Raw genomic sequence first — 115343 nt, 5'->3', positions numbered from 1 at the left:
GTATCTTGCGTTCGGCACAAGGAGAAGGACTCGTAGAAAAGGACGTTACACCTACAATTCGTGATGGTCGTCTGGTCATACCAGTTGCTCCTGGATTGAAACGGAGGATATCTGGTATTGTTCATGACGAGAGTGCAACAGGAAGAACGGTGTATATTGAACCGACAGAGGTGGTTGAAGCCAATAACAGAGTGCGTGAGTTGGAGAGCGAGGAACGACGTGAAATGATTCGTATTCTTACTGACTTCGCAAAGAAGGTGCGCCCTAATGTGCGTGAGATTATCGATTCCTATAGTCTCATGGCAGCGATTGACTTCATCAGAGCGAAAGCCGAGTTAGCACGTTACTTTAAAGCTTTTGAGCCAGAGGTAAAGGCTGAACCACATATAGACTGGATTCGTGCGATACATCCACTACTACAACTCTCATTGGAAAGAAAGTGTAAAGAGCGAATAAACACCTCATTATCAACAGAAGAAAAGGTATCCTCTAAAGATACAGATGATAGCCTGTCTGTACAAGAAATAGAACTTGTTTCCGAGGATGACAATACATCAACAGGTGTATCGAAGAGCGTTGTTCCACTTGATATTCAGCTGACAAAAGACAAGTATCTATTGATTATCTCGGGTCCAAACGCAGGTGGTAAGTCTGTGTGTTTGAAGACAGTTGGCTTGTTACAATATATGCTTCAATGTGGTCTATCTATACCTGTTGGAGATCGTTCCACTACTGGTCTCTTCTCCGATATAATGATAGATATAGGCGATGAACAGAGCATAGAGAATGATTTAAGTACGTATTCTTCGCACCTGATGAACATGAAGGTGATGATGAGACAAGCGTCTGATAGAACCTTAATACTCATTGATGAGTTCGGCACGGGGACGGAACCTCAGATTGGAGGAGCTATTGCGGAAGCAGTGTTAAAGCAGCTTTGGGAGAAGCACGCATGGGCAGTTATCACCACACACTATCAAAACTTAAAGCACTTCGCAGAGGCTCATCCAGGTACAGTGAATGGTGCCATGCTGTACGATAGGCATGAGATGCGCCCTTTATTCCAACTTGCTATCGGTAGACCTGGTAGTTCGTTTGCAATAGAGATAGCGCGTAAAACAGGTATTCCAGAGGCTGTTATCAAGGATGCCTCATCGATAGTTGGCAGTGATTACATCCAAAGTGATAAGTACTTACAAGACATAGTTAGGGACAAAAGATATTGGGAAGGTAAGAGGCAGACTATACATAGTCAGGAGAAAGAACTGTCGAAGAGTATTGCGCGATATGAGCGTGAGATTGATGCTTTGGAACAGAGTCGGAAGGATATTCTTAATCGTGCGAAACGACAGGCGGAAGAGCTTATCAAAGAGAGTAACAAGCGTATTGAGAATGCAATCAAAGAGATAAGAGAGAAGCAAGCAGAGAAGGAGGAAACAAAGAGAATACGACAGGAACTAGCGCAATATGAGGCTGGTTTGATGGATGAAGATAAGTTGAAACCATCTGACAAGTCGAATAAGAATAAACTGAAAAACGGCGGTTTGCTTTCTGATGAGGACTTCCAAAAGAAGGTAGATAAGATTAAGAATCGTAAAGAGAAGCATGAGCAACACCTCAAGACAAAGGCTGAAAAGCAGCAAGCAGCTGCTGAAGCCCTAAAGAATGCAGTACGGAAACAACAAAGCGGAGGCGTTATCATGACAGGTGATAGCGTACGTATTAAAGGTTTGACATCGGTAGGGAAAGTTGAATCAATCGATGGGAAACAGGCTACAGTCATCTTTGGTGGTATGCGAACAAAGATGTCTATCAGTCGATTGGAGCGTGCTGATGGCTCTACCCTACAACAGGAACAGAAGCAATTTCAGGCTTTTAACTATAGTAGGGAGACTCGTGAAACCATCGATAAGCATCGTAATCAATTCCATCAGGAGCTTGATGTGCGTGGTATGAGGGCTGATGAAGCATTGAATCAAGTGCAACATTTCATCGATGATGCTATCCTCGTCGGAGCAAGTCAAGTGCGTATCTTACATGGAAAAGGTAATGGTATCTTGCGTCAACTCATACGTCAATACCTCGGAACAGTGCCTAATGTGACGAATTATCGTGATGAACACGTACAATTTGGAGGTGCTGGTATCACTGTGGTAGAGCTTTAACGCATGGTAGTCCACCTTATATAATAATACAACTCATCGGTATTCACAATGTCACCGAGTACCAAGCAATAATAAAAACAGATGTACGTTTATATGATAATATGGGTTATCTAAGGCTTTTACATATCTTTGGTACACAACAGAAAAGCGTTGTCATGGCTATTAGTATGCTATTGATACTTAGCTCATGTGGCGCAGATCGCAATATAAAGAAGGGTGATAAGTACCTTTCCATGGGTGAGTATTATAATGCAGCAACGCAGTTCAAGACTGCTTACCAGCGTACCCCACCTAAGGAGAGACGGCAACGTGGACTCATCGCAACGAAGTTAGCAGAATGTTATGACCGCATTTCGTCATATCAAAGTGCGATAGCTGCCTACAGAAATGTCATCCGTTATAAATTAGATAATGGTGAGACACATAAGAAACTGGCTGACAATCTAATGAAGAATGGTAGTTACAAGGATGCTATAAAGGAGTATCAAATAGCTTTGGATTCGTTACCTGGCAACCAATTTATCATTCAGAGCCTTGAAGCAGCTACTTTGGCAACACAAGCGAAGGAGTTGGGTTCGAAGTACATAGTCAAGCGGATGGATGTATTTAACTCTCGTCGGCAGGATTACTCACCAATGCTTTATGGTGATAAATTCGATCAGCTCTATTTCACCTCGACCCGTAATGATGCGCAAGGAGACGATATTAGTGGTATTACTGGTGCTAAGGCGGGTGACATCTTCGTAAGTGAAAAGGACGACAAAGGCAAGTGGAGTGTGCCTCGAGATATAGCTTCTGGACTCAACACAGACGCTGATGAGGGTACACCAGCATTCTCCGCAGATGGTAGAGAGATGTATATTACGCAATGCTTAATAGATCCCACTTATCCTCGATATGCCCAGATTGCTGTGAGCAACCGCACGGATGCAGCGTGGAGTAAGGCTACTAAGTTAGAAATCAGTCGTGATTCGCTATCGAGTTTCGCACATCCTGCCCTCTCACCAGATGGTAATTGGCTTTATTTCACTAGTGATATGCCAGGCGGAAAAGGTGGTCTTGACATCTGGAGAGTGCGCCTTAGCGGTGGAACTACTGGTGGTGTTGAGAACCTCGGAGAGCCTATCAACACACCAGGAGACGAGGAGTTCCCAACCTTCCGACCCAATGGTGACCTCTACTTCTCTAGTAATGGACATGGAGGAATGGGCGGTTTAGATATCTATATAGCAAAGGTTGGTAACGACCACCACTATCATCTAGAGCATCCGGGATACCCTCTTAATTCACAGGGAGACGACTTTGGAATGACATTTGAGGGTCGATACAACCGCGGATACTTCTCTTCTAATCGTAACGATGGGCGTGGTTGGGATCATATCTATAGCTTTGAACTACCCGAAGTGATACAGACTATCAAGGGATGGGTGTATGAGATGGATGGTTACGAACTGCCCGCTGCACAGGTATTCATGGTTGGTGACGATGGAACTAACAAGAAGTTGGCTGTCAAGGGAGATGGTTCTTTTGAACAGGAGATACGTCCAGGCGTCAATTACGTGCTACTTGCGACCTGCAAAGGATACTTAAATCATAAGGAAGAGATACATGTTTCACCTGTTGGGGAGTCCAAGGAGTATACGCTCCAGTTCCCTCTTGCTGGCATTAACGTACCTGTCTTGATTGATAACATCTTCTATGACTTTGACAAAGCGACGCTTCGTCCAGAGTCCGAAAAGGCTTTGGATGATCTAGTTAAGCTCCTTAACGAGAATCCCAACGTAACTATTGAACTCTCAGCACACACTGATTACATTGGATCTGCCGATTACAACAAACGCTTGTCACAGCGTCGTGCGGATGCAGTAGTGGCTTATCTCACCGCACATGGGATTGCACAAGACCGCTTGACACCTGTTGGTTATGGTAAGGAACGTCCTAAGAAGATTCGAAAGAAGCTCACAGAGAAGTACAACTGGCTAAAGGAAAACGATGTTCTAACTGAGGATTTCATTAAGAAACTACCAAAGGATAAACAAGAGATATGCAATCAGCTCAATCGTAGAACAGAGTTCATTGTTCTTCGAACGACCTATGGTATGTTTGATGACAAGGGTAATTTGAAACAGAAACCCAAGCCGAAAACAACGCAGAAGAGCGTTGATGAGGATGAAATTATCGTTGAGTAGACTATGTGCTATCCGATAGTCTCGAAGTGAAATGATATGATAAAAGATAAGAACCAGCAGCAAACAACAGAACAGGCAGACGTTCGCTCTAATATAAATAAGGTGAACGAGGCACCCACATTGCCTCCTTCTTTTGTTGATTATACCTATAAACTCTTTGGAAAGGAATTGTTTGAAGTATTCCTCAAAGGGCTTACACAACCTGCACCAGTTAGTATTCGATTGAATAACTATAAGTTATCTGCGATGGAGAAAGTGAACCCTAATCTTCATCCAGAGCCCATTCCATGGTGCAGAGAGGGCTTTTGGCTGGCAGAGAGACCGAACTTTACCTTTGATCCCATGCTCCATGCAGGTGTTTACTATGTGCAGGAAGCTTCATCAATGTTCCTCTCTCACGTACTTCGTCATTATGTGAAACACCCCGTAATGGCACTCGATCTCTGTGCTGCACCTGGTGGAAAGACCACTTGCGCACGCTCCTCTCTACCACAAGGGGCGTTCCTCTTTAGCAATGAACCTATCTCCAAGCGTGCTCAAATACTTGCAGAAAACGTGCAGAAGTACGGTCATTCGGGTGTAGTAGTTACCAATAACTACCCAAGGGAATACCAGAAAACGAAGCTGGCATTCGATGTTATCATTGCAGATGTACCTTGTTCGGGGGAAGGGATGTTCCGTAAAGACCCTCAAACGATTGCAGAATGGAGCCCAGCAAACGTTGAGAACTGTTGGAAACTACAGCGTAGTATTATCTCAGATATATGGGATAACCTCAAACCAGGTGGTCTTCTCATTTACTCTACATGTACTTTCAATGCCCATGAAGACGAAGAGAATGTAGCATGGATACTTGAGGAATATGGTGCGGAGTTGCTTCCTGTCCCAACAGAAGAGGCTTGGAACATAACAGGGTCACTGATTGGTAATCCTTTAAAAACGGCTTCTGACTTCCCTGTTTATCGTTTTATACCTGGTAAGACACGTGGTGAAGGACTCTTCATGGCGGTCATTCGCAAACGAGGAGAGGATGAAAACCTACAAAAAGAGATAGCTCTTGACCCCTCAAAAGCCGTTGCTGAAGCAAGAAAACGGCTTCGCATCCTTAGTTACGGAGTAAAAGAAGGAATACAGAAGGGCAAGACCATCATCCCAGATCATACATTGGCTCTTTCGATAACAGGTGATACTTCCATTTATCCTAATATAAAAGTTGACTACCCCACTGCCATTAGCTATCTTCGACATGAAGCCATCACACTCGGCAGCGAAGTCCCTCGTGGCATTATCCTCCTTACTTATAAGCACCATAAAATAGGCTTTGCAAAGAACTTAGGGAATCGTGCTAACAACCTTTACCCACAAGAGTGGAGGATTAAAAGTGGGTATATTCCAAACGAGGTAGTGGTTATTACAGAAACAGATAAACAATAACACATCCATAATTATGCAACAGTATTTAGACTTACTAAGCCGCATTCTCAATGAAGGAGTGCATAAAGGCGACCGCACGGGGACGGGTACTCTATCCGTATTTGGTAATCAGATGCGCTTCAATCTACGTGATGGTTTCCCATTACTAACCACTAAGAAGCTCCATTTGAAGAGTATTATTTATGAGTTACTATGGTTCCTTCGCGGTGATACCAATATACATTATCTACAAGAGCATGGCGTTCGTATATGGAATGAATGGGCTGATGAAAATGGCGAGCTAGGTCCCGTTTATGGTCATCAATGGCGTTCTTGGCCTGATTACAAAGGCGGAACTATCGACCAGATAACTAATGTTCTCGAACAGATAAAGCATAATCCTAACTCTCGCCGTATGCTTGTTACGGCATGGAACCCAGCCGAGGTTGATGAGATGGCGTTACCCCCTTGCCATTGTCTCTTTCAGTTTTATGTGGCAGACGGACGCCTTTCTTTACAGCTTTATCAGCGATCGGCAGATACCTTCCTCGGCGTTCCGTTTAATATTGCCTCTTATGCTCTTCTCTTGCAGATGATGGCTCAAGTAACAGGATTAGAGGCTGGGGAATTTATCCACACAACGGGTGATACGCATCTATACAGCAATCATCTCGAGCAGGCAAAACTACAACTCACACGTACACCTCGCCCTCTTCCGAAGATGAAGATCAACCCTGATGTGAAGGATTTGTTTGCCTTTAAGTACGAAGACTTCGAACTCGTAGATTATAACCCATACCCACATATATCAGCAGAAGTGGCTGTCTAACGCTTATGGAACTAAATATTATAGCAGCAGTAGCGGCTAATCGCGCTATTGGATATCGAAATGATATGGTCTATTTCATACGTGAGGACCTCAAGAGATTCAAGCAGTTAACAACGGGACATGTCGTTATCATGGGGCGTAAAACATTCCATTCTCTACCCAAGGGAGCACTCCCCAACAGAAGAAACATTGTATTGAGTCGAACGGAGAAGGACTTTAAGGGTTGTGAGGTTTATACTTCTTTAGATGAAGCACTGCGCCATATTAGTACTGACGAACAGGCTTTTATCATTGGTGGTGCTAGCTTATATAAGGAGGCATTAGGCATTGCCAACCGTCTATACCTTACTGAGATTGCAGACAGCCCGGCACAAGCTGACGTCTTCTTCCCACCTTATAATGATGGTACTTGGCGTATTGAATCCCGTGAGGAACACCCAGCTGCGGATGGTAACCCACCCTATTCATTTGTAAACTACATTCGAAAGTGAGTTAAGAAAGCTCTTCCTTGATACGAAGAAGGTGCGAAGGTTTGGACTAATAGTAGTCCTAACCAACGCACCAACAAATCTATTATTATGGAAATGGGTATCTTTTAATGTCTTAGATACTTATCGTATTGAGCCTTAGTAAGAATCTTCTTTAACTCAGCGTTGTATGCTGTACGCTTCTCACAAGGCTGATTTCTCTTGCATTCCTTAGCCTCAGACTGACATTCTTTATTGTCTTTCTTACATGTTGATGAGCTGTTCTTGCAATCAGACTTAGCCTCCTTATTACACTCATTTGTACATTCCTTCTTGCAACCAGATGTACAATTTCCTTTTCCAGCAGCACTGCAACAAGCCTTATTCTCGGTTTTCTCACATCTTTGTTCAGCCTTGTTACATTCTTTCTTACAGCTTCCCTTTGTCTCACAAGCCTGCTTTTCAGCCTTATGACAATCTTCGCTTTGCACAAAGAGATCAGCATATTTCTCATTAAGTTGCAATAGTTTCTTTGCCTGTTTGGCGTTAAGTCCCAACTTGCTAACCATCTTGTCTGTCACATGCTGTGGTGTTGCAGTGCGCTTATGACAGTCACCTTTTTGTTGAACCAATGCTATTTCGTTAGCATTGATAGCGTTTACATCCTTTGCAGATAAAGCCATTGATGACATCAAGCAAACTGCAATCAGTGATAATGTTATACGTTTCATATCATTCTTTTATTTGTTATTACTATATCGCTCAAGCCTCACCAACAACGTTATTAAGTTGTTTATGCGTTTGAACAAATGCAAAGATACAATACAAAAGGGATTTGTACAAATTACAGATAAGTATTATTAGTCGTGAAAGAGGCTTTTTAATAATTATTAATGAAAGCCCTTTTCTTATGTATGATATATATGTTGTATCTTTGCGCTCACAATCAAGTATGATTGTACTTATTATCTTTTAATACAGAGAAGGGTAATTTTATGAAAGAAGAAAATAGATTGAAAGCGCAAGAGCGGATGAATGATAGCAGTGTTTATAAGGCTATGGAACAAACACAAAGGGTTATGGATGACTATTATCTAGATGGTATTCTCGGTCTTCTTCCCTATGGTATTGGCGACATTCTTTCGGCTCTCTTCGCTTTACTCTATGTATGGTTTGCTTTCGTAAAGATACGTAGTATTCCCCTTGCATTAGCCATTATCAATAATAGTTTGCGTGATGTTCTCTTTGGAATGATACCTTTTTATATAGGAGATGTCATCGACTTCTTCCATAAGGCGAACCGAGAAAATATGCAACTTGTGCGTGGCTTCGTTGAAGGAGACAAGGAGGTGATACGCGATGTGAACCGCAAAGCTGTTCAAAGTGCCATTCTCATTGTCTTAATGATTGTTTTAATCATTGCGATGATAGTCCTTCTTGTAAGTTTGACCACGTGGCTTATTCATCTTATCGGCTCTTTGTTTTAGCCGATAAGACGAATGATTGTAGCGGAATCAATCACGATGTATCACGCTACCACTGCCTTGGTGCGTGGCAAGAACTAATACTTCTGCCACTTGCACATGTGCTGGAGCCGATGCTGCATAGTATGCCACATCAGCAATATTAGCCCCTGTTAGGGGTTGAATACCTCTATATACACCCTCCGCACGAGCGTCATCTCCATGGAAACGAACATTTGAGAAGTGTGTCTCTACAAGCCCTGGTTTCACATTCGTAACACGTATGTTGGTTGAAGCAAGGTCTATCCTTAAACCATCAGTGAAGGTTTTCACAGCTGCTTTCGTCGCACAATAAACATTCCCATTGGCGTAGGCAGCATCGCCAGCAACCGACCCTATATTAATAATGTGTCCACTATTACGTTGCACCATACGTGGTGTAACGAGGCGAGTCATTGTTAGGAGCCCTTTAATATTCGTATCTATCATTGTCTCCCAATCGTCCCAATGACCTTCATAAGCTGGTTCTAAGCCAAGAGCTAAGCCTGCATTATTAATAAGAACGTCTATATCTTGCCATTCAACCGTTAAACTCTCGATCGCTTTCGTGGCTGCTGCTCGGTTCCTAATATCAAATGCTAAGGCAAGAACCTTTGCTCCTTCAGCCTCAAGTTTCTTCCTTAGTTCTGCCAGAAGTTGCGCTCTTCTGCCTGTGATAATCACGTTATATCCACCTTGAGCAAACCGATGTGCACAAGCCTCACCGATACCACTTGTAGCTCCAGTTACTAGTACTGTTTTCTTCATATATTTGATTTTTAAGATGTTACTCTTCAGTTATTTGTTAGATACAATGACGCCAATTAAAATCAAGGCACTGCCTATGTAGGCAATAGCTGTCATAGGTTCACTCAGCCAAATAGCACTTGCCACGACTGTTGTAATTGGGTTTAGATATTGATAGTTAGACGCTGTCATCACTCCAAGTCGTTCAATGACAACCGTCCACAAAGCGAAGCATAAGAAGGAAGCAACTAGTCCTAAGAGCAAGAGATTGAATGCTACTTTAGGTGTAAGGAGCGTTGCAAGGCTCACTGTCCATGGATCAATCAAGAACATCGGGAGCACTGTCAGCAATCCATAAAAGAATAGCTTACGTGTGATAAACACGGCTGAATATCTCTCAGACACGCTCTTCATTAATAATGTATAGACCGCCCAGCAAACTGCAGTGAGTAATGCCAATAAGTCGCCCCAAGGGTTCAAATGCAGGATAAAGCTGCCATTGAAGATGACTAGTCCTACACCCACAAGGGCTATCAAAGAGCCAACTATCAATGTCCATGTTGCCTTTATACTCTTCACAAAGACGATTCCGAGAATAACTGTCACTAGTGGAGATGTAGACGTGATAAAGCTCACGTTATTCACATAAGTTAGTGCAACGGCTGAGTTCTCAGCGACAAAGAAGAGGGAACCACCCGTTATCCCGAGTAATAGCATGGTACCTTCATCACGCCAACTATTGGCAAATAGCTTTCGAGGAGAGATAAACCAAATAGCGACATAAGCGATAAGGAATCGCAGAAAGAATATCTCCGAAGGGGTGAGACCACTATTATACAATATCTTTGTATTTACAAAGGTTGTCCCCCAAACAGCGACTACTCCCACTGCTAATAGGTGCCATAATAACTTTTGATTCATGATGATGTCTATTCTACGTAGTGAAGTATTTGCGCAAAGGATTAGCTATCTTGCGCCCTTTGGTGATAAGTATTAGCACCGAAGCTATGATTAACACTGACCCTATTAAGGCTGTCATTGTGAGTGGTTCACCCATTAATGTGATACCAATGGTCATGGCTGTCAGAGGTTCGAAGGCTCCAAGTATGGCAACACTAGCCGAATCAATCAGGGTTAACGAACGCACAAGTGTAACATTACTAATGGTTGTAGGAACAAGTCCCAATAGTACCAATGATATCAGCGAACGACCATCTCCTATCTTCTGCACGTCTCCCGTTGTGAAAGAAGAGTACAATATCAGGAAGAGCATAGCAATGAAAAAGATATAAAAATTCACCTTCAAAGCTGGTAACTTGCTTACTCGCATATGTGGGAAGATAACCATATAAATGGCATATAACAATCCTGACAACATTGCCAAGACCACTCCTAGCATAGACTTAATGCCTCCTGTTTGTCCAATACCACCCAAGAAGAACACGCCAATGATAGCACATACGATTGCAATGACGATTCTTAACGTTACTTTCTCATGGTAGAAGAGGATGAGAAGGACCTCTGTCCATACGGGATAAGAGAACAGTAAGGTTGTAGCAACGCCTCCCGGCATATACTCATAACTGCTAAACAATGCCACAGCAGATACCGAATACATAAGGGATAAGAAGGCTATCCGCAGTCCATCTCCCCACTTCAAATGTAGGTTCTGACGCCTCCATAGAAGGAAACCCATCATAAACAAGCAACCGAAAGCAAAGCGATAAATGAGTACAGAAGGCAACTCCATTCCTGCTTCCATCACTGGAATAGAGAATAGAGGGATAGTTCCGAAGGTTATTGCAGACAAACTCGCATAACCATAACCTTTGACAGTTGATGATGTATTCACTACTTGTTATTTATGGATTGGATAATCATTTACATTTGCAAATATACTCAATTAATTGCAAAGATGCCAACGAAAGAATAAGAAAAGATATACAGAAGTGGGAATGAGTGTCGCTCCTTCTTTCCTTAAAAATGCAGAAGTGCTTAACAGCTATTGCCATGGACTTAAAGAAGAGAGGCTCTCTTCATAGCAAGGAAAGGCTCTTCTTCATGCAACGGAACGCCCTCTTCAAATAGAGAAAGGCGTCTCTTCCCCTGCACGCTTTTGTTCCTTTAGAAACTTGGGGGCTCTAAATGAATTCATTCAATCCGTGTCTTCCATATTAAGAACGTATTTCCTAACGGGCTTCTGTTAAGTACATCCTTTCTAAAGTAACGTAGTTAGAATTACAGAAAAGTTTTTCTTTTATCTAAACCATTATATTATTTGATTACAAGATACTTATAATTAAAGGGTTAATTATTAACTTTATCCATTATAAAAGAGTAATTAAACGCAAGGAAACAAGATTTTTCTCGATTTTTTTTCGTTACTTTGTAGCCCAAATAAGTTGGTTAGGTGCAATGCTGATAGATTCTTATACAATCTTTCGTAAAGCCCTGTAATTGAAAAGAAAAGTAACAATTATGTGTAAGGTAACAAACAACAAGAAGAGAATATTATTCATTTGTCTAGGCAATATATGCCGTTCTCCGGCGGCTCATGCCGTTATGCAACACCTAGTTGACGAACGGGGATGTAGCAACCTGTATGAGATTGACTCGGCAGGAATAGGTAATTGGCATGTTGGACAGCTCCCCGACAAGCGAATGAGAGAGCATGGAAGGAGACGCGGATACGATTTGAATCATCATGCAAGGCAGTTTGATGCACGTAAGGACTTCGCTTATTTCGATCTTATTGTGGTCATGGACGAAGATAACTATCGATATATTACGTCGCAAGCAGCCGATGCGACTGCTCGAGGAAAGGTCGTTCGTATGGCTGATTATTTCACTCGTCATAAGGATGCAACCTGTGTTCCTGACCCTTACTATGGTGGTCCGGAGGACTTCGAGTTGGCATTAGACTTAATAGAAGATGGTTGTGAGGGATTGATTTAATCATCTCCAGCACCCTTCAAAGGCAAAGATATAAGCTCATGGGAGCCATAGTAGCAAGGCTATTAAGGTTGAATTGGTGTGCAACTTGGGGTCGCCTTGTCTGCAAGAAGCAAGAGGAGAAAGGGTAAGCAATGCTATCCTCTTTCCTCCCTAATTGGATAGAAGCATGGAGTGAAGCGTCTTATTTACGAATAATAATGCGTTTTTCGCTTACTATCTATCGTTAATTCGTTTTTTTTCTGTTACTTTGTAGACATAAACTAAATGGTAATAGCAAAAGATACTCCGTCCTTTTAAATCGCACGAAATGGAGAGTACGCTAGCAATACTAACGTGATGAATATGAAAAAGAGCATGAGATGGCTCATTGCTATTGTAGTAGCACCAGTCGTCCTATTCCTCCTCTTGGTAGTACTTCTTTATTGTCCTCCTGTACAGAACTGGGCAGTAAAGCAGGTTGCAACCTATGTGTCGAATCATACGGGGATGCAGGTTAGTATCGATCGGGTAAACCTCTCCTACCCTTTAGACCTCCAGTTGGATGGTTTAAAGATGATAAAAGCAAATGACTCCATACCTACTCAGAAGGATACTGTCGCAGATGTACATCGTTTAGTGGCTAGTATTGGCTTATTGCCATTGCTTGATAAGCGTGTAGAAGTAAACGAATTGACATTCACGGGACTAAAAGCTAATACCACAAACTTCATTGGTGACTTACGAATTAAGGGTAACTTGCAACGCTTACACATTGTGAGTCATGCTGTAAACCTCGTTGGTGACTCTGTAAGAGTGAATAAGGCGGAAGTTGAAGGAGGCTGGATTGATGTTGCATTGGGCGACACTGTACCTGAAGATCCGCACAAGCAGAAACCCTTGTGGCGCATAAATATAGATAAGCTAAACCTTGTTAAGACTGATTTTAGGCTCCACATGCCAGGCGACACGATGGTAGTTCGAGCGCAATTCAGCGATGCTAAGGCTCGAGGAGCAGAACTTCTATTGCATGACAACATATATAAAGTGGCTGACATAGACTGGCATGGCGGTGCACTTAACTATGACAAAACTTTCGTAAGACCTACTCCTGCAGGCTTCGATGCGGCTCATATCGCCATGACAGAGGTTAACTTGGGTATAGACTCGTTCCTTTATGCAGCTCCAAAGATATCTCTTCGTGTTCGTGCAGGCAACTTCAAAGAACGAAGTGGACTTGTTGTGCGTGACTTGCGATGTCCCTTTAGGATGGATGCAACGTCTATCCAATTGCCATCCCTTTATCTTCTCATGCCGAATAGTGAGCTAACAGGAAGTTTACGAATGGATATGAATGCCTTTGATGACGCTCATCCTGGTACACTTAACGCCCACATGGATGGCTATGTGAGCAAGACTGACCTGCAGCCATTGCTTACTTCCATTCCTCGAAATATCTATCAGGCGATGCCAGGAGGGCGATTGATCATACAGGGAACTCTTGCAGGCAACCTTCGCTCGGCTTCCTTCCGTCAGTTGAGACTTGCTATGCCGGGCTACTTCGACCTTACTGGAACGGGATGGGTTGCCGATATGATGGCAAAGAATAAGGCTTTACGCAGTGACTTACGCCTCAAAGGTGTGGCTCAAAACCTTGGTTTCGTTCAGAAGCTATTGCCAATAAGTATTAGAAAGACCATTGCCTTGCCTAAAGCGGTAGCTGTTGATGGTAATATTCATGTGCGGAAAAATCTTTATACAGGCACAATGTCACTAGCACAAGGTGGTGGTAAGATTCGTGTGGAAGGTGCTTTTAACCCCGCAAACAGCCAGTATCGCCTTGTAGCTAGTGCAACGAACTTCCCGATACAACGCTTTTTACCACACATGGGATTGTCACCTTTCACGGGAAGTGTGCGTATGCAAGGGCATGGAACGGACTTTATGAATCCACAATCGTCCACTAACTTGAGTCTTCGTATTCGTCGTTTCAGTTATGGGAAGTATGTACTTGATGGATTGAATGGAGATATTTCTAAACATGGTGAGCAACTTTCAGCCCATATAAAGAGTGTGAATAAGATGCTCGGGGGCGATTTCACTTATAAAGGAAAGGTTAGCCAAAAGTTAGTGGATGGTCATTTGCGAGGCTGGTTGAGCCGTGTTGACCTCCATGCGTTGGGTGGGATGCAGGAAAGATACGTCGTTTCTACCTGGACCGACATGGATGTTCGTTCTGATATGAAGGCTAATCATCACGTTCAAGGGGTCGTCCGTAAGTTCAAAGTATTGCAAGAAGGGCACAAGCGAAGTGCTCTCCTGGCTGCAGGTGACTTCAATGTGAAGGCTGACATACGTAATAATAATATGTTAGCACACCTTAATGGAAACCTTACAGAGGCTAACCTCAAAGCCTTAGGACTGATTGATAAACAATACATTGTGGCTGCAGGAGCCGATATAGAGCTTCGTTCAGATCTTAAGAAGTCCTTTGCTGTGAATGGTCACATAGGTGATTTGGCGGTAGATGACGTTAGAAAGAACGGACGAGTAGCCTTGGTACGTGGTAGCTTCAACCTTGATCTAACGAAGAAGGGCAATAAGATGGATGGTTCTATCAATGGGCTGTTCCCGCAAGTAGACTTCTATCAACTTGGAATCATAGATAAGCCGCTATCAAGCAAGTTTGCTGTTAATGCAGACTTCGGTATGGAAGGCAGTGATAATATGCGTCTTAATGGCAAGTTGGCAGACCTACAAGTGAATGACGGAAAGCGTAGTTATGCACCAGGTGATGTCAATTTGGATTTAACCAGTATGCGTGATTCTGTACATGTAGCCCTTGATGGTGGGGATTTCCACCTCAATACCGCCTTCAATGGGAGCGTTGATCAGATGGCAAAGACGGGTAATAAACTCGTAAAAACACTACGGGAGCAAATTCACAATAGGCGTATTGACCAGCCAGCTATCATCCGCTTGTTGCCAATAGGGCATTTCACTTTACGCAGTGGGCGTGGTAATCTGTTTAGCAACATACTTGAGAAAGATGGATACGCATTCAGTTTGGCAGATATCAATATATCTTCTTCACCGCATGAAGGCGTCAATGGTAAGGTTAGGATTGATTCCTTAGTATATAATGACATACACCTTGATAGTGTGAGGGTGAATCTTACGAGTGTAGATGGACAGTTGAATTATGATGCCGCAGTACTGAATAAAGCGGATAATACCTACCCTTACCATGGACATTTGCGTGGTGTGCTATACGAACACGGCTTACAAACACATGCAACAATACTTGATAACAAAGGACAAACAGGCTTCGACCTTGCTTTGCAGGCTGCAATGGTAGGTCGAGGAATACGCCTTTCTATCACTTCTCCACAAGCCATCTTAGGTTATAAGGCGTTTACTGCAAATGATTCGAACTATATTTACATAGCACGTGATCGCCGCTTATCAGCGAACTTGCGTCTTATGTCTTCAGACGGAGCGGGTATGACGATAACAACAGAGGATGAGGACACGACGTCACTACAGAATGTTACGATCTCAATGAACCAATTTGAACTGGGCAGTCTGTTTAAGGTTCTTCCCTTCTCACCCAATATGTCTGGTGTTCTTAATGGTGATTATCATATCATACAAACGCGCTCTGACCTATCAATCTCTAGTGATATGACCATCAACAAACTGGTCTATGAGAACTGTCCAATGGGTAACGTCGGTACTCAATTCGTGTATATGCCAAAGGGAGATGGCTCTCATTACGTTGATGCTATTATAACGAAAGATGGTGAAGGGGTGGGTTCCTTGTCGGGTACTTATCGTGCAGAAGGGCGTGGAGAGTTGGATGCTACACTAGATATGAACCATTTCCCACTCAGTTATATCAATGGTTTTGTACCCGATCAGATCGTTGGTCTCGAGGGCGTTGGGGAGGGTTCTCTAACATTGAAAGGGCCTTTGAAGAACCTAGATATCAATGGAGAGGTGTACTTAGACTCGACTTACTTGGTAAGTGCACCATATGGAATAAGGATGCGATTTGCCGATGATCCAGTCACAATACGTAATAGTCATATAGAGTTCGAGAACTTTGAGATGTTCGCAAGTAATGGTTCGCCACTTGACATTTCGGGCTCTCTTGACTTCTCATCATTGGATAATATGCGTCTTGATGCACGTATGCAAGCAAAGAACTTCCAGGTTATCAATGCTCGAAAGAACCCACGTTCTGAGGTCTACGGAAACGCATTTGTAGACTTTGCTGGTCAAGTAAGTGGACCATTAAACAACCTTTATTTGGTTGGAAAACTTGATGTTCTCGGTACGACTGATATGACTTATATTGTACGAGATGGTACTTTGGCAACAGATACGGAACTGAAAGATCTTGTTAAATTTACGAACTTCAAGGATTCAACAGTTGATGTTGTCAAGCGTCCAGACATAACTGGTTTCTCTATGTCAATGCTTGTTAATGTTGATGAACAAGCGCATCTCATGTGCTCTCTCAATGCTGATAACTCCAACTACCTAGCCTTTACGGGTGGAGGTGATCTACGATTAGAATACAATCCAACCAATGGTGTGCGATTGAGAGGACGCTATACTCTGAATGACGGAAAGATGAAGTATTCTCTTCCTGTTATACCACTTCGCACGTTCAACATACAAGATGGGAGTTATGTAGAGTTCACTGGAGACCCAATGAAGCCAACTCTTAGTATCGTTGCAACCGAAGATGTGCGCACAACAGTATCGAATGGTAATGAGGGAAGAATAGTCGACTTTAAGTGTGGAGTGAGCCTTACTAAGCAATTCCCTAAGCCTGGAGTAGAGTTTATTATTAGTGCTCCAGAGGATCAAGAAATGCAGAATACGCTGAATACAAAGAGCGTTGAAGAGCGCTCAAAGCTTGCAGTAACAATGCTTGCATCGGGTATGTATCTTGATGGAAGTAACTCCACAAGTGCTAATACAGCGATGGGTGGTGCCTTAGCTGGCTTCTTGCAGACTCAAGTTAACGCCATTACGGGCAAAGCACTCAACTCTATGGGACTCGACCTATCGGCTAATATGGAGAGTGCAGCAGATGTTAATGGAACGTTGCACACTGACTATACGTTCAAGTTCAGCAAGAGGTTGTGGGATAATAGGCTTCGCATCATTATCGGCGGACGTGTTTCTACAGGCTCGCAGTTCGCTGAAGAGAATGGAGCCTACTTCGATAACTTCTCTTTGGAGTACCGACTTAACCAGAAGGAAACCAAGTATCTCAAGCTTTACTATGAGCGAGAAGCATACGACTGGTTGGAAGGTAACCTTAGTGAATATGGTGCCGGATTCATGTGGAGACGCAAGTTAGGAAGCTTCAGGGATATTTTCCACTTCAAAAATGATAGTCCTATTGTGGCTCCAAAAGTAGAGGCTCCACACAAGGACAGCCTAATTAATTTTGTTAATGAGAAGAGATAAGAACTATAATAGGCGTTTTGCCCTCATCTGTCTGTTGATGATGAGTGGTCTTGTACTGCTCCTTTCGGCATGTAGTACGACCTCTGCTATCCCCGATGGAGAGCAGTTGTATATTGGAATGGAGCCTACCATCTATCGCAACTATCAGTCTAATAAACATTTTACGGCTACTCAGGAAGAGCTTGATTTAGTACTTGCAACACCTCCAAATGCCGCTTTATTAGGAAGTCCAAGTCATCGTTCTCCATTCCCAGTAGGCCTTTGGATATGGAATGCCTTTACACCTGATACAGCAAAGGTCAGCCGTTGGCTTGTACGAACATTTGGGTCTACTCCAGTCTTAATGAGCAACACAACACCCGATCTTCGCGTCACTGTAGGACAGAACTTACTACGTAAAAGAGGTTATTTCAATGGTAAGATCAACTACGAGAAACTAACACAGAAGAATCCAAAGAAGGGTAAATTGCAATACACAGTGGACATGGGTCACCTGTGGACAATAGACTCTCTACGTTACACAAACTTCCCTGCTACGGCTGATAGTCTCATCATTAAGAATCAAGATAAGGCTCTCTTACATAAGGGAGATGCGTTCGATGTGGCCACATTAGAGCACGAACGTAAGCGCATAACAGACCTATTTCGAGACAACGGATACTATTATTACCAGAACAATTACGCAAGTTATCTAGCTGACACAACGAATGTTCATGGTGTAGCAAACGTACGTTTACAGATGGTTGATTCGATTAGTTCGAATGCATTAAAGCCTTGGTACATAGGTAAAGTGACAATTAACTTGCAGCGACAGGTTATGGAGCAGTTGCACAATAAACAGACTTTTCGAGATGTAACTGTCAATTACAATGGTAAACGAACGCCTCTCCGCCTACGCACAATAGCTAATGATCTGAAGGTATGGCCGGGTTCCTTATATAATAATGAGCTTGTGGAACGTAGTCAGCAGCAGTTAAATGGAAGTGGACTATTCGCTGCTACCAACTTTACCTTTACTCCTCGTGATAGCACGGACAGCTGTAATGTATTAGACATGACAGTCGATTGCACCTTTGATAAGCGTTATGACTTTTATATTGAGGCGTATGCTAAGGGCAAGACAAGTGGACTCTTTGGTCCAGAAGGGAATATCGGACTCATTAAACGCAATACTTTTCGAGGTGGAGAAAAGCTTGATTTGCGTGCTCATGGCTCTTATGAATGGTCGTATAACAATGATGATAATGGGCAAGATAAGCTTGGTGTGACCAATTATAACTATGGTCTGGAGGGGAGTCTACAAATTCCTCGCCTCATAAACCCCTTTGTCTTACCGCCAAGAAAGAAGTGGGAACGCATTCAGAAGAAGATTGCTGAGGCCGAAGCAAGGGGCATTGAATATACACCAAAGCCTCCCCGCACTTACTATACCACTCCAACAACAACCCTAAAGGCGTCTGTTGATGTGTTAAACCGCGCCAAGTACTTTAAGAGACATGTAGTTTCTGGAGAGCTGACATACCAGTGGCAGCCTAATGAATGCAATAGTTTCTCTTATTCCCCACTCTCTTTAACTTACGAATACATGCACAAGGTAACGAATCGTTATCGTGCTCTTATTGATAGTATACCCTATCTTGAAGTGTCAATGGCCGATCAGTTCATTCCGAAGATGATGTTCCAATATACTCACATGAGCCCTTCTAATTATAGAAACCCCATCAAGTTCTGGGCAACTGTTAGTGAGGCTTCTAACATACTAGCTGCGACTTATGCTGCAACAGGGCACCGCTGGAGTGAAAAGAACAAACAACTCTTTAAGAATCCATTTGCTCAATTCTTCAAAGTAGAGCTTAATTTCACTAAGATTTGGGCTCTTGCCGAAAAGAGCAGTATTGCTTTTCATGCCAACACAGGTGCAGCTTGGGCTTATGGAAATAGTAAGGTAACCCCTTACACAGAGCAGTTTTTCGTTGGAGGAGCCAATAGTATTCGTGCTTTCAACGCCCGTCAGATAGGTCCGGGACGCTATCGTTCCTCTTACCGAAACCGCTCTTACGTTGAACAAACAGGTGATTTGAAGTTCCAAATGAACCTTGAATACCGTCCCCACCTGCTTGGTTCACTCTATGGAGCCGTCTTCTTGGATGCAGGTAACGTCTGGACACTACATCATGATACGGGTCGTGAGGGCGGACAGTTCGTTTTCAAGGATGCTTTTAAGCAAATGGCATTAGGAACGGGAGTTGGTCTTCGATATGACCTTGGCTTCTTTATGCTTCGTATCGATTGGGGAATTGCCCTGCATGTACCCTATGATACAGGTAAGAGAGGGTTCTATAATATAAGTAAGTTAAGTGATGCCAATACCTTCCATCTGGCTATTGGTCTCCCCTTCTAAACTATTTCTAAGAACATATGAAAAAGCTATTATTATTACTGCTGATGGCTACCTCTATGATGACTAGCCACGCTCAAGAGAGAAAAAGTGCGCCTCTTCACGAGGTATTGTTAGAGACTGACAGTGGAAACATCCGCATTCAACTCTATAACGAGACGCCCTTGCACCGTGATAACTTCCTCAAGTTGGTACGGAGCGGAGCCTATGATGGGGTATTATTCCATCGTGTTATCAAGGATTTCATGGTACAGACTGGCGACATGGGATCGAAGAATGCAAAGCCAGGACAGGCTCTTGGCGATACTCCCGAACGCTATTCTCTACCTGCAGAGATACATTATCCCGAGTTGTTGCACCGCCGAGGTGCAGTCGCTGCAGCGCGTGAAAGCGATGATGTAAACCCACAACGTAAGTCGTCATCTACGCAGTTCTATATTGTTTGGGGTATACGTTTTACGGATAAACAACTCGATTGGGCACAAGAGAGACTAGATGCTCATACAGGTGGAACAGTGAAGATGTCGCCTGAAGTTCGTCAGTTATATAAGACCGAGGGAGGCTCTCCTCACCTCGATGGACAATACACTGTTTTCGGGCAGGTAATCGATGGTTTAGATGTTGTTGAACGCATACAACGGCAGCCAGTAGACGATAATGACCGTCCCAAAGTAGACCTTCGTATTCGCAAGGCTATTGTTTTGAAGTAAAGTGATGATGTAATGGAAAGGTTGTTATTCACACCTTTCTATTACCTATATATATAATAAGGTGTAAACGAGAAAATCATGATTAATAAGAAACTTACAGGTTGCTTGGTTGCTTTAATGCTAGGTTCTGGTACAGGCTTAGCCAATAGCAGGTACATATTCTATGCTGTTAATGACTCTACTAACGAGCAGTCTACAACGGCAAAAACCAATGATAAGGAGAGTCAGAAAGCTACCAATGATAAGGAGAAGCCCTCTTCTTACGAACAACTAATAAAGAAAGGCGGTAGTGTTAACGATGGTCTCTTCACGATAAGGCATATTGAAGACAAGTGGTACTACGAACTTCCAGACTCCATACTAGGTCGTTATCTATTGGCTGTAACGCGTTTCACCGCTGTACCACAGAACTTCGGTAAGTTCTCGGGAGAGGCTATTAACCAGAAGACACTCTATTTCGAGCAACGCAACAACAACACGATTAACCTTCGTGCGTACGTTCTTTCACAAGAAGCAGACCCTGAGAGTCGCATCTCCCGTACGCTTAAAGCCTCCACTGCTGACCCTATCATTGCATCGTTCAAAGTGCTTGGTCGCAATAAGAAAAACAATGCGCAACTCATTGAGGTAACCCCTCTCTTCCTCAAAGATAATGGTGTTGTGAGTATTCCACAGGACGCTGCTAAACAACTGAAAATCGGTTCATTGCAGTCTGATAGAACCTTTATTGATACAATGAAAGTCTATCCTATCAATGTCGAAATAGCTACAACACGCACCTATAGCAGTACTCCTTCTTCTGCTCCTGCATCATCTACTGGAGCCTTGACTGTTGGTCTGAACACTAGTATTGTACTACTTCCTCAAACTCCAATGCGCAAGCGTATATGGGATGAAAGGGTTGGTTACTTCACCAATCGATATACTATCTTCAGTGATGAACAGACTCGCGCCGACCGCGAACAGTTCATTTCTCGCTTCCGTTTAGAGCCTAAAGACAAGAAAGCCTACGCCAAAGGCAAACTCACGGAACCTATTAAGCCCATTGTATTCTATATAGATCCTGCAACGCCAAAGAAGTGGGTTTCTTATCTAAAACAGGGTATTGAGGATTGGAATGTAGCCTTTGAAGCAGCTGGTTTTAAGCATGCTATTCAAGCAAAGGATTGGCCAGAAGATGATTCAACTATGAGTGTTGACGATGCACGTTACAATGTCTTACGATACTTACCAGCTGAGATTGAGAACGCATACGGCCCTCGCATAGTCGATCCACGTAGTGGGGAGATCATCGAAAGTCACATTTGTTGGTATCACAATGTGATGAATCTCTTGACAAAGTGGTACATGACGCAGTGCGGACCACTTGATAAACGAGCACAGACAATGCACATGGATGATCAACTCATGGGCGAGTTAATACGCTTCGTATCGAGTCATGAGGTTGGACACACGCTGGGTTTGCGTCATAACATGGGTGCTAGTCATGCTACACCAGTAGAGAAGTTGCGTGATAAGAAGTGGGTTGAAGAGCACGGGCACACTGCAAGTATCATGGACTATGCCCGTTTCAATTATGTAGCTCAGCCCGAGGACAATATCTCCGAACGTGGACTTTTCCCACGAATAAACGACTATGACAAGTGGGCAATACGCTGGGGCTATCAGTACAGACCTGAGTTTAAGGATGAGATAGCCGAGAAGGAAGGGTTGTTAACAGAGACTTCTAAGGTCTTAGCAACCAATCCACGCCTATGGTTCGGAGGCGAGGGTAAGAACGAAGACCCACGTGCGCAGACTGAAGACTTGGGTGATGACAATGTGAAAGCGAGCGATTATGGCATCAAGAATCTCAAACGAATCATTGTCGCCTTACCGACATGGACACATCAAACTAACGATAGATACGAGGACAGAATAGAGATGTGGAAGAGTGTTATCAGTCAGTTTAATCGATACACAAACCACGTTCTTAAGAATGTTGGAGGGCGATACATCAATAACATGCCAGGGCAGAAACCTTACGAGGTGGCACCTGCACAAAAGGGAAGAGACGCTGTTGACTATCTCTCCCGACAGCTCTTCGACGCTCCAGTCTGGCTCTATCCGTCAACGATGACAGATGTGTCAGGTGTAAATGCTGTCGATGAAATCTCTGCACAACAAGGGCGAGTTTTGAAGGTATTGTTGAATGGTTCGTTGATAGATAAGATTTACAAGGATCAATTTGCGGCTGGTGCTTATCAGGTCAAGGACTATTTGAACGATGTATTCAAGGCTGTTTGGCAACCCTTGACATCGACTAATGACGTGAAAGTTCGTACACGTCGTCTGTTGGAGCGTACCTATATCAAGCAGCTCGATGCATTCCTAAATCAAGTGGAGAAAGACAAGTCTGTCGAATTAGACCGCGCCCGTCCGTCAGATATATCATTGTATCTTGGACAGCAGCTTGATACTATTGAGAAGTATTGCAAGGCACAGGCTGCTAGCAGTACTGACCTTAACCTCCTGCATTACAACGATATTCTGCGCCAGATAAAACTAATTCGTGAACGGCAGAATAGCGTGAAGTAAGAAAATCCCTTCACTCCCCTCCCCTGGAGGGAATGTTCCGAACAAAATAAAGAGAGCATCTCTTTGCATTAAAGAGAGCCTCTTCTCACATCAAGGAAACGCCCTCTTCTATATGAAGGAGGCGTTTCTTTGTTTGCAGTCTTTTGCTCGTCACTAACGAGACACAGCCTCTTTACACTCCAACCCATCTGCTACTCCCCTATAGAATATCGAACTTTAAAATTTAATTTAACGATTCTATAGCTGTCACAGATTTGTTCCCCGTGGTTTGTAAAAGCCTTCGGCGACTTCTCATCTGCCAACAGGTCGGGTCATCCCAATCTATATAATGTAGGCTTCAGTATCGGTTTATTCAATTAAAGAAGACATAGTTTTATAAGATAGTAAACCATTAATAGCAATGAAGCTGTTACTTGATTGCCGACTTCCATATCCATAGTTCGCCCACTTGGAAACTGATGAGTGCTTTCGTATCGGTCTCTGTCTCCTTGATACCTTGCTCTCCTGTTTGTAAGAGAAAGACTTCTCCTGCATTGAGCTTAGCAATCAGTGAAGAGTCTTTACGCGACACTTCATCAGGATGAGGGAGCATATCTAGGTCGTTAGCATTGCGTACACCGAAGCAAGGAGTAGTGATTCTCACTTTCACCTCACCAACTTCTCTAAAGCCAGCGTTGCTTACATTCGTTGCTTGAATGGCTTTACTACCTTTATCATTCCCCTCTTTTAATGTGTCAATGGACTGCTTTACCTCTGCAGGTTTAGCCTCTTTCTGTTCATGTACACAAGCACTAAAGAGCAAAGAAACTATTATTGAGGTTACTGTTAATGTCTTTATCATCGAGTATATACGCTTATTAACAAACACAAAAGTACACTTTTTCAGTCATAACAAGCAATGTTAGTAATGGAAAAAGCTAATTATTGCGTTTTTTTCAGTAAGTTTGTAGACGTAAAAGGATATCCTTTTTAATTACATCTCACTAATCAATAGTAATCAATGAAACGTAAGACTTGGCACAAGTACCATAAGTGGTTAGGAATAATCATTTGCTTTTTTGTGATAATGTTCAGCCTCTCTGGCATTATTCTCAACCATCGCAGCACCTTTGCAAGTATGTCTATTAGTAGGAAATTCCTACCTTCTTCTTATACTTTCAAGCGTTGGAACAATGGCTTATTACGTGGTACAATACGTTATAAAGACCAACAATCAAAGACCGAGAAAGTGCTCATTTATGGTGCTGCTGGACTTTTCTTAACTGATAGTACAGCCTCTTCTATTAATGAATTTAATAACGGTTTACCCACAGGAGCCGACTACCGACAGATAAGGGGAGTAGTGCAAACTCCACAAGGAGAACTCTTCGCCGCTGGTATCATGGGCTTATACCGATTGAAGGAACACAATACTTGGCAGCAAGTGAGCCTCCCTAAGGAAGATGATGACGAACTCTTATCGGATATAAGTATGCGTGGTGACACCTTAGTAGTGCTTAGTAGATCTTATCTATACTTCTCCTCCGCCCCATATAACCATTTCCAACGCCTTCAACTACATGCTCCTGCAGGTTACGATGGCAAGGTTAGCCTCTTTAAACAGCTTTGGCTCTTGCATTGCGGAGGCTTATTTGGTACGTGGGGAAAGCTGTTTATGGATGCAATAGCCCTTGTTCTCATCCTTCTAAGCGTCACTGGCATTTGGTTGTGGGCACGTCCTCGAAGTGTAAAGATGTTTAAGTGGCATAAACAAGTGGGTATCTACACCTTCTTCCTCACCCTCTTTATTGCAATAACAGGCTGGGCATTGCGTCCACCGCTGCTTATTTTCCTAGCTAGCAACAGCACTCGTCCACTGCCAGGAACCGTCTTGAATAGTGATAACGCATGGTATGACAAGTTAAGGATGATACGTTATGACGAACAGGAACACGACTGGATGATTTCAACCTCCGATGGTTTCTATTCTTTGACATCGTTAACTAGTCAACCGAAAGCCCTCACCACTGCTCCACCTGTTAGTGTGATGGGGCAAAATGTATGGCAACATGAGTCGATTGGAACGTGGCTTGTAGGTTCGTTTGATGGTCTCTACCGATGGAATAGACAAACAAATTATATAGAACCATGCGATGCCTCCTTGTATGCAGGAGTCCTCGTACCAGGTACGGCACCAACAGGACAAACCATCTCGGGATATAGTTCTGATTTTAAAGGGCATCTCTGCTGGGCTGATTACTTCACTGGTACACCTTTCCCAGCCCAACCTTCCCATCTAGAAGACCGCCCCATGTCACTTTGGAATGCGGCATTAGAAGTACATACGGGGCGTATTTACATGGGGAGTATAGGCTCTTTTGCCTTCATCTTTGTAATGGGTATTCTTCTAGTAATTGTCTTGGTATCTGGAAAGAAACTATAAAGACTATTCGAGCAAACTATCTGCTCGAATGGTCTAAGCCATCAAATACATAACAAACGAGGCTATTGCAATATAAGCGAAGATACCTAATCCCACCCAAACTGGTATGAGTGTCCCTTTGAGCTGACAGCGATGATAAGGTCCTTCTATATACAATAAGGTGCGATAAACGAGTGCTGAACCAATCAAAGCAAAGGTTATTCCACCAAGAATATCACCTGGGTAATGCACGCCAAGGTACATTCTTGAATAGCAAACTACCGCTGCCCATCCTATCATAAACACCGACAACCATCGTTTCCGAAGCAAGAAACAGATGAAGAAAGCCAATCCAAAACAATTACCAGCGTGATTGGAAGGGAAGCCATAGGCTCCACCTCGATAGTTATTAACGGTGTGCACTAGGTGACCAATGGGACAATCAAGGTTGCTGGGGCGCATTCGTCCAATCATCGGACGTATCCATTGCGCCGTTAACGTGTCCGTTATCAACATCATCACACCGATAGTCAACAAGCTAAACAGCACTGCCTTGTAACTGAAGTTACGTAAGAGAAGGAGGAGAATACTAGCGTATAATGGTATCCAAATGAGCTTACCACTTACCGAAAACATAAACAAGTCCCAATAAGGATTGTGTAAGCTATTCACAGCCAACAGTGCATGTTGATCGTAATTAAGGATGTTTTCAATTAAAACTTCTATCATTTTGATTGTAGAAAAGTGATTTACTTGCAGTTTCAAGATACTTGGCACTGCATGAAGTAAAGGTTTTTAGGTTTCTTATTCGGCTGCAAAAGTAATAAAAAATATTGATATTCTATCATGGTAAAAACCTTTGTTTTCCTTCATCGTAAGTATTTCCTTGATTATTCACAATCAACTTCCGTAAGTTCACCAGTACGTGAATCGATGATGAAACCACGCACAACAATGTCCTTCGGAACGAGTGGATGAAGCAGAATACCCGCCACCGTTCGACGCACACTAGCCTCTGTATCATGAAAACCATCAAGATATTGATGTAGATTCACTTGCTTAGCAGCCTCTTGAAGGGCGTCTTCTGTAATGCCATGTTGGCGCATTAAGTGCAAAAAGTGGTCTGCCTCCATGTGACAGGCACCACATCCAGAATGATGAATAACCATGATTTCCTCACAATCAAGCTCATAGATTGCCACGAGCAAAGAGCGCATAACAGAGTCATAAGGCGTCAGCAGGGTTCCACCAGCTACTTTGATAATCTTTGCATCACCATTCTTTAACCCCAACGCCTTAGGCAATAGCTCCGTAAGACGGGTGTCCATACAACTGAGAATAGCTAGTTTTAAGTCGGGTTTACCGCTTGTTACGAATGGTTCATAGCCTTTGTTGGCTACAAACTCCTTGTTATATGCGAGGATGGATGTTATCATTTTATATTTAAATAAGTTAATTCTTATATACTTCTTAGCTGCAACCTATCTACCTTCAAACGCTGCTCTCGTTCGTTAATGAGCGTTTCCAGTTCACTAAACGACCTCATTTTCAAGAGATGAGGGTGCTCGTATTCATCTACAACCTCATGTTGCCAGATAGTATGAAAGGGTATATGGACAGCCCAACCACCAAGTTTTAACACTGGTTCTACGTCAGATTTAAACGAATTACCTACCATCAAGAGCTCTTCAATACCAATTCCAAATTGCTCACAGAGCCTTTCGTAAGCCTTAGGAGTCTTATCCGACACAACGATAAAGTCGTCAAAGTAGGTTCTTAATCCCGACCGATTGAACTTGCTCTCTTGGTCTAGTAGTTCGCCTTTAGTGAATACTACAAGTCGATATAGACCTGATCTGCGCAACTTCTCCATAGTTGTTACAACCCCTTCTAGCGGTTTGCCTGGTAGTTGCAAGAGCGATTTTCCCATCTTGATAATAGCTGTCACCTCTGCAGATGTCAGTTTCCCATGACTCACCTGAGTTGCATTTTCGAGCAAGGAGAGGATGAACGCCTTACTTCCATAGCCCAACAACTCCATGTTGGCAGTCTCGGTTGCAAATAAAGCCTGCGATACTTCTTCCACAGGAGCATAGTGTTTCAACAGGTCGCAATACTCCTTCTCCACTGAAGCAAAGTAAGTTTGACACTCCCACAGGGTGTCATCTGCATCGAAAGCAATCAGTGATATATCCTTCATTTTCTACTCTATTACGAACATAATATTGCGAAACTGCTCCTTAGGAGCTGCCTCATTCGTTAATACTTCGGGGACTTTTACAAGGTTGCGAGCCTGTAGTAAGTCGATAGTATCCCACATTATTTCATGAAAAAGGACGATTGAAGTACGCTTATCATCTATCTTTGTAATCTCTTGAGCACGTGTAATATTATCCTTAACAGCTGAAGTTAAGCTATCAGATAATCGGTGACAAAGAATATTAACAGAGTCTTGCTTCTCTCTATCAATTACTGGTATCTGCAACTTCCCAGTCTCATCAACAATGCCATAAGGCTTTAAATGGTCAATAATAGTTGCATCCTTCAACCCTTCGTTGTCAAGTAGGCATTGTGCTAAAGGCATTAAATCTGCGTGTTGCGGAGCGTTTTTTAGACTTGTTCTTGTCCATGTCTCTTGGATAGGTCCATAGCTATTGGTGCCGAATTGAGTTTTCTTTCGTGGCTCACAAAGCACCCACACCATTCCTTTCCAGTCTGCTTTATTATCGAGTTTATATCTATCTGGGGCTATCGCATCCCATGTCAAGCCATCAAGCACATAAGAGAAAGCAAGGCTAAAAGCGTTATCAGCAAAGTTGCTCTTGCTTAATTCTGTGACAAGTTGTCGATAGTCAGCTTCCGACTTATCCATTACGTTCGTAGCAATTAATCGACTTAGTTGGCGCAAGGCTGCGGTTTGTTCCACATCAAAGATAGGCAATATTGTCTGCCATTTGTCGCCTTCCACCTGCTTAATCATCCCTGCTTTTTGCAAGTAAGAGAGCTGCTCATCATTAAAAGATAGCCCTGCCTTGCGCAGACCTTTTGCTGTGTTAGGAGTACGGAGCATATAAAGTAATTGCCAATTATTATCCTTCTTGATATATTCGAAGGGGTGGACAGACTTGAAATCACTGAATGCAACACGTTCACACTGGCTCAGACTGCGCATTGCGTTTTGCCCATAAATAGTCGTTACAGCCACGCTCAACGCAGCTATTAATATCATTTTCAGTTTCATAATCAAATAGTTTGAGTTGCAAAAGTACGTTTTTTATTGTAGACTTCAAAACATATTCATAACTTATTCGCCCTTGTAAGCCCATGAAGAGGGCGTCTCCTTGTGGCGAAGAGAGCCTCTCTTCATGGCAAGGAAACGCCCTCTTTAAATGGAAGAAAGCCTCTCTTCTTTTGTAGATGTGACTATTACGGAAAGCAAACGATAGTTCTATCACTCGTATATGTTAGCTATTCCTCCCCTTTTGGAGAACTTTGATGGGACTTTCAGAGCCTTTGCTCTCATGCATTCAACCTCATATTTATAACATTTTCACCATTATAAAGATAGGAATCAGAAGTTTTTTACTACCTTTGCAAGAACTTATTGCATCCCTTCTAACGGGGGTATAACAACAAATTCCACATTAATAAACCACAAGGAATAATCATGTTAATAGACTACAAGAAGGCAAACATATACCAAGATGAGCGTCTGATCCTAAAGGATGTGGACTTCCAAGCAGAAGCAGGAGAGTTTATTTACCTTATTGGACGTGTTGGTTCGGGTAAGAGCTCACTGCTAAAAACAATGTACGGAGAGCTTGACATCGATACTTCTGATGCTGAGAAAGCTCACGTATTGGGCGAGTCTGTACTCGACATAAAGCGCAGTCGCATCCCAGCTTTGCGTAGACAGATGGGTATCATATTCCAGGATTTCCAATTACTACACGATCGTACGGTTGCAAAGAACCTAGGATTTGTATTGCAGGCAACGGGTTGGACTGACAAAAAGAAGATTGCTCGACGTATTGAGGAGGTGTTAGCTCAGGTGAACATGATGGACAAGAAGGATAATATGCCCAGTGAGTTATCAGGTGGCGAACAGCAACGTATTGCTATAGCACGCGCCTTACTCAATGAGCCAAAGATTATTATTGCAGACGAGCCGACGGGTAATTTAGACCCAGAAACAGCCGCTAACATTGTTAGCATACTGAAGGCTACATGCCAGGCAGGTACGACGGTCATCATGTCAACGCATAACATCAACCTCTTGAGTCAGTTCCCTGGCAAGGTATATTGCTGTAAGAACGGCGAATTAAGCCTACTTGAAGACAATAACCAAGTACAGGTACTTAACGAAGAGGCGGCTCCGATAGAAGCTATTGGCGAGCCCATAGAAAACGACTAGGCTCTGGAAGGGGCACAACCATACAATAGAAAGATAAGACGAAACATGAAAGTAATGAAATTCGGAGGTACATCTGTTGGCTCACCAGAGCGCATGAAGGGTGTTGCCTCATTAGTAACAAAGTCAGGGGAACCTACTTTTATAGTCCTCTCAGCCATGAGTGGAACCACAAACTCGCTGATTGAGATCTCCGATTACTTATATCGTAAGAACCCAGAGGGGGCTAATGAGGTGATTAATAACCTTGAGCAAAAGTACTTCGGACATATTGATGAACTCTACTCTACCGACGAATACAAACAGAAAACACGCCTGTTCGTAACGGAGATATTCGATTATCTACGCTCTTTCACGAAGGGTCTTTTCACCTCATTTGAGGAGAAGAACATCGTTGCACAGGGTGAGGTATTGTCGACAAACATGGTGGTCAACTACCTACAAGAGCAAGGTGTGAAAGCGACATTACTTTCTGCACTCAACTTCATGCGCACTGATAAGAATGCAGAACCCGATCTCCCTTATATCAAGGAGAAGTTATCTGCTATCATGAAAGAGCATGAAGGCTATCAAATCTACATCACACAAGGATTTATCTGTCGCAATGCTTATGGTGAAGTAGATAATCTCCAGCGTGGCGGTTCGGACTATACAGCATCGCTGATAGGTGCTGCTATCAATGCAGAAGAGATACAAATTTGGACAGACATAGATGGTATGCACAATAATGACCCACGTGTGGTAGATAAGACGGAGGCTGTTCGACAACTCAACTTCGAGGAGGCTTCGGAGCTAGCTTACTTCGGTGCGAAGATCTTACACCCGACATGTGTGCAGCCAGCAAAGTACTCCGGCATACCCGTTCGACTGAAGAATACGATGGAACCAGACGCTGAAGGCACCATAATTAACAACACTCTTGTTAGGAGTAAGATAAAGGCCGTGGCTGCTAAAGATAATATAACTGCCATCAAGATAAAGTCTAGTAGAATGCTAGGAGCATCTGGTTTCCTACGCAAAGTGTTTGAGATCTTTGAGAGTTATCAGACCTCCATTGACATGATAACGACCAGTGAAGTGGGCTTATCTATGACTATTGAGAACTGTAGTCACCTATCAGAAATAGTTGACGAGTTGAAGAAGTATGGTACAGTAAGCGTCGATTCTGATATGTGCATAGTATGTGTAGTGGGTGATCTCGATTGGAGTAATGTAGGTTTCGAGACGCTTGCGACAGATGCAATGAAGGATATTCCGGTACGCATGATCAGCTATGGAGGAAGTAATTATAACATCTCCTTCCTTATAAAAGAGGCTGACAAAAAGCGCGCCCTACAATCCTTATCAAACGTTCTCTTCAATTAACTTTATCCAATAGAGGGCTTATCAAGGATATGAATAATCGCTGATTTGCCCTCTATATGGACTTTATAACGACATAGACACAACCTTGCTTACAGCAAGAAACACATTCTCAATATAACACAAAAGCAATGAAAGAAACATTCCCAACAGATAAATTCAGGAATATAGAGACTCCCTTTTACTATTACGATTGCGATCTTCTACGCAAGACATTGCATGTCATTCAAGAAGAAGCAGGTAAGTACGAAGGTTATTTAGTACATTATGCTATCAAAGCAAACGCTAATAAGAAGGTTCTTAACCTAATTAGTCAGACGGGAATAGGTGCAGATTGTGTTAGTGGAGGTGAGATTCAACGCTGCTTGGAGAGTGGTTTTCCTGCAGATAAAATGGTCTTTGCAGGTGTCGGAAAAGCCGATTGGGAGATTAACTTAGGGCTTGATAACAATATATTCTGCTTTAATGTAGAGAGCAAGGAAGAGCTTGAAATCATTAATGAACTAGCCCAGAAGCGAGGGAAGATAGCGAGTGTCTGCCTTCGAATTAACCCAAATGTAGGGGCACACACACACGCTAATATCACCACAGGACTGGCAGAGAATAAGTTTGGAATAGCCATGCAGGACATGCATTCAACGGTGCTTGCTGCAATGGAGATGACGCATATCAAATTCATTGGTTTGCACTTTCATATAGGCTCGCAGATTATGGAGATGGGAGACTTTCAAGCACTTTGTGAACGCATCAATGCCATTCAAGTCGACCTCAAGGAACGTGGTATTGAGGTCGAGAATATTAATGTTGGAGGTGGCTTAGGGATAGATTACAATGAGCCAGATGAGCACCCGATCCCTGACTTCCAATCATACTTCAAGACCTTTGCTAAGCACCTCAAGTTGCGCAAGGGACAGAAGGTTCACTTCGAATTAGGGCGTTCCGTCGTTGGTCAAATGGGCTCTTTAATCACACGAACACTCTATGTGAAACAAGGTACAAGTAAGCAGTTTGCCATCGTGGATGCTGGCATGACGGACTTGATAAGACCGGCTCTCTATCAGGCACACCATCGAATAGTAAACCTGTCAAATACCGATGAACTACAGTCGTATGATGTAGTTGGTCCCATCTGTGAGTCCAGTGATGTCTTTGCAAAAGGGGTATCTCTTAACACGGTACATCGCGGTGATCTCATAGCGATAAGGTCGTCAGGAGCTTATGGAGAAATCATGGCTTCACAATATAACTGTAGAAAACTACCTATCGGATATATGTCCGATGAACTTTAAAACAACAATTCTTTAAACGAATGTTTACCATTGATAATACAACAATCATCTTATCAGCAGTATTGCTGGTGATGGCTTTATTAACACCTCTAATTAATCCTTTCTTTCGGAAGGTGCGCACAAGTGCGATAGTAACAGAGCCTACCACTCCAGCAGAAGAAGCCAATGAGACGGAGACTTCATCGACTGTGACTACTGTTGAGAACTTCAGTTTGCCTCCCGTGTCGATTGTGTTTACCCCACACGACAATGCTAGCGAACTAGAAAAATACCTTCCCCTCTACTTCAACCAGTCGTATGACAATGACTTTCAAGTTATCGTTGTTGTTCCTCAGGGAGACCATGAAACGAACGATGTACTCAAGCGATTTGCTGATAATAAACGCCTTTATACAACCTTCATACCTGACTCTTCACGCTATATGAGTCGTAAGAAACTTGCAATAACATTGGGTGTTAAAGCTGCAAAATACCCTTGGGTTGTTATGGCGGATGTATGTAGTTATCCTCAAAGTGACCGATGGTTACAAACGCTGGCACAGCATTGCATGAATGGAAGAGAGCTTGTTGTCGGTTACACCCGATACGAAGATGGCACGCCAGACTATCGTCTTTTTGAACGTTACTATGAGGCTCGTTATATCATGCGAGAGTATCAGCACGACCACGCCTACCGCTGTCCTTTCAATGCATTGATGTTCCGCAAGGATCTATTCTTACGGCAAGAAGGGTTCCGAGGAAACCTTAAGTATCTTCGTGGAGAGTTTGATTTCATGGTCAACAAATATGCAAAAGGTAACAACTTAGCCTTTGAGTCTTCCCCAGAGGGTACATTGATTGAGGAAGTTCCAACCGATAAGGTATGGTTAAGCACACACCTCTTTTATATGGAGAATCGCCAGCACTTGGAAGGTTCGGGACGGCATCGTTGTTTGCCAATCATCGACCAGTTGGCTCTTCATGGCAATTACCTTATACTATTTGTGGCTCTCGCTGTTTCACTCCTTACCCACAACTGGATTATAACAGCAGCCTCTGCACTTGGTTTACTGCTCACTTTAATACTCCGAATGATGATTGGTAAGCGAGCACTCAACCGCTTCGATATTGACATATCAGCATGGAAAGTAATCCCATACGAGCTTGCTATCACATGGAAAAGGCTCGGTTATAAGATCAAATACCGCCGAGCTAATAAGTATGACTTCATCTCTCATAAACTATAAATGCGTATTCTCCATTACATAAACAGCCTAAAAGCAGGCAACTTACTATCCGATTATATCCTACAACTCACTTCCGAGCAAAAGGAATATGCGGAGGTTAAGACCTTAACAAGCACTGACGACTTTCAAAAAGTAACCGAGAAAGAGAACCCCGACATAATCCACATACATGCTTGTTGGGATTACCTCGCTGCCAAACGGGCGCAATGGGCAGTGAAGAAGGGCTATGCAGTCGTCCTTTCTACACACTGGGGACTGAACGAGCCTATACGTTCTAACGAACAGAGAATACGCAAGTTTATTAAGCAGATGATGTACCAGCAAAAGACTGTACATCAAGTGGATGCTATGCTGGTTACCAATGAGAAAGAGCGTCAAATGGCACTAACTCTAGGTTGGCAAAAGCGTATTGACGTTATTCCGAACAGCCTTTTAAATAGTAGTATATCGGCAAGTGAGATGGCAGAACAAACCATCCTCTATTATAATAAGGTGTTAGACACTCGCTACCAAGTGGCTATGTCTTCAATGGAAAACGATGCCGTATATAGTTTGTTACATGTTGGTCTGGCACGAGAAACCACTCACAACCTCCTTCCGAGCGATCAACTCCTGAATTTAAGGAGCTTAAATCCAGCGCAGTGGAGGCGTATCTTACTCTATTCCGATGATGAGAATATAAGGGAGATCATCGATGATGCCATTAGCAGATTACAGCTAAATGCCCCGAATATAGAGACTAGTACGATTCAACGTTTTGCCCTCGTCCTTCCCAAAGAGCGCAATCCTCTTAACCAAAAGAAGATAGTTGGAACCAAACCTCTTACTCGTCAACGCCTTAATGACAATATTAATAGCGACGAGACCATCGTTAGAACCATTGCAATCATGCTAGCCAATGCACATCAATTAGATAGGAAACAAATCCTTTCCATGCGTCATCTAGCAGATTTATACACGATGATTAAATATAATGACTATGACGAAGACCGCCTTGCAGAGGTGTTACGTCATATGCGTATCTATCGTTTCTCACGTCGTATCATCCAATTATTAGTAGACAAGCTACACCTAGAAGAAGGTTTCCGACCCTTCTCTCCACTTGCAGATAATGGGTTGAAAGCCATCATGAAAAGGAACTTTAAACATAGATACTAATAGGAGTTATCACCAAAGAAAGACTGATTAACTCCATAACTAATAGAAAGGAGACATTCAAATGACACTTAAACAGTATGATCTAAAGAAGGATGAGCGTTACTTACAACTGCTTTCTAAGTCTTTCCCTACTATTGCCGATGCATCGACAGAGATAATAAACTTGGAGGCAATAGCACATCTTCCAAAAGGTACGGAGCACTTCCTTGCGGATATACATGGCGAGTATCAAGCCTTCCAACACGTGCTAAAGAACGCATCAGGTAATATAAAGAGAAAGGTCAACGAGTTGTTCGGTGACACTCTAAGAAACGCCGAGAAGAGAGAGTTATGCACACTTATCTATTATCCAGAACAGAAGTTAGAACTGGTCAAACATACCGAGAAGGACATCAACGATTGGTACCATATTACGATCTATAGACTCGTGGAAGTATGCCGCGATGTATCGAGTAAGTACACTCGTTCTAAGGTTCGTAAAGCCTTACCAACGGACTTCTCTTATATCATTCAAGAGCTTCTTCACGAACATTCGGACGATAAAGACAAGACCGATTACGTAAGTGCTATCATTCATACGATTGTCACTACGGGACGAGCTGACGATTTCATCATTGCCATCTGTGAGGTTATTCAACGCTTGGTTATCGATCAGTTGCACATCTTAGGGGATGTTTATGACCGTGGACCAGGTGCTCATATCGTCATGGATACGCTCAAACGCTACCATACATGGGACATTACTTGGGGTAACCACGACATCTTATGGATGGGAGCATGCGCTGGTAATGATGCTTGTATATGTAATGTCATTCGCATTGCCTTACGATATGCAAACATGGCAACTATCGAAGATGGCTATGGAATCAACCTCATTCAGTTGGCAACCTTTGCGATGGACATCTATGGAAATGACCCTTGTGAAGAGTTTAAACCGAAGGTTTCTAAGGACAATCCACTCGATGAACGAAGTATGACCTTGACGTCTCAAATGCATAAAGCCATTAGTGTTATCCAATTCAAACTGGAGTCTCTACTCATCAAGCGACACCCTCTTTGGAAGATGAACGACCGCTGTTTATTGGAGGCAATAGACTATAAGAAGGGTACAATCATCGTCGATGGAAAGGAGTATAAGATGCGTTCTTGCAATTTCCCAACCATTGATCCGAAACATCCTGACCAGTTAACTGATGAGGAGCAAGCCCTCATCGACCGCCTTCACCAGTCATTTACTAGCAGTGAGAAACTACGTTCGCACATTCGCTCTCTACTACGTCATGGCTGCATGTATAACATCGTTAACCACAATCTTCTCTATCATGCTTCTATCCCATTGACGGCTGATGGAAAGCTAAAAGAGGTTGAGATAGGTCCTGGAGAGAAGTTAAAAGGAAAGGAGTTACTCTATCAGACGGGTATGAAGATACGTGCTGCTTTCCAAATGAATAACGATATTCAAACAGCAGAGGAGCACCAAGATGCAATCGACTTCTTCCTTTACTTGTGGTGTGGACCCGATAGTCCGCTCTTCGATAAGTCAAAGATGGCAACCTTCGAACGCTATTTCTTGACCGAAAAAGAGACTCATCACGAGGAGAAGGGATACTATTTCAGTATGCGAGACAATGAACAGATTGCAGACATGATAATGGATGAGTTCGATGTTCCTAAGCCCAACCGCCACATCATCAATGGGCATGTTCCTGTGCACGTAGTGAAGGGAGAGAACCCAATTAAGGCCAACGGAAAGTTGATGGTGATTGATGGTGGCTTCTCACAAGCCTATCACAAGGAGACTGGTATTGCTGGTTACACCCTCGTCTATCACTCTCGTGGCTTCCAACTTGTACAACACGAGCCATTCACATCAGCGGAGGATGCAATAAAACGGGGCACTGACATCGTTTCAACTATACAAATCGTAGAGATGAATCAGCACCGCATTCGTGTGCAAGATACCGACAAAGGGTTAGAGTTAAAGATGCAGATTGAAGCCCTGAAGGAACTTCTCTATGCTTATCGCTCAGGCTTCTTGACAGAACAGGAACGCAAGAATCCACCCAAGCTATAGCCTACCACAACCCCTCCCCATCTCTTCCAACGAAAAAAGAAAGGCTCCCCTCCCCATTCCTCTATGAATGTAGAGGGGAGAAAACAGCAATGTTTACAAACAAAGAGGGCGTTTCTTTATAGCGAAGAGAGGCTTTCTTCACATCAAAGAAACGCCCTTCTCCAATTGAGAAGGGCGTTTCCTTTTATCCTAAGATTTGTAACCTCTTTTACACTTTACCATGATTTCATATCTTAATGACATTGTCCACTCCCCTATTCATTTGGCAAGGAGGACAGGAAAGTGTGCTCTCCATTATCTAAAATAATGTTTGTTTATACAAACAAATAGCATAAACTGATAGGTTTAAAGATATAAATAAGTATCTTTGCGGTCAAACTTTTGAATAATGACGACAAACGATAAGCATACTAAACGGGGTCGACTATTCATTACTTGGCTCTGTTCTCTCTTTCTAATTGCCGTTACGGGATGTGAAGAAACAACCACAACACGCTCTTTATCAGAGCAAGAATACCATTACGATGGCTCTCTCTCAACACTATCAGTAGACAAGCAAGGATACTGGATAGGGACTGAGAGTGGGGTATTATGGCATGTTGACGGACAAAATAAAACCCGTTATTATACGGGCTTAGACCGCATATACAATGTTGAACGTAACCTTGAACACCCTAATCAACTATGGATTGCAGCCCGAAATGCGGGTTTGCAGTTATGGAACATAGCCCAAGATTCGTTGATTCATCAGGTTACTTTCCAGCTTCCTAACAAACTGGATAAATATTCGCCTTATGATATTGAACAGGTAAAAGGGACTATTTATCTTGCAACATCGCAGGGGCTTTATTCCACTCCAGCCTCAAACACGCCAAAGGAGTTGGTTCCTATTTATCCAAAGAGTAATAAGAAAACCGAACAGGGGGTAATGCCTTTCTTGGTCAACAACCTCTGTCATGCTGGAGAAAAGTGGCTCTTCGCTGCAACGCAAGCAGGAGTTGTCTCTCTGGACTTAGTATCTAATAAGGTGAACGTACGCCACAAAGGGGAATACATACGGCACATTGAAGTCTATGATAACAAGCTCTATGCGCTTGCAGATGGTAAACTATTGATAGAGGAACTTGATGGACGAGGAGAGAAACAATATCCTCTCCCGCAAGCAGTACTTACTTTCTATAAAGTTGGGCGTACCTTTTACTTCATCACATTGTCAAGTGTGTTGCTTTCAGACAATCTTTCACACTTTATCAGTGCTCCCTTACACCATGAGATACCCAATAATCCACACGAGATAGCCATTCCTGATGATGGAAAAGGCTTCTCTTTGCTCTTAGGAAAGCATGCGGTATGGCGTATCCCACACCATCTTGGCATCTTCAGTACCAATGCGCCTATTGTTGCAGCATGTAAGGCAGGTGATAGTTACTTATTTCTGAATGACAAACGGGAACTCTTCCGCCAACAACGGAACGGAAAGGAGGCTACAAAGATATACGACTTTGAGGAAGGCGAACAGCCTAGAGAGATGAGAGCCTTTGGTAATGACATTTACTACTACAACTCAAATAACCAGTTGTGTAGGCTTACTGCAGATAAAAGTTACCTATTCAACCAACTCTTCGCAAGCCCGAAAGTACTCATGCAACCCACAACTCGCATTACAGCAATGGAATTGCAAGCAACCAAGAGACAGGTGTTGTTAGGAGTGCAAGACTATATGCTCTCCATTGACATGGCTTCCGGTAAGGCAGATACAATCAAGTCAATGCGTGGAAAATACATCACTTCGTTTTATCATTCGGCGTCAAAAGCGAATGATATATACATCACCACATTGAATAATGGGGTATTCTATGGCGACGGACAGACATTCCGTCCACTCCAGAGCACCATCAATAAGAGCTTTATGAATGGGGTTCTCACAAACAAGAAGTACCCAAATAGCATCCTTACCCTTACTAATCACCAGATAGAGATACAAGGTCTTGACTCGCTCCAGATAGATGGTTGCAACCGAATGTACAGCATTAACGATAGTATTCTCTATGCTATCCCCGAGGCTGGTATTCGTAAGTTCATCATCAAACAAGGGCGAAAACTAGTGGACTGTGGTACATTCTATGATGATATACACTTCAATTCGCAAGCCGGATTCGTACAGAATCAAACCTTATATATTGGTTCTGACCTTGGTGTGATGGCACTTCAAGCAGGGAAAGAAACGGCAGGACGATGGATAAACTTCAATGATAAGGTGCCTAATCCACGCCTAGTATTGCTCACTGCATTGGCTGTATTCCTCCTTATTAGTATGGTTATCATTACCTATCTCAAGCAGAAACACACGGAGAAGATACAACTACAACTAGGAAAAGAGGACCTCCTTCGCAGGCTCTCAACCCTTAATTCTATCCGTAACCGACTATCAGCTGGAGAACAAAAGGACATTGATAACATTTATCAAGAGATTAATTTGATTGGGAGTAAATCGCAAGACATGAAGGCTGCAGGTAAACAGTTTTCATCTGTATCAGCACGTATCTCACGCATTAATCGTGATACGGCATTGCAGATGGTGAAGTATTTGAACGAGCAAATAGAGCGTATCCATGAGGTCAATATATATGAAAGTAAGATCATATTACAGGCTTCGCAAGAGGCGAAACAATCGGATAATATTGAGCTAATCATACAACAATGTGAGAAGAACGAAGCGTGGCTTAACGAGATAGAAGATCTACATGATCTATTGCACAAACTGCGTCGCTCGACTGAAGGAACACTAGTGCTAAAGGGCTTAAATGATGGTATGAAAGAGGCAATCAGCCATGTATCAGAGTTATATCAACAACGTCCTCTTACAGAATTACACGATAATCTCCCAACTTTAAAGGAGCAATATGAGCGACTCTTTAGCACAGAAGGGCTCGCTATCATTCGTCAGTATATCGACACAAACATTGCTTACTTGGAGCAAGAGGAGGATTATCAGTATGTAAGTCAAGCTTTGTCTAAAGAATTAGAAGGTATTAAACAAGCGATAGAAGATTATGACAGAATAGACTTACTACGCACCTTGCAGATAATAGACTACCGCATTGCACAGGTGAAACAACTGAAGGCACTGCAACGACTCATGCACCACTTCGTCACAGTACACGATAACATCATACATGAGAATGAGTCAAGACGAATGAAGAAGTTTGATTCTAAGCTCTTTGCAGATATAGACTCTGCAACGCGAGACATCACTGATCGGATTAAAGCACTATCTTCTTTCTTCTTCGATAGTATGATGAAGACAGATGGAAGAGTGTGTGAAGATCTCTTCCACTTCACCTCTGCTAGTAGTCAGCAAGTGCGTGTGCTCATTCTCTTACTCGCAATTCCTAAGGTGAAGCGAACACTCCTTCCAGGTATGCTAGGTATATATGGTAACCTCAACCCTGTTGTTAGTAGGCTTTATCACAGCAAGATTGGGGACAATAGAAAGGCGCTCACTGACTATTGCGAGCAGAATCCTTCAAGTATAGTACACTATATTTTAAAGTTGTCTGAATAGACAAGTAGCGTGAGAACCAGTGCCTTATAATAGTTGCATTAGCTTATTTATAAGAAATAAACTGATGCAACTTTTTTTATACCAGCATTCCTCCTACCTTTGCAGGAACAATATGATTCAATCTTATTAATAAACCTTTTAAATTAAAAACCAAATGACAAAGAAAGCTCTCATAGTTGGTTTCGTTGCAATGTTATCGTTGTCAACGTTCGCACAGACGGCATCTACTAAGATTAAAGATGCACGTACTAAACCCGACCTCTACTTCCTTCAGGACGGTCAACAGGCTAGTTCGCTCGACTTGCTACCACCTCCTCCACAGCTAGGAAGCATTCAGTTCTTATATGACGAGGCTCAATACCAATGGGGAAAGATGCAACGTGACACGCCAAGAGGCGACCAGGCGGCTGCAGATGCACGTGTTGGTGGTGACGGAGTGCCTAATGCTTTCTCTGAAGCATTCGGTGTTAAGATAAGCAAGGAGACCACTCCTGAGATTTACAAGCTCATTCTGAATATGCGTGAGGACGCTGGTGACTTAGCTACTCGTGGTGCAAAAGACCACTACATGCGTGTTCGCCCGTTTGCATTCTACAAGGAGATGACTTGCAATCCAGAGCAGCAACAGGAGCTATCCACCAATGGTTCTTACCCTTCTGGTCATACGGCTATTGGTTGGGCAACGGCACTTGTATTAGCAGAAATCAATGTTGACCGACAGAATGAGATATTAGAACGTGGCTACCAGATGGGACAGAGCCGTGTTATCTGTGGTTACCACTGGCAGAGCGACGTGGATGCTGCACGCATAATCAGCGCAGCCATCGTGGCACGCTTGCATGCCGACCCTGCTTTCCAAGCACAGTTAGCAAAGGCAAAGAAGGAGTTTGCGAAGCTACAAAAGGATGGGAAGGTAGCTAAGAGTACCTTCAAAGCAGCCAACTAAACCGAGGATAACAACAACACAAACAAGCTAATAATATCAAAGACAATGAAGAGAATAAACTTTATCGATAATTGTTTGGGAGATTAACAAATAAGTTTTACTTTTGTCGGTGCGTGTAGATAAGGATGCAAGGCGGCAGAGATTCACGAACACATCATCTATCACATACACCTAAAGACCAAGTAAACAGACACTATAAAACAAATTATGAATAAGAAAGAATACGTGCGTTCATGGGCTGAAAGCTACAAGAACGACTTAACAAACAACATCATGCCATTCTGGTTGGAACATGGTTGGGATAAAGAGAATGGCGGTATTTATACATGTCTTAACCGTGATGGTTCGTTGATGGATACCACTAAGTCGGTGTGGTTCCAAGGGCGATGGGCATTCATCTGCGCCTTTGCCTATAACAATGTAGAGAAGAATCAAAAGTGGTTAGAGGCATCGAAATCGGCTATCGACTTCATCGAGAAGTATTGTTTCGACCAAGATGGTCACATGTACTTCGAGGTTTCTGCCACTGGTCAACCTATACGCAAACGCCGTTACGTATTCTCTGAAACCTTCGCAGCTATAGCCTTTGCAGAATACTCAAAGGCAACGGGCGACCGCCATTATGCCGAGCGTGCATTGCAAGTATTCCATGATGCACAACGCTTTCTGGCTACTCCAGGATTCCTCCCAGCCAAGTATGAAAAGGGCGTGGAGGCACAGAGTCATTCGATTATCATGATTCTCATCAACGTTGGCTCACGCCTTCGAGAAGTAATTGACGACCCGACTCTCACCGAGCAGATAGATAAGTCAATCGCACTATTGCGTCAGTACTTCATGCACCCAGAGTTTAAGGCACTCCTTGAGACCGTTGGCATGAATGGAGAGTTTATAGATACTAATGCTGGGCGAATCATCAATCCAGGTCATTGCATTGAGACGGCATGGTTCATCATGGAGGAGGCTAAGCTACGCAAGTGGGACAAGTCACTCCTTGACACAGCCCTGACCATATTCGACTGGTCGTGGGATTGGGGCTGGGATAAGCTCTATGGTGGTATTATCAACTTCCGCGATTGCCGCAACTTACCTGCACAGGACTATTCACAAGACATGAAGTTCTGGTGGCCGCAATGCGAGACAATCATTGCCTCGCTCTATGCTTACCTCGGTACGGATGATGAAGAGTACCTCTATCGGCACCAGCGAATCAGTGAGTGGACATACGCTCACTTCCCAGATAAGGATTACCCAGAATGGTACGGATACCTGCACCGTGATGGTACGGTAGCCCAACCTGCCAAAGGAAATATATTTAAAGGGCCGTTCCATATCCCTCGTATGATGATTAAGGGCTATATGCTCTGTCAGGAGATCTTACAGAAGATGGAGGAATAAAGCCCCTATCACTCCGCTTAAAGCATAAGCAGGGAAAGCGAGATGCGCACGTATTGTATTTCGTTTTCCCTGCTTTTCTTTTGCTTACAAGCGTGTTCTGTATTATTTTCCTACGTGTTCTGCATTACTTTCCTACGTGTTCTGCATTGTTTTGATGCGTGTTTTGCATTGCTTTGATACGTATATTATTTAATTATCTAAGCGTGATAACTAATTATCTAAGCGTGATAATTAATTATCTAAGTGTGATAATACTTTATCACGCTTAGATAATATAAAAACATACGTGTTCCGTGAATACGGAAAGCGCACAAAATGAAAACAGATAACGTATAATCAAACGAAAAAGAGGGTATGTGCCTATTGACACATACCCTCTTCACCTTATTATATATGTATTTACTCGAAACTACTAAGATATTTTATCGCCTCTTGCATATCGGATGCAAAGGTGCTATGGGTTAGCAAGAACCCTTCCCTACCGGCTGCTAATTTGTCATAGAGTTCCTTATTCATCGAGTCAACATACGAACTAATGGCATACTCTATATCGTCCTTTTGCCGTTCACTATGCGAGAACGCATACACTTGATACTTCTGATGAAAGAAGCAATAAGCCGCATCTATACTATCTTTTGTTATCATATTACATTACTTTTACCTATCTATTCATACGCTGTAGAGTGCCCATTAGCATGCTCAAGCATACATTGAAAAGAATTTCCAAAGCGGTGCGACCATCAGTGCTTGTATGAATTTTCCTTGCACAAGCATATCCTTAACTTCCGCTTTCGTGCGTAGGAAAACCTCTATATCTTCGGTCTCATCCAAATGTTGCTGGCTTGTCTTCTTCACCCCACGAGCATAGAAACAGTGGCAGAGATTATCCATCACGCCAGGGTTAGGGGCGATTGTCATGATTTCTTGCCACTCGCCACCGGTGTAACCAGTCTCTTCCTCCAGTTCACGTTGTGCAGCGTGCAAGGGTTCCTCACCCGCTTCAATCACACCAGCACAAATCTCGGTTGAGACAACCCCCAGCCCATGACGGTACTGACGTTCTAATATAATGTCGCCCTCCTCGGTCTCTGCAATAACATTGATCCACGACGGATAAGAGAGCACATAATATTCATCATAAATCTTCCCATTCGGGAGTTCCACCGTGTCGCAACGCGCCTTCAACCAAGGGCGATTGATGAGTTGCTTTGAAGAAAGCGTATGCCATACCATTTCTTTATCGCTCCGTGCCATACTATCATTCATTTAATTAATTGTCATTCGTTATACATCAACAAAGGTAAAGGATTACACTTGAATGAGCAAATATATATTCGCAAAGTAATAAGCACATAACACCTATTCCGTGCAACATATACGCCTTGAACGAAAACATTTCGTGTTTATTGACAACTTACTCATCTTTTATACCTATCTTTGTACACGGGCAAACAAAAAGGATACAATCCTATCAATCACAGAATACTAACCCCATCACCTGTCGTGAAGCTAATTAATTATGGAGGAATACAACTATGAAAAGAAAACGTAAGATGCACAATGAACGTGAGTTTGAGCTTGATAATATCTATCAAGATGATGAACGTCAGCTTGACATTCTAGATGATCTGCCTTTTGAAAGGCTCAATAGATAAAAAGGATAGGCTGTATTAAAAGACTGAACATGGATACCTAATACTGGGGCAATAGCTCTTGTCGATAAGATACAGCCTCCTTCCTAACTCACTGACCACAATTATATATTGCAGGAACAGAGCTTAACTCTCTTCCACCCGTCAATGATAAGTCGCAGAACTTGTCATTAATATTACTATTGGCACGCCGAAAACACAAAGCAATATTAATCAACTAATTATTGTTAACAAACTAACATTTATCATAAGGAGCTGTCACGTATGATACAGAAAATTACTAACTTTGCAACCGATTATGCCGTATTGGGCTCAGAACAAGTGCTGGATAGATGCTCAGCCGCCCATCGGTACAAACCCGTTTTACAATATAAACATGTACGCAATTGTAGAAATTAACGGTCAACAGTTTAAGGCAGAGGAGGGCAAGAAGCTCTTCGTAAACCACATCAAAGATGCGGAAGAAGGTAAAGCTGTTGAGTTTGACAAGGTCCTGTTAGTAGATAATAACGGATCTATCACAGTAGGTGCACCAACTGTAGAAGGTGCAAAGGTAGTAGCTGAGGTAGTAGCTCCTCTAGTAAAGGGCGACAAGGTTATCGTCTTCAAGATGAAGCGTCGCAAGGACTACAGAAAGAAGAATGGTCATCGTACCCACTTCACTCAGGTAGAAATTAAATCAATTAACGCTTAAAAAGGAGGACTTAAGAATGGCACATAAAAAAGGTGTAGGTAGTTCTAAGAACGGTCGCGAATCAGCTTCAAAGCGTTTAGGTGTTAAGATCTGGGGTGGTCAGAAAATCATAGCTGGTAACATCATTGTACGCCAGCGTGGTAACAAGCACTACCCAGGTGAGAATGTCGCACAGGGTAAGGACGACACATTGTATGCTCTTGCAGACGGTGTTGTTTACTTCCACAAGGGCAAGTACAATAAGAGTACTGTATCTGTTCTTTCAGAGGAAGTTTACGCTGCAAAGACTGTTAAGCCTGAAGCTTAAGCGAGAAACAAAACAACTATTCCAAACAAACAACATAATCCCAGCTCCATTAGGAGACTGGGATTTATGCGTTTAAAGGGGTAGACAAATTAGTGAGTTGACGGGTAAACGAGTGATTGGGGAATGAGTTGAAAGATTATCAGTTAATAAGTTGACAGGGGATTAGTGGAACAAGTAGACAAGTTATGGATGGACTAATGCAGCTATCAAAAGTAAATGTATGAAGAGATTAAAGATAGAAGAACAATTACTACTAGGTTCACCCTTAATAACATCCATTAAGCTAATCAATAGTCCCAAACCTTTGCTGCGAGCTTTACATACTCCACCTTTCCCTCAATATAATCAGCAAAGTACTCAACTGCTGGTACACCATCTGGTAAAGCGCACGAACCACAACGCCCACAAGAAGGAGCCTTACAATGATAACGATCTTGTATAAACTCGAGACGTTCCTCTCTATCCGAATATTCTATTTGTGGTGCCATCATCTTATTTCAAATGTTTTGATTCAATATAAATTATTTCATAAACTAGGTATACAAAGTTACCACTTTCCAGCCATAAAAACAAGCTTTTAACGTATCAAATATGCCATGATACCATCACAAAGCAATAATCATATCATCACCGAAGCTATAAGATCTCACATATCCATACTTCTTTTATATCATAAAGGATGGCTCACTATAATTCAAATATCCAATAACAGAAAAGGACTACCCCAATGGGATAGTCCTTAATTATAATGTAGTTCCTCCCTTAATAGGAGCAAGAACTTACTTCAACTTTGTATAACCATACTTAGCGCAAGCACCAAGTTCCTCCTCAATACGGATGAGCTGGTTGTACTTAGCCATACGGTCTGTACGAGACATAGAACCTGTCTTAATCTGACCAGAGTTTGTTGCAACAGCGATGTCAGCGATAGTTGTATCCTCAGTCTCACCTGAACGGTGTGAAGTTACAGTTGTGTAACCATGACGATGAGCCATCTCGATAGCCTCAAGTGTCTCTGTCAATGAACCAATCTGGTTAACCTTAATGAGGATAGAGTTAGCTGCACCCATCTTGATACCCTTCTCAAGGAACTTAACGTTAGTAACAAACAAATCATCACCAACAAGCTGGCAACGGTCGCCAATAGCTGATGTTAGCTTAACCCAGTTCTCCCAGTCGTTCTCATCGAGACCATCCTCAATAGAGTCGATAGGATACTTTGTAATCAAATGCTCTAGATAAGCAATCTGCTCATCTGCGGTCAACTTCTTGCCATTAGGATCCTTTGGCATACCATTCTTTAGCTGACGATAGTCATAGAACCATTTGCCACCCTCGCATACAGCGAACTCAGAAGCAGCACAGTCCATAGCAATCTTAACATCCTTACCTGGCTCGTAACCTGCATCCTTGATAGCCTGAATGATTGAATCGAGTGCATCCTCGATACCATCGAACTTAGGAGCGAAACCACCTTCATCACCTACTGCAGTAGAGAGACCACGCTTCTTCAACAACTTAGCAAGTGCGTGGAATACCTCAGCACCCATACGGATACCTTCTTTCTCTGTAGGAGCACCAACAGGACGAATCATGAACTCCTGGAAAGCGATAGGTGCATCAGAGTGAGCACCACCATTGATGATATTCATCATAGGTACTGGCAACACATAAGTATTAGCACCACCAATGTAACGATACAATGGGATGTTCAATGCCTTAGCAGCTGTCTGAGCTACAGCCAAAGAAACACCAAGGATAGCGTTAGCACCGAGCTTGCTCTTAGTTGGAGTACCGTCGAGTTCGAGCATCTTGTAGTCAATAGCACGCTGATTGAGTACGCAATCACCTTTCAATGCTGGAGCAATAAGGTTGTTTACGTTTTCAACAGCCTTGAGGACGCCCTTACCCAAGAAACGATTCTTATCGCCATCACGGAGTTCAAGAGCCTCGTTCTCACCAGTAGAAGCACCAGATGGAACACTTGCACGACCCATTACACCATTTTCGAGGGTTACCTCAACCTCAACTGTAGGATTGCCACGTGAATCAAGAATCTCGCGAGCATGTACTTTTTCAATCTTCATAACTTATTTTGTTTATTAAAACTGTTATATTTTATATCCTTCTCTACGGAATGCAAAGTTAATAAAAAAAGTTGGAAACGTATTGCACCAACCTTTTATATTTATGTTTTTGACATAATTAACGTTTAATCTATAATTATGACAGTAACACCTCTTGCTGCCTGAGCACCCATAACGAGTGCTTGTTCTATATCTGCTGTCTTACTCGGCCCTGATATAAAGCATCCATAACCATAGTCGGTCATGTGTATCTTCTTGTAGGCTTCGTGCATATTGTTAACGATTTTGTCACGATGAACAAGTATTACGAGGTTCTCGGAGATGAAGCAAACAACTCTCTCCTTCATAGTTTGAGGAACCCATACACACCCGTTCTCTGCCACGGCAATATCGCCTTCAATAATACCGACATCTGTTCCATTGAGATCTTGTGCCTCAGAAACTATATCGGGATTAATATCAGCCTTTACTCCATCTACATTTGATGCTAACACCTCTGCTACTGGATAAGCCTTACGGATGAGTTCGTTAATATCATCATCAGCCTTTGCCTCGATGACTTCACTCCCCACATTACGACTCATATCAATAAATTGCTGTACAACATCTTGATACTTAATTCCTTCAACAGGGGTTTCTGGCATATCAAACTGATGTATGGTATTACGACGCAGTTTGTTTAATAGTTCTTCCTTATTCATGCTTCAATTCCTTCATTGCTTGCTTAAAGATAACGTGGAAAGGTTTCTTGGTAAATTGTGGCATAGTATGTCCAATGCTCCAAGGATTCAGTTTTATATCCATCAGCGACTTAGGTATGTGATTGGCAACTGACGAATTACGCAATAAGGCATCATAGACATGATAATTCTCATAAACAGCCTTCATTCCCTCTGCCATCACCTTCTTTTCCTTATTCTCTGTACCATATTTTTCTAGACTCTGGCGCCAACGATAAATCTGACTACCTGGAGAAACCTTCGCCGGGCACACACAATCACAACTCAAACACAATGAACATGCTGACACGTTACCGCTGTGTTTCTTTGGACTCTTCAGCATACCGAGGTTGACACCAATAGGTCCAGGAATAAAATAACTATATGAATACCCCCCCGAACGACGATAGACAGGACAGGTGTTCATACATGCACCACAACGAATACACTTCAACGTCTCCCAATGTTCATTATTGGAAACAATGTCACTACGTCCATTATCTACCAAGATAACATGCATCTCTCCACCTGGACGAGGCTTACGAAATTGAGAAGTAAAAGCCGTAGATGGCTGACCAGTACCACTACGAGCTAATAATCGTTGAAATACAGCTAAAGCATCATAATCAGGGATGACTTTCTCAATACCCATGGCTACAATATGCAATTTAGGCACCGATGTTGACATATCAGCATTACCCTCATTGGTGCAGACAACACAATCTCCTGTTGAAGCAACACCAAAGTTACAACCTGTCAAACCTGCATCAGCATCCATAAAGTCCTCTCGGAGATCTTCACGTGCGCATCGTGTAAGATAAGCGGGATCATGATTTCCCTTTTCATGAGATATTCCTTTTTCCTCAAACATCTCCCCGACCTCATCACGTGTCAAGTGAATTGCAGGCATAACGATGTGTGCTGGCTTTAAATGCATTAGTTGAAGAATACGCTCACCAAGGTCTGATTCAACCACATTGATACCTCTTTCTATGAGATAAGGGTTCATCTCACATTCCTCGGTAAGCATTGATTTCGATTTAACGAGCTTCTTAACTTTATGAGACTTAAGTATCTCATAAACCATCTCATTAAACTCTTGTGCATCTTTCGCAAAGTGAACGATAACGCCATTACGCTCTAAACTATTAGAGAATTGCTCTAGATAGTCAGCTAAATGGCTTGCTGTGTGTTCTTTAATACGACTAGCATGTTCGCGTAAGTCCTCCCATTCGGGTAATGCAGCAGCTGCGGCATCTCGCTTCTGACGCACCGACCAAAACGTACGATCATGTTGCTCAACCTTCTTAGGGTCTTTCAGAAACTCTTTAGCTCTCTTTGAATGGTATGTTGTCATAACTTAGTTACCCTTATATAACCTTATTTATATATATCAAAAACCAGCAGCTAAAATCTCAGCTACGTGCATAAACTTAATAGGATAATGATTCTTTGCAGCCACCCCTTGCATGTGCATCAAACAGGAACTATCAGAACCTGTGATAAATTCAGCCCCTGTTTCCATGTGACGTTTCACCTTGTCATTACCCATAGCAGCACTGACACGTGGCTCTTCTATTGCAAACATACCACCAAAGCCACAACATTCATCTTTGCGATCAGGCTCTTTTATGGTGATACCTTCCTTGAGTCTCAATAAATCAATTATCTTATTGAAAGGCTTCTCTTGTATTTCTGAAGGTGCACTCAATCCTAACTCCCGCACACCATGACAGGAGTTATGTACTGAAACAACATGAGGAAAACTCCCCGGGAGTTCCTTCACCTTCAAAACATCATGCAGGAACTCTACAAGTTCCATTGTCTTTTTAGGGGTCTGACACTCATGATCAAGTATTTGTGGGTAATTTACACGCACGAAAGCAGCACAAGACACGCTCGGCGTTACCACATAATCAAAGTCTTTAAACCTATCCTCAAACCGCTCAGCAAGGTGACCTGACATACGCTGAAAGCCACCATTTGCCATAGGTTGCCCACAACAAGTCTGCCGTTCGGGATAGACTACATCTAAGTGAAGCTTTCGCAAAAGCTTATAAGTTGCTACGCCAACATGTGGATAAAGTGCATCGACGTAACATGGAATAAAGAGTCCAACTCTCATAAATTTATCTTCTCTTGTTCGTTTCTATGCTACAAATTTAGATAAAATAACTTAGATAGGAAAAGAAAAACGCAAAAAAACATAGCTAAAGATACTTGTTTAATTCTCCTGTAGAATATTTTTCATAACTTTGCAGGGGTGAAAGAGAGGTTTAAGAAGCGTAGAGTAAAAAAGAATACATGAAAGTTTGCATAGCAGAGAAACCTAGTGTTGCAAAAGATATTGCTCGTATCCTTGGCGCAAATAGTGCGCACACAGGATATATGGAGGGGAATGGATATCAGGTAACATGGACTTTTGGCCACCTTTGTGAGCTAAAAGAACCGCGCGATTATACCCTCAACTGGAAACACTGGAGTCTTGGTTCGTTACCAATGATACCTTCTCGCTTTGGTATTAAACTAATAGAAGACGAAGGTATCAAACGCCAATTCGACATCATCAAGAAACTATTTCAAGCTGCAGACGAGATTATTAATTGTGGTGATGCTGGTCAGGAAGGTGAATTGATACAGCGTTGGGTCATGCAGAAGGCTGGTGCAAAATGCCCTGTTAGGCGTCTTTGGATATCGTCCATGACTGATGAAGCTATCCGAGAAGGCTTTGCTAATCTAAGAGATGAGGCTCAATACAAGCCACTCTACCTTGCTGGACTTTCAAGAGCGATTGGTGATTGGCTCTTGGGAATGAATGCTACACGCCTTTATACACTCAAGTATGGCAGGAATTCATACGGAAAAGGACAAATACTATCTATTGGAAGAGTGCAAACTCCTACCCTTGCACTCATCGTGAAACGCCAGGAAGAGATCGACAACTTCAAGCCTGAGCCTTATTGGGTACTCGCAACCATCTATCGAGACACACAATTTACGGCTACAAAGGGGAAGTTTACATCTAAAGAAGAGGGCGAAAAGGCTTTCTCAACCATTGAAGGAAAACCTTTTACTATCACCAATGTCACTAAAAAGAAGGGTACAGAACAACCCAAACAACTCTATGATCTCACGTCATTGCAGGTGGATTGTAACCGAAAATATGGTTATTCGGCTGAAATGACGCTGAACACAATCCAGAGTTTATATGAAAGAAAGCTTACAACTTATCCTCGCGTTGATACCCAATATCTATCGGATGACATCTATCCAAAGTGCCCGCAAACCATGAACGGACTTTTCCAAACAACGTTTGCAGGCAAGCGACCTTATGCCGAGTTGGTTAAGACATTAGGAGGAAAACCACTTCCGAAGTCGAAACGTGTGTTTGATTCTTCAAAGGTAACTGATCACCACGCCATCATCCCAACAGGTATTCCTCCACAGGGACTGACAGATGTTGAACGAAATGTGTATGATCTCATTGCGAGAAGATTCATCGCAGCCTTCTATCCTGATTGTAAATTTGCTACGACAACGGTGTTGGGTGAAGTGGATAAGATTGAATTTAAGGTTTCAGGAAAGGAGATTCTAGATAAAGGATGGCGTGTCGTAATGGAAGCCCCCACCCCCGAACTTCTCCCTAAAGGAGGGGAAACAGAACAGCAAGATGCACTGGGCAAGGATAATCAAGAGGCTAGCTCTTATCTTCCAACATTTGTTAAAGGGGAATCAGGCACACACACACCGACCCTTACTGAGAAACAAACAACACCACCGAAGCACTACACGGAAGCATCATTATTGCGTGCCATGGAAACAGCTGGTAAGTTAGTTGAGGACGAAACATTGCGTGCTGCCATGAAAGAAAATGGTATAGGGCGACCTTCTTCACGTGCAGGAATTATAGAGACACTATTTCGAAGACATTATATTCAGCGTAAACGCAAGAACATTGAGGCTACTCAAACGGGGATTGCACTCATCAACACAATTCATGAAAAGCTCCTGACATCAGCTGAATTGACAGGTATTTGGGAGAAAAAGTTGCGTGATATTGAGGCTAAGAAGTATGATGCTGCGCAGTTTATCAACGAATTAAAGGAGCAAATCAACAACATTGTTAATGATGTCTTAGCCGATAACTCTAACCGAAAGATTGGAGTGATAGAACCGCCCCAAACCCCTCCAAGAGAAGGAGATGCAACTTGACGCAGTATAAGAGGTGCTTTCTTTCATGCAAAGAAGGCACCTTTTCAACTTGAAAAGAGCATGTTTTCAGGTTGAAAAAGGCGTCTTTTGTTTTAGTGTTTATAGCAAAGAGTAATTTAGAGAGCCATCTCCCATAGAATTATACACGTATACACTTCTCTTGCCATTATCAAAGATTGCCTATCATCTATAGCTATCTATGAACACTCACATTTATCTTAATCAGGACAGAAAAGGTGAGAAACGAAAGGACTTCACCAAGGAATAAAAGCGAGAAAGATATTTAGACTATCATTCCTGCCGCCTATTTACGCTTTACAAGACACAAGAAATCAACATATTAAGGCAAATGTTAAAAGAGACAGCAGCGCAAATTAAAACTAAGTTCATGTATTTGTGATTGATTTTTATGCCCCAATACACACCTAAAACAGCAAGAAGTTAATACGACCTACACGAAACTCATCTTCAAACAGAGCATTTTAATATATTTTCAAACCTTCTTTTACTGATACTTAATATATAATTACTACCTTTGCACAGATTATTTCGAAATAAACATTTTCTGCCCTTCTCCCATGCTGATAAGTGGCAGATTGTAAATACTAATCGCACAAATGAAACAATTCAGACTGGTGGACAACATCGTTGGATGGGTAGCTTTCTTAGTTGCTGCATTCGTCTATTGCTCCACAATTGAGCCGACAGCCAGCTTTTGGGACTGCCCGGAATTCATTACAACAGGCTATAAGTTAGAGATTGGTCACCCTCCTGGGGCACCATTCTTCATGCTTACTGCTAATTTATTCTCACACTTTGCGAGTGATCCAACACAAGTTGCAAAGATGGTCAACACGATGAGTGCATTGTTGTCGGCTACTTGTATCATGTTCTTGTTTTGGACTATTACCCATCTCTCACGCCGTCTTATCGTTCGTGATGGCGATGCTCCGTCACTTGCAAAGACTATTGCTATCGAGGGTGCAGGCCTTGTTGGTGCACTGATCTATACTTTCAGTGACACATTCTGGTTCTCTGCTGTCGAAGGCGAAGTGTATGCTTACTCATCAGCCTTTACTGCTGTTGTGTTCTGGTTGATACTCAAGTGGGAAGATGTTGCAGACCAACCACATTCCGACAGATGGTTGGTATTGATCTTCTATATGACTGGTCTTTCAATCGGTGTACACCTGTTGAACCTCCTCAGTATCCCTGCCATCGTTCTGATTTACTATTATAAAAAGGTGCCAGAGGCTAATCTTAAGGGTTCGTTATTCGCTCTGCTCATCTCGGTAATATTGGTTGCAGCCGTCCTCTATGGCGTTGTTCCTGGTATTATCACCGTAGGTGGATGGTTCGAATTGTTCTTTACTAACACCCTAGGCATGCCTTTCAACACGGGTACCATTATATATATAGTACTGCTTGTATCCGCCTTTGCATGGGGCATCTATGAAACTTATCAAGATAAGAGTCAAGCTCGTCAGAACATAGCATTCCTATTGGCTTTCGCCTTAATTGGTATTCCTTTCTATGGTTATGGTTGGAGTGCTTTCATCATTGGTATTATAGTTTTAGCTGTTGTTTACTTCCTTTTGCGTTGGCGTCGACCCGTTAATAAGGATGGTAAGAGACAATCAGTAATGTTGGTGACTGCCCGTCTAAAGAACACAGCTTTACTATGTATGCTGATGTTGATAATCGGTTATTCATCTTATGCTGTAATAGTTATTCGCTCTACAGCTAACCCTCCAATGGATCAGAACTCACCAGAGGATATCTTCACACTAGGTAGTTATCTGAGCCGTGACCAGTATGGTGATCACCCTCTACTCTATGGTCAGGCTTATACGAGTCAACCGGCAGTGGCAGAGGATGGAATGCACTATAAATTTAAGGAGGGAGCACCTGTCTATGAGCGTAAAGAGAAGGCTTCTAAGAATGAGAAGGACTCTTACTTCCTCGTTAGAAATAAGGCAACACAGGTGTTCCAACAGAACATGTTCTTCCCACGTATGTATGACGATGGTCATGCTGCACAATATGAACAATGGATGGGAGGCGTTACGGGGCATACTGTTGACGGTGTGAAGATGCCTACACAATGGGAGAATTTAAGGTTCTTCTTCTCTTATCAATGTAACTTCATGTACTGGCGTTACTTCATGTGGAACTTTGTTGGACGTCAAAACGACCTACAAGGCAATGGTGAACCAGAGCATGGTAACTGGATAACAGGTATATCTTTCATCGATAATGCACTCTATGGAGACCAGAGTAAATTGCCAGATGAGCTGAAAGCAAACAAAGGTCACAACGTCTTCTATTGTCTTCCATTATTGCTCGGACTACTTGGGTTGTTCTGGCAAGCATGGCGTGGTAAGCGTGGAATACAGCAGTTCTGGGTGGTATTCTTCCTGTTCTTTATGACAGGATTGGCTATTGTCATCTATTTGAACCAGACTCCTAGCCAGCCACGTGAACGTGATTATTCTTATGCGGGATCGTTCTATGCTTACGCAATATGGTGTGGTTTAGGTGTTTTGGCACTCTATGATTGGGCAAGAAAACTGAAGATTGCACCCGTATTATCGGCATCTGTGATTTCAATAGCTTGTTTGCTCGTGCCAATTCAGATGGCATCACAGACTTGGGATGACCATGATCGTTCTGGTCGTTATACATGTCGTGACTTCGGACAGAACTATTTGATGTCACTTCAAGATAAGGGAGCTCCTATCATCTTCACTAATGGTGACAATGATACCTTCCCTCTCTGGTACAATCAAGAGGTTGAAGGTGTAAGAACAGACACACGTGTTTGCAACCTTTCTTACCTACAGACTGACTGGTACATAGACCAGATGCGTCGCCCTGCTTACAACTCTCCAAGTGTGCCAATATCATGGCCACGACTTGATTATGTGAGTGGTACGAATGAGATTATACCTATTCAACCAGAGTACAAACAGCAGGTTTTGGACTTCTATAAGCAGAATCCCGCTGCAGCAAAGGCTCAGTTTGGCGAGGAACCATTCGAGTTAAAGAATATATTGAAGTACTGGGTACGTTCTAAGAACGCTGAGACTCACCTCATTCCAACCGATACCATCTACATGACTATCGATAAGGAAGCGGTGAAACGAAGTGGTATGATGCGTCCAGGTGACTCTATTCCTGATCGTATGGTAATCTCTTTAGCAGGTAAGCAGGCATTATATAAGAATGATTTGATGATGCTTGAGATGATTGCTAATTGTAACTGGACTCGTCCACTCTATGTAGCTGTTACCGTAGGAAGTGAGAACTTCATGAATCTCGGTGATAACTTCATTCAAGAGGGATTAGTAAATCGTATCACACCATTCAATACGACACAAGGTGGAAACAATCCATTGGGAATCAATCTACGTAATTTCGATACAGAAAAGACCTATAACGTCGTGATGAATCGATTCAAGTGGGGAGGTCTCAATAAGCCTGGTCTCTACATTGACGAGACTGTTGCACGTATGTGTTATACGCATCGTCGTGAGATGGCAGACCTTGCGCTCCACCTTATTGCTAAGGGTGAGAAAGCGAAAGCACTGAAAGTTCTACAGAAGGCAGAGAAAGAGATACCTTATTATAATGTACCAATAAGTTACATGAGTGGCTCTGGTGATATGGCAGAGGCTTATACATTGTTGGGACAAAAGGCAAAGGCTCGTCAGTTATATGACGCTCTTTGGAAGATTTCAATGCAGTATGCTAATTACTACATGTCGCTTCCTTCACGTTACTTTGATATGTCGCAAAGTTCATGCAAGATGCACTTCCAGATTATGATGAACCTTGTTAATGCTAATGATCATACTGACAGAGCATGGGCTAACAAGCATGCTCAACAGTTGAACGGGCTGATGAACCGGTTTGCAAGTCTAGGAGGTACATGGCAACAGGGTGAATAATCCAACTTTAAAAGAAACTATTTCTTGATAAAGATGGAATAAATAAAACTGGAGCGTGGTCTACCTTATATGGATGACTACACTCCAGTTTCTTCTTATATCATACTTCATCACTTCTTAAAATCAGCTATAAGTATCAATGTTAATAGAACAACCAGCACGATGGCTACGCCTCTTTTATCCTCACGCATTATGGCGCATGGATAAGAATGACCATTCTGTATACCTTACCTTTGATGATGGTCCTATCCCCGAAGCCACTCCTTTCATCCTTGATGTGTTGGATGAATTCGGTGCGAAGGCTATGTTTTTTATGGTGGGAGATAATGTAAGGAAACATCCAGACTTATATAAAGAGGTGATAAGAAGGGGGCATAAAGTGGGAAATCACACCTATCATCACCTCGGATCATTTAGACATTGGACGTTAACTTACGCTGTTGATGTCACAAAAGCTGATAACTTACTTAATACCCCCTACTTCCGCCCACCTCATGGATGGCTTCGACACACTGTTTACTGGTGGGTGAAACAGAATTACAGGGTTGTAATGTGGGATCTTGTGACACGTGATTATTCTAAGTTATTGACTGCAAAAGACGTGGTGGAGAACGTAAAACGATATGCAAGAAATGGTTCTATCATCACCTTTCACGACTCTTTAAAGAGTATAGACAAGCTCCGTACTGCACTTCCAGAGTCACTTCAATGGCTCAAAGAACAGGGATATGAATTTAAGACATTCCCCGATAATCCCGAAGAAACAAGATGATTAGTATCAACGCAACATGGATAAAGGAAGAAGCAAAGCGCATCGGATTCTTCACTTGTGGGATTGCTAAAGCCGAACCTGTTGATGAAGAGGTTGCAAAAGAGTATCGGAAATGGTTAGAGAATGGTGAGGATGCAACCATGGCATATATGTCGAATTATTTAGAGAAGCGTCTCGATCCTTGTAAACTGGTTCCAGGTGTGCGAAGTATAATATCTCTTGCCCTTAATTATGCCCCTTCTCAACAACTACCTAAAGGTGAATATCAGTTTGCGGCATACGCTCTTGGACAGGATTATCACGACTTAATGAAGGCAAAGATGCGGGAGTTGGCTAATAAGATAAGGGCATCAGAACCTTATCTTAATGCTTTTCAAGAAAGAAAGGAAGGACAAAAGGAGGAATTAGAAATACGTTGTTTCTGTGATACAGCACCTGTTCTTGAACGTTATTGGGCACAGAAAGCAGGCTTAGGATGGGTTGGTCGAAATCATCAACTTATCATTCCTCATGCTGGTTCGATGTTCTTTCTCGGGGAGATATTCCTTCCTTTCGATGTTGATAAATATGACGAACCTATGGAAAGTAGGTGCGGTAACTGCCATAGATGTATAGATGCTTGTCCTACAAAAGCCATCATTCCGAATGAAGACTTTCATGCAAATAGATGCTTATCGTACCAACTGATTGAGAATAGGGGCGACTTGTCAGAGGATGCAAAGGCAGCTATGGGTGATACAATCTATGGTTGCGACAGATGTCAAACAGCTTGTCCTTGGAATCGTTTTGCCACTCCTAACACCGAACCAAGCCTACAACCGAAAGCCGAACTACTCTCAATGAGCAAGGAAGCATGGCACAATCTCTCTATTGAAGATTATCGACGATTATTTAAAGGGTCAGCTGTTAAGCGTGTAAAGTTCGAAGGTTTAAAACGAAATATAGCTGCAACACAGCATAAAGAGAACGAGTAACATTTGTTACCAAGGCTTTCTATGGCATTGTAATTGCTTATTAGAAGATAGTAAACAGTTATAAACAATTTAATTATAAAGACATGGCAAAACTAGAGAAAGGTACTATCTTTTCAACAAACAAGGTAATTGATTACGCTGATGGTGGTGTAATTAGCAAGGAATTAGTACATAGCAACGCAGGAAGTGTGACACTCTTCAGCTTCGATGCAGGTCAGGGTTTATCAGAACACTCCGCACCTTTTGATGCTCTCATACAGGTGATTGAAGGTAAGATGGAGCTAACCGTCGAAGGCACAAAGCACGTTATTAGTGCAGGTGAAAGCTTCATCATCCCTAGCAATGCCCATCATTCAGTAAATGCAGCAGAGCGTTTCAAGATGATTATTACAATGATTAGAGGTTAAAAAAATACTTCTTCAAAACAAAGGTAAAAGTCTAATAAACAAATTTCCGAGGTATCCTAGAATCCCAATAACATCCTATGATACCTCGAGAAATTATATCTTACCAAACTTCAGACTACCTATAACCTACTTTATAATTGCTTGATAGTCTTTATCAAAAGGACGAGGATGACGTCCAATGAGAACTGTATTAAGCAGACAATTAGCCACCAACTCCTCATTCGTGAGGTCAACTTTCGGTTCTTTCTTCACTTCCTTGCCTAATAACACATCCCATGGACCATTGAAATCATGGTCGTCAGCACCAAAGAACATCTCATTCGTATCGGGATCTTCCATCAGTTGATATCGGATCTGCTTCTTTGATAACACTGGATTAATGCTCAATAACAAGTCATAAGCATTACGGAACTCATTCCGCAAATGACGACCTTTAGGAAACATAAGACCTATCTGTGGATAAATCTCATCAAACTCGTAGGCCTGAAACAACTCTTTAAGTTTCATAATATATTGTTGTTTAATTATCAGAACAAATCTTTTATTCATCAGGAGATTACCTTTACTAATCAAGAGAATAAGAGATTATGTCCGCAAAGGTACATTATTTTTTTGATACGCTTGCATGTTAGAACATTAATTCGTATATTTGCAACATATCACTAACCCAGAGTTCGTCTAGAAAAACACGGGCTCTATTAAAGCTTTTGATACACATGAGAAGAGATCAAGAAATTTTCGACCTTATTGAAATGGAGCATAAGCGACAGCTAAAAGGCATGGAGCTGATTGCATCTGAGAATTTTGTTAGCGATGAAGTAATGCAAGCTATGGGTTCTTACCTCACTAACAAGTATGCAGAGGGTTATCCCGGCAAACGCTATTATGGTGGTTGTCAAGTGGTTGACCAGGTTGAAACACTTGCAATTGAGCGTGTTAAACAACTCTTCGGAGCAGAGTATGCCAATGTTCAGCCACACTCTGGCGCACAAGCAAACCAAGCTGTTTTGCTCGCAGTACTAAAACCTGGTGACACATTTATGGGTCTTGACCTTGACCAAGGAGGGCATCTCTCTCATGGAAGTGAGGTGAATACATCTGGAATCCTTTATCACCACGTTGGTTACACACTGAATCGTGAGACGGGAAGAGTCGATTATGATGAGATGGAAAGGCTCGCTCTCGAACATAAACCAAAGCTAATTATTGGTGGAGGATCAGCTTATAGCCGTGAATGGGACTATAAGCGTATGCGCGAAATAGCTGACAAAGTAGGTGCATTATTGATGATTGACATGGCACATCCTGCTGGTCTCATTGCTGCTGGATTGTTGGATAACCCAGTAAAGTATGCTCATATCGTTACAACAACAACCCATAAGACACTTCGTGGACCACGTGGTGGTGTCATTCTAATGGGTAAAGACTTTGAGAATCCATGGGGACTTGCTACAAAGAAAGGCGTTGTAAAACCAATGTCAATGCTCTTCAATTCTGCAGTATTCCCTGGTAACCAGGGTGGACCATTAGAACATGTCATTGCAGCAAAGGCTGTTGGCTTCGGTGAGAACCTCCTCCCAAGTTGGAAGGAATATGCAATGCAGGTAAAGAAAAATGCTTCTGTTCTTGCACAAGCACTCGTTGATAAGGGCTTCAGCATTGTTAGTGGTGGTACGGATAACCATTCTATGTTGCTCGATCTACGTCAGAAATATCCAGACCTTACTGGTAAGGTGGCAGAGACGGCACTTGTTGCTGCTGATATTACAGCCAATAAAAATAAGGTACCATACGATGAGCGTTCAGCATTCCAGACAAGTGGTTTGCGTCTCGGAACAGCAGCTATGACAACACGTGGATGTAAGGAAGACATGATGTTGCTCACAGCAGAACTCATTGATGAGGTTCTTGCTGATCCAGAAAACGAGCAGGTAATCAAGAGAGTACGTGAGAAAGTAAACGAGACGATGGCTACTTATCCTCTCTTCGCTTACTAATAGTAAGGCTTACTAGCATTTAAAAGATTACAAGAAGGGAGCTATTAAAAGTAAGGATATAATAATCTATGTCCAACGGATATCAATCCATTAGTACTAGCAAGGCTAGATAACTAAATAAGATTGAATAATCCATACTTTTAATATCTCCCCCTTTTTGTATATAATAATCTTATTACATTCTTTAAAGTTACACACTAAAAGAAGACAATCACCTTAATTGATACCTTATATACTTCGCCTTCTGAGTCTCATCACTATAGAGAATATTATATCTGTCAGGGAGATACAATGCACCATCAAGTATTATGTATGGTTCAGGAACATCCCGCTCTATCCTATAGACCAATCCCTTTTTATTATCCGTCAACTTTATAAAGCTTACCCAAGGTCCCATTATCGTAGCTACCTCTTCTAACGAATACCTCAAACTATCTATAGAATCAACTACAAGAAGGGCTCCCGTTGAAGGGGCACAAGGCTTTATTGATGACAAGCGAAGCCTTACCTCCTTTGGTAATTCTTGATAGGAAAGTTCTTTACTTGCTAGCGATGAAACTTTATAGTCATAAGAGCTACAACCACAAAAAACTAACAAAAGACTAAAAAGAAAATATCTCATTGCTATGGACTTATCTTTACCTAATCATTATACAAGCATACATCATTATAGAATATATGTTTAATAAGTACGTACAAACTTACTTAAAATAATTGAGTGCGGTATAAATTACCCCAAAAAAATACACCCTATCGAACCCACAAAAAACTTAATTTGGCTTTAATCATCATTGCTTTCACTTTTAACATTTAGCATAATAGGCTGTGAAACAACACTTTGAAGTATCTGATAGGGTGACAGGAATGACAGTAATAATGATTTGATTTTTATAAACGAAATCCTTCATCTATCCTTTTTCAGCACCATTAATATTGTATGATAGCCCCATCCCCTCGTGAGTCAACTATCAACACTTATCTAGAAGATGCCTAAAAGCATTAAAGAATATCTATGAATTAGCCCTAAAGAAATAAATATCTCAAAATATTTGGTATAGTCAAAAAAACTTAGTACCTTTGCAACCGCAATTAACAAAAGCATAGGGAGATCCGCTAGCTCAGCTGGTAGAGCACAACACTTTTAATGTTGGGGTCATGGGTTCGAGCCCCATGCGGATCACAAAAAGGTATGTCAATAGACATACCTTTTTTGTTTATAGATACGAAAGAGACGATAACAAGATTGTTTAATAATAAGAGAAACAACTCTCCAAATACTCCTTAAAAAGCAAAATAAGCAAGAACTAGTGTGTAAACATATGTATAAAGAGCAATAAGAAATCCCTATATCTTGACGATATAGGGATTATCATTTACACAATTAAGCGGAAAGAGGGGGATTCGAACCCCCGATACCCTTTAGAGGTATACACGCTTTCCAGGCGTGCCTCTTCAACCACTCGAGCATCTTTCCTAGTCACTTCACATATAGAGAAGCATCCACTTGTAAAATATATGTGTACAAAATTACTCCTTTCGTTTGATAAATTCACATAAAGGAGTTACTATTTAATATTCTTTAAGACGATAATATCCATTATATTTGAACCTTATCATCCTCTACAAAAACAGATTCCTGAGTTTCAAGTATTATGTTCGATAACAGAATCTCACACCTTAATGCCAAAGATACGTTCTACATTGACACTCGTTTGACGTGCTATTTCTTCTTCATCAACACCATAACTCATTGCTAATGTACGCATTACCTCTATAATAAATGAGCTCTCGTTCCGTTTACCACGATAGGGAACAGGTGCCATATAAGGGCTATCTGTCTCTAAAACAATACGATCCAAAGGAACAGCAGCAGGCAAATCTTCCCTCAAATGACTACTCTTAAAGGTTGAAACGCCCCCTATACCCAATGCAAAATGCTCAAAACGAAGGAAGGCATCAGCCTCTTTTTGATTACCAGTAAAGCAATGAAAGACACCACCTGGTAATTCTTTTTCATACGACTGCATGATATGCAACATCTCATTCTGTGCCTTCCTACAATGTATCATCAAGGGTAGTTGCGTCTCAACACTCCATTTGACAGCTTCCTCAAAAGCAGCAAGTTGCTCTTGTTCATACTCACGTGACCAATAGAAATCAAGCCCAACTTCCCCTATGGCAATGAATGTCTCGCCAGGTAAAGCTGTACCATCAGCCTGCTTCTTAATAGATTCTTTCAATCGAGCATACATCTTTTCAAGTACTATCTGCCAATCTTGACGTACCTCTTCTGGCTGTAATCCAATCATTGGATAGCACACATCAGGATATTGTCGACATACAGCTAAAGTCGTATCTACTGACTTTAAGTCTATTGCTGGTAGGAATATCTTCCCCACTCCAGCCTGCCGTGCTCGCAAAATAACCTCTGGAAGATCCTCAGAGAAATCTTCAACATCTAAATGAGCATGTGTATCTATTATCATTATAATCAACTAGTTATCGTTTACGATGCAACATTCTTTGTGCATAAGTGACCAATTCTTGCTTACGAGCATCACTCACATTCACAGCAGCAAGATACTTATTTGCTTCTTCAAAATAGTAATTAATTCGATCAATAGCCATCTTGTCAACACCTATCTTATTATAGAGTTTGGTCACAGCTTCAACCTTTTCATCCCGCACGAAATGCTCACATGTAATCCATTTCTCCAATTCTTTACGTTGGCGAACATTAGCTTTGTTGAAGGCATTAATTAGCATGTATGTCTTCTTGTTAGACGTTATATCCCCCCCAATCTTCTTACCGAATACCTTTGGATCACCATACACATCAAGGTAATCATCTTGTAATTGAAAGGCCAAACCAACCTGTTCTCCAAACTTATAAAGGTTCTCTGCATCCTCTTGTGGGGCGTCTGCTAAGATAGCACCAATCTTCATTGCACATGCTAGAAGAACACTTGTCTTCAGGCGAATCATCTCTATATACTCCTCTTCCTTGACGTCATTTCGTGTCTCAAACTCCATATCATACTGCTGACCTTCGCCTATTTCCAAAGCAGTAGTAGTAAATAGTTTCAACACTTCACGCAGGTGTTTATCATTACACTTAGCCATCCGCTCAAAGGCAAGAACAAGCATAGAATCACCCGAAAGAACGGCAGTATTCGCATCCCAACGCACATGTACAGTTTGCTGTCCACGCCTAAGTGGAGCATCATCCATCAAATCATCATGTAATAAGGTATAATTGTGATATGTCTCAAGGGCGCATGCTGGTGAGAGAATCGACTCAGGATCATCCTTAAAGAGATTGTAAGAAAGAAGCATTAATATCGGTCGGATTCGTTTCCCACCCAGTGACAATACATATTTAATAGGCTCATATAAGCTCCAAGGTTTACGATTATATGAGATGTTATTTATATAATCATTTACTTTAAATAGGATTTCATCAGCAGTAAACATATAGGATTGTTTTAAGTTGGTTGATTACAAATATTAATTCACTTTATAGGTAAACTTCAATGGATATTGACGCTTTCTAGATGAAAGACATGTTTATCATGAAAGTTTAAAGACAACAGGAATCTCCACTAACGACTGGCATTTTCTACCCTTCTGTATGCCTGGCTTCCATTTCCCCATAGTCTTCAAGACTCGCAAAACCTCTGCATTTAGCACAGGATAACGCCCACTCTTAATCGTAACATCATTCACAGAACCATCAACATTGATGATGAAAGTAATGTTTACAGTACCTTGCAGTTCTTGACTCTTCGCATCTGCAGGATATTGTAAAGTCTTCGTAAGCCATTTCATAAACTCAACCCAGCCACCAGGAGGTGTTGGAGTATCCGAGAGAATACGCTTACTAACCTTATCATCATAACGTTCCACCTCCACTTGTGATGGATCATCTGTCATCTTCTCCGTCACTTTTTTGGCATCTTCCTGCACCTTTGGAGGATCTGGCAAGGTGGTGACCATTGGCATAACGATAGGAACATCACTCACTTGCGGGGCGGCAGTTTTCTTGTCATTTGAGTTCATGCTACCTGCGTCGTGAGGTGTCACCTTATTAGGGACATCCCTACGTTTAAGATTCAAAAGATCCTCAATTGTAGGTTTCTTATCGTCCTTTGTCTTTGCTAAGTCTTGCTGGTCAATGGCTGGCAACATATCCATATCGTGAAGAGTCACATTCTTAAAGGCTTTCACGTTAGTATCATCATCGCTTGAAGGATTGGCATTGTATTCCATAGCAACAAAGAAGATAGATAGGGCAATGATGATTCCCAACAGGAAACCAACCCATCGCTTATTCTCTAAATCTGCTTTTTTTGACTTCTTAATCTCCACTGTTAGATACTAAACTATAGCTATTGCCGTTATATGAAATACTGCTCTATACCCGAGAAGCGTACCTTCTATTATTTAAGCAGTTCCAAAGACAAAAGTAATAAGATATTCGGAAAAAGCTGTAACTTTGCCCGATAAATTAATTTAGATTAAATGAAAAAGTTTGTTTTAACGCTCATCTCAACCCTTTTCACTTGTATGTTATGGGCTCAAGAGAGCCAAACTGAATACAATTTCTTACGTCTTCCTGTTAGTGCACATGCTGCTGCTTTAGGTGGAGATAATATTACAATTATTGAAGATGACCCTGCTTTGATGTTCTCTAACCCTGCTCTTGCATCATCGGTAAGCGATAAGACGATAGGTTTGAGTTATATGAATTACATGAGTGGTGCCAATTACATGGGTGCTTCTTACTCAAAGGCTTTGGGGGAGAAAGGGACAATTGCAGGAGGAGTCCAGTACATGAACTATGGAAAGATGAAGGAGTATGACCAGAACAACACACAGATAGGAACCTTTAATGCTAGTGAGATTGCAATCGAAGGGATATTTTCTTACGAATTAGCACATAATCTCGTGGGAGGTATAACAGCGAAGTTTATCAACTCATATATCGGTAATTACAGCTCCATGGCAGTAGGTGTTGACCTCGGTCTCAACTGGTTTGAACCTGATTACCAATGGTCTGTTTCAATGGTGGCAAAGAACTTGGGCGGTCAAATCAAGGCTTATGAAGAAAACTATGGGAAGATGCCTATGGATGTACAAGTTGGTGTGAGCAAAACCTTTGCAGCCTTACCTGTACGACTATCTGCAACTCTCGTTGACTTAACTCATTATGATTACCGCTTTATCAATCACTTGAATCTTGGTGCAGACATCCTCTTGTCTGACAATATATGGGTCGGTGGTGGTTACAACTTCCGCCGAGCTGACGAGATTACCATCGGTAGCAATGAGGATTCCAGTGCGCATGGAGCAGGCTTTAGTGTGGGTGGTGGCATTAATCTCGAACGCTTCAAACTAAACTTAGCCTATGGTAAGTATCATGCAGCTAGCAGCTCCGTCTTAGTCAATCTTGCCTATTCATTTTAAGTAATAATTGTTTCATTAGATACAGATAACCTTATTTATCTTTGTAATTACACATGATTTGAGTGATTGGGTACTATTTCTAGAATTTATCAAACACACCCCTACTGACATAATAATTATCTAGGAGCAGCTATCGAAGAAATCTTCTCAAATTGAATATCCTTTCGTATAGACTTAAACAGGCACTCTTCTCTACTTAAAGAGAGCCTTTCCTTGCCATGAGAAAAGGCTCTCTTCGCATTAAAGAAACGCCCTTCTCAAATAGAAGTAGACATTCCTTTCAACTCAATATATGAAATGAATACAATGACAAATAATCTATTTCGAACCATAGACATATTACTTTTTTTATTAACTTTGCACTCACTGCGCAAGAAAGCAGTACTAAATAGATAAAACAAAACACGGATTCAGAATGAAAAAGATAACTATCGCTATCGATGGATACTCCTCATGTGGTAAGAGCACGATGGCTAAAGACCTTGCAAAGAAGATTGGTTACATCTATGTAGATACTGGTGCAATGTACCGATCCGTTACGTTCTATGCTTTACGTAACCATCTATTCAATGCGGACGGCTCGATAAAAGAAGAGGAACTAAAGGCACAGATGGATAAAATTAAAATTAGTTTCCAGTTGAATAAAGCAACAGGACGACCTGACACCTATCTCAATGGAGAGAATATTGAGACCGAAATCCGAACAATGGAAGTATCTTCACATGTCAGCATTATCGCTGCCCTCCCCTTCGTTCGTACTGCTCTCGTGGAGCAACAACAGCAAATGGGCGCAGAGAAGGGTATCGTTATGGACGGAAGAGACATCGGGACTGTGGTCTTCCCACATGCAGAACTAAAAGTATTCGTCACAGCTTCAGCAGAAGTTCGTGCCCAACGACGCTACGACGAACTGAAGGGTAAAGGCATGGATGCTGACTTCAATGAGATTCTAAAGAATGTACAAGAACGCGATTATATCGATACCCATCGTGAGACGTCACCGCTCCGTAAGGCGGATGATGCTATCGAATTAGATAACAGTAACTTAACAATTTCAGAACAACAGCAATGGCTTTACGACCAATATTGTAAAGTGGCTCAATCGTAAAAGGATTTCATCTCCCCCAAAAGAGAGAACAAATCAAGCAATAGAAAGGCTAAGGTAGCATTAATATTTATAGGTCAACTCTATTTTACGAATCACCTAAGAGAAAAAAAGCTATTCGCTTGTAATTCTCAAAAAATAGTCGTATTTTTGCAGAAAAGAATTATTAATAGTTGACTTCACGCTATTTTTTAAATGAAAAAAATCATCTTATCTCTCATAGCAGTAGCTATGATTATGGCAATGACAGGATGTGGTTCTAGCAAGGGCTTCACCTATGTGGAGAACATTGACTCGACTAGTCTTGCCGCTTCACGTGGTCTCTTTGATGCACGAATTATGCCTAAAGACGAATTAACCATCACAGTCAATACAACTAATCCAGAGGCTGCTGCACCCTTCAATCTGCAAGGTGGTGACAAAGGATCTACGGCTTTCAAGGGCTATCTAGTTGATAACACGGGATTCATTAACTTCCCTATTATCGGTAAGATACACGTTGTTGGCTTAACAAAAACAGAATGTGAGGACTTGATAAAGAGTAAGATTCAACCTTACCTTGCACGCACCGAGAACCCTGTTGTGACGGTTCGCATGAGTAGTTATCACATTACTGTCATGGGTGAAGTAGGTCGTCCTAGCGTGATACCAGTATCGACTGAGAAGATTAGTGTTCTAGAAGCTATTGCGCAGGCAGGCGATTTAGGTGTATATGGTAAGCGTAATAATATTCTGTTGATACGTGAGGATGCAAGAGGAGAAAAGCATGCAGTACGTCTGAATTTGAATGATGCTAACATCATCAACTCACCTTATTATTATCTACAACAGAATGACGTGTTGTACGTTCAACCAAACTCTGTGAAGGCAAAGACCTCTAGTATTGGTAGTTCTACTACTATTTGGTTCTCTTTCATAGGTATCGTTACGTCAGTAGCATCACTATTGGTTAACGTTTTAAGAAGGTAAGATTCTATCTTTAAATGGGGACTTATATCCTCATTAAAGAGGCAAATATTAAAAATGAGAACATTCTTTGACATCCATATCTTGCCTAGCCTAGAACAGAGCTAGATGATAGGAAGCGGGTGTAAGGGTGTTCTCATTTGTTATAAAAAGGAAAGGGTTAAGGTAAAATGTGTGGTATTGTAGGATATATTGGGACGAAGCGTGAGGCTTACCCCATACTGATTAAAGGCTTGAAACGCCTTGAATATAGAGGATATGACAGCGCTGGTGTGGCACTGATAGACAATAATGGCAACTTAGATGTCTATAAAACAAAAGGAAAAGTAGCTGACTTAGAGGAGTATTGTACTGATAAGAACGTCACTGGAAACATTGGTATTGCTCACACACGTTGGGCAACTCATGGTGAGCCATCATCTATAAATGCGCATCCACACTATTCGCAGTCAAAGAATTTGGCAATTATTCATAATGGTATTATCGAGAATTATGCAGAAATAAAGCATAATTTGATAGAGAAAGGAATACAATTTCAGTCGGATACAGACACTGAAGTGTTGGTTCAACTGATTGATTATATACAGACAAAGAAGGACATTAGTCTCCTAGAGGCAGTACAGTTGGCTTTACATCAAGTAATTGGTGCATACGCCATAGCCCTCTTGGATAAGCGTAACCCTGATACCATCATTGCTGCAAGAAAGCAGAGTCCACTTGTAGTAGGCATTGGTGAGGGTGAATTCTTCCTCGGTTCAGACGCTAGTCCGATAATTGAATATACTGATAAAGTTGTCTACCTTGATGATGGCAACATTGCAGTAATGAAGTTAGGAGAGGAGTTGAAGGTTGTAAATATCCTCAATGAAAAGCTATCTCCAGAGGTTCGTACGGTAGATATCAACCTTGGTCAGATAGAAAAAGGAGGCTACGATCACTTCATGCTGAAGGAGATCTTTGAACAACCAGAGTGTTTGACAAACTGCATGAGAGGTAGAATTAACGTAGAGCACGATAATGTTACCTTGAGTGCAATGATTGATTATCGCAGCAAACTGCTCAATGCTAAGCGCATCATCATCGTTGCTTGCGGTACAAGTTGGCATGCAGGACTTATTGGTAAACAGATGATTGAAACCTTCTGTAGGATTCCTGTAGAGGTTGAATATGCTAGTGAGTTCCGCTATCGTAACCCGGTTGTAAGTGATAGCGACGTTGTCATAGCCATTTCACAGAGTGGAGAAACAGCCGATACACTTGCAGCTGTAGAGTTAGCAAAGTCTAGAGGTGCTTTTATCTACGGCATTTGTAATGCTATCGGGTCTAGTATCCCGCGTGCAACTGATACAGGAACTTACATCCACGTAGGCCCTGAAATCGGTGTTGCTTCTACAAAGGCTTTCACTGGACAGGTCACTGTCTTAACGATGTTTGCACTAGCTTTAGCAAATGCCAAAGGAACTATTAAACACGAAGAATACGTGCGTACGGTTAAAGAATTGGCAGAAATTCCTAATATGATAAGGGACGTGTTGAAGGTAAATGACCAAATCGCAGATATGGCACGCACCTTCACTTATGCACGAAACTTCCTCTACTTGGGACGTGGATTTAGTTACCCAGTAGCTTTGGAAGGTGCATTAAAATTAAAGGAGATTTCTTACATTCATGCAGAAGGCTATCCCGCAGCAGAGATGAAACATGGTCCTATTGCCTTGATAGATTCTGATATGCCTGTAGTAGCTATCGCAACGCAGAACGGGATGTACGAGAAAGTACGTAGCAACATACAAGAGATAAAAGCAAGACAAGGTCGGGTTATAGCCTTAGTAACTAAAGGTGACACGACAATCTCTCATATCGCAGATGCCGTAATAGAGCTTCCTGATTGCATGGAATGTCTAGAACCACTAGTTGCAACAATCCCATTACAGCTTTTGGCATACCACATTGCAGTTTGCAAAGGCAAGGATGTGGATCAACCACGTAATCTGGCAAAGTCTGTTACAGTAGAGTGAAAGTCTCTGATATCACCATCATCTAGGATACTCAACAGGGTATCCAAAATGACGGGGAATGCTTATAAGCTGGTAACGAAAACGCAAACAAGATTAGTAAACATCGGTAATTGTAAAAGACAGACAATACATCTTATAAATGGAAAAGAACATTCATGAAGATTGCGGAGTAGCAATGATTAGGTTGCTAAAGCCGTTAGAGTATTATCAGGAGAAGTATGGAACCTGGATGTACGGGTTAAATAAACTCTATCTTATGATGGAGAAGCAGCATAATCGTGGTCAGGAAGGGGCTGGATTATCTGCTGTGAAACTCTCATCCGAGCCTGGTAACGAGTATATGTTCCGTGAACGAGCAGAGGGAAAGAATGCTGTTACAGAGATATTTGCTGATGTACACAAGCATTATAAAGGCTTATCACAGGAGCAATTGTCTGATGTTTCTTTTGCAAAAACTAGTCTTCCCTTTGCGGGAGAGCTTTATATGGGCCACCTCCGGTACTCAACTACTGGCAAGAGTGGTCTTTCTTATGTCCATCCCTTCCTACGTCGCAACAACTGGAAGGCAAAGAATCTATGTATGTGTGGCAACTTCAATATGACAAATATTGAGGATATATTTGAGAAACTGACTGACCAAGGGCAATGCCCACGCATCTATAGCGATACTTACCTTCTATTAGAACTCATGGGACACCGGCTTGATCGTGAAGTTGAACGCAACTTTGTGAAGGCACAGGAACTTGGACTTACTAAACGAGACATCACAGAGTATATTGAAGATAACATACAAATAAGTAATGTCCTCAAGACTACCATGGAGCATTTCGATGGTGGTTACGTTATCTGCGGACAAACAGGTTCAGGCGAGATGTTCTCTATTCGAGATCCATGGGCTATACGTCCTGCATTCTATTATAAGAACGATGAGATCGTAGTAGTTGCTAGTGAACGCCCCGTCTTACAGACAACCTTCGACCTAGAATGTGAAGACATACAAGAGTTAAAACCGGGTCAAGCCTTAATAGTTAACAAACGGGGAGAAGCAAGCCTACAGCAGATACTTGAGCCAAAGACTTATTCGGCCTGTTCGTTTGAGCGTATTTACTTCTCTCGTGGATCGGATAGAGACATCTATAAAGAGCGTGAGAAACTAGGTCAACAATTGACAGAACGCGTCCTAGAAGCAGTCAATTATGATACAACTCACACAGTTTTATCATTTATTCCTAACACTGCAGAAGTAGCGTTCTATGGGTTAACTCATGGTTTTAAAGAATGGATTGACAAACGAAAAGTTGAGCAAATAACAGCCTTGGGGAGCAACCCTTCAGAAGAAGATATACATCAGATTCTAAAGCAAGGAATACGTGCTGAGAAGGTAGCATGGAAGGATATCAAGCTAAGAACATTTATCACTGAGGGTAATTCACGCAATGACCTCGCCTCTCATGTCTATGATATAACGTATGAGAGTATCGAACCCTACAAGGACAACTTAGTAATCATAGACGATTCTATTGTTCGAGGGACAACTCTCAAGGAAAGCATTCTTCACATCTTAGATCGTCTACATCCAAAGAAGATTGTCATTGTTTCCAGTGCACCACAGATACGCTTTCCCGACTATTACGGCATTGACATGCCACGTCCAGAAGAGTTCTGTGTCTTCCGTGCGACCATTGAGTTAATACGTGAACGGAATATGGAGAATCTTCTACATGATGTTTATGAAGCCTGTAAGAAAGAGGTTGCCAAACCTAAAGGAGAACATCTCAATAATTCAGTAAAGGCCATTTATAAACCTTTCACCATAGAAGAAATCAATCAAAAGATTGTAGAGATACTTCGACCGCAGGGCATGACGACGCCAGTCGAACTTGTTTTCCAAAGCATTGAAGGTCTACATAATGCTATTCCGAACCATCCTGGTGACTGGTATTTTACGGGTGACTACCCTACTCCAGGTGGTATGAGACTGGTCAACCAGAACTTCATCAATTATTATGAACATGAACACCTCAAGCATAACATGAGCTAATCTCTATAGATAAGGACGTACGGCTTGTGCGCTCAAGACATTTCTCTTGAATTAACCGCACAAATCATACGTCCTTTTTCCAGTGTTAGAACATTAACAAGAAATACATAAAAACAATCAACTCAACAATACTAAGTAATAATGAGGAACGTAACTTTAGTCCTGAGTGACGGAACAAAATTCCATGGCAAGTCGTTTGGATACGATGCACCAGTTGCTGGTGAGGTGGTATTCAACACGGCCATGATGGGTTATCCAGAGAGCCTTACAGACCCTTCCTATGCTGGTCAACTTCTGACCATGACCTTTCCTTTAGTAGGAAACTATGGTGTGCCTCCATTCTCTATAGAGGCAAATGGCATCCCAACATTCATGGAGAGCGACAAGATTTATGCGTCTGCTATCATCGTATCAGACTACACAGAACAGTATTCCCATTGGAATGCTGTAGAGAGCCTAGGCGATTGGTTGAAGCGTGAACATGTACCTGGTATCACCAACATTGATACTCGTGAGTTAACCAAAGTACTGCGTGAACATGGTGTGATGATGGGTAAGATTCTCTTTGACGATGAGCCTGATAACATCCCAGAAGCTAATTATGAAGGCGTAAACTTCGTCGACCTCGTATCCACGAAAGAGATTATTCGATACAATGAAGGCGCAGGCAAGAAGGTTATACTTGTAGATTGCGGTGTGAAAGCAAACATCATTCGTTCACTTATTAATAGAGGAGTAGAGGTTATCCGAGTACCTTGGAACTATGATTACACATCGATGGATTATGATGGACTCTTCCTAGCGAATGGACCTGGAGACCCCGATATGTGCGTCGATGCCGTTAATGTAATTCGCAAACAGATGAGCATGAGTAAGAAGCCTATCTGTGGTATTTGCATGGGTAACCAACTATTATCAAAGGCAGCAGGAGCAACTATCTATAAGTTGAAATATGGTCATCGTGGACACAATCAACCAGTTCGTATGGTTGGTACTAATAAGTGTTATATCACCTCCCAGAACCATGGTTACGCCGTAGATGCGTCTACTCTTGATAAAGACTGGAAAGAACTTTTCGTCAACATGAATGATGGTAGCAATGAAGGTATCTGTCATGTTGAGAATCCATGGTTTACTTCTCAGTTCCATCCAGAGGCTTGCTCTGGTCCTGTTGATACATACTTTATGTTTGACAAATTCGTAGAAACACTAAGATAATGAAAGACGATTCAATTAAAAAAGTACTGCTTCTCGGATCGGGAGCATTGAAGATAGGTGAGGCAGGAGAGTTCGATTACTCTGGTTCACAAGCATTAAAAGCATTACGAGAAGAAGGTGTTTCTACCGTTCTCATCAATCCGAACATCGCTACAGTGCAAACTTCTGAAGGCGTAGCAGACCAGATCTATTTCCTTCCTGTACAACCTTATTTTGTTGAAAGGGTGATTGAGAAGGAGCGTCCTGATGGCATTCTCTTATCCTTCGGTGGTCAGACTGCATTGAACTGTGGTGTAGAGTTAGAACGTACAGGCATACTAAAGAAATATAATGTACGAGTTCTTGGTACCCCCGTTGCGGCTATCATGAATACAGAAGATCGTGAGCTCTTTGTTGAAAGACTTGATGAAATCGATGTAAAGACCATTAAAAGTGAGGCTTGTGAGGATATTGTTCAGGCACGCAAAGCTGCTAAGACGCTTGGTTATCCAGTCATTGTGCGTGCGGCCTATGCACTCGGAGGACTTGGCAGTGGCTTTGCTGACAATGAAGATGAGCTAAACACTCTATGTGAGAAAGCCTTTTCTTTCTCTCCTCAAGTACTTGTTGAGAAGAGTCTCAAGGGCTGGAAAGAAATCGAATATGAGGTTGTTCGTGACCAATATGACAACTGCATCACAGTTTGTAACATGGAGAATTTCGACCCACTAGGTATCCACACGGGGGAATCTATCGTAATTGCTCCATCACAGACATTGACTAATAGCGAGTATCACAAGCTCCGCGCATTATCAATAAAGATTGTTCGTCACATCGGCATCATCGGTGAATGTAACGTACAATACGCCTTCGACCCACAGAGTGAGGATTATCGTGTGATTGAGGTAAATGCTCGTTTGTCTCGTTCGTCAGCTCTTGCAAGTAAGGCAACAGGCTATCCTTTGGCTTTCGTGGCGGCTAAATTAGGTATGGGCTATGGTCTCTTTGAATTGAAAAACTCCGTTACAAAGACTACATCAGCCTTCTTTGAGCCTGCACTCGACTATGTTGTCTGCAAGATACCACGCTGGGATCTAAGTAAATTCCGTGGTGTCGATAAGGAGTTAGGGTCAAGTATGAAGTCCGTCGGAGAGGTTATGGCGATTGGACGTAACTTCGAGGAAGCAATTCAGAAGGGCTTACGAATGATAGGACAAGGCATGCACGGCTTTGTTGAAAACAAGGAGTTGCAGATTGAAGACATAGATGCTGCATTGCGCGAACCAACAGACAAGCGTGTATTCATCATCTCAAAGGCTATGCACAAGGGCTATACTGTTGATCAAATACACGACTTGACAAAGATTGACAAGTGGTTCTTGAATAAGTTAAAGCATATCATTGACATTGACGAAGAGCTGAAACGCAAGAATATCAATACGCTTGATAAAGAGTTATTGCGTGAGGCTAAGGTCTACGGATTCACTGACTTCCAGATAGCACGTGCTGTCAATCTAGAGGAGGAATGCCCTAATATGCACAAAGCAATGATGCTTGTGAGAAGATTGCGTAAGGGTTTTGGCATCCTTCCTGTCGTCAAGCAGATAGACACACTAGCTGCCGAATATCCTGCACAAACCAATTACTTATATGTAACCTACGCTGGTGTTGGTTCTGACATCACGTTCTCCAATGATCGAAAATCGGTTGTTGTACTAGGTTCGGGAGCCTATCGTATCGGTAGTTCTGTCGAGTTTGATTGGTGCGGTGTACAGGCATTGAACACCATTAGAAGACAAGGGTATCGATCTATCATGATCAATTATAACCCTGAGACAGTATCGACTGACTATGACATGTGTGACCGTCTTTACTTTGACGAATTGACCTTCGAACGTGTCATGGACATCATTGATGCCGAGACTCCTCATGGTGTCATCGTATCAACAGGTGGTCAGATTCCTAACAACTTAGCCATGTATCTCGATGAAGAGAACGTACCAATTCTAGGTACAGCAGCTAAGGACATCGATAACGCGGAAGACCGTGCTAAGTTCTCGTCTATGCTTACTGAGAACGGAATTAACCAACCAGAATGGAGCGCACTAACAAGTATGGAGGATATAGACAGGTTCGTTGACCGGGTCGGATTCCCTGTTCTTGTCCGCCCATCTTACGTTCTTTCGGGTGCAGCCATGAATGTTTGTTCTAATAAGGATGAGTTAACTCGATTCCTCCAGTTGGCTGCTAACGTTAGTGAAGACCATCCTGTAGTAGTTAGTAAGTTTATCGAGAACGCAAAGGAGATCGAGATGGACGCTGTTGCGAAGGATGGAGAAATCATGGCATATGCCATCTCTGAGCACATAGAGTTTGCTGGTGTACACTCTGGAGACGCAACTATTCAGTTCCCACCACAGAAGCTTTACGTCGAAACAGTGCGTCGAATCAAACGCATTAGCCGCCAGATTGCAAAGAAGCTACACATCAATGGACCATTCAACATTCAGTATATGGCACGCGACAATGACATCCTTGTCATCGAATGTAACCTTCGCGCGAGTCGCTCATTCCCATTTGTTAGTAAGGTTCTAAAGCTCAACTTCATCGATCTCGCTACTAAGATCATGCTCGGAGTACCTGTTGAAAAGCCTAACAAGAACCTCTTTGACCTTGATTATGTGGGCATTAAGGCTTCTCAATTCTCGTTCAATCGATTGCAGAAAGCCGACCCTGTACTTGGTGTAGACATGAGTTCAACGGGTGAAGTGGGCTGTCTCGGTGATGATTCCGCCACTGCTTTACTGAAGAGTATGCTATCTGTCGGACAGAGAATACCGAAGAAGACCATCCTTCTCTCTACAGGAGGTGCAAAGCAGAAAGCCGAAATGTTGGATGCAGCAAAGACCTTGAAGCAACACGGCTATGAGCTTTTTGCAACCGTAGGAACGTCTAAGTACCTCACAGAGAATGGTATTGAGAACACACTTGTGTATATGCCATCTGATAAGGAACATTCTCCTCAGGCCTTGGACTTGCTACATGAGAAGAAAATTGACATGGTTGTTAATATGCCAAAGGACTTGACTCCACGCGAGCTAACCAATGGGTATAAGATTAGACGTGCCGCCATCGATCTCAACATACCATTGATTACGAATAGCCGATTGGCAAGTGCGTTCATCAATGCCTTCTGTAATGTCTCGCTCGACGACATCGACATCAAGGCATGGGGTGAGTATTAGAATCAATCATAATGAGATTACAATCCATGATGCTGTTACCAGTCGCCTTTCTGACGCTGGTGACAGCAACAACTCTTACGTCCTGCACCTCGTGCTCATCGCGTGGTGTGGGACATTATGATACTACACTCGTTGATACCATGGTGGCTGTTAACCTGGATAGTACTAAGGGGGACAATGGCTCTTACGTATCTGCATGGGTCTACTTAAACGATTCGTCGCTAGCAACGATACAAAGTGCTCCGAACAAAAAATCGCAGATTACAAGCTCTAACCACATGTTTATCCGTGTAAGAAAGGTTGGACGTCTAGGATTGGAAGCCTGTATGATTCTTGGAGATGGCGAACAGTTCGCTGGGAATAGTTTTGATAGTTCGAATTATGTAAGGGTCTATGCACAGGGAGATGAGGTCGGACGATTCACTTACAAACCAGGTGTTAGTAAGCAAACTGATTCTGCTTTCGTTCAAAATCCCGTCGCTTTCGTTGATTGTTTACGCAAGTATCGCTCATTAAAGATTGAGGCAACCACCTTTACTAGTGGTACTTTGGTTTATTCCTTTGATGCTATTGAGGCTTTAAAGGGCAAGAAGTAGTTAATAAAAGAGGACAGGATGCAAGATTAGAACTCCACCTCTTAGTTTTGAAAAAACATCTAACACTATTTTAGAAGGGCGTTTCTTCACATCGAAGAGACGCCCTTCTCATAATGAAGGAACGCCCTCTTCAAATGAAGGAGAGCGTTCCTTTCGTTTCACAAATTATATTGTTAGCTTAGAAACAAATTGTACGTTGATTGTCTTTAAGTATTCTTTTGAGATTTAAATCATGGAGTTTAATTTAAAAGGAAGTCCCTTTACACCCCTTCCTCTTCGGACATCTCTTCTTCAGTCTTTGGTTTCTCAGCTTTCTCCTGATCGCTACCTGTGTCTAACTCCGTGGCATTTGAGATACGAATATGGCATGACTTATCAATAAAGAAGTTCATTGGAACATACTCATCACTATTAGGGTCAGGGGAACCAACGCTCACACCAAAGCGTAAAGCATCGCCTTCTACATGGTCAAACATAAATCCGACAAGCGAACCATGCTCTCCGTAATCATTGTTTGTGAACTCTTTAAAGTCGTTCTTTGTGAATGTTCTATCATAGAAAGTGGTACCATCAGGACGCTTGATAGTCAGTTGCACCTTATTGTCATAATACTTCCTTCCATCTTCATCTTCCGACAATTCAAGGTCTTTATCAGCGTATCGACGGATTGTAATGGTATATATTCCCCCTACCCACTCGACCTTCTTTTCATATTTAAAGTCGGACAGGCTCTTTGGACCAGTTGGTACTTTCGGACGCGGAGCAATCTTAGTTATGATATCATTAGACTTTTTTTCCTTCTTACATGCAGCCACACTACAGAGGGCGAGGGCTACAATCAGAATGGTAATTAGGTTCTTTGCCATAATAAATGTGTAATTAGATAGTACAAAAGTACACATTTTCTTTGAATGTAGCAAGTGTTCCCTTTCAAAGTTCATACAATGGGGGAAAGCCCTCCTAAGGATTCCCTAACGGAAAGGTTATACCTAATTATTTATGATTGAGGAACAAAAAGGCGGACAGATGAGGATATCTGTCCGCCTTGACAATATATATTTTCCCCTCATATAAACCAGCTTTTAGTAAGTAGCTCTTCCCTCTTAGAAAGACAGGAAAGAGTCTGCTGTTAGGGTAAAGAGGGTTTTTACAACTTCTTCAACACAACTTGAAGACTATTGAAATCGTATGCCTTATCGAGAGCAGATAACACATCCGACCACTGAGAAGCAGGAACTCGATATTGCTTATATACCTTTTCGAAAGTAATTAAGAGTTTACCATCCTCGACAGAAGCCTTAGAAGTAAAGGAAATAGCACTATTATCTACATTAGAATTGAGTTTCTGCAAGCTTTCCGGAGATACTTCATAGCCGCTAGGAATGGCTAGGCGCACCGTAACAGAGTAAGTTCTAGGGTAAGGATAGATGATATCTACATTGCGCTGACGCTCTGCTCCCTCTATATGAGCTTGCTGTCCGACTAGCTGACCGACGGAGATTACAAGGTTGCGACCAGCTTTCTTGACCAAACCATCCATCTGGTAATCCACAAGATAAGTAAAGGGTTTATTCTTCTCACCGCATGAGAGCACCTTAGTGTCATTCACTTTCACTGCCGCATGGTCGTGATATGCCTTTATCTCATCGCTGAAGTTATCTGCAATAGACTTCTTGTCTTGCTCTGCGCGTTCTGCTGCTCGCTGGTCAGCAACGCTTGCTCCCTTGTCATAAAGCTGTGCAAACTTTGTCACACCATAGTCAGCACCCCATGCTTGAGCCATCTGCTCGGCTGAAGTATAGTCCATGATGTTACCTTCCTTATCGCATCCAGTAGTGGCATCTTGGCGCTTGATGTTGAGTAAGATACCATCAACAGTAGCATCAACATCTACCTTCTCCGTGTTATCCTTCGCCTGGCTGCCAGGGATAGTCACGTTTCTAAAAGGTCCATTTTGGAACTTCTTCTTCGCATCAGTAGCCACAGCCTCTCGGTTCTGATAGATAGATGGAATGGTGTTAGCCGTTGTGCCATATCGAGTACTTACTGGGAAATAACACTGACCATTACTCAACATGAAGCCATAGGTTACGTTCCAGATGTTCGCCAACTGCCCAATAGGTTCGGTCATACAATCAGTTACCAACACACGTGAGTATGGTACTTTGAGCTTATCAAGTAGGAATGAGAATACAGAACCAAAGTTCCTATATGAGAAGTAAGGATTATTATGCACCAAGGTATTCAACATGGCGAAGTTGTAGACATAGTTTGCTCTCTCTGTTGGATCGCTGATTTTCTTCGCTTCATCAATCACTTTGTTGAACATCTTATAGAATGACCACTTGCTAGTAGTCACATCCCAAAGTGTCCAAGCGTCCTCTTGAATGACCTTCGCATCGGGGTTTGCCTGCAAACCTTTGACCTTCATACTCTTTGGAATATACTCCAATGCTACCTTCGCATTGATGAATAACATTGTATAAGGGGTCTGTGCCAATGGATTATAAGCATAGTCAGGCATGGTCTTATCGATGTTTTTCTCACGAACATCTAGTACAATATCATCTTTATCAGCACCTTGCTTGAAGTCTGGAGCACCATTCATTGTGCGGTACTGAGTGCATAAGTCCTTATCAATAGAGCAATGAATTTGATAGTCAAGGATGGGATATTGACTACCAAAGAAGAATGTTATTGGATCTATATTCTCCTCTCTTAACTTGTCATAGTTATAGTAGAAGTAGTCAATCATATCGCCTACTTGCAGATTAGGAACAGCAAGTTTTGCATATTTCTCTTCTCCTTTCTTACCTTCGTTATTGTCTTGATAATCCTTTTCTTCCACTTCCTTAATAGTACCATTGGGCTTAATAACACGCACACCGAGTACTGTTCGGCGGTCATTACGCCATAATCCATTATTGAGAGAATAGTCGTATGTGCGGAACTCAAACGTGGAGAACTTATCCAAAGCAGCCTTATCATTAATCTTAACAAGGTTTCGGATGAGGTGAGTACCCGTACATTGCTTCACATTACCAAGGCTAAGAGCACTGAAGTGGTTGCTATAGTCGACTCCAACCTCTTCATATCTCGCCAAGACAACAGCCGACTCTTTATTATACTTTGTCGGTACTGTGCGGTTGTTGAATTGTGGTAGATCCTTCTTCCAGACCTCCGCTTTCACTTCACGTGCAAACTTTTGATAGTCCTCATCATTGAATGCCATCATAGGAAGAGTTATGATGGTGAGGAGGAGCAATGTGATTAGCTTTTTCATAACTATATGTATTGAAAATAATTAATAGCAATTAGGATGAATGGAGAAAGAGCTATTTCCGTTTCAAGACAACTTGCTCGTTACAAGCATCCGTCCACTTCCTTAGCGCATCATTCCATTGTGGTATGTTCTTTAAAGGGATTCGTCTGTGGTTAATTTGCATCTTCTGATGGAAAGTAATGACGTTCCCGTTTTGTACAAATCGGCATGTGAGCGTACCCTCTGGAGTATTGAAAGTAGCAGAAGAAGGTAAGTAATCAACACGATAACCAGCTGGAATGGTTAGCACAGCCTGCCTAACAACGTTGCAGCGAACAGGCAAATAATAGTCGTGTGTACGTTGTGTGGTATCAATGCGGGCATCGAAAAGATTGTTATGAGGGTTCATCTCGATATATAACTCACCATCAGCTTGTTGCACCGCAGGCTTATTAACCACCTTACCAGTAAACTTCCCCCATTCGTGGCGAGGGGCATCATCGACCCACTTCACGTCAGACACCATCATATTATGCGCATCTGAGTTAAGGTTGTTAGCAAGTAAATCATCGTTATGTTTGCTCCCGACATTGTCAGAAACCGACATAAACCATTCCTTCATATCGCCTCGTGTCATATAGGTAGCCGTTCCCACAAGAGCATCTCCTTGCAGTTGATAATTGTAAGAGAGGCTATCAATAGACTCATCAGGCTTCCTGACGGGTACAATCTCAAGTCTTGGGCGGTCGCCATTGGCTATCATTGCCTGCGAGCCTTGTATTCCTTGCGGTGTATAAGTATATGGGATATGCTTGCAAGTAGCATCAATAAAGTAAGTCTTACCTTTATATAAGAGCGTACAAATCACGTGGTCAGCCCCAGCGAGAGTAGGAACATCACTCATCTTAAAGGGTATCTCCTCCGTTCCTATATCTGTCCAACGAGCATCGAAACCCTGTGCTTTAAGTAAGGTCGTAAGCAATAACGCCATACCCTTACAATCACCATAACGCTTACGGAGCACCTCGGCAGGTGTATCTGGTCGATGTCCGGCTATTCCGGCTTCGTAGGCTATGTATCTAATGTTGTCCTGCACCCATCGATAAGTGTTGCTTATGCGGTCTTCGGGAGTCTTACTTGTCTTGTTAATCTCGGCTAAGAGTGACTGAAGATTAGGTATATTACAATCCACGTCAGCCATTTTCATCGACCAGCTGTACAATGCGTTGACATCAGCAAAGGGACCGATGATCAAAAGATAAGGATAGACACTTGAAGAAGGAGGCATTTGCACATCCTCTTTCATGCGATTGCAGTTGGTCATAGTATAGCGGTAAACCTCATCCGTAGGCGTTGACTCATGTGCAACCTGTATGTTATAGCCCTCAAAGTTCATTTCTTTAAGCCGATAGCCAGCCAACTTCTTAGGAATAGTGATGGTCAGTGTCTTGTGCTGAATGAAGTATTCTTCGAGCAAATAAACACGTGTGAAATACTTAATATCCTTAAAGGTACGCTCGAAGGAAGCACTGCTTGTTTTGCCTTTCTTACTTATCTCACCTTGAATGGTGCATGCCTTCGTATCGTCATAGAACACATTTTCGGGAGTGACATTCGTATATTGCTTCTGACCATGCCCCGAGATATTATCCAAAGAGATAAATTCTCCATAGAAGACAGTGGTTTCTGGCATTACTTTCGTCACTGAATTAGATAGATAAGTGACTTTCTCTGTGTTCTTAACAATAGGTTTATCACCATCAAAAGTCAATGTGTATTGTTCGTCACATTGCGAGATAAGAATCTTATCGTCCCATTGTTGTGCCTGAGCATAAGCCGTACAGAACGTGAAAAGAAGTACTGTAACCAGCGAACGGATTGTTTTTAAATAGCTTACCATCTGAAGTTTAAATAGATAGAAATCGTTATATAGCCTGTCGGCAATGACTTGAAAATGTGGAATAAAGCCCACATGCAAAGATAGACAATTATTCTGAATGAGGCATAAAAGTCTTATGTTTTTTTAATAACATCGGTGAATTATATGGTTGTTACCTACTTTCTTTTTAACTTTGTGGCATGACTAAGAACCCAAGCAATAATTATCAACAATGAAGAATACCTATCTCTTCCATTTCACGAGACGCCCTTCTCCCCTGTACGTAACGGCTTCGTTGATGTCAATAGGGGCTCTCCTTCCAGCTAATGCACAACAAGTAAAGACGCAGCCCAATATTATCTTCTTTATGGTTGACGATATGGGATGGCAGAATACGTCCCTTCCTTTTGCCGATTCGATTACTACTAATAATCGAAAATACGACACCCCGAATATGGAAAGACTTGCTGCAGAGGGAATGATGTTCACAGATGCGTACGCAACACCTATCAGTTCGCCCTCAAGATGTAGCTTGATGACTGGTATGAATATGGCACGGCACCGGGTAACGAATTGGACCTTACATCGCGACCAGATGACAGATGGGAAGCGAGATGGGGTCACACTACCTGATTGGAATTACAATGGTATTGCGCAGAGTGGTAATGTGGGGCATACAGCAAAGGCGATTTCCTTCGTACAACTACTAAAGAATGCAGGCTATCACACCATACATTGTGGGAAAGCACACTGGGGGGCAATTGATACTCCAGGTGAGAATCCCTGTCACTTTGGCTTCGATACAAACATAACTGGTACTGCTGCTGGTGGCTTAGCAACCTATCTTAGTGAGCGTAACTATGGCTTTACTAAGGATGGAAAGCCCACATCTCCCTTCGCAATACCTGGCTTGGAACGTTATTGGGGGACTGGCATCTTTGCGACTGAAGCCCTTACACGGGAGGCGATAGCGGCTTTGGAGAAGGCAAAAAAGTATGACCAGCCATTCTATCTATATATGTCTCATTACGCCGTACACGTTCCCATCGACCGAGATATGCGTTTCTATCCCACCTATCGTGCACGTGGACTATCGGAGAAGGAGGCTGCCTACGCCTCGTTGATTGCTGGAATGGATAAAAGTTTGGGCGACCTCATGGACTGGGTGGCGCAGGCTGGACTCAAGCGAGAGACGATTATCATCTTTATGAGTGATAACGGAGGACTCGCCTCATCGTCCTATTGGAGAGACGGGGAGCTTTACACACAGAATGCACCACTCAAGAGCGGTAAAGGATCACTATATGAAGGAGGGATAAGAGTGCCTTTCATTGTGAAATGGAACCACGTAGTAAAGCCCAACTCACGTTCGCATACACCGATAATCATCGAGGATCTTTACCCAACCCTGCTCTCTATGGCGGGAATCAAGCACTATCATGTGCCACAGACTATTGATGGGAAAGATATTACACCGATACTTCGCGGTAGGCAACAGGGCTTTGAGAAACGTCAACTGGTGTGGAACTATCCTAATATATGGGATGGTGAAGGACTGGGCATCAGCCTCAACTGCGCTATTCGTGAGGGAAAGTGGAAACTAATCTATTCGTATCTTACAGGGAATAAAGAGCTTTATGACCTCTCAACCGACCTCTCCGAAAAGCATGACTTAGCCCCTTCGCATCCTCAACTCGTTGCTCGTCTCTACCATCACCTCACGTCCCGTTTGCGTAAGATGAAGGCACAGCAACCGATTGTTAAGTTATAAATCAAGTGTATGCAATTAGGCGTTACACCAATGCAAGCGATGGGCTTTCACGTGAACTATCATTCCGTCGCACTTTGATTCGTACCGATGAAAGCTATTGGTGTAACGCTTTATCGTAATCAATACTATTTAGTACGAGGCGAGGACGCCTATTGTTGAAACGTGGAGAGATGACATTCCGTTCTGCCTTGTACTCTTTAGTACTTATTCCAGCCAAATACAACAATAGATGTGGTAGGTCGTCAGTCATGAACCTATTATGCCTTGCCTTCATAATCTCTATGAATATCTTGTGATGCCTCTGCCTATATGCAGGCGAACACCATATCCAGAAAGGTATTTCAAACTCCTCATGATACTTCTTAACATCAATGTTCTCTGCCTCAGTGAGCCTACCAGCCATATCCACATCCTTGCCATAACAATCCTCTCCATGGTCGGATAGATAGACAACAATAGCCTCCTTATTACGGAATCGTTCGACTATCTTACTCAAAACAAAGTCATTGTAAAGCGTCGCATTGTCATAGTCTGCAATCGTCTGTTTCGCATGATCTGACAGGTCCGAACGTGTGTAATCCCTTATACTAAACCTCTTCATATCGCTTTTACAACGTGCTGAGTACTGGAAGTGCTGCCCTAGCAGATGAAAGATGATTAATTGTGCCTTCCCTTTATTGATACCATCATGGTAATCGTTTAATAGCTCATCGTCATAGTCGTGGATACTGGTATTCCTATAATCAAACATCTGCTTGTTGAGTTGTGGATGATTTAAGAAGAAGCCACCGACGAGGTTATTCGTCCAATCAGGCGTATAGTTGATTCCATAAGGGAATTGGTTAGACAGGAAGCTAACATGATAGCCCGCTTTCTTAAAGGCTACAGGGAAGAGAGGACAGTTACTCCAATCCTCTTTCTCACCCACTGATTGCAATGAGAAGATCTGCTTGAATACCCTACTGGTTAGATTCCATGGCGAAACGACATCGGTGAATACTGCCAAAGAGTCATTACCTTCCATGAGAGCAAGCTGACGGGGCGTTGTGGGCAAACGATAACCATATAATTGCGAATGGTGTCGGTTCGCACTTTCGCCTATAATGAGAACAATGGTAGGAGACGTAAAGTTACATGAATCAACCGCCAGTCTTTCATTAGCCACGATGACTCCTTCCACTTGATTCGCTATCAAGTGATTGAAATAAAGTCCGTAAATAACACGTTCAACAGGGTGGTAAAGATGGGCAAAGCCATTATTTACAGCTATTTCAAGCCCCGACAGATTCCTAACAGTGTATAGCTGTACCTTATCATAGACGCTTAAACAAGTCCCGACAACAAGTGTGAGTAATAAAGCAGAGGCGATAAGGGGTTGCTTTAGATAAGCGGTTGGGAAGTTCATCCTCCTTATCGCCATAACAGCATGGCTAAGGGCAAGAAGGAAGATGACTGTTGCCAACGAAAACAGAAGTTCTGGTTGAAGATATTGAGAGAAGAACTCGGAGGCTTCCCTACCAGTTGTCTCCTGCGCTAAAAGGAGCATCGTCGGTGTAAGCGGTGTATTGAACAAGCTCTTACAGCAGGCATCTATTATCGCAATCACATAAATGAGACTGCTCAATATAACCTCCAACCCTTGACGTAATATACGTGGACAAAGGCTCAATAAAAGGCAAACAATATACACATCAGCTATCAACTCTATGTAACCAAAGATGTTCCGATGGCTCACATTCATAATAGCACCCACCAACAGCATAAACACAAAGAAAAGAGAACACGCTTCTATTGGCTTTACCAGATGGGTTATAAAGGTACGCTTCATATTAATTCTAATGATTAGCAACACATATTCCTTATCATCAGTCCCACACAATAGGAACTTAAACAGGATTCGCAACAAAGGTACAAAATAGCATCCGTATTCTCAAATAATCTCATGGTCGCACCGTAAAACATCTTATGTGTCATCCAACTCCTACGATATACATAACCAACTCCTACGATATACATAGCATACAGCGTGCAACGTCTTATCCATGGCACGCTAACCCCTGTTCCATCTCATGCCTGCATACTACATAAACAACGTTCCCTCCTATGGAACATGAATGTTCCGCCTGTGGAATGTTGATGTTCCGGCGTTGGAACATGAATGTTCCCGTGCTGGAACGTTGATGTTCCCATATGGGTAGGTTGACGTTCCTGCACGGGAATGAACTATCACTTATATACCTAAGTGGATTCCCCTAATATGCCTAGACACTTATTTGTTATATTAACTGAAGGGATAGATGCACTTTTGGGAGTCTCACGGTATCTCTTCTTTACTTCTTGAAAGGCGGGTTATTCACCAACGTGACCAGTGCGTTTGAGGACGCCCCATGTCTGCAGCTCGCCCTTGATTGCTTTAAGATAACTCTTGAAGAGGACGTAATACATAATCCAACGATAGAAGAAACGTTGCGGGATAACCCATAGGAGTACCCATAACCGCTCGCCTTCAAAGATGTAAGCCATGATAGATACACTTGCGTCAATGAGAAGGAAGATGAGATAATAGAAGAATATCTGCAAGGCATTGCCAGAGAAGAGACCAATGAGCATCAGTACATCTGCCAATGGTGAGAAGGTTGGGATGATATACTGGAAGATAAGCATATTAGGCATAGCCCATAGTCCGAAGCCCTTCTTCGATGGAGAGAAGAGTGAGGAGCGATGTTTCCAAAAGGCTTGCATCACTCCAAAGCACCAACGGATACGTTGCTTAACAAACTGGCGGAGTGTCTCAGGAGCTTCTGTCATTGCCACAGCATAGTTCTCGTTCTCAATGATGTAACCATGTTCGTTGATACTCATCGTCAGGTCGCAGTCTTCTGCTAAGGTGTCAGTGGTAAATCCTCCTACCTCTTCAATCACCTCTTTACGGAATGCACCGATAGCACCAGGAACAACGGTAATGGCATTGATATTAGAGTAAGCCATGCGATCAAAGTTCTGACTGCTGGTGTATTCAATAGCTTGCCAGTAGGTGAGCATATTCCTTTGGTTACCCACCTTCACGTTTCCTGCCACTGCACCAATGCGTTTATCCTTGTCGGCAATGAAGTGCTTCATCAGTCTACTTACGGCATCCTGCTTCAGCTGAGTGTCGGCATCAATACAAACCACATACTCTGAGCGACAAGCAGCGATACCATAGTTCAGTGCCGAAGCCTTACCGCCATTCTTCTTAGCGAGTATAGTAACCTTATCATCGGTATCGAAAGCCTCACGCACACGTTCGAGGGTATGGTCTTTACTACCATCATCGACGAAGTAGATATGTAGGTTCGGGTAGTCTTGTTGCTTGAGCGTAGTGATGGTGCGCACGATATTCACCTCTTCATTATAACCCGGTACGATGATAGAAACAGCTGGAGCCGTAGCAGCATCAATCGGTGCATAGTTGCGTCGGTTCTCTGCTCGTTTCTCTCTGAACGTCAACACGTACATGAATACGAGGCGCATCATACCCAAGACAAGGAATACAAGGAAGAGAGCCGTGAGGAAGTCGGATACATGATAAATCATCTCTGCCAGCCAAAGGTTGGTTTGCATGGCATAGTAAGCCTTTCCCTTATTGATAGCAGGCATCAGGGTTTGCTTATTCATCCCTAAGTATTGTTCCAAAGAGATGAACTGATAACCTTCATGTTGTAGGGTCTCAATGATACGAGGGAGGGCTTCAATCGTAGGTTTACGTGTGTCACCACCCGCATCATGGAGCAAGATGATATGTCCGTCTTCATGGTGTACACCATCGATGACACGTTGGTAGATTTGGTCAGCCGTTACGTCCTTTTGCCAGTCATTAGGGTCGATAGACTCACCCACAAAGAGGTAGTTGCGTCGACTTGCCACTATCATTGGCCATATCTCCTCATGGTCTGTCGGGTCGGCATCGGCATTGTATGGAGCACGGAACAGGATTGTACTATGTCCTGTGACGCTCTCTATCAACATTCTTGTCAACTTCAACTCAGCATAAGAGCGGTTGTCGGAGTTCTCAATCATGTTATGGTGGGTGAAGGTATGGTTGCCGATAGTGTGCCCGGCATCATATACTTGCTTCACCAAAGGCAGGTTCTTCTCCATCTGCAGTCCCACCATGAAGAACGCAGCAGGGACATTATATTTCTTCAGCGTACTCAGCACGGTAGGTGTCCAGCGGCTGTCTGGTCCGTCGTCGAAGGTGATAACGAGTTGTTTATCCTTACATTTACCAAGTCGTTGGATGGTATATGTTGACGGAAGGGCGTGATAATACTCCTCAGAGATAAGGCGGTTATCCTTATCTATTGTCACTGATATATTTCCAGGGTGCGGCTCCGTTGTTACTTCCAGCACCTCTCCAGATCCAACGAAATTAACATCATCGGTGCCGTTAAGCTGCATCAGCTTCTTAACAGACATCCTTGCCACATTCTCCCACGACATATCCTTACCGTAGAAGCGCCATATACGTTTGTCTTCAGTGCCCAAACGCCACAGACCATAGCCTGCGAGATGATATTCAGCACCAAAGCGCATGATATTAAAGGTAGTTGCAGCATCAGTAAAGAACACCTGATGAATCTTTCCATCATCAGTGTTTTGATACGAGAAGTTAACGTTGTAGGTGTCATCATCGAACTTTACCTTTGCTCCTGCATCCAGTGCGGTAGCCATTGTCTGGTCGAATGATACCGTCGAAGCCGTCTCCCCATTAGGCCAGTCATATCCGTAAGTTGCCATACCGAGTACTATCTTGTCGTTCGGGACGTTCTTAGCCGCCCAGTCGGTAGCTTTCTCCACCCAACGTTGCGAACTGACAGCTCCTGGCTGGCTCCCCATATTATGTTCATCGTACGCCATGAGGAAGAGATAGTCATTATACTTTGCCAGTTCCTGCATGTTATAATCCTCGTTGAAAGGTGCTACAGCCTGTGTTACATAGAGTCCATTTGCATGGAAAACACGTGCGAAGTCTTTGACTAACTCAACGAGGAGGTCGTTGTCTTGTATATCGAGTTCCTCTAAGTCAAGGTTGATACCTGCGAAACCATAATGTTTACATTTCTTGACCATCTCATTGATGAGTGCTGTACGCTTCTTTCCATCACGCATGATACGTCCGATACCTTCTGGATGGAAGTTGGAGTTGTAGTTATTCGTGAGCATTGGAAGGATAGGAATACCAGCCTTACGCATCAAGCGCAGCGCCTGCTTGTCAAGCCTATATTCCACTTTGTCGGTCTTAGGATTGATAAAGAACCACTCTGGCAACACCATGTTCAGGTGTTGTATATTGTTCTTCAGAGAGATGTAAGCATGCTTATCCCAGTTTACATACCATGCCGAGCGCACACCAATCCGTGGGTCGTCCCACTCCCGAAAGTATTTCTGCGTCAGACTGTCCGCCTTCCCCACAAATCGTTGCTTCTTGATGGTAGCTTTCGCATAGTTATTATGCATCTTCTTCTCCTTGAAGAAGTCACGAAACGACTTATAGAGTGTTGCCGTCTTGTTGTCCTTGGTATAAGGAGATGAGGCTGACACCGCATTTCGATAGTCGTGATGGAAAGGCATCTGCGGGCTACCCTCCAAGGCAAACATTGCTAAGAAAACGATTCCAAAGAGTGAGAGAATCGTAAGGACTACACGTAGGGTCCACTTAAAATAACTCCAACGCTGACGGGAGTCTGTCTGAAATACTTGCTTGCTCATTGTCTTGTCTGTTATCTGAAAGCAATAAAGTCATATTGGCTCTTATAATTTGCTGAACTTAGGGGGAGTCTCCTTATTTAGTCTTACTCCAATAAGCACTCAACTTCTCCAATGTCCTAAACACAAGACAAAGTTACAATAAAAATGAATTACCACATCAATTATCAGTTACAAAACGTGTATATATTCGTTAAAATAAGCAGAGAGGGTATAAATAAATCGGCAAAGAACTACGGAAACCATCTCATAGGTTGTGATTAGCTTTAAAATTGGTATCTTTGCATTATCAAATACAACGAAACTCACAAGTGAATACAGCCACCTCAAGTTGTGATTAGCTTTAAAATTAGTATCTTTGCATTATCAAATACAACAAGTTAAGGCTTGAAGAATTTTCAAAGGGTGTTGTGATTAGCTTTAAAATTAGTATCTTTGCATTATCAAATACAACTGTAGATAAGAAGATACGTCCCGAATTGTAGTTGTGATTAGCTTTAAAATTAGTATCTTTGCATTATCAAATACAACGGCAATCCAAATTTTATCACATCTTTGAATGTTGTGATTAGCTTTAAAATTAGTATCTTTGCATTATCAAATACAACGAAGAAGCGGTGCATAATGGGAGACGAGCCGTTGTGATTAGCTTTAAAATTAGTATCTTTGCATTATCAAATACAACCTATCAACAGCGGGCAAGTTATAAAATGATGTTGTGATTAGCTTTAAAATTAGTATCTTTGCATTATCAAATACAACGGACGAAGAAAATTATCTTGACTTGCTCTAGTTGTGATTAGCTTTAAAATTAGTATCTTTGCATTATCAAATACAACGTTGTCTTTCCTATGATGAACATACGACTTGTTGTGATTAGCTTTAAAATTAGTATCTTTGCATTATCAAATACAACACTTTGCAGCACCTTTATTAATGATAGTAGTTGTGATTAGCTTTAAAATTAGTATCTTTGCATTATCAAATACAACTCATAACCTAGTGCATCAATTTCAGGCGTAGTTGTGATTAGCTTTAAAATTAGTATCTTTGCATTATCAAATACAACATCAGCAGATGCCGTTGATATTTCAAGTAGTTGTGATTAGCTTTAAAATTAGTATCTTTGCATTATCAAATACAACTACGCTTGTACTTATACTTGGAGTAGGTCGTTGTGATTAGCTTTAAAATTAGTATCTTTGCATTATCAAATACAACACGCGCGCCAAGTGGTTGACCTTTGAACGTGTTGTGATTAGCTTTAAAATTAGTATCTTTGCATTATCAAATACAACGCGCAAAGATTTGTATCAGTTGTTAGGCTGTTGTGATTAGCTTTAAAATTAGTATCTTTGCATTATCAAATACAACTGTATAGGTCGAAAACCTTTTCCCATTGTGTTGTGATTAGCTTTAAAATTAGTATCTTTGCATTATCAAATACAACCTATTAAAATATCCTAATTGCGGGAATTGTGTTGTGATTAGCTTTAAAATTAGTATCTTTGCATTATCAAATACAACTTAGAGTTGACCACATCAAGGGAGTAGCCGTTGTGATTAGCTTTAAAATTAGTATCTTTGCATTATCAAATACAACAGTGTACACGGATATACTCACTTACACGCTGTTGTGATTAGCTTTAAAATTAGTATCTTTGCATTATCAAATACAACTAAGTACGTTTGTAAAGATTTATCTTTTTAGTTGTGATTAGCTTTAAAATTAGTATCTTTGCATTATCAAATACAACGACTTCCATTCGTCTTCCTTTAGGTTTATCGTTGTGATTAGCTTTAAAATTAGTATCTTTGCATTATCAAATACAACTTACGAAATTTCCAATATAGTTTGACTGGCGTTGTGATTAGCTTTAAAATTAGTATCTTTGCATTATCAAATACAACTCAATCTATTAATACAAGAAAATAAACGATGTTGTGATTAGCTTTAAAATTAGTATCTTTGCATTATCAAATACAACAATTAATAGGATACGCGCACGCGCAAGGAGTTGTGATTAGCTTTAAAATTAGTATCTTTGCATTATCAAATACAACCTTCAGGCTGCTCATAAAAATCAGAATTGGTTGTGATTAGCTTTAAAATTAGTATCTTTGCATTATCAAATACAACTTGATGTAACGCCATGCGTCACCAGCTTGAGTTGTGATTAGCTTTAAAATTAGTATCTTTGCATTATCAAATACAACCTTCGCTTGCAAACTGCTGGTACACTTATGTTGTGATTAGCTTTAAAATTAGTATCTTTGCATTATCAAATACAACTTTCCTTGCGGTCTCGCTCGTAGTCGGTGTGTTGTGATTAGCTTTAAAATTAGTATCTTTGCATTATCAAATACAACTTGTTGCCAGTAGCAAAATTGTGACCGGAGGTTGTGATTAGCTTTAAAATTAGTATCTTTGCATTATCAAATACAACATTAAGAAAAGTTTTCACGTGTTCACGATGTTGTGATTAGCTTTAAAATTAGTATCTTTGCATTATCAAATACAACACAAGTAGAATAAAACATTGATTATAAGCAATATACTCTCTACTTACGGAAAAGGAAAATGCAAGAAAGATTAAAGTTTCACTTTCAAAAGTGGAACTTTAATCTTTTTAGAAAAGCTCTAGCTGTACTCCTGGAACATTGGGCTTATGTGGTTTTTTACCATAAAAGAGCTTAATCCCTTCGAACTGCTTATCAGTTACACCCATAATCCCCACCTTTCCATACTCTGGAATAATGGTTGAGACTCTTTTAATGTGAACCTCCATGTTTTCCTTACTACCACAATGGCGTATGTAAATAGAGAATTGAAACATTGTAAATCCGTCTTTTAATAAGTTCTGTCGAAAGAGAGAGGCAGCCTTTCGCTCTTTCTTTGTATCTGTAGGTAAATCAAAAAATACCATTAACCACATACTCCTATATTGACTAAATCTATAAGTTTCCACCAATTGACTTTATAATTCAGGATAAACCATTCTTCTTTGTTCCCCACTAAAACACTTATAAAGAGAGGCTGTCGTCTGTTGTGTAGCTATCATTAACGGACTCTTTTTCCCTCCAATAGTAGTATCAAGAACGGGAATAGATAGAAGCCGAATCTTTATGTCTTTTGTCAATTCACTATAATCATTAGTCAAGCACATTATATCCAACACCAACCCATCAACATAAGGACGATAAGGTTCCATTACGTCATCTGCCAAACAATAAGCATTATATCGATTGTGATGATGAATTCCCAATGTTGGGAGTAATCCACTTGCTACTAAAGACCGAGCCACAACAGCACGTAATATTGCATATCCATAATTTAATAAGTTGTTAGGTGGTTCCCCATCCCGACCTCTTACAAAATCTGAAATATCAGTGAAGATATTTTCCAATAGTAAGCAGCTGCTCGAGCCTCAAGGTTATCGGGATCACCACTTCTAACTTTATCTGCCCAGGCATACATACATCCAACATCAGCATTAGTATATGTACTTAGGAGTCTTGCCTGATTACTTATTTTCTGTTTTATTGTTTGTTGCCATAACTGTTTCTTTAGTGGTAACGATGCATCTACCTGCATACGGAAGTTCATTCTGTGTTGTGTTACCACATAAATGTAACAAAAGTCCAATGGGCATATTCTTACTATCACAAGTGATTACAGCAGAATTGTTCTCTATCAAGGCTTCTAATGCAGACGATGTAATCGTAATTCGTTTATTATCAAGCAGTACAACTCCAATATCTTCTATTGGAATTGTACGCTCACTTTGTTGCTTGAAACTATCAGATAGGTTATCACAACTTTCCACTTCTGGCAAACGAATTACCAATTGTGAATTCTTTAAACTCAAATAAGCAGGATTGCTGAAACATAATGTCTTCTTTATCATAAGCCATCTAATTAATCGTATTTACCTACTGCGACTATCTTACCAATAGAATTGATACGTACTTTGACAATATCTTCTAAACCTTTTAAAGACTGTATTCGCTTGAACGTAGAGTTCTTCAACCTTAAATCATCATTCAACATAGTCTCTAAGTGATGCCTAAACCAATAATCTCTACCTGAAGCCTTCGATAACTTCTGAACTCTATATAGATTCGGGCTGATAATACAATAATTAGCTTCATCCAATAAATCTACTTCAGAAGGAATAAAACCTGTAGCTTCATTTGGGAAGACAAAGTATTCATTTTGCTTCATTGTAAATACAAAGTGCCATCCTTTATCGCAATTATACCTCCTATCGATAACAGGAACTCCTTGTGATTTACGTTCGGCAGCTTCAAAGAATGATACTGGATTATCTTGCAAATTACCTTTGTCATCTATATAAAAGGCAATATGATGGTTATTACTTGTTTGAACATAATCACCGAATACTGGTTTCCCATCACTTCCAATAACTGGCTTACCAGCCTTATCCTTTAATGTATGTAACGGAATAGCACTTAAGACTCCCTCAATACTAACTCGTTTCAAAGTTATTCGTTTTGCTTCATCCATATAAATAGGATTCTCATCCAAGTTGCTGAAAGCTTTTTGGGCATCTCCATTAAACTCTGCCAACCGAGCTTTCAGTTTTTCCCTTATACCTTTATCGATCACTTTGTCGATTTTAAGGTCAGGTGTAATCCGTTTACGAATAGGATGATACATTCCCCACTCTATTGTTTTAACCAAGACCGGAACTAACTTCGTCTGCTCAATATCTAGGTAAATCGGATTTTTATCTATTGAATTTCTCCCTGTAAAAGCTTCTTTAGCATCACCATTATAAGCATTCAGACGTTTCAGTAATGCTGCACGAATAGCGGGGCTGCATACCCTTTTTATTGTAGCTTCGTCTAATGCTGCTCCAACTTTCACCATCCTTACTAATGGACGTTTCTTTGTCCCATAGTATGTAGCGTTATGTAATTCTCCACGTGGCGTAAGCTGTACCTTTTTTATGATTCCATGCTTTGTCTTAATTTTATTGACGTTCTGTGTCATCACTTTTTTCTTCGCCTTAATAGATACCAAGACCGATTTTAGATGCCTTTTAGCTTCTGCACGGAATTCATTGATAGGCAAAGGAGCATTAAAGCGAAACTTACCTTCTTCACGATGCAGTTCCTTTACCTCTATACCATAAATACTGCTACTCTTATCACTGCGTGCATTGAGGTTGTTCAAATACTGAATATAAGATGGCTTCGTAAAAGCTATTGTCAATGCATCCATCGCATGATGGCGATGATCATTGCGTTTCGTCCAGTCTTTTATACGCTTAACTTTCCGACCATCTCTGTCTTCTATCACATCAGCTAAACCTAACTTCTGATACTTCTCAAAGTTAAGTTCTTTCATAACATCCACCAACTGCCAATCTTCGCGCAATCGATTGGTCACTGATCCCGTTGTTGGAGTAACAATCTTAACCAACTCGCTTAATATTTCATACGCTTTTTTTGCAATATATTGAGTATTCCGGAGGTCACGATCAATAAAACCAGAAGGTATATCTGCTTCCGTTTTCAGCAAATTATTATACTTCTTATTACTAATAGCCCCATCTTCTAGAAGGCGAAGAAGTTTCGTCTTATAAGTCTTAACACCTTGTTCTCCATACCTTTCAAGTATAAAATCAAAGGCCGTCTTATTACTTTTAGCTATATTTACATCACGTGCTTCGATTGTCTTATTTGAAAGTGAATCATCAAACAAACGAGCTTTCGGAATAATATGCTCAATATCAAAATCTTTTGAGAAGAGTTTATCTTTTGAAATATACGTGTCAGAGTATAAAGTCTTAAAGCCATTCGATTTAAGTTCTTCATATAACTTATATTTTATGATGTCATTCCTACTGAGATACGAAAGTGCAAATTCCTTCTCTAGTATTTCACGAATACGTTTATTCTCTGCATTACCTTGATTAATACTTCGTGTCATATTCTCTCGCTCTGCAGCTCCAATCTTCAGATCACGAGCTAATTCTATCCTTATTTCATCGGGCTTCCCATATTCTTCAATAACTGCATTGATGACATTAACCATCTGATTGAGGATCTTCTCAACAACAGGGTTATGTAAACTATTCTTTGGCAATAGTTCTAACTTCTCTTTATACACCTTTTGATTTAATTCTTCCTTTGTAAGCGACCGACGCGAATGTTTATATCCAGCCTCCTCACATGCTTGACTATAATCTTTCCCAGCTTGTAAATGTGGCAAAATATTACGCATTGCTTTCACACTGAGGTTTCCGTAGCTATCTTCAAAAATGACATCGGCAAGCACAGCTGCATATTCTTTTGGAAAGCCAAATGATGTTTCCAACTTTCTTAATAATGCATCATTACCTGTTCGAGAGTTATCACCTTCATAGGAATACAACAAATGCCAAAGCTGACACATTGGTTGTCTTTCCAACTCATGCCCCTTCAACGATGAATCAAAGCATAGTATGTCTGTATTGAAGGCTAAGTTCTTGAATATCATCTTAACATAATGGCGAATATCAGAGGCTTTTAGTTTTTTGAAATTACACTCTTCATGCCCTGACATCACGATAATTCGGTTATAACAATCATAGAGAACAGCTTGTGTTCTATTGCCTTCTAACTCTTTATAATTCAAATCCCATTGCTTACTCTTCTTGCCCAATACCTTCAGAGCCTCAGTCTTACTGAGTTTCTCCTTAACGCTTAGTTCCTCATATAAAAGGTTTCTCTCTTCCTCATACAATGGACGCTTGCTATTAGTCTCATGGTCTAGAAGTAGAATGTTATTTAGATTTTGCCAAATTCTAAACTCTTGGAACATAGGGGAAGACTTGGGAGCAATCTTTGGTCCTATTGTTATCTCTTTTTCTTTTCCATCAACTGTCACTTTCACCTTACGCTGTTCAAGTTCGCAAACAGCAATGAGATTCTTCTTACTCTTCAATGGCCGTTGATAAAAGATGATAATATCTCTGATTTCTTGCTTTAGTTCTGACGTCAATTCCTTATGGTAAGTTGCTTGCGTTTCCCAAATCTTCTCAAATTCATCTAAGTAATCTTGACGATAGAAAGGTTGATTCTTAATACTGATATGTGGATTTTCTTGCAGAGAAGCCCATAGGTATTGACCAATTGTCTGCTTGCTGAAATAGAGTTCTTTACTTCTATCACTAATAGCACCAAGTAGCCCACTTGTATTAGCAATCTGTCCTTTCAAGTCACTGATAACAAAGGCTAAAACATCTTTATCAACCTGTTGCTTCATCGCTTCAACCCTCCATTTCAAAGGTTGCAGCCTCCTATCTAGACCTTTTGTATCAGCTGAGTAAATACCATATTTACCAAGGAATAGCTTGCTTGTATTGCTCTTTGCCTTACCTTCTAACTGCTGTTTAAACTCGTCAGTAAGTATCTCTGGATAATACTTCTGCTGCTCGTTCCATATCTTCTCGAACTCTTCTATAAGATCAGAACGATAATATTCTGGCGTAAACTTCCTACCTGTATTGAGCAACTGAAGGGAGTATTCGGCAGGAGTCAAATGCTCTTCATAGAGTTTCTTAGCTATGGTCATACCATCAAAAAGCTTTCCTTCTTCTTTATCGTTTGCTTTTCGATTACTTTTATAGCCCCGTTTCTTATTCAACATAAATAAAACTCGAGCAAACTCATGCAGTGACACTTCCTCTACCGCTGCTTTTGCACGTAGCTTATAAGTTTCAAAAGTAGAAGATTTACCATCTTCACACATCGGTTCAGAACCTATCCAACCTTGTTTCTGTAAACAATCACGAAGATTCTCTCTGCGTAGCTTATATCTTTGAAGGTTTATTCTTGCAGCATGCACCTGCTGTCTATCAGCATTTGTTGTGATAGCTTTCCCCTTTTCAAAGTTCCCTTTTTCATCTACAGTCAATGGGATTACTCTCACACCAAGTCTTACGATAGAAGATTGTTCGTCTTTGTTTTCACTTTCATTCACTAAGGCCCAACCAATACTTGTAGTTCCTAAGTCTAATCCTAGTATTTTCTTCATGTTGAATTGATTATATGATAATTTGTGTAAAGGTACAAAAAAACAACAACAAAGTCAAAATTTCATTAAGAAAATTTGCTTATTATTTTTTTAATACATACCTTTGTAACGAACTAATTTTAAAGTATTCACAATAAGGATTATTCCGTTGTGAGAACATTAGGTTGCCTCGTCCTTCCATACGGGGCATTTTTTATTGTTTAAATATAATCCATCTAGCCACTATCCTAATGTATCATTAGGAACAATCAGTGATACCTCCAAACCCTATTCAATCATTTCATCTTCCGTTAAACACAAACGATTGTTACGTTCTAGAGGTATAACTAAACACAGATCCACGCACCTGAATACATAAACTAATGAACCTTCTCACATCTTATCGATTCTTTTTATCAATATAAAAACACCTAACTTAATTTTTAATTTAGTTGCTTTCACTGTTAATAATTCAGCTATATTGCTTATTATCAAATACCTATATTACGTATAAGCTATGACGGGAATGACCGCTAAAATTAAACTCTTCGCACTTTCATAACCTTTTCCTTATTCGGAAATACTCGTGTCCTAGCCACATTATCACACTCTTCTGACACTATAAAGAGTAAGTAAAAACCACTAAAATACCCCCAACTACACAACACTTCACACTCGATACTTATCATAATGAGGAACTTTAAATTAGAGAAAAACGCCTTATAAAGAACCTAACAATAAGACTTCATTCCCTTCAAAGAGCCTGTGAAAGGCTTTAACAATGAGCTATGAATAAGAAATAAGGAATTAATAATCTCTTTCCTGATAGCTAATTTCATTAATTATTCATATCTTTGCAGATGATAAGAGATGCGTATTTGAGAGAAGCAAACGCTACTTTGTCAATGATTCTATCTATCTGAAGAATGAGAAATAATAGTTCTAACCAATTTTCAAGACCTATGAGAAAAATCATTACTACCCTACTCCTCGCACTCTCCATGAGTGCTGTTGCGCAGGATTTCAACCATTACTTTGAAGATGCAACGCTCCGTTTAGATTACATCTTCGCAGGGAATGCCAAAGAGCAGACCATCGCTGTGGACGAACTATCACGTATCCCACATTGGTATGGCAAGCACGAACGACTAGCAGAAGTGCCCGTTGAAGGCAATGGACAGGTCATTGTGCGTGACCATCGTACAAAGAAAGTAATCTATCGAAACTCCTTTTCGACTCTATTCCAGGAGTGGCTCACTTATGATGAGGCACAGGGTAATAGCAAGAAATCGTTTGAGAACGTCTTTCTAGTACCTTATCCCAAAGATACAGCAGATGTAACTATCGAACTAAGGAACAATCGGCGCGAGGTTACTAACCGCATGACGCATATCGTTGTACCACAGGATATTCTCATCCGACACATCGGGGAGCGTAATATCACACCTTACGAGACTTTGCAACAGGCTGCTGATCCATCGCACTGCATACACATTGCATATATTGCGGAGGGTTACACTGAGGCTGAAATGCCTACATTTATAAAGGATTGTCGCATTGCGATGGAGGCTCTCTTCGCTCACGAACCTTTCAAATCGCTGCGTTCTCGATTCAATATTGTGGCTGTCAAGGCTCCATCCGTTGATAGTGGCACATCCGAACCATCAAAGGGTATATGGAAGAACACGGCTCTTCACTCTCATTTCGACACTTTCTACAGCGACAGATACCTCACTACACTCCATCTCAAAGACCTCCATGACTGGCTAGCTGGTACGCCTTACGAACATATCATCGTACTAGTAAACACAGAGAAATATGGTGGTGGCGGTATTCTGAACTCTTACAACCTCTCAATGGCACACCATCCTCAATTCAAACCAGTGGTTGTCCACGAGTTTGGACACTCTTTCGCAGGACTTGGTGATGAGTATGCTTATGCCAAAGAAGAGATTAATATGTATCCAAAGGACGTCGAGCCATGGGAACCGAACCTAACAACTCTGGTCGACTTCCACAATAAGTGGGAAGGAATGATCGATAAGAAGACACCATTACCGACGCCTGAACCAACCGACTTAGATAAGCCGAACGCACGCAGGGACAAGTGGAAAGTGGGTGCATACGAGCCTGCTGGCTATGCGCAACATGGTGTTTACCGCGCTTACCCAGACTGCCGTATGCGCACAAATGCCCATCCTGAGTTCTGTCCAGCATGCACCCAGGCTATCACTCAACTGATTAAGTTCTATACAGGAGAGTGAAGATTCAAGTCTTCCTGAAGTCTTTTAGTATTCTATCCTGCCCCATCCACGGGGCAGGAATACGTATTGTTGTCTAAAGACGATAGTTTTATTGGAATCAACGAGGGCGTCTCTTCGATGGCAAGAGAGCCTCTCTTCCTATTAACGAAACGCCCTTCTCTATTTGAGAAGGGCGTTTCCTTTAATTCAAGGGATAATACTTTAATATTCAAAACATAGTTTCCTCTATAAGAAAACACAACTAACTATACTGAAAACAATTATCTAATAAAAACTTGTTAAATAATTACTTCAAATAGAAATGAACCTTTCTACTCCCCTTCCCTCTCGGCAAGGGAAATAGATACGGAGCGTCCGCTCTATCTAAAATCTATGTTCTGCGGTCTCAAATGTACTGCAAGGTAGTCCCTTTTCATTCACAAGGTTCGCACGAGTAAACGGCTGCCAACCATAGCGAACACTAACAGGATGGGCTATTACTGACCCACACGACACACGCACCTGATAACCATTCTCTATCGTTGCTTGGGCTTCATGATAAATACCATCGGCACCCGCAAGCTCAAAGCCTATCAATCGGTTACCCGTGAAATGAAGTTCATTTGTATTTGAGAAAGTCAACAATAAGCCTCCATCAACGGATTCAACTCGCTCTATAACAGGTCCCTCTGACACAATATCATGTCCATAACTATGGTGCAAAACTTGCAAGGCGAGCCGTTCACCTACGGGTTTTTTATTGGTGTAATGCACATCAAGTGAATCTCCCAAATCGCTTGTCACCGTCATCCAAGTATGCTCCAACCCTAACGCCATACGCCGTTGTGAATCACGGAAACGCGGCCAGGAACGACGGTTCAGACTAGATAGTTGTACGAAATAAAAGGGCATCTTCTTCTGTTGAAAGAAGTTTCGCCAACTTTTCTCCAACAATGGGAAGAGGCGTTCATGCAGCTCGATGTTATGCGCATTGGACTCTCCTTGATACCACACAATACCTTTCAACGTATAACCCAACAAAGGTGTCATAGCTGTCTCGAACATATAAGCAGGCGCATAAGGGTGCTGTTGCAATGGATTCTTGCTATTGGTAATATTCTGCAAAGCACGTTCTCTTGCCCACTTCATACCGAAATCGCCATGATACCAGTCCCGCAAGATTGCAGGAAAGTCCTTTTCAAGGGTCGAACGATCTATCCATGACTCTGTGGTAGTGCCTCCTACGGCATTACAAATCACTCCTATAGGTACTTGCAGACTATCTGCTAAACTCTTAGCGAAGTGATATGCTACTGCAGAGAAGCCCGATAACGATTCAGCCGAGCAGTTACGCCATGGACCAACACGCATGAGTTGATGGCGATTAACCGAGTCGCATACCGCTTCCGACCAGCTCACAGCATTCGTAGGATAGCGTGTTGACATATTAAAGAGATGTATTAAGGGTTGTGAACCAGCCTCCGCAAGGTCTTGCTTACCACTTTGTACGGCGGAGATAGGCAACTCCATATTCGATTGTCCCGAACACAACCACACCTCTCCAACGTATATATCTTTCAACGTCAGCCGCTCTTTACCTGCTGCAACTATTGCTTTGTAAGGTCCTCCAGCCTTTCGAGCAGGGAAATTAACGCTCCATGTACCATCGTCTGCAGCTGTTGTGGATTGATTCTGACCATCGAAACTTACCTTAACAACCGTCTTTGCATTGGCAGAACCACGAAAGATAATCGGTTCGTTACGCTGCATTACCATCCCATCGGTATATAGTGGCGCAAGAGATAACCCTCCATAATTGCCTGTCATAGCCTTATATACAGTCTCAGCGATAATCTTTGCACCTTCAGCATTGGGGTGTAGCGCATCCGCAAAGAGGTCTGGACGATTGTGAAGAGGCGTATAGAGGTCTATTAATGGGAGGTTCTCAGCCGTTGCCACTTGCTTGATATGCTGTTGAATGAGGCTATGCCAGTCCCTAGTTCCGCTCTCGAAGCGAGGGTGACGTTCGAAGATTGGCGACATCAAGCACACCCATATCTGTGCTTTAGGGTTCACTTTGCGGAAGGAGTTGACGAGTTCTATATAGTTAGAATTGAACTCTTCGGCATATTCAGGCCAATTACGAGGGTCCGTGTCATTGAGTCCTAAATGGATAATAACCCTATCGGCTTTGAAAGCTAACGCTTCTTTGTATTCCTTCTGGTCGATATATGGACGGTGACCATGGCTTAGAAGTGTACTTCCAGAGTGCCCGAAATTACGCACATCATACTTATCTCCTAACATTCTCTGCAACTGCACAGGGTAACAATCAGCGTCCCTATTGGTCAAACCATACCCCCATGTAACACTATTACCCACACACGCCACCTTGATGCGTCCGTCAGCAAATGCCATCAGAACCATCAGGAACATCATTAATAATAAAGTAAGTCGTTTCATAATAGATTTATCTAAGCAGTCGAGACACCATCTCCACCACCTTATTATATCGTATAAATACATCGGCGAAATTACTTATTTTCTTACTAACTAGCAAGAGAATGCACCGCAAAATGGCTTTATATAGCCTAATTGAAGGCTTTGCTTACTAATTAACTCGTATTTCGTCAACATAAAACTAATGATTATCTTGGATGAAAGAAATAAGTCCTCTATCAAAAGCAACGCCCCGACTCTATTGAGTCAAGGCGTCTTCACAATTCGTTAATAATGCGTGATAAGTACAAAGTAGCCACTTAGTATTGGTTCCTAATAGGATCATTGTATTGTACTTGAAGCTCTTTTAGCTCCTTCTTCAATCGTTCTGTGAGTTTCTCCGTACCCTTTTGTCCATAGATGTTATGCAGTTGTGAAGGGTCCTTCTTGAGGTCATAAAGCTCCCAAGAGTCTATATCGTTATAGAAATGAATCAGTGTGTAACGCTTCGTCCGAATACCATAATGACGGCAGACAGAGTGCTCTGCAGGGTATTCATAGTAATGGTAATACAGCGATTTACGCCAGTTAGCAGGCTTCTTACCTTGTAACAAAGGTAAGAGCGAACGCCCTTGAATATCCGAAGGAACCTTTACACCAGCTGCTTCCAAGAATGTTGGTGCATAGTCAATGTTCTGTACCATCTCATCAACAACGCCTTGTTTCCCACCCGGACAATAGATTAGCAGTGGTGTACGGAACGACTCTTCATACATGAATCTCTTATCAAACCAACCATGTTCACCCATGTAGAAGCCTTGGTCGGAGGTGTAGACTATCATCGTATTATCTAATAGATTCTTCTCACGGAGATACTCAATTACACGTCCAACATTGCGATCTACCGACCGAATCACACGCATATAATCATGCATATAACGCTGGTACTTCCATTCAGCTAACGCCTTCCCCGATAGCTTATCAGCCTTAAACTTCTGTATAATGGGGTCGTAATGGCGATCCCATTGAGCCTTTTGAGAAGGCGTCATACGCTCATAGTTACGACGTCCCCACGCTTCCAACTCCTTGTCTGAATGTATCTCCTGCTCGTGATCCGCCATCTTATTATCATAGACAATGTCCATATCTTTGATAATACTCATCTTCTGTTTCTGCGCTGCCAGACGCCCTTCATAGTTATCATAGAACGTCTCGGGCAATGGATACTGCACATCATTAAAGAGGTCTAAGTCGCATGTATCAGGGTTCCAAACACGATGAGGAGCCTTGTTGTGCATTAGTAAGCAGAAAGGCTTGGAAGGGTCTCTTTTATTCTCCATCCAGTCTATTGCGAGGTCAGCAATGATGTTCGTCACATATCCCTGACGCTTTAGTGGCTTGCCATTACATAAGAAGTCGGGGTTGTAGTAGTCGCCTTGTCCAATGAGAATGTCCCAATAGTTGAAGCCAGTAGGCAGTGATGTGAGGTGCCACTTACCGATCATTGCGGTCTGATACCCTGCACTCTGTAAGAGCTTAGGAAAGGTTTGCTGTCCTCCATCAAACGTCTTGGTGTTATCTGTGAAACCATTTGCATGACTGTGCTTACCCGTTAACATACATGCTCGGGAGGGTCCGCTAAGGGAGTTAGCAACGAAACTCTCTTGGAATTTCACACCATGATTGGCAATCCAATCGATGTTTGGTGTATCAATGAAACGCTTGTCGTAGGCACTAATCGTTTGATAGGAATGGTCGTCACTCATGATATAAACGATGTTCATAGGCTTCTTCTGTGCCTGAGCAGGTAGGATGGCGCCCAATGCGAGGGTGCCTGTCACGCAGCATAGGATTTTAGTTTGCATAGGTAATAACTGACTTTTAGGTTTTAAAGGAGGGCTATTAGGATCATAATCAATGCGTCTAATCTCCTGTAATCACCCCCATTTAGGTTTGTCAACACAAATGTAATACTTTTTGAGAAGTCCTCCAAAGAAATGAGAAGATTTGTTGTTAAATAGGAAAGGGAGCCTCATCAAAACTCAACTACAGCCTCTGCCTCGTCCCATCTACAGCCTCTCCCCCGCCCCCTCTCCGAATGGAGAGGGGAGTGAAGACTACTATTTGCAAATAAAGGGGGCGTTTCTTTGATGCAAAGAAAGGCTCTTTTCAATACGAAGGAACGCCCTTCTCGATAGGAGAAGGGCGTTCCCTTGTTTCTAGTTCTGCTATTCCAGCTAACGAGGTACTACCTCGCTACACTGAAACTATATGACACGAGCATTCCAGCAAAGCCTTACTTCAAACCGAACTAATCATAATTTTGAATTGTGAACTTTGCATTTTAAATTAAAAGTGAGGCTCTTTCTTACACAAAAAAACTCCGCCCCTACATTCGCATGCAAGGGCGGAGTCAGGGTGAAAACACCCTTTTCTATATCATGATAGAATTTAAAGTTGCATTTATCTACGTGTTAACTTCGGATTAACATACACCTCTCCGATTCCACGGAAAGCACCCATAACGGGCTTCGTGTCGGTAAATCGGTTCCAACCATAGGATGAGAAGGTTTGTGCGGAAGCTAACTTCTGTGCCTCACGGAACACTAGATTACCATTGTTATCGAACGTGAGAAGGATGCTCTCCTTCGTTCCGTTGATGGCAGTCTCATGCTCCTTACTGAAGTCATCAGCTACGATTACACTGATAAGATACTCATATACGCCTGGAACAACTTCTTTCTTGCCAACAATCTTACCATTCATCATCTCAAAGCCTTTGCCTGGTGTGAAGCTAACCTCCCACTTGTATTGATTGTCAACGATGAAGTTTGCCTTGTTCGTACCCGCTGCCTCAATGCGAACAGACGATGTCTTCTCTGCTAAGTCACGACTTGGAAGGCGCATTTTAGCCGTTTGCACATAATCGCCAACCACATCGTTGAGCGAAGCCTGTACCACTTTCAATGAGTCAACAAGCCCTATTGCCTTGGCAGTAACCCACCCTACACGTGGACGCCCCGTCGTATTAGCTTCGACCTTGACGTTTATTTTCCCATTCGTATTGCCTACCTTAATCCAATCAGCCGTCCCACTATACTCAACGGGGACGTTAGAAGTGGCAATCAAAGAGCGTTCAACAGCCTCATCTCCTGCATAGATATCCTCGCCAGTAGGCAACCCGAAGGTCACACCCTCCTGTTGGATATTCAGTGTGATAGAGTCTCCTTGCTCATTCTTAACCACCAATAGCGTGTTACGCGATTGTGCACTCGTATTCGGTTGAGCTGTCAGTGATAGCTTCTCTGCCGTTTTCGTCACTGTAAGCCAAGCATCAAGTGCATAGGCACGAGCGGGTTCTTTACTCATTACAACCTCATGTGTCTCACCGAGAACACCAAAGTCTGTCTCTGCTTTCACCACCTTCAGCCCCGTTGCATACACTGGTAAATCATTGTCACTACTGCATGCTGCACCCAAGAAGACCGATGCGGCAGCTATGAAGATATAGATATATTTGTTCATAATCAGTATCAATTAATTTTCGTCATGTACTCTATTCCTGGCAGAGTAAACGCATAAGTGTAACTGCCATCAGGCTTCATAATAGGCGACAAGTCCTCTCCGTAGGCAACACCAAAGAATGAGTCGACTTTATGCCCAGTGATTTGTCCACTATCATCAGCCGTTGCGCGCTCCATATCTTCATCCCACGTGAAGAGTAAACTACCCTTACCTTCACCAAAGAGTTTACCTTCCTCCTTTGAACCAGGTACTAGAACGATACCTGCGGGATAGGTATATGTAGGGTCAGTAACAGGCTGTCCAGGCAATTCGAGTTTGCCAGTTGCAGGGTCATAAGTCATGAGTATCTCATATTCAACATTACCTATCTGTAACTTACCTTTTAGCGTGTTTGCCACCGTTCCCATGCTTAGTGTGAGTGTTATCTTACGTCTTATGCTTGTCTTCAGACGCCAAGTACCAATCCAGAAGTCTATGTCCTTATGATTCTTCGGCAGGTATTGCACAATGCGCAAATCGCCCTCTGTGAGCGTACGCGACTCTTCGTTCCATGTGAAGTTTTGATATTTCTTACCATTGAAGAACAATGGTTCGCGTAGCGAAATACCTGTTGGTGTGGTGCAATAAGGCATATCCAATGTCTTATCACCTATAGTCATTGTAAAGCGACGAGTCGATCCATCGATGTTGCACTGACCGAGTGAGTCGGTGCCAAGGAAGCAGTTGTAGGTATTGACATTCATACCATCTTTAACGGTGATAATGCCCATCATCATCTCTTCCCAACTAGCGTCTTTAGGCAAGCGAGTGAGTACCATCTCGTTTTTCCACTTCCTTCCACGCAAGTAAATACTATCGTTTGTAGCACGAAGAATGCTAAATTCATAGTCACCTTGCACTCCATCGGGGTTGCCCAACCATGGTTCTGCAAGGGGATGAATCACCTTATTATACTCATTGAAGGATAACATCGGACCTTGATCCTTGACTACCTCGTATCCAGAAGTAGCCTGTTCCTCGGGATCTTGCACGTCGCCCATAGCCGTTACATGCCCATTCTTGAACTTCAACAAGAGCGTGTAACCACCATAACTATAGTCCTTTCCAGCATAATAATGTAACATCCAACCACCTTCGGAGGACTCCAATAGCTGGGTGTAATCCGATACACTCTTGTCGATACGCTCGGCTGCTGGCTGGTCGAAGAGTGTCTTATCATCATGTAAACACGACTGCATAGACAGTCCCAACACGATGGTTAAGAATAGAAAACATAGTTTTTTCATTTTCTTCTTTCGTTTTATTTCTACGGTCTAAACTCTTTCCTGATAACAAGCTCATGGCTATTTTCAACTTTCAATAGCCTGCCCAAGAGGCGAAGAGCCTAACGGAAATGAGTTAGAACACAATTATTTGTTTTTTGTGATGAGGATTTCTGTATAAGAGAGAGCACGTTCCTCTATTTGAAGAGGGCGTTCCCTTGAAGTGAAGAGGGCGTCTCCTTGAGGTGAAGGGAGGCTCTCTTCCATGCGAGGGGAGGCTTTCTTTGGAATTAAAGAGGTTAAGGGAGTCAAGGAAGTGAGAGACAATAGCAAGATTGCTAAGGCTTTACGCTTTTACTTCTTACTCTTTTTACATTCCCAAGATTCCTCTTTTATCGCTCTTATTCCAGGCTTTCCAAGTTGAGCGTAGCTATCTTTGAACCACGACGAAGGATAGCGTTACGGAGCAAATCAATGTCTGCATCCCATGAATTACGCATATATTCACGCACCATCTTCAGCTTTCTATTGATGATACTCGTACCCTTTGGACCTGCAATCTGCAAGATTTTATTCCATTCCTGAGGTGTACTTGTAACGTAGATAGAGTACAGCTCGGCAATATCCTCTGCTGGATTCTCCATTGAATAAGGTGAGACGAAACCCTGTGAGTAGGCTTGTTTCTCAGGTACTGACGTCCAGTTACCACTGACATAATCGGCACGTGAGATGTCATCAAACGACTCGTCGTAAGGTTTCTTTTGGTTCAGAATATGCATAAACTCGTGGTGCATGGTGTGGAAATAGAACCCCGTCATACTGCCGTAGTCCTTTAATAGGTCGTCAGTAAGGGCGTTCACCTTACTTAATGTCACCTTGTAACCACCTTCCGCACTACCTACTACCTCCGTGCGATAGCGTGTGTAGCCAGGAATACCTACTGCAACAATAATGCGCGGAACGTTCTCTTTGACGAAATCCAAGCCCACTGTCTCGGCGTAAGCATCGAACCACATATACTTAGTGATGATAGCTAGCTTGGCAGTCTTTGCTGAATCGGCAGGTACGAAGTTGTAGGCTTTATCGGTTTCTTCCGTCTTCAAGCGGTATTGGAACTCGATGTTATAAGGCATAGTATAGTTCTTATACAGCCATTGATCGAACGTGTTTCGTTTCACCGCAGTGGTTGGAAAGATGGAATCACCGCCCAATTTGTCATCGTTACAAGCCGTGAGAACCATGGTTCCGCAGGCTATTACGATAGCAGCCAATAGAATATTTCTTTTCATAAATAAGTCTCCTTTTATTTATTACGTGGGTTAGGAGTAATGCCAGCAGTTATCACGTCTTGCGGTAACTGGATGGCTAAACGTGGGTCGCCAGCCTTCATCGTATCGGTGACAGCTGTGACATTCGATTGCACATCCACCTTACGTCTGTACATCGTAATGCCATATCGCTTCACATCTTGTAGGCGGAAACCTTCGTGAATGGTCACCAATCGACGCAGTTGCAATATACATTGTAAGAGGGGTTCTTGCGTTGTCTGCTCAATAGTGAACAATGGGTGTAGCTCCTTCTTAGGCGTTGGCTGTGAAGGAGTATAGTAAGCCAACGAATTGTAGAAGTCCTTTATCTGGTCAAGAGTGAGGCTCACTCTATGCTTTGAGAAGACTGCCAATTCGCTATTGATATCGGCTACTGCCTTGTCATATTGCCCTAAGAGAGCATAAGCCTCAGCACGTTCAAGGAGGGTGATATCGGTTGCGAAGACAGCAAACTCACCATAGGGAATACCTATTTCAGCCTGTGTATCGATGACCTTAGCCATGTATGGAATCTTACGCAAGGCGTATTTCGATATACCATTATTATAGGTAACGGTGTAGTTAAGGTCTGTTCCGCTGTTACCCCATGGTCCTGCAGCCTGCAAAGTCTCGTTCTTACTAATCAACTCTCCGTGTGCGTACTTGCTACCAGCAAGTATTGGAATACTGATAACACCCCACTGTGAAGGTGCAGGAAGCAGCATGATGTTGGCATTCTTACTAGCTTTTATGAAGTCATAAGGCTGCACGTTGCCACTAGGACCTAGTCTGTTCCACTCTGCCCAGTTGCGTAGTATGTCCTCAGGATGGTCTCCTAACACCTTATTCGCATACTCCACCGCCTTGTCGTATTGCTGTGCATAGAGATAGAAACGGGTTGCGAAAGCATAAGCAGCCTGCTTAGTAAAATGGAATTTAGGCTTATCATACTTTGTTCCAACGAGTTTCATGCCTTCCACTAAGTCGTTTTCTATATTCTTGTAAAGCTCTGCCAAGGTGCCACGCTCCATGAGTCTGCCCACGACACGTTCGGGTTGCTTAGGATAAGGCAAGCCCAAGTTGTTCTGTGCAGTGGTCTTGTCATAAGCCTGACAAAATACTGTTGACAACTGGAACATAGCAAAGGCACGACATAACAAAGCCTCACCCTTCTGCGCATCATAAGCCTCTTTGTCCTTCGCCTTATCAATGTGATCGAGCGTTTCATTGCATGTTGAGATAGCGGCGTAATGCGCTTCCCACAACTGATGGGGCGTCTCGGGATTGCTTACCTCATCAATGTCTTTCCATTGATAAGCCTGCTCTTGAAAGCGATCGAAGGCACTCCAAGTGCTGTGCAACTGCTCATCTGTATTGTCAGAGTACATCTCCAAGAGATAAGCAGGGTGTCCTTGCGGATAAGCACTGACGAGTAGTTGGCTCGATTCAGAGGGTGTCTTCAAGTCCATACGACTATCGGGATACTTGTCCAAGAAGTCGTTGCACGATGTAAAGGCAAGTGCAGCGGACGCAAGCGACAGGCACATTATATATTTATTGACGTTCATCTTCATAAGTTTTAAAGTCCAACTTTTACTGTAAGGGTGAATTGCTTTGGCATTGGTGACGCCACACCACCCACATTATAGAACTCTGGATCCTGCCCATTGAGTCTCTTGTCAGCATAAAGCAAGAAGAGATTAGTGGCTTGGAGTTTGAGAGAAAGGTTCTGAATAACGCTATTCTTGAACCATTGTGCAGGTAGGTTATAACCGAGGGAAATCTCCTTCATGCGAATAAAGTCGCCCTTTGCAATGCGTACATCACTATAATTATAAGCGTTGTAACCCATGCGCACATTCGTATTTGCCATATACTGGCTCTTTGACAATATACCTGGAACATTCGTAACAGCCTCATCGCCAGGTTTCATCCAGCGATTCTTGAAGTCGTTAGTCATAGAGACTAAGTCGTTATAACGGGCACGGAACTTAGGATCGAGGCGTACAACATTACCGAAAGCATAGGTAACGAAGACGTTAAGAGTGAAGCCTTTATAGGTGAAGAGGTTGCCAAGTGAACCCGTGTGAGGCGGGTCTGTCGGTCCTTCATACTTGAGGAAGTCGGTCTGGGTACGCTCTTGGAAGTTGATATCATCGGTTGTCACCTCTCCTTTCTCATTGCGTACCATAGGCATACCCTCGTCGCTTATGCCCACAAAAGGTATTGAGAACAATGCACGAGCAGGATAGCCGCGCTTAGCGAAGCCGTTTCCACTCACTAAACTCATTACGTTTCCTTGGTTAAAGAGCTTAGTAATCTTGGTCTTAGCATACGAATAGATGAAGTTCGTTGACCATGTGAAATACTTGTTCCTAACGCCTACTAACGATAGACTTAACTCAACACCATTAGAATTCATAGAGGCTACATTGGCAGCACGGATTATCTGTCCGCCTAGTCCGGCAGTAATCATTGGACCAATCTCATCGAAGTTCTTACGTGTATAATAGTCCAGTGTGATACCCAGACGATTATTCCACAATGATGCATCAAAGCCCAAGTTCAACTCGTTCTTCTTCTCGTATGTGAGGTTCGCATTGGCTAACTCGGTGATTTCGAGCTGTGGTTCTTGGTCTTCAGCGAATAGTCTAAAAGGATTAGAAGCCGTTATGATGGCGGTTGAATTGCTGTAAGAAGCATCTGGGGGAGTACCCGTAAGACTATAAGAAGCACGCAAGGTGAGTTTATTCAAGGGTGATAACTTATTGAACCAACTCTCTTCATGCACGTTCCAAGCGCCCGAAACGTTCCATGTAGGCATCCATCTTGCCTTCGTATCACGTCCCATTTGGTTAGAACCTTCATAACGTAAAGTTCCGTTGAAGACGTATTTTCCCATATAACTATATGTGGCATTGCTATAGAAAGCAACGCTACGTGAATTGGTTGGGACTATGGAATAATAGGTGTTACCAGCCTCAACCGCACGCTTAAAGTAGTCATAGACATAGAAAGGAACCATACCCGCATTGTAGCGCAAACCTACTCCTTCAGAGGCATTACGCTGTCTTTCAATGCTCTTAATCTCCATTCCTCCGAACAAGTTCACTATGTGTTTATCAGCGAAAGTGTGGTTATAATTAGCCGTAGCACGCAAGTCGTAATCACTCATTCGGTTGTCTCCCTTATGGTAAAGACCACCGTATGGCAACACTGTCTGCGGTAGTTTATTCGGATTGGATGGGTCTTTGTACAGGTACTTGTTGCCATCTCGGATGATACCATTGCCCATTGCACGATAAGCCAGTGCCTGGTTGGAATCGTCCTTAATGTTATGTTCCTGCGTAGATGCCATGTATTTGAATGCACCTAACAATGACAACTCAAGGTCACGGATAGGTTTATACTTCAATTCTAACTGGAATCTCGCATCAAGCGCATGCAAGTCTATGTAGTTATTGTCCAACTCATGGAAGATATTAAATGGTGCGTAGTTTGCCACGTAATACTCATTTGGATCCAAAACACGTGATGTGTTGCTCGCATAAGAGTATGGATTGATGTCGAAGTCACGCTTCACTTCACCGCCCACAACGTCTACATCCTGTCCAAGAGTTCCTGGCGCACGCTGCTTGCGATAAGCTGCTCCACCGATAAGGTTCAATGAGAGCTTATCAGTAAGGTGCTGCGTGAGGTTGACGTTGAGCGTATAACGATTCACACTACTCTGCTTGTACCATCCTGGGTCAAGTAGTGCGCTAAACGAAGCATAGTAGTTTGAATGCTGTGTACCGCCACTGAAGCTCACAGAATGGGTCTGCATGATGTTCGAAGAGAATAATTCTTTGAACCAGTTGGTGTTTCGGAACTCTGCTCGTTGTAGGTAACGATTGCGTGCTTCGGGCGTATTCTCCAATGCAAACTGCCCCGTTGTACGATCGTAATGATTAATGAGTTCGTACATTTTACCATATACACCATACTCACTACCATTGAGCACTTCCGAGAGATTCAGCCATCCCTTATCCGCCAACTCACGATAGATACCCATCTGCTCCTTCGAGTCTAAGATGTCGAAGTTGCTATAAGAAGGAACCAAACGGGAGGTGAACTCGCCCGTATAACTAATGTGTGATTGTCCTTGCTTACCCTTCTTTGTGGTCACAACAATGACTCCTGCCATCGCACGCGCACCATAGATAGAGGTAGCGGAACCATCCTTTAAGATCTGGAAGCTCTCTATATCGTCGGCATTCAAACCAGCGATTGCCGAAGAGATAAGCGTCTCGGGGTTACCAGAAGCGAGGTCGTCAGCACCCACATTAGCCGCATCTTCCATGATAACACCATCCACAACCCATAGCGGTTTACTACTTCCATAGATGGACGTAGCGCCACGAATGCGTATCTTAGGTGATGTACCAAAGGTGCCGCTAACATTCTGTACAGATACACCAGCTGCCTGTCCCTCAAGCGAACGACTAATGTCTGCCACACCATTGAGGCGTGCTTTGTCGGCATCCAACTTATCTGTCGCACCCGTGAAGAGGCGTCGGTCGGTGCGAGTAAGACCAGTCACAACAACTTCATTGAGGGTTGTTGCATTCGATTTCAGTACTACGTGCATGTCAGTGGTAGCCTTCAGTGTTTGCGACACCATACCGATGTACGCCACTGTCACTTGTGGGTTTGCAACGTCAGTAGTCAATGAGAACTTACCATCGACATCGGTGACTGTTGCCATCTTAGCCCCCACAACAGTGACTGTTGCACCGATAACTGGTTCGTTATCATCGGCTGCCACCACCGTACCCGTAATCTTGGTTTGTGAAAAAGCCATGCTGATACAAAGGAAGAGCATGCCTATACACAGGAGTAGCTTTTTGTTCATAAGTGTTTAATTAATGTATGTCTTATATTGTTTCCAACGTTGGTAATAGGTCGTTTACCATGCTATTTCCATAAAACCTTGTAGATTAATTCTTCTCTGACAAAGGGTCTTATACAAGACGTTTTGTGGCTTTTAGGCATCAAATAACACTAATCTATAACCTTTAGATGTTGTATTTAATGCTACAAAGGTAGGTTAATTTTCTAATATACAAGGCTTTTTTAGCATTTATTTGTTCCTTACAAGCGTAAAAGCTATGGGCAGTGTACACGAAACGGGATAATAATTTCAGTAAGCTATTACCCATATTCGGCGCACATTTCTTTTGGTTATCTCCCTTAAAATAGTAACTTTGCAACGATTAAGCACATACATGTGTTATAAATATCAGTTAACTAAATCTTGAACAATAATGGATAAATACAGTTGCTATATGCCCCAGTGCCCACGGCGTGAGAGTTGCACGCTTTGGCATATCGCCCAACAGGAGATAGCCGAGGAATACGTATTTCTAAGCGTGACAAATCCTCTACTCATTGAGCAAGCTGGCGGCTATTCGCAATGCCCGAAGTATTATGAATGGAAGTTGAGACGCTTTGCTCGTGGTATGCGTTGGCATTACGGAACGCTCACAGGCAATGCTGAGGCGGAGATTCATGAGCGGTTGAAGGACACTTTTGGCTTTACGCAGATAGGGCGAATGCGCCGTGGCGATGTGGTTATATCGCCTGATGAACAGGCACAAATACGTGAGATATTTGAAGAGGTAGCCCCTGGTACAGAACCAGAATTTATAGCTTTCGAGGAACATTATATTAAGCCTCCACGCCGCAAGTAAGGGCTGCGGTGTAATGTTCCCACGCTGGAACACGGATGTTCCCGCACTAGAACTTTCATGTTCCAACGCCGGAACATGAATATTCCGCCGCTGGAACATTGGCGTACCACCGCTGGGAACATTTCAATTCTAATGGATGGTTGACTTTTCCTGATTTGACTAGACACTTTTTTGTTATATTAGCTGAATAAGTAGACAGCCTTTTTGTAAGTCTACTGGAAAGCTAGACACAAGTTGAGAATCCATGCTGGAAAGCTAGACACTTGGTCTTTATTGGATACGCAGAGCTTGTGGCTTGGCTTGTGTGGCAAAACTGGATGCTCCTCGATGGAGCATTCAGTTTTATGCTTATTGACATACACCTTCATTAGCGATTTGTTGTCTGGCTTGGCAAAGATAGTGGATTGTTTCCATTCCTGCTATCCTTTTGTGGATAAACTTTATTCTTCCACATTCTTTTCTGTGTGCCTTGCTCGAAGTGGACGACCTGTGGAACCTT

General features: G+C 42.2%; 75 protein-coding genes, 2 tRNA genes, 1 pseudogene and 1 CRISPR repeat array (1 of these 79 running past the window's edge). Of the genes and pseudogenes, 41 read left to right on the top strand and 37 right to left on the bottom strand.

All coding sequences use genetic code 11. The features are described from left to right. The 5 genes from HMPREF9969_RS06520 to HMPREF9969_RS06500 form a co-directional block, all read left to right on the top strand. On the top strand, positions 1-2165 hold the 3' portion of the coding sequence (locus tag HMPREF9969_RS06520; protein WP_009435054.1) for an endonuclease MutS2. The gene continues 544 nt to the left of window position 1, outside the view; the window shows 2165 of its 2709 coding nt (coding positions 545-2709); its start codon lies beyond the left edge, outside the window; it ends in the stop codon at positions 2163-2165. Between the two features lie 101 nt (positions 2166-2266). Next, a complete protein-coding gene (locus tag HMPREF9969_RS06515) occupies positions 2267-4354 on the top strand; it encodes an OmpA family protein (RefSeq protein WP_036895303.1) in 2088 nt (695 codons plus the stop codon). 36 nt (positions 4355-4390) lie between these two features. After that, positions 4391-5788: a methyltransferase RsmF C-terminal domain-like protein gene (locus HMPREF9969_RS06510; protein ID WP_009434983.1), complete on the top strand. Its 1398-nt coding sequence runs from the start codon at positions 4391-4393 to the stop codon at positions 5786-5788. Positions 5789-5801: 13 nt separating this feature from the next. After that, positions 5802-6596 carry a thymidylate synthase gene (locus tag HMPREF9969_RS06505; RefSeq protein WP_009435029.1) on the top strand — a complete coding sequence of 265 codons (795 nt, stop codon included), beginning with the start codon at positions 5802-5804 and terminating at the stop codon, positions 6594-6596. A 5-nt stretch (positions 6597-6601) separates the two neighbouring features. Beyond that, positions 6602-7087: a dihydrofolate reductase gene (locus HMPREF9969_RS06500; RefSeq protein WP_009435065.1), complete on the top strand. Its 486-nt coding sequence runs from the start codon at positions 6602-6604 to the stop codon at positions 7085-7087. Between the two features lie 104 nt (positions 7088-7191). Here HMPREF9969_RS06500 and HMPREF9969_RS06495 read toward each other — a convergent pair whose 3' ends face one another. Beyond that, the gene (locus HMPREF9969_RS06495; RefSeq protein WP_009434986.1) at positions 7192-7794 is read right to left on the bottom strand and encodes a hypothetical protein; all 603 of its coding nucleotides are present in this window, start codon (positions 7792-7794) and stop codon (positions 7192-7194) included. A 264-nt stretch (positions 7795-8058) separates the two neighbouring features. Between HMPREF9969_RS06495 and HMPREF9969_RS06490 the strand changes: the two genes are divergently transcribed. Continuing rightward, positions 8059-8550, top strand: coding sequence for a DUF4112 domain-containing protein (locus HMPREF9969_RS06490; RefSeq protein ID WP_009435005.1), 492 nt, complete (start codon positions 8059-8061; stop codon positions 8548-8550). A 27-nt stretch (positions 8551-8577) separates the two neighbouring features. Here the strand turns inward: HMPREF9969_RS06490 and HMPREF9969_RS06485 are convergent, their stop codons facing one another. From HMPREF9969_RS06485 to HMPREF9969_RS06475, 3 genes are read right to left on the bottom strand one after another with little or no spacing between them, the layout of a single operon-like run. After that, positions 8578-9333, bottom strand: coding sequence for an SDR family oxidoreductase (locus HMPREF9969_RS06485; RefSeq protein ID WP_009435009.1), 756 nt, complete (start codon positions 9331-9333; stop codon positions 8578-8580). Positions 9334-9363: 30 nt separating this feature from the next. Continuing rightward, on the bottom strand, positions 9364-10233 hold the full coding sequence (locus HMPREF9969_RS06480) for a DMT family transporter (protein WP_009435059.1): 870 nt from the start codon (positions 10231-10233) through the stop codon (positions 9364-9366). A 13-nt stretch (positions 10234-10246) separates the two neighbouring features. After that, complete coding sequence (locus tag HMPREF9969_RS06475; protein ID WP_009435004.1) at positions 10247-11164, bottom strand: DMT family transporter; 918 nt, start codon at positions 11162-11164, stop codon at positions 10247-10249. A gap of 626 nt (positions 11165-11790) precedes the next feature. On the opposite strand from HMPREF9969_RS06475, the gene HMPREF9969_RS06470 reads away from it, so the two are divergent. The 5 genes from HMPREF9969_RS06470 (at position 11791) to HMPREF9969_RS06450 (ending at position 23415) form a co-directional block, all read left to right on the top strand. Then, positions 11791-12267, top strand: a complete 477-nt coding sequence (locus HMPREF9969_RS06470) for a low molecular weight protein-tyrosine-phosphatase (RefSeq protein WP_009435018.1) — start codon at positions 11791-11793, stop codon at positions 12265-12267. A 336-nt stretch (positions 12268-12603) separates the two neighbouring features. Next, positions 12604-17730, top strand: a complete 5127-nt coding sequence (locus HMPREF9969_RS06465) for a translocation/assembly module TamB domain-containing protein (protein ID WP_009435045.1) — start codon at positions 12604-12606, stop codon at positions 17728-17730. After that, entirely contained in the window at positions 17717-20131 is a 2415-nt protein-coding gene (locus HMPREF9969_RS06460; RefSeq protein WP_009435031.1) for a BamA/TamA family outer membrane protein, read from the top strand. The genes HMPREF9969_RS06465 and HMPREF9969_RS06460 overlap by 14 nt, the downstream gene beginning before the upstream one ends. A gap of 17 nt (positions 20132-20148) precedes the next feature. After that, positions 20149-20838 carry a peptidylprolyl isomerase gene (locus HMPREF9969_RS06455; protein WP_009434995.1) on the top strand — a complete coding sequence of 230 codons (690 nt, stop codon included), beginning with the start codon at positions 20149-20151 and terminating at the stop codon, positions 20836-20838. 75 nt (positions 20839-20913) lie between these two features. Next, a complete protein-coding gene (locus tag HMPREF9969_RS06450) occupies positions 20914-23415 on the top strand; it encodes a zinc-dependent metalloprotease (RefSeq protein WP_036895299.1) in 2502 nt (833 codons plus the stop codon). Positions 23416-23824: 409 nt separating this feature from the next. Here the strand turns inward: HMPREF9969_RS06450 and HMPREF9969_RS06445 are convergent, their stop codons facing one another. After that, the gene (locus HMPREF9969_RS06445; RefSeq protein WP_009435006.1) at positions 23825-24256 is read right to left on the bottom strand and encodes a hypothetical protein; all 432 of its coding nucleotides are present in this window, start codon (positions 24254-24256) and stop codon (positions 23825-23827) included. A gap of 159 nt (positions 24257-24415) precedes the next feature. Between HMPREF9969_RS06445 and HMPREF9969_RS06440 the strand changes: the two genes are divergently transcribed. Further along, positions 24416-25837, top strand: coding sequence for a PepSY-associated TM helix domain-containing protein (locus HMPREF9969_RS06440; RefSeq protein WP_009435046.1), 1422 nt, complete (start codon positions 24416-24418; stop codon positions 25835-25837). A gap of 33 nt (positions 25838-25870) precedes the next feature. Here the strand turns inward: HMPREF9969_RS06440 and HMPREF9969_RS06435 are convergent, their stop codons facing one another. From HMPREF9969_RS06435 to HMPREF9969_RS06420, 4 genes are all read right to left on the bottom strand, one after another. Next, positions 25871-26545 (bottom strand): phosphatase PAP2 family protein, encoded by a 675-nt coding sequence (locus tag HMPREF9969_RS06435; protein ID WP_036895297.1) that lies wholly within the window; start codon positions 26543-26545, stop codon positions 25871-25873. 161 nt (positions 26546-26706) lie between these two features. Beyond that, entirely contained in the window at positions 26707-27252 is a 546-nt protein-coding gene (locus HMPREF9969_RS06430; protein WP_009435052.1) for a beta-class carbonic anhydrase, read from the bottom strand. Between the two features lie 23 nt (positions 27253-27275). Continuing rightward, positions 27276-28016, bottom strand: coding sequence for an HAD family hydrolase (locus HMPREF9969_RS06425; RefSeq protein WP_009434989.1), 741 nt, complete (start codon positions 28014-28016; stop codon positions 27276-27278). Positions 28017-28019: 3 nt separating this feature from the next. Then, positions 28020-29057 (bottom strand): hypothetical protein, encoded by a 1038-nt coding sequence (locus HMPREF9969_RS06420; RefSeq protein ID WP_036895296.1) that lies wholly within the window; start codon positions 29055-29057, stop codon positions 28020-28022. Between the two features lie 426 nt (positions 29058-29483). On the opposite strand from HMPREF9969_RS06420, the gene HMPREF9969_RS06415 reads away from it, so the two are divergent. The 9 genes from HMPREF9969_RS06415 to HMPREF9969_RS06375 all read left to right on the top strand — a co-directional run bounded on the left by HMPREF9969_RS06415 (position 29484) and on the right by HMPREF9969_RS06375 (position 43245). Next, on the top strand, positions 29484-30230 hold the full coding sequence (locus HMPREF9969_RS06415; protein ID WP_009434993.1) for a cell division ATP-binding protein FtsE: 747 nt from the start codon (positions 29484-29486) through the stop codon (positions 30228-30230). A gap of 45 nt (positions 30231-30275) precedes the next feature. Beyond that, positions 30276-31592, top strand: a complete 1317-nt coding sequence (locus HMPREF9969_RS06410; RefSeq protein WP_009435032.1) for an aspartate kinase — start codon at positions 30276-30278, stop codon at positions 31590-31592. A 128-nt stretch (positions 31593-31720) separates the two neighbouring features. After that, positions 31721-32878 (top strand): diaminopimelate decarboxylase, encoded by a 1158-nt coding sequence (gene lysA / locus HMPREF9969_RS06405; RefSeq protein ID WP_009435002.1) that lies wholly within the window; start codon positions 31721-31723, stop codon positions 32876-32878. A 20-nt stretch (positions 32879-32898) separates the two neighbouring features. After that, on the top strand, positions 32899-34104 hold the full coding sequence (locus HMPREF9969_RS06400) for a glycosyltransferase (RefSeq protein ID WP_009435061.1): 1206 nt from the start codon (positions 32899-32901) through the stop codon (positions 34102-34104). Further along, a complete protein-coding gene (locus HMPREF9969_RS06395) occupies positions 34105-35262 on the top strand; it encodes a glycosyltransferase (RefSeq protein ID WP_009435014.1) in 1158 nt (385 codons plus the stop codon). It abuts the gene before it with no gap. A gap of 61 nt (positions 35263-35323) precedes the next feature. Next, positions 35324-37336: a fructose-1,6-bisphosphatase gene (locus HMPREF9969_RS06390; protein ID WP_009434981.1), complete on the top strand. Its 2013-nt coding sequence runs from the start codon at positions 35324-35326 to the stop codon at positions 37334-37336. A 388-nt stretch (positions 37337-37724) separates the two neighbouring features. Next, positions 37725-40901, top strand: coding sequence for a hypothetical protein (locus HMPREF9969_RS06385; protein WP_009434987.1), 3177 nt, complete (start codon positions 37725-37727; stop codon positions 40899-40901). Between the two features lie 154 nt (positions 40902-41055). Next, a complete protein-coding gene (locus HMPREF9969_RS06380) occupies positions 41056-41847 on the top strand; it encodes an acid phosphatase (RefSeq protein ID WP_009435053.1) in 792 nt (263 codons plus the stop codon). Between the two features lie 207 nt (positions 41848-42054). Beyond that, positions 42055-43245 carry an AGE family epimerase/isomerase gene (locus HMPREF9969_RS06375; protein ID WP_009435024.1) on the top strand — a complete coding sequence of 397 codons (1191 nt, stop codon included), beginning with the start codon at positions 42055-42057 and terminating at the stop codon, positions 43243-43245. 399 nt (positions 43246-43644) lie between these two features. Here HMPREF9969_RS06375 and HMPREF9969_RS06370 read toward each other — a convergent pair whose 3' ends face one another. Further along, positions 43645-43890 (bottom strand): hypothetical protein, encoded by a 246-nt coding sequence (locus tag HMPREF9969_RS06370; RefSeq protein WP_004381894.1) that lies wholly within the window; start codon positions 43888-43890, stop codon positions 43645-43647. 54 nt (positions 43891-43944) lie between these two features. Continuing rightward, positions 43945-44511: an NUDIX hydrolase gene (locus tag HMPREF9969_RS06365; RefSeq protein ID WP_009435033.1), complete on the bottom strand. Its 567-nt coding sequence runs from the start codon at positions 44509-44511 to the stop codon at positions 43945-43947. A 762-nt stretch (positions 44512-45273) separates the two neighbouring features. Between HMPREF9969_RS06365 and rplU the strand changes: the two genes are divergently transcribed. Further along, the gene (gene rplU / locus HMPREF9969_RS06360) at positions 45274-45591 is read left to right on the top strand and encodes a 50S ribosomal protein L21 (protein ID WP_009434990.1); all 318 of its coding nucleotides are present in this window, start codon (positions 45274-45276) and stop codon (positions 45589-45591) included. A 16-nt stretch (positions 45592-45607) separates the two neighbouring features. Further along, a complete protein-coding gene (gene rpmA / locus HMPREF9969_RS06355) occupies positions 45608-45898 on the top strand; it encodes a 50S ribosomal protein L27 (RefSeq protein WP_004381900.1) in 291 nt (96 codons plus the stop codon). Between the two features lie 287 nt (positions 45899-46185). Here rpmA and HMPREF9969_RS06350 read toward each other — a convergent pair whose 3' ends face one another. From HMPREF9969_RS06350 to HMPREF9969_RS06330, 5 genes are all read right to left on the bottom strand, one after another. Then, on the bottom strand, positions 46186-46389 hold the full coding sequence (locus tag HMPREF9969_RS06350) for a hypothetical protein (RefSeq protein WP_036895293.1): 204 nt from the start codon (positions 46387-46389) through the stop codon (positions 46186-46188). A 288-nt stretch (positions 46390-46677) separates the two neighbouring features. Further along, a complete protein-coding gene (gene eno, locus HMPREF9969_RS06345) occupies positions 46678-47985 on the bottom strand; it encodes a phosphopyruvate hydratase (RefSeq protein ID WP_009435074.1) in 1308 nt (435 codons plus the stop codon). A 125-nt stretch (positions 47986-48110) separates the two neighbouring features. Next, positions 48111-48686, bottom strand: a complete 576-nt coding sequence (locus HMPREF9969_RS06340) for a lactate utilization protein C (RefSeq protein WP_009435067.1) — start codon at positions 48684-48686, stop codon at positions 48111-48113. Next, the gene (locus tag HMPREF9969_RS06335) at positions 48679-50061 is read right to left on the bottom strand and encodes a lactate utilization protein B (RefSeq protein WP_009435003.1); all 1383 of its coding nucleotides are present in this window, start codon (positions 50059-50061) and stop codon (positions 48679-48681) included. Before HMPREF9969_RS06335 ends, HMPREF9969_RS06340 begins: the two co-directional genes overlap by 8 nt. A gap of 36 nt (positions 50062-50097) precedes the next feature. Beyond that, entirely contained in the window at positions 50098-50829 is a 732-nt protein-coding gene (locus tag HMPREF9969_RS06330; protein ID WP_009435062.1) for a (Fe-S)-binding protein, read from the bottom strand. A 179-nt stretch (positions 50830-51008) separates the two neighbouring features. Here HMPREF9969_RS06330 and HMPREF9969_RS06325 point away from each other — a divergent pair, with 179 nt between their 5' ends. From HMPREF9969_RS06325 to HMPREF9969_RS06305, 5 genes are all read left to right on the top strand, one after another. Further along, positions 51009-52916 (top strand): DNA topoisomerase 3, encoded by a 1908-nt coding sequence (locus tag HMPREF9969_RS06325; RefSeq protein ID WP_009435078.1) that lies wholly within the window; start codon positions 51009-51011, stop codon positions 52914-52916. Between the two features lie 617 nt (positions 52917-53533). After that, positions 53534-56866, top strand: a complete 3333-nt coding sequence (locus HMPREF9969_RS06320) for a DUF2723 domain-containing protein (RefSeq protein ID WP_009434996.1) — start codon at positions 53534-53536, stop codon at positions 56864-56866. Between the two features lie 139 nt (positions 56867-57005). Beyond that, entirely contained in the window at positions 57006-57638 is a 633-nt protein-coding gene (locus tag HMPREF9969_RS06315; RefSeq protein WP_009435008.1) for a polysaccharide deacetylase family protein, read from the top strand. Beyond that, complete coding sequence (gene queG / locus HMPREF9969_RS06310; protein WP_009435001.1) at positions 57635-58612, top strand: tRNA epoxyqueuosine(34) reductase QueG; 978 nt, start codon at positions 57635-57637, stop codon at positions 58610-58612. Before HMPREF9969_RS06315 ends, queG begins: the two co-directional genes overlap by 4 nt. Before the next feature lie 83 nt (positions 58613-58695). Then, positions 58696-59019 (top strand): cupin domain-containing protein, encoded by a 324-nt coding sequence (locus tag HMPREF9969_RS06305; protein ID WP_009435063.1) that lies wholly within the window; start codon positions 58696-58698, stop codon positions 59017-59019. A 126-nt stretch (positions 59020-59145) separates the two neighbouring features. On the opposite strand, the gene HMPREF9969_RS06300 is transcribed toward HMPREF9969_RS06305, so the two are convergent. Then, positions 59146-59526: a hypothetical protein gene (locus HMPREF9969_RS06300; protein ID WP_009435012.1), complete on the bottom strand. Its 381-nt coding sequence runs from the start codon at positions 59524-59526 to the stop codon at positions 59146-59148. Between the two features lie 209 nt (positions 59527-59735). Between HMPREF9969_RS06300 and glyA the strand changes: the two genes are divergently transcribed. Then, positions 59736-61016 carry a serine hydroxymethyltransferase gene (gene glyA, locus HMPREF9969_RS06295; protein WP_009434984.1) on the top strand — a complete coding sequence of 427 codons (1281 nt, stop codon included), beginning with the start codon at positions 59736-59738 and terminating at the stop codon, positions 61014-61016. 211 nt (positions 61017-61227) lie between these two features. Here glyA and HMPREF9969_RS06290 read toward each other — a convergent pair whose 3' ends face one another. Next, a complete protein-coding gene (locus HMPREF9969_RS06290; RefSeq protein WP_009435077.1) occupies positions 61228-61638 on the bottom strand; it encodes a hypothetical protein in 411 nt (136 codons plus the stop codon). 485 nt (positions 61639-62123) lie between these two features. Between HMPREF9969_RS06290 and HMPREF9969_RS06285 the strand changes: the two genes are divergently transcribed. Further along, positions 62124-62196 (top strand) — tRNA-Lys (locus tag HMPREF9969_RS06285). A gap of 206 nt (positions 62197-62402) precedes the next feature. Here the strand turns inward: HMPREF9969_RS06285 and HMPREF9969_RS06280 are convergent. From HMPREF9969_RS06280 to HMPREF9969_RS06265, 4 genes are all read right to left on the bottom strand, one after another. After that, a tRNA-Ser gene (locus HMPREF9969_RS06280) sits at positions 62403-62490 on the bottom strand. A gap of 196 nt (positions 62491-62686) precedes the next feature. Beyond that, positions 62687-63502: a TatD family hydrolase gene (locus HMPREF9969_RS06275; protein WP_009435039.1), complete on the bottom strand. Its 816-nt coding sequence runs from the start codon at positions 63500-63502 to the stop codon at positions 62687-62689. 13 nt (positions 63503-63515) lie between these two features. Beyond that, positions 63516-64490 carry a polyprenyl synthetase family protein gene (locus tag HMPREF9969_RS06270; protein WP_009435060.1) on the bottom strand — a complete coding sequence of 325 codons (975 nt, stop codon included), beginning with the start codon at positions 64488-64490 and terminating at the stop codon, positions 63516-63518. Positions 64491-64586: 96 nt separating this feature from the next. After that, positions 64587-65384, bottom strand: a complete 798-nt coding sequence (locus HMPREF9969_RS06265; RefSeq protein ID WP_009435071.1) for an energy transducer TonB — start codon at positions 65382-65384, stop codon at positions 64587-64589. Between the two features lie 153 nt (positions 65385-65537). Here HMPREF9969_RS06265 and porQ point away from each other — a divergent pair, with 153 nt between their 5' ends. From porQ to HMPREF9969_RS06225, 8 genes are all read left to right on the top strand, one after another. Then, positions 65538-66482, top strand: a complete 945-nt coding sequence (porQ, locus tag HMPREF9969_RS06260; RefSeq protein WP_009435038.1) for a type IX secretion system protein PorQ — start codon at positions 65538-65540, stop codon at positions 66480-66482. 415 nt (positions 66483-66897) lie between these two features. Continuing rightward, entirely contained in the window at positions 66898-67590 is a 693-nt protein-coding gene (gene cmk / locus HMPREF9969_RS06255) for a (d)CMP kinase (protein ID WP_009435034.1), read from the top strand. A gap of 192 nt (positions 67591-67782) precedes the next feature. Then, positions 67783-68556, top strand: a complete 774-nt coding sequence (locus tag HMPREF9969_RS06250) for a polysaccharide biosynthesis/export family protein (RefSeq protein ID WP_009435028.1) — start codon at positions 67783-67785, stop codon at positions 68554-68556. Between the two features lie 167 nt (positions 68557-68723). Then, positions 68724-70571, top strand: coding sequence for a glutamine--fructose-6-phosphate transaminase (isomerizing) (gene glmS / locus HMPREF9969_RS06245; RefSeq protein WP_009435019.1), 1848 nt, complete (start codon positions 68724-68726; stop codon positions 70569-70571). A gap of 139 nt (positions 70572-70710) precedes the next feature. Then, a complete protein-coding gene (locus tag HMPREF9969_RS06240) occupies positions 70711-72612 on the top strand; it encodes a hypothetical protein (protein ID WP_009435022.1) in 1902 nt (633 codons plus the stop codon). A 141-nt stretch (positions 72613-72753) separates the two neighbouring features. Beyond that, on the top strand, positions 72754-73830 hold the full coding sequence (gene carA / locus HMPREF9969_RS06235) for a glutamine-hydrolyzing carbamoyl-phosphate synthase small subunit (protein WP_009435042.1): 1077 nt from the start codon (positions 72754-72756) through the stop codon (positions 73828-73830). Continuing rightward, complete coding sequence (carB, locus tag HMPREF9969_RS06230; RefSeq protein ID WP_009435057.1) at positions 73830-77054, top strand: carbamoyl-phosphate synthase (glutamine-hydrolyzing) large subunit; 3225 nt, start codon at positions 73830-73832, stop codon at positions 77052-77054. Before carA ends, carB begins: the two co-directional genes overlap by 1 nt. 11 nt (positions 77055-77065) lie before the next feature. After that, positions 77066-77650, top strand: a complete 585-nt coding sequence (locus HMPREF9969_RS06225) for a hypothetical protein (protein WP_036895290.1) — start codon at positions 77066-77068, stop codon at positions 77648-77650. A 260-nt stretch (positions 77651-77910) separates the two neighbouring features. Here HMPREF9969_RS06225 and HMPREF9969_RS06220 read toward each other — a convergent pair whose 3' ends face one another. The 3 genes from HMPREF9969_RS06220 to HMPREF9969_RS06210 form a co-directional block, all read right to left on the bottom strand. Further along, on the bottom strand, positions 77911-78516 hold the full coding sequence (locus HMPREF9969_RS06220; protein ID WP_009435013.1) for a DUF4738 domain-containing protein: 606 nt from the start codon (positions 78514-78516) through the stop codon (positions 77911-77913). A 281-nt stretch (positions 78517-78797) separates the two neighbouring features. Then, positions 78798-80933: a DUF3857 domain-containing protein gene (locus HMPREF9969_RS06215; protein ID WP_009435056.1), complete on the bottom strand. Its 2136-nt coding sequence runs from the start codon at positions 80931-80933 to the stop codon at positions 78798-78800. Positions 80934-80985: 52 nt separating this feature from the next. Continuing rightward, positions 80986-82812 (bottom strand): transglutaminase-like domain-containing protein, encoded by a 1827-nt coding sequence (locus tag HMPREF9969_RS06210; RefSeq protein ID WP_009435017.1) that lies wholly within the window; start codon positions 82810-82812, stop codon positions 80986-80988. A 211-nt stretch (positions 82813-83023) separates the two neighbouring features. Between HMPREF9969_RS06210 and HMPREF9969_RS06205 the strand changes: the two genes are divergently transcribed. Then, the gene (locus HMPREF9969_RS06205) at positions 83024-84562 is read left to right on the top strand and encodes a sulfatase (RefSeq protein ID WP_009435040.1); all 1539 of its coding nucleotides are present in this window, start codon (positions 83024-83026) and stop codon (positions 84560-84562) included. Between the two features lie 94 nt (positions 84563-84656). Here HMPREF9969_RS06205 and HMPREF9969_RS06200 read toward each other — a convergent pair whose 3' ends face one another. From HMPREF9969_RS06200 to cas9, 5 genes and pseudogenes are all read right to left on the bottom strand, one after another. Next, positions 84657-86390, bottom strand: coding sequence for a phosphoethanolamine transferase (locus HMPREF9969_RS06200; protein WP_036895287.1), 1734 nt, complete (start codon positions 86388-86390; stop codon positions 84657-84659). Positions 86391-86911: 521 nt separating this feature from the next. Next, positions 86912-90313 (bottom strand): glycosyltransferase, encoded by a 3402-nt coding sequence (locus tag HMPREF9969_RS06195; RefSeq protein ID WP_009434999.1) that lies wholly within the window; start codon positions 90311-90313, stop codon positions 86912-86914. Positions 90314-90563: 250 nt separating this feature from the next. Continuing rightward, positions 90564-92833: direct repeats of the CRISPR family, unit length 47 nt; unit sequence GTTGTGATTAGCTTTAAAATTAGTATCTTTGCATTATCAAATACAAC. 107 nt (positions 92834-92940) lie between these two features. Next, positions 92941-93237 (bottom strand): CRISPR-associated endonuclease Cas2, encoded by a 297-nt coding sequence (gene cas2 / locus HMPREF9969_RS06190; protein ID WP_036895318.1) that lies wholly within the window; start codon positions 93235-93237, stop codon positions 92941-92943. 51 nt (positions 93238-93288) lie between these two features. Next, positions 93289-94218: pseudogene (cas1, locus tag HMPREF9969_RS06185) on the bottom strand (type II CRISPR-associated endonuclease Cas1). A gap of 11 nt (positions 94219-94229) precedes the next feature. Further along, positions 94230-98357 (bottom strand): type II CRISPR RNA-guided endonuclease Cas9, encoded by a 4128-nt coding sequence (cas9, locus tag HMPREF9969_RS06180; RefSeq protein WP_009434997.1) that lies wholly within the window; start codon positions 98355-98357, stop codon positions 94230-94232. A gap of 941 nt (positions 98358-99298) precedes the next feature. Here cas9 and HMPREF9969_RS06175 point away from each other — a divergent pair. Further along, positions 99299-100600 carry a M64 family metallopeptidase gene (locus tag HMPREF9969_RS06175; protein ID WP_009435064.1) on the top strand — a complete coding sequence of 434 codons (1302 nt, stop codon included), beginning with the start codon at positions 99299-99301 and terminating at the stop codon, positions 100598-100600. 363 nt (positions 100601-100963) lie between these two features. On the opposite strand, the gene HMPREF9969_RS06170 is transcribed toward HMPREF9969_RS06175, so the two are convergent. The 7 genes from HMPREF9969_RS06170 to HMPREF9969_RS06140 all read right to left on the bottom strand — a co-directional run bounded on the left by HMPREF9969_RS06170 (position 100964) and on the right by HMPREF9969_RS06140 (position 114006). Further along, positions 100964-103042, bottom strand: coding sequence for a GDSL-type esterase/lipase family protein (locus HMPREF9969_RS06170; RefSeq protein WP_009435030.1), 2079 nt, complete (start codon positions 103040-103042; stop codon positions 100964-100966). A 296-nt stretch (positions 103043-103338) separates the two neighbouring features. Next, positions 103339-104883, bottom strand: coding sequence for a sulfatase (locus tag HMPREF9969_RS06165; RefSeq protein ID WP_036895284.1), 1545 nt, complete (start codon positions 104881-104883; stop codon positions 103339-103341). A gap of 598 nt (positions 104884-105481) precedes the next feature. Beyond that, a complete protein-coding gene (locus tag HMPREF9969_RS06160; RefSeq protein ID WP_009435066.1) occupies positions 105482-106543 on the bottom strand; it encodes a BACON domain-containing protein in 1062 nt (353 codons plus the stop codon). Positions 106544-106551: 8 nt separating this feature from the next. Beyond that, the gene (locus HMPREF9969_RS06155; RefSeq protein ID WP_036895281.1) at positions 106552-107829 is read right to left on the bottom strand and encodes a DUF4302 domain-containing protein; all 1278 of its coding nucleotides are present in this window, start codon (positions 107827-107829) and stop codon (positions 106552-106554) included. A 377-nt stretch (positions 107830-108206) separates the two neighbouring features. Next, entirely contained in the window at positions 108207-109094 is an 888-nt protein-coding gene (locus HMPREF9969_RS06150; protein ID WP_009435043.1) for a putative zinc-binding metallopeptidase, read from the bottom strand. Between the two features lie 14 nt (positions 109095-109108). Then, positions 109109-110680, bottom strand: coding sequence for a RagB/SusD family nutrient uptake outer membrane protein (locus HMPREF9969_RS06145; RefSeq protein ID WP_009434982.1), 1572 nt, complete (start codon positions 110678-110680; stop codon positions 109109-109111). An 11-nt stretch (positions 110681-110691) separates the two neighbouring features. Further along, positions 110692-114006 (bottom strand): SusC/RagA family TonB-linked outer membrane protein, encoded by a 3315-nt coding sequence (locus tag HMPREF9969_RS06140; protein WP_009435010.1) that lies wholly within the window; start codon positions 114004-114006, stop codon positions 110692-110694. A 412-nt stretch (positions 114007-114418) separates the two neighbouring features. Between HMPREF9969_RS06140 and HMPREF9969_RS06135 the strand changes: the two genes are divergently transcribed. Beyond that, positions 114419-114844 (top strand): DUF6078 family protein, encoded by a 426-nt coding sequence (locus tag HMPREF9969_RS06135; RefSeq protein ID WP_036895278.1) that lies wholly within the window; start codon positions 114419-114421, stop codon positions 114842-114844. The last annotated feature ends 499 nt before the right edge of the window (positions 114845-115343 follow it).

The sequence above is a fragment of the Prevotella sp. oral taxon 306 str. F0472 genome (assembly GCF_000257925.1).
GTDB classification, from domain to species: domain Bacteria; phylum Bacteroidota; class Bacteroidia; order Bacteroidales; family Bacteroidaceae; genus Prevotella; species Prevotella vespertina.
The sequence above is the reverse complement of the archived record's forward strand: the minus strand, read 5'-3'. Positions and strand labels throughout refer to the sequence as shown.

Bases quoted from the DNA above. Each gene is read 5' to 3' on its own strand.
- HMPREF9969_RS06135 (WP_036895278.1), top strand. From the start codon at position 114,419: ATGGATAAATACAGTTGCTATATGCCCCAGTGCCCACGGCGTGAGAGT.
- HMPREF9969_RS06215 (WP_009435056.1), bottom strand. From the start codon at position 80,933: ATGAAAAAGCTAATCACATTGCTCCTCCTCACCATCATAACTCTTCCT.
- HMPREF9969_RS06145 (WP_009434982.1), bottom strand. From the start codon at position 110,680: ATGAACGTCAATAAATATATAATGTGCCTGTCGCTTGCGTCCGCTGCA.
- HMPREF9969_RS06335 (WP_009435003.1), bottom strand. From the start codon at position 50,061: ATGACAACATACCATTCAAAGAGAGCTAAAGAGTTTCTGAAAGACCCT.
- HMPREF9969_RS06155 (WP_036895281.1), bottom strand. From the start codon at position 107,829: ATGAAAAAACTATGTTTTCTATTCTTAACCATCGTGTTGGGACTGTCT.
- HMPREF9969_RS06315 (WP_009435008.1), top strand. From the start codon at position 57,006: ATGTTAATAGAACAACCAGCACGATGGCTACGCCTCTTTTATCCTCAC.
- HMPREF9969_RS06500 (WP_009435065.1), top strand. From the start codon at position 6,602: ATGGAACTAAATATTATAGCAGCAGTAGCGGCTAATCGCGCTATTGGA.
- HMPREF9969_RS06435 (WP_036895297.1), bottom strand. From the start codon at position 26,545: ATGATAGAAGTTTTAATTGAAAACATCCTTAATTACGATCAACATGCA.
- HMPREF9969_RS06460 (WP_009435031.1), top strand. From the start codon at position 17,717: ATGAGAAGAGATAAGAACTATAATAGGCGTTTTGCCCTCATCTGTCTG.
- HMPREF9969_RS06415 (WP_009434993.1), top strand. From the start codon at position 29,484: ATGTTAATAGACTACAAGAAGGCAAACATATACCAAGATGAGCGTCTG.
- lysA (WP_009435002.1), top strand. From the start codon at position 31,721: ATGAAAGAAACATTCCCAACAGATAAATTCAGGAATATAGAGACTCCC.
- HMPREF9969_RS06480 (WP_009435059.1), bottom strand. From the start codon at position 10,233: ATGAATCAAAAGTTATTATGGCACCTATTAGCAGTGGGAGTAGTCGCT.
- HMPREF9969_RS06330 (WP_009435062.1), bottom strand. From the start codon at position 50,829: ATGAGAGTTGGACTCTTTATTCCATGTTACGTCGATGCACTTTATCCA.
- rplU (WP_009434990.1), top strand. From the start codon at position 45,274: ATGTACGCAATTGTAGAAATTAACGGTCAACAGTTTAAGGCAGAGGAG.
- cmk (WP_009435034.1), top strand. From the start codon at position 66,898: ATGAAAAAGATAACTATCGCTATCGATGGATACTCCTCATGTGGTAAG.
- HMPREF9969_RS06170 (WP_009435030.1), bottom strand. From the start codon at position 103,042: ATGAAACGACTTACTTTATTATTAATGATGTTCCTGATGGTTCTGATG.
- HMPREF9969_RS06195 (WP_009434999.1), bottom strand. From the start codon at position 90,313: ATGAGCAAGCAAGTATTTCAGACAGACTCCCGTCAGCGTTGGAGTTAT.
- queG (WP_009435001.1), top strand. From the start codon at position 57,635: ATGATTAGTATCAACGCAACATGGATAAAGGAAGAAGCAAAGCGCATC.
- HMPREF9969_RS06340 (WP_009435067.1), bottom strand. From the start codon at position 48,686: ATGAATAAGGAAGAACTATTAAACAAACTGCGTCGTAATACCATACAT.
- HMPREF9969_RS06445 (WP_009435006.1), bottom strand. From the start codon at position 24,256: ATGATAAAGACATTAACAGTAACCTCAATAATAGTTTCTTTGCTCTTT.
- HMPREF9969_RS06400 (WP_009435061.1), top strand. From the start codon at position 32,899: ATGTTTACCATTGATAATACAACAATCATCTTATCAGCAGTATTGCTG.
- HMPREF9969_RS06410 (WP_009435032.1), top strand. From the start codon at position 30,276: ATGAAAGTAATGAAATTCGGAGGTACATCTGTTGGCTCACCAGAGCGC.
- HMPREF9969_RS06395 (WP_009435014.1), top strand. From the start codon at position 34,105: ATGCGTATTCTCCATTACATAAACAGCCTAAAAGCAGGCAACTTACTA.
- HMPREF9969_RS06375 (WP_009435024.1), top strand. From the start codon at position 42,055: ATGAATAAGAAAGAATACGTGCGTTCATGGGCTGAAAGCTACAAGAAC.
- HMPREF9969_RS06250 (WP_009435028.1), top strand. From the start codon at position 67,783: ATGAAAAAAATCATCTTATCTCTCATAGCAGTAGCTATGATTATGGCA.
- HMPREF9969_RS06385 (WP_009434987.1), top strand. From the start codon at position 37,725: ATGACGACAAACGATAAGCATACTAAACGGGGTCGACTATTCATTACT.
- HMPREF9969_RS06275 (WP_009435039.1), bottom strand. From the start codon at position 63,502: ATGATAATAGATACACATGCTCATTTAGATGTTGAAGATTTCTCTGAG.
- HMPREF9969_RS06165 (WP_036895284.1), bottom strand. From the start codon at position 104,883: ATGCAAACTAAAATCCTATGCTGCGTGACAGGCACCCTCGCATTGGGC.
- HMPREF9969_RS06205 (WP_009435040.1), top strand. From the start codon at position 83,024: ATGAAGAATACCTATCTCTTCCATTTCACGAGACGCCCTTCTCCCCTG.
- HMPREF9969_RS06505 (WP_009435029.1), top strand. From the start codon at position 5,802: ATGCAACAGTATTTAGACTTACTAAGCCGCATTCTCAATGAAGGAGTG.
- HMPREF9969_RS06380 (WP_009435053.1), top strand. From the start codon at position 41,056: ATGACAAAGAAAGCTCTCATAGTTGGTTTCGTTGCAATGTTATCGTTG.
- HMPREF9969_RS06220 (WP_009435013.1), bottom strand. From the start codon at position 78,516: ATGGCAAAGAACCTAATTACCATTCTGATTGTAGCCCTCGCCCTCTGT.
- HMPREF9969_RS06515 (WP_036895303.1), top strand. From the start codon at position 2,267: ATGGGTTATCTAAGGCTTTTACATATCTTTGGTACACAACAGAAAAGC.
- HMPREF9969_RS06300 (WP_009435012.1), bottom strand. From the start codon at position 59,526: ATGAAACTTAAAGAGTTGTTTCAGGCCTACGAGTTTGATGAGATTTAT.
- HMPREF9969_RS06495 (WP_009434986.1), bottom strand. From the start codon at position 7,794: ATGAAACGTATAACATTATCACTGATTGCAGTTTGCTTGATGTCATCA.
- HMPREF9969_RS06390 (WP_009434981.1), top strand. From the start codon at position 35,324: ATGACACTTAAACAGTATGATCTAAAGAAGGATGAGCGTTACTTACAA.
- HMPREF9969_RS06270 (WP_009435060.1), bottom strand. From the start codon at position 64,490: ATGTTTACTGCTGATGAAATCCTATTTAAAGTAAATGATTATATAAAT.
- rpmA (WP_004381900.1), top strand. From the start codon at position 45,608: ATGGCACATAAAAAAGGTGTAGGTAGTTCTAAGAACGGTCGCGAATCA.
- glmS (WP_009435019.1), top strand. From the start codon at position 68,724: ATGTGTGGTATTGTAGGATATATTGGGACGAAGCGTGAGGCTTACCCC.
- cas9 (WP_009434997.1), bottom strand. From the start codon at position 98,357: ATGAAGAAAATACTAGGATTAGACTTAGGAACTACAAGTATTGGTTGG.
- HMPREF9969_RS06150 (WP_009435043.1), bottom strand. From the start codon at position 109,094: ATGAAAAGAAATATTCTATTGGCTGCTATCGTAATAGCCTGCGGAACC.
- HMPREF9969_RS06485 (WP_009435009.1), bottom strand. From the start codon at position 9,333: ATGAAGAAAACAGTACTAGTAACTGGAGCTACAAGTGGTATCGGTGAG.
- HMPREF9969_RS06365 (WP_009435033.1), bottom strand. From the start codon at position 44,511: ATGAATGATAGTATGGCACGGAGCGATAAAGAAATGGTATGGCATACG.
- HMPREF9969_RS06425 (WP_009434989.1), bottom strand. From the start codon at position 28,016: ATGAAGGATATATCACTGATTGCTTTCGATGCAGATGACACCCTGTGG.
- porQ (WP_009435038.1), top strand. From the start codon at position 65,538: ATGAAAAAGTTTGTTTTAACGCTCATCTCAACCCTTTTCACTTGTATG.
- cas2 (WP_036895318.1), bottom strand. From the start codon at position 93,237: ATGGTATTTTTTGATTTACCTACAGATACAAAGAAAGAGCGAAAGGCT.
- HMPREF9969_RS06455 (WP_009434995.1), top strand. From the start codon at position 20,149: ATGAAAAAGCTATTATTATTACTGCTGATGGCTACCTCTATGATGACT.
- HMPREF9969_RS06210 (WP_009435017.1), bottom strand. From the start codon at position 82,812: ATGGTAAGCTATTTAAAAACAATCCGTTCGCTGGTTACAGTACTTCTT.
- HMPREF9969_RS06160 (WP_009435066.1), bottom strand. From the start codon at position 106,543: ATGAACAAATATATCTATATCTTCATAGCTGCCGCATCGGTCTTCTTG.
- HMPREF9969_RS06510 (WP_009434983.1), top strand. From the start codon at position 4,391: ATGATAAAAGATAAGAACCAGCAGCAAACAACAGAACAGGCAGACGTT.
- eno (WP_009435074.1), bottom strand. From the start codon at position 47,985: ATGAAGATTGAAAAAGTACATGCTCGCGAGATTCTTGATTCACGTGGC.
- HMPREF9969_RS06350 (WP_036895293.1), bottom strand. From the start codon at position 46,389: ATGATGGCACCACAAATAGAATATTCGGATAGAGAGGAACGTCTCGAG.
- carB (WP_009435057.1), top strand. From the start codon at position 73,830: ATGAAAGACGATTCAATTAAAAAAGTACTGCTTCTCGGATCGGGAGCA.
- HMPREF9969_RS06320 (WP_009434996.1), top strand. From the start codon at position 53,534: ATGAAACAATTCAGACTGGTGGACAACATCGTTGGATGGGTAGCTTTC.
- HMPREF9969_RS06325 (WP_009435078.1), top strand. From the start codon at position 51,009: ATGAAAGTTTGCATAGCAGAGAAACCTAGTGTTGCAAAAGATATTGCT.
- HMPREF9969_RS06290 (WP_009435077.1), bottom strand. From the start codon at position 61,638: ATGAGATATTTTCTTTTTAGTCTTTTGTTAGTTTTTTGTGGTTGTAGC.
- HMPREF9969_RS06430 (WP_009435052.1), bottom strand. From the start codon at position 27,252: ATGATAACATCCATCCTCGCATATAACAAGGAGTTTGTAGCCAACAAA.
- HMPREF9969_RS06470 (WP_009435018.1), top strand. From the start codon at position 11,791: ATGTGTAAGGTAACAAACAACAAGAAGAGAATATTATTCATTTGTCTA.
- HMPREF9969_RS06175 (WP_009435064.1), top strand. From the start codon at position 99,299: ATGAGAAAAATCATTACTACCCTACTCCTCGCACTCTCCATGAGTGCT.
- HMPREF9969_RS06240 (WP_009435022.1), top strand. From the start codon at position 70,711: ATGGAAAAGAACATTCATGAAGATTGCGGAGTAGCAATGATTAGGTTG.
- HMPREF9969_RS06465 (WP_009435045.1), top strand. From the start codon at position 12,604: ATGAATATGAAAAAGAGCATGAGATGGCTCATTGCTATTGTAGTAGCA.
- HMPREF9969_RS06305 (WP_009435063.1), top strand. From the start codon at position 58,696: ATGGCAAAACTAGAGAAAGGTACTATCTTTTCAACAAACAAGGTAATT.
- glyA (WP_009434984.1), top strand. From the start codon at position 59,736: ATGAGAAGAGATCAAGAAATTTTCGACCTTATTGAAATGGAGCATAAG.
- HMPREF9969_RS06440 (WP_009435046.1), top strand. From the start codon at position 24,416: ATGAAACGTAAGACTTGGCACAAGTACCATAAGTGGTTAGGAATAATC.
- HMPREF9969_RS06225 (WP_036895290.1), top strand. From the start codon at position 77,066: ATGAGATTACAATCCATGATGCTGTTACCAGTCGCCTTTCTGACGCTG.
- HMPREF9969_RS06490 (WP_009435005.1), top strand. From the start codon at position 8,059: ATGAAAGAAGAAAATAGATTGAAAGCGCAAGAGCGGATGAATGATAGC.
- HMPREF9969_RS06140 (WP_009435010.1), bottom strand. From the start codon at position 114,006: ATGAACAAAAAGCTACTCCTGTGTATAGGCATGCTCTTCCTTTGTATC.
- HMPREF9969_RS06370 (WP_004381894.1), bottom strand. From the start codon at position 43,890: ATGATAACAAAAGATAGTATAGATGCGGCTTATTGCTTCTTTCATCAG.
- carA (WP_009435042.1), top strand. From the start codon at position 72,754: ATGAGGAACGTAACTTTAGTCCTGAGTGACGGAACAAAATTCCATGGC.
- HMPREF9969_RS06200 (WP_036895287.1), bottom strand. From the start codon at position 86,390: ATGAAGCGTACCTTTATAACCCATCTGGTAAAGCCAATAGAAGCGTGT.
- HMPREF9969_RS06420 (WP_036895296.1), bottom strand. From the start codon at position 29,057: ATGAAACTGAAAATGATATTAATAGCTGCGTTGAGCGTGGCTGTAACG.